The sequence below is a fragment of the Methylophilus rhizosphaerae genome (assembly GCF_900100975.1).
Taxonomy (GTDB): domain Bacteria; phylum Pseudomonadota; class Gammaproteobacteria; order Burkholderiales; family Methylophilaceae; genus Methylophilus; species Methylophilus rhizosphaerae.
Map to the genome: position 1 here is coordinate 1 of NZ_FNFX01000004.1, position 114,303 is coordinate 114,303.

At 51.6% G+C, this 114,303-nt stretch carries 115 protein-coding genes, 4 tRNA genes and 2 riboswitches (1 of these 121 only partly in view); of the genes, 40 read left to right on the forward strand and 79 right to left on the reverse strand.

Translation table 11 applies throughout. The features are described from left to right. The 11 genes from tuf to BLP53_RS09535 form a co-directional block, all read right to left on the reverse strand. Positions 1–1,115: elongation factor Tu (gene tuf / locus BLP53_RS09485; protein ID WP_091471946.1), on the reverse strand; the 1,115-nt coding region annotated here is incomplete at its 3' end. A gap of 125 nt (positions 1,116–1,240) precedes the next feature. Then, positions 1,241–1,315: transfer RNA gene (locus tag BLP53_RS09490), tRNA-Thr, on the reverse strand. A 21-nt stretch (positions 1,316–1,336) separates the two neighbouring features. Further along, positions 1,337–1,412: transfer RNA gene (locus tag BLP53_RS09495), tRNA-Gly, on the reverse strand. A gap of 68 nt (positions 1,413–1,480) precedes the next feature. After that, positions 1,481–1,565: transfer RNA gene (locus BLP53_RS09500), tRNA-Tyr, on the reverse strand. 72 nt (positions 1,566–1,637) lie between these two features. After that, positions 1,638–1,713, reverse strand: a tRNA-Thr gene (locus tag BLP53_RS09505). 138 nt (positions 1,714–1,851) lie between these two features. Then, the gene (locus BLP53_RS09510; RefSeq protein WP_091471947.1) at positions 1,852–2,265 is read right to left on the reverse strand and encodes a ClpXP protease specificity-enhancing factor; all 414 of its coding nucleotides are present in this window, start codon (positions 2,263–2,265) and stop codon (positions 1,852–1,854) included. 62 nt (positions 2,266–2,327) lie between these two features. Further along, positions 2,328–2,927, reverse strand: a complete 600-nt coding sequence (locus BLP53_RS09515) for a glutathione S-transferase N-terminal domain-containing protein (protein WP_091471948.1) — start codon at positions 2,925–2,927, stop codon at positions 2,328–2,330. A gap of 65 nt (positions 2,928–2,992) precedes the next feature. Then, the gene (locus BLP53_RS09520) at positions 2,993–3,703 is read right to left on the reverse strand and encodes a cytochrome c1 (protein WP_176755261.1); all 711 of its coding nucleotides are present in this window, start codon (positions 3,701–3,703) and stop codon (positions 2,993–2,995) included. Further along, on the reverse strand, positions 3,700–4,989 hold the full coding sequence (locus tag BLP53_RS09525; protein WP_091471949.1) for a cytochrome b: 1,290 nt from the start codon (positions 4,987–4,989) through the stop codon (positions 3,700–3,702). The genes BLP53_RS09520 and BLP53_RS09525 overlap by 4 nt, the downstream gene beginning before the upstream one ends. A gap of 5 nt (positions 4,990–4,994) precedes the next feature. Next, positions 4,995–5,615 (reverse strand): ubiquinol-cytochrome c reductase iron-sulfur subunit, encoded by a 621-nt coding sequence (gene petA / locus BLP53_RS09530; protein WP_091471950.1) that lies wholly within the window; start codon positions 5,613–5,615, stop codon positions 4,995–4,997. Positions 5,616–5,731: 116 nt separating this feature from the next. After that, positions 5,732–6,478, reverse strand: coding sequence for a Nif3-like dinuclear metal center hexameric protein (locus BLP53_RS09535; protein ID WP_091471951.1), 747 nt, complete (start codon positions 6,476–6,478; stop codon positions 5,732–5,734). 52 nt (positions 6,479–6,530) lie between these two features. Between BLP53_RS09535 and BLP53_RS09540 the strand changes: the two genes are divergently transcribed. Further along, positions 6,531–7,700: a S1C family serine protease gene (locus BLP53_RS09540; RefSeq protein ID WP_091471952.1), complete on the forward strand. Its 1,170-nt coding sequence runs from the start codon at positions 6,531–6,533 to the stop codon at positions 7,698–7,700. A 1-nt stretch (position 7,701) separates the two neighbouring features. Here BLP53_RS09540 and tatC read toward each other — a convergent pair whose 3' ends face one another. The 28 genes from tatC to BLP53_RS09680 all read right to left on the reverse strand — a co-directional run bounded on the left by tatC (position 7,702) and on the right by BLP53_RS09680 (position 29,178). Further along, positions 7,702–8,436: a twin-arginine translocase subunit TatC gene (gene tatC, locus BLP53_RS09545; RefSeq protein ID WP_091471953.1), complete on the reverse strand. Its 735-nt coding sequence runs from the start codon at positions 8,434–8,436 to the stop codon at positions 7,702–7,704. 20 nt (positions 8,437–8,456) lie between these two features. Next, positions 8,457–9,014, reverse strand: coding sequence for a Sec-independent protein translocase protein TatB (gene tatB, locus BLP53_RS09550; protein ID WP_091471954.1), 558 nt, complete (start codon positions 9,012–9,014; stop codon positions 8,457–8,459). A 14-nt stretch (positions 9,015–9,028) separates the two neighbouring features. Continuing rightward, complete coding sequence (gene tatA / locus BLP53_RS09555) at positions 9,029–9,211, reverse strand: Sec-independent protein translocase subunit TatA (protein WP_091471955.1); 183 nt, start codon at positions 9,209–9,211, stop codon at positions 9,029–9,031. 26 nt (positions 9,212–9,237) lie between these two features. Continuing rightward, positions 9,238–9,567: a histidine triad nucleotide-binding protein gene (locus BLP53_RS09560; RefSeq protein WP_091471956.1), complete on the reverse strand. Its 330-nt coding sequence runs from the start codon at positions 9,565–9,567 to the stop codon at positions 9,238–9,240. After that, entirely contained in the window at positions 9,564–9,881 is a 318-nt protein-coding gene (locus BLP53_RS09565; protein WP_091471957.1) for a phosphoribosyl-ATP diphosphatase, read from the reverse strand. The genes BLP53_RS09560 and BLP53_RS09565 overlap by 4 nt, the downstream gene beginning before the upstream one ends. Further along, a complete protein-coding gene (gene hisI / locus BLP53_RS09570; protein ID WP_091471958.1) occupies positions 9,874–10,257 on the reverse strand; it encodes a phosphoribosyl-AMP cyclohydrolase in 384 nt (127 codons plus the stop codon). The genes BLP53_RS09565 and hisI overlap by 8 nt, the downstream gene beginning before the upstream one ends. After that, positions 10,254–11,018, reverse strand: coding sequence for an imidazole glycerol phosphate synthase subunit HisF (hisF, locus tag BLP53_RS09575; protein WP_091471959.1), 765 nt, complete (start codon positions 11,016–11,018; stop codon positions 10,254–10,256). Before hisF ends, hisI begins: the two co-directional genes overlap by 4 nt. Beyond that, positions 11,018–11,758 carry a 1-(5-phosphoribosyl)-5-[(5-phosphoribosylamino)methylideneamino]imidazole-4-carboxamide isomerase gene (gene hisA / locus BLP53_RS09580; RefSeq protein WP_091471960.1) on the reverse strand — a complete coding sequence of 247 codons (741 nt, stop codon included), beginning with the start codon at positions 11,756–11,758 and terminating at the stop codon, positions 11,018–11,020. Before hisA ends, hisF begins: the two co-directional genes overlap by 1 nt. Positions 11,759–11,809: 51 nt before the next feature. Further along, positions 11,810–12,454, reverse strand: a complete 645-nt coding sequence (hisH, locus tag BLP53_RS09585; RefSeq protein ID WP_091471961.1) for an imidazole glycerol phosphate synthase subunit HisH — start codon at positions 12,452–12,454, stop codon at positions 11,810–11,812. A gap of 19 nt (positions 12,455–12,473) precedes the next feature. After that, positions 12,474–13,064 (reverse strand): imidazoleglycerol-phosphate dehydratase HisB, encoded by a 591-nt coding sequence (hisB, locus tag BLP53_RS09590; protein ID WP_091472346.1) that lies wholly within the window; start codon positions 13,062–13,064, stop codon positions 12,474–12,476. A gap of 160 nt (positions 13,065–13,224) precedes the next feature. Continuing rightward, positions 13,225–14,112 (reverse strand): 3-hexulose-6-phosphate synthase, encoded by an 888-nt coding sequence (gene hxlA, locus BLP53_RS09595; RefSeq protein ID WP_091471962.1) that lies wholly within the window; start codon positions 14,110–14,112, stop codon positions 13,225–13,227. Between the two features lie 216 nt (positions 14,113–14,328). Then, positions 14,329–15,393 carry a histidinol-phosphate transaminase gene (gene hisC, locus BLP53_RS09600; protein ID WP_091471963.1) on the reverse strand — a complete coding sequence of 355 codons (1,065 nt, stop codon included), beginning with the start codon at positions 15,391–15,393 and terminating at the stop codon, positions 14,329–14,331. A gap of 11 nt (positions 15,394–15,404) precedes the next feature. Continuing rightward, a complete protein-coding gene (gene hisD, locus BLP53_RS09605) occupies positions 15,405–16,700 on the reverse strand; it encodes a histidinol dehydrogenase (RefSeq protein WP_091471964.1) in 1,296 nt (431 codons plus the stop codon). Between the two features lie 39 nt (positions 16,701–16,739). Next, on the reverse strand, positions 16,740–17,381 hold the full coding sequence (hisG, locus tag BLP53_RS09610) for an ATP phosphoribosyltransferase (RefSeq protein WP_091471965.1): 642 nt from the start codon (positions 17,379–17,381) through the stop codon (positions 16,740–16,742). Positions 17,382–17,402: 21 nt separating this feature from the next. Then, positions 17,403–18,668 carry a UDP-N-acetylglucosamine 1-carboxyvinyltransferase gene (murA, locus tag BLP53_RS09615; protein WP_091471966.1) on the reverse strand — a complete coding sequence of 422 codons (1,266 nt, stop codon included), beginning with the start codon at positions 18,666–18,668 and terminating at the stop codon, positions 17,403–17,405. 2 nt (positions 18,669–18,670) lie between these two features. Next, positions 18,671–18,979, reverse strand: coding sequence for a Grx4 family monothiol glutaredoxin (grxD, locus tag BLP53_RS09620; RefSeq protein WP_091471967.1), 309 nt, complete (start codon positions 18,977–18,979; stop codon positions 18,671–18,673). A gap of 36 nt (positions 18,980–19,015) precedes the next feature. Continuing rightward, a complete protein-coding gene (locus tag BLP53_RS09625) occupies positions 19,016–19,264 on the reverse strand; it encodes a BolA family protein (RefSeq protein WP_091471968.1) in 249 nt (82 codons plus the stop codon). A gap of 80 nt (positions 19,265–19,344) precedes the next feature. Then, positions 19,345–20,091 (reverse strand): ABC transporter permease, encoded by a 747-nt coding sequence (locus BLP53_RS09630; protein ID WP_176755284.1) that lies wholly within the window; start codon positions 20,089–20,091, stop codon positions 19,345–19,347. A gap of 71 nt (positions 20,092–20,162) precedes the next feature. Continuing rightward, the gene (locus BLP53_RS09635; RefSeq protein ID WP_091471969.1) at positions 20,163–21,074 is read right to left on the reverse strand and encodes an ABC transporter ATP-binding protein; all 912 of its coding nucleotides are present in this window, start codon (positions 21,072–21,074) and stop codon (positions 20,163–20,165) included. A 78-nt stretch (positions 21,075–21,152) separates the two neighbouring features. Then, positions 21,153–21,446 (reverse strand): STAS domain-containing protein, encoded by a 294-nt coding sequence (locus BLP53_RS09640; protein ID WP_176755262.1) that lies wholly within the window; start codon positions 21,444–21,446, stop codon positions 21,153–21,155. A gap of 23 nt (positions 21,447–21,469) precedes the next feature. Continuing rightward, the gene (locus BLP53_RS09645; protein WP_091471971.1) at positions 21,470–22,072 is read right to left on the reverse strand and encodes an MlaC/ttg2D family ABC transporter substrate-binding protein; all 603 of its coding nucleotides are present in this window, start codon (positions 22,070–22,072) and stop codon (positions 21,470–21,472) included. A gap of 27 nt (positions 22,073–22,099) precedes the next feature. Beyond that, positions 22,100–22,642: an outer membrane lipid asymmetry maintenance protein MlaD gene (mlaD, locus tag BLP53_RS09650; RefSeq protein WP_091471972.1), complete on the reverse strand. Its 543-nt coding sequence runs from the start codon at positions 22,640–22,642 to the stop codon at positions 22,100–22,102. 35 nt (positions 22,643–22,677) lie between these two features. Continuing rightward, the gene (gene mlaE, locus BLP53_RS09655; protein ID WP_091471973.1) at positions 22,678–23,466 is read right to left on the reverse strand and encodes a lipid asymmetry maintenance ABC transporter permease subunit MlaE; all 789 of its coding nucleotides are present in this window, start codon (positions 23,464–23,466) and stop codon (positions 22,678–22,680) included. Continuing rightward, the gene (locus BLP53_RS09660; RefSeq protein WP_091471974.1) at positions 23,466–24,269 is read right to left on the reverse strand and encodes an ABC transporter ATP-binding protein; all 804 of its coding nucleotides are present in this window, start codon (positions 24,267–24,269) and stop codon (positions 23,466–23,468) included. Before BLP53_RS09660 ends, mlaE begins: the two co-directional genes overlap by 1 nt. A 130-nt stretch (positions 24,270–24,399) precedes the next feature. Further along, positions 24,400–25,053, reverse strand: a complete 654-nt coding sequence (locus BLP53_RS09665) for a type II secretion system protein (RefSeq protein WP_091471975.1) — start codon at positions 25,051–25,053, stop codon at positions 24,400–24,402. A 166-nt stretch (positions 25,054–25,219) separates the two neighbouring features. Further along, the gene (ccsB, locus tag BLP53_RS09670) at positions 25,220–26,365 is read right to left on the reverse strand and encodes a c-type cytochrome biogenesis protein CcsB (protein ID WP_091472348.1); all 1,146 of its coding nucleotides are present in this window, start codon (positions 26,363–26,365) and stop codon (positions 25,220–25,222) included. A gap of 29 nt (positions 26,366–26,394) precedes the next feature. Beyond that, positions 26,395–28,314, reverse strand: a complete 1,920-nt coding sequence (locus BLP53_RS09675; RefSeq protein ID WP_091472349.1) for a cytochrome c biogenesis protein ResB — start codon at positions 28,312–28,314, stop codon at positions 26,395–26,397. 234 nt (positions 28,315–28,548) lie between these two features. Beyond that, the gene (locus BLP53_RS09680) at positions 28,549–29,178 is read right to left on the reverse strand and encodes a c-type cytochrome (protein WP_245652782.1); all 630 of its coding nucleotides are present in this window, start codon (positions 29,176–29,178) and stop codon (positions 28,549–28,551) included. A 112-nt stretch (positions 29,179–29,290) separates the two neighbouring features. Between BLP53_RS09680 and yihA the strand changes: the two genes are divergently transcribed. After that, complete coding sequence (gene yihA / locus BLP53_RS09685; protein WP_091471977.1) at positions 29,291–29,926, forward strand: ribosome biogenesis GTP-binding protein YihA/YsxC; 636 nt, start codon at positions 29,291–29,293, stop codon at positions 29,924–29,926. A gap of 33 nt (positions 29,927–29,959) precedes the next feature. Here yihA and trmB read toward each other — a convergent pair whose 3' ends face one another. Together trmB and BLP53_RS09695 are read right to left on the reverse strand one after the other, a co-directional pair. Continuing rightward, on the reverse strand, positions 29,960–30,670 hold the full coding sequence (gene trmB / locus BLP53_RS09690) for a tRNA (guanosine(46)-N7)-methyltransferase TrmB (protein ID WP_091471978.1): 711 nt from the start codon (positions 30,668–30,670) through the stop codon (positions 29,960–29,962). Between the two features lie 158 nt (positions 30,671–30,828). Continuing rightward, complete coding sequence (locus tag BLP53_RS09695) at positions 30,829–31,998, reverse strand: class I SAM-dependent methyltransferase (protein ID WP_091471979.1); 1,170 nt, start codon at positions 31,996–31,998, stop codon at positions 30,829–30,831. 75 nt (positions 31,999–32,073) lie between these two features. Here BLP53_RS09695 and BLP53_RS09700 point away from each other — a divergent pair, with 75 nt between their 5' ends. The 3 genes from BLP53_RS09700 to topA all read left to right on the forward strand — a co-directional run bounded on the left by BLP53_RS09700 (position 32,074) and on the right by topA (position 36,507). Then, positions 32,074–32,814 (forward strand): pteridine reductase, encoded by a 741-nt coding sequence (locus tag BLP53_RS09700; protein WP_091471980.1) that lies wholly within the window; start codon positions 32,074–32,076, stop codon positions 32,812–32,814. 90 nt (positions 32,815–32,904) lie between these two features. Next, entirely contained in the window at positions 32,905–33,846 is a 942-nt protein-coding gene (ttcA, locus tag BLP53_RS09705) for a tRNA 2-thiocytidine(32) synthetase TtcA (protein ID WP_091471981.1), read from the forward strand. 111 nt (positions 33,847–33,957) lie between these two features. Continuing rightward, a complete protein-coding gene (gene topA, locus BLP53_RS09710) occupies positions 33,958–36,507 on the forward strand; it encodes a type I DNA topoisomerase (RefSeq protein ID WP_091471982.1) in 2,550 nt (849 codons plus the stop codon). 61 nt (positions 36,508–36,568) lie between these two features. Here the strand turns inward: topA and BLP53_RS09715 are convergent, their stop codons facing one another. Beyond that, positions 36,569–37,795, reverse strand: a complete 1,227-nt coding sequence (locus tag BLP53_RS09715; RefSeq protein ID WP_091471983.1) for an HD-GYP domain-containing protein — start codon at positions 37,793–37,795, stop codon at positions 36,569–36,571. 126 nt (positions 37,796–37,921) lie between these two features. Further along, complete coding sequence (gene metK, locus BLP53_RS09720) at positions 37,922–39,085, reverse strand: methionine adenosyltransferase (RefSeq protein WP_091471984.1); 1,164 nt, start codon at positions 39,083–39,085, stop codon at positions 37,922–37,924. Between the two features lie 166 nt (positions 39,086–39,251). On the opposite strand from metK, the gene dapF reads away from it, so the two are divergent. From dapF to BLP53_RS09740, 4 genes are all read left to right on the forward strand, one after another. Beyond that, positions 39,252–40,082, forward strand: coding sequence for a diaminopimelate epimerase (dapF, locus tag BLP53_RS09725; RefSeq protein WP_091471985.1), 831 nt, complete (start codon positions 39,252–39,254; stop codon positions 40,080–40,082). A gap of 17 nt (positions 40,083–40,099) precedes the next feature. Beyond that, the gene (locus BLP53_RS09730) at positions 40,100–40,753 is read left to right on the forward strand and encodes a DUF484 family protein (RefSeq protein WP_091471986.1); all 654 of its coding nucleotides are present in this window, start codon (positions 40,100–40,102) and stop codon (positions 40,751–40,753) included. Positions 40,754–40,837: 84 nt separating this feature from the next. Continuing rightward, on the forward strand, positions 40,838–41,719 hold the full coding sequence (gene xerC, locus BLP53_RS09735) for a tyrosine recombinase XerC (protein ID WP_091471987.1): 882 nt from the start codon (positions 40,838–40,840) through the stop codon (positions 41,717–41,719). Between the two features lie 184 nt (positions 41,720–41,903). Next, complete coding sequence (locus BLP53_RS09740; RefSeq protein WP_091471988.1) at positions 41,904–42,488, forward strand: superoxide dismutase; 585 nt, start codon at positions 41,904–41,906, stop codon at positions 42,486–42,488. Positions 42,489–42,650: 162 nt separating this feature from the next. On the opposite strand, the gene BLP53_RS09745 is transcribed toward BLP53_RS09740, so the two are convergent. The 4 genes from BLP53_RS09745 to BLP53_RS09760 all read right to left on the reverse strand — a co-directional run bounded on the left by BLP53_RS09745 (position 42,651) and on the right by BLP53_RS09760 (position 47,943). Next, positions 42,651–44,117: an efflux transporter outer membrane subunit gene (locus tag BLP53_RS09745; protein ID WP_091471989.1), complete on the reverse strand. Its 1,467-nt coding sequence runs from the start codon at positions 44,115–44,117 to the stop codon at positions 42,651–42,653. Then, the gene (locus BLP53_RS09750) at positions 44,114–45,190 is read right to left on the reverse strand and encodes an HlyD family secretion protein (RefSeq protein ID WP_176755263.1); all 1,077 of its coding nucleotides are present in this window, start codon (positions 45,188–45,190) and stop codon (positions 44,114–44,116) included. The genes BLP53_RS09745 and BLP53_RS09750 overlap by 4 nt, the downstream gene beginning before the upstream one ends. 25 nt (positions 45,191–45,215) lie before the next feature. Then, a complete protein-coding gene (locus tag BLP53_RS09755) occupies positions 45,216–46,892 on the reverse strand; it encodes an MFS transporter (protein WP_091471991.1) in 1,677 nt (558 codons plus the stop codon). Between the two features lie 112 nt (positions 46,893–47,004). Further along, positions 47,005–47,943 (reverse strand): LysR family transcriptional regulator, encoded by a 939-nt coding sequence (locus BLP53_RS09760; RefSeq protein WP_218119037.1) that lies wholly within the window; start codon positions 47,941–47,943, stop codon positions 47,005–47,007. Between the two features lie 185 nt (positions 47,944–48,128). Here BLP53_RS09760 and BLP53_RS09765 point away from each other — a divergent pair, with 185 nt between their 5' ends. The 5 genes from BLP53_RS09765 to BLP53_RS09785 all read left to right on the forward strand — a co-directional run bounded on the left by BLP53_RS09765 (position 48,129) and on the right by BLP53_RS09785 (position 53,685). Then, on the forward strand, positions 48,129–48,881 hold the full coding sequence (locus BLP53_RS09765; protein WP_091471992.1) for a 2OG-Fe(II) oxygenase: 753 nt from the start codon (positions 48,129–48,131) through the stop codon (positions 48,879–48,881). A gap of 88 nt (positions 48,882–48,969) precedes the next feature. Then, the gene (gene ahr, locus BLP53_RS09770; protein ID WP_091471993.1) at positions 48,970–49,998 is read left to right on the forward strand and encodes an NADPH-dependent aldehyde reductase Ahr; all 1,029 of its coding nucleotides are present in this window, start codon (positions 48,970–48,972) and stop codon (positions 49,996–49,998) included. Positions 49,999–50,260: 262 nt separating this feature from the next. Continuing rightward, the gene (locus BLP53_RS09775) at positions 50,261–50,971 is read left to right on the forward strand and encodes a hypothetical protein (protein ID WP_143001366.1); all 711 of its coding nucleotides are present in this window, start codon (positions 50,261–50,263) and stop codon (positions 50,969–50,971) included. A gap of 22 nt (positions 50,972–50,993) precedes the next feature. Further along, positions 50,994–51,560, forward strand: a complete 567-nt coding sequence (locus BLP53_RS09780) for a TetR/AcrR family transcriptional regulator (protein WP_245652784.1) — start codon at positions 50,994–50,996, stop codon at positions 51,558–51,560. A 250-nt stretch (positions 51,561–51,810) separates the two neighbouring features. After that, on the forward strand, positions 51,811–53,685 hold the full coding sequence (locus tag BLP53_RS09785; protein WP_091471995.1) for a methanol/ethanol family PQQ-dependent dehydrogenase: 1,875 nt from the start codon (positions 51,811–51,813) through the stop codon (positions 53,683–53,685). A 148-nt stretch (positions 53,686–53,833) separates the two neighbouring features. Here BLP53_RS09785 and BLP53_RS09790 read toward each other — a convergent pair whose 3' ends face one another. Next, positions 53,834–57,553, reverse strand: coding sequence for an EAL domain-containing protein (locus BLP53_RS09790; RefSeq protein WP_091471996.1), 3,720 nt, complete (start codon positions 57,551–57,553; stop codon positions 53,834–53,836). A 334-nt stretch (positions 57,554–57,887) separates the two neighbouring features. Here BLP53_RS09790 and xth point away from each other — a divergent pair, with 334 nt between their 5' ends. Further along, entirely contained in the window at positions 57,888–58,655 is a 768-nt protein-coding gene (xth, locus tag BLP53_RS09795) for an exodeoxyribonuclease III (protein ID WP_091471997.1), read from the forward strand. A 38-nt stretch (positions 58,656–58,693) separates the two neighbouring features. Here the strand turns inward: xth and BLP53_RS09800 are convergent, their stop codons facing one another. Genes BLP53_RS09800 through BLP53_RS09810 form a run of 3 tightly spaced genes read right to left on the reverse strand, consistent with a single transcriptional unit; the run spans position 58,694 to position 61,388 of the window. Then, positions 58,694–59,458 carry a hypothetical protein gene (locus BLP53_RS09800; RefSeq protein ID WP_091471998.1) on the reverse strand — a complete coding sequence of 255 codons (765 nt, stop codon included), beginning with the start codon at positions 59,456–59,458 and terminating at the stop codon, positions 58,694–58,696. Positions 59,459–59,477: 19 nt separating this feature from the next. After that, positions 59,478–59,897 (reverse strand): DNA polymerase III subunit chi, encoded by a 420-nt coding sequence (locus tag BLP53_RS09805; protein ID WP_091471999.1) that lies wholly within the window; start codon positions 59,895–59,897, stop codon positions 59,478–59,480. Between the two features lie 6 nt (positions 59,898–59,903). Continuing rightward, entirely contained in the window at positions 59,904–61,388 is a 1,485-nt protein-coding gene (locus BLP53_RS09810; RefSeq protein WP_091472000.1) for a leucyl aminopeptidase, read from the reverse strand. Positions 61,389–61,476: 88 nt separating this feature from the next. Between BLP53_RS09810 and lptF the strand changes: the two genes are divergently transcribed. Continuing rightward, positions 61,477–62,586, forward strand: a complete 1,110-nt coding sequence (gene lptF, locus BLP53_RS09815) for an LPS export ABC transporter permease LptF (protein ID WP_091472001.1) — start codon at positions 61,477–61,479, stop codon at positions 62,584–62,586. Then, on the forward strand, positions 62,583–63,677 hold the full coding sequence (gene lptG / locus BLP53_RS09820) for an LPS export ABC transporter permease LptG (RefSeq protein WP_091472002.1): 1,095 nt from the start codon (positions 62,583–62,585) through the stop codon (positions 63,675–63,677). The genes lptF and lptG overlap by 4 nt, the downstream gene beginning before the upstream one ends. On the opposite strand, the gene BLP53_RS09825 is transcribed toward lptG, so the two are convergent. Genes BLP53_RS09825 through BLP53_RS09835 form a run of 3 tightly spaced genes read right to left on the reverse strand, consistent with a single transcriptional unit; the run spans position 63,674 to position 65,173 of the window. Further along, positions 63,674–64,081 (reverse strand): RDD family protein, encoded by a 408-nt coding sequence (locus BLP53_RS09825; protein ID WP_091472003.1) that lies wholly within the window; start codon positions 64,079–64,081, stop codon positions 63,674–63,676. The genes lptG and BLP53_RS09825 overlap by 4 nt on opposite strands. Before the next feature lie 60 nt (positions 64,082–64,141). Then, positions 64,142–64,684, reverse strand: coding sequence for a formaldehyde-activating enzyme (gene fae, locus BLP53_RS09830; RefSeq protein WP_091472004.1), 543 nt, complete (start codon positions 64,682–64,684; stop codon positions 64,142–64,144). A gap of 48 nt (positions 64,685–64,732) precedes the next feature. Beyond that, positions 64,733–65,173, reverse strand: coding sequence for a GNAT family N-acetyltransferase (locus BLP53_RS09835; protein WP_091472005.1), 441 nt, complete (start codon positions 65,171–65,173; stop codon positions 64,733–64,735). A gap of 83 nt (positions 65,174–65,256) precedes the next feature. Here BLP53_RS09835 and BLP53_RS09840 point away from each other — a divergent pair, with 83 nt between their 5' ends. Next, positions 65,257–65,637 (forward strand): DoxX family membrane protein, encoded by a 381-nt coding sequence (locus tag BLP53_RS09840; RefSeq protein WP_091472006.1) that lies wholly within the window; start codon positions 65,257–65,259, stop codon positions 65,635–65,637. A 59-nt stretch (positions 65,638–65,696) separates the two neighbouring features. On the opposite strand, the gene BLP53_RS09845 is transcribed toward BLP53_RS09840, so the two are convergent. The 7 genes from BLP53_RS09845 to def all read right to left on the reverse strand — a co-directional run bounded on the left by BLP53_RS09845 (position 65,697) and on the right by def (position 73,557). Further along, positions 65,697–66,959: a sigma-54-dependent transcriptional regulator gene (locus BLP53_RS09845; RefSeq protein WP_091472007.1), complete on the reverse strand. Its 1,263-nt coding sequence runs from the start codon at positions 66,957–66,959 to the stop codon at positions 65,697–65,699. A gap of 13 nt (positions 66,960–66,972) precedes the next feature. Continuing rightward, entirely contained in the window at positions 66,973–69,135 is a 2,163-nt protein-coding gene (locus tag BLP53_RS09850; protein WP_091472008.1) for a sensor histidine kinase, read from the reverse strand. A gap of 3 nt (positions 69,136–69,138) precedes the next feature. Next, a complete protein-coding gene (locus BLP53_RS09855) occupies positions 69,139–69,714 on the reverse strand; it encodes a DUF4390 domain-containing protein (RefSeq protein WP_091472009.1) in 576 nt (191 codons plus the stop codon). After that, positions 69,692–70,981: a 16S rRNA (cytosine(967)-C(5))-methyltransferase RsmB gene (gene rsmB, locus BLP53_RS09860; RefSeq protein ID WP_091472010.1), complete on the reverse strand. Its 1,290-nt coding sequence runs from the start codon at positions 70,979–70,981 to the stop codon at positions 69,692–69,694. The genes BLP53_RS09855 and rsmB overlap by 23 nt, the downstream gene beginning before the upstream one ends. 130 nt (positions 70,982–71,111) lie before the next feature. Then, entirely contained in the window at positions 71,112–71,984 is an 873-nt protein-coding gene (htpX, locus tag BLP53_RS09865; protein ID WP_091472011.1) for a zinc metalloprotease HtpX, read from the reverse strand. 123 nt (positions 71,985–72,107) lie between these two features. Continuing rightward, positions 72,108–73,028: a methionyl-tRNA formyltransferase gene (fmt, locus tag BLP53_RS09870; protein ID WP_091472012.1), complete on the reverse strand. Its 921-nt coding sequence runs from the start codon at positions 73,026–73,028 to the stop codon at positions 72,108–72,110. 13 nt (positions 73,029–73,041) lie between these two features. Further along, positions 73,042–73,557, reverse strand: a complete 516-nt coding sequence (gene def, locus BLP53_RS09875) for a peptide deformylase (protein ID WP_091472013.1) — start codon at positions 73,555–73,557, stop codon at positions 73,042–73,044. 154 nt (positions 73,558–73,711) lie between these two features. Here def and BLP53_RS09880 point away from each other — a divergent pair, with 154 nt between their 5' ends. Genes BLP53_RS09880 through BLP53_RS09890 form a run of 3 tightly spaced genes read left to right on the forward strand, consistent with a single transcriptional unit; the run spans position 73,712 to position 76,390 of the window. After that, entirely contained in the window at positions 73,712–74,746 is a 1,035-nt protein-coding gene (locus BLP53_RS09880; protein ID WP_091472014.1) for a LysM peptidoglycan-binding domain-containing protein, read from the forward strand. Between the two features lie 11 nt (positions 74,747–74,757). After that, entirely contained in the window at positions 74,758–75,873 is a 1,116-nt protein-coding gene (gene dprA / locus BLP53_RS09885) for a DNA-processing protein DprA (RefSeq protein ID WP_091472015.1), read from the forward strand. A 49-nt stretch (positions 75,874–75,922) separates the two neighbouring features. Beyond that, positions 75,923–76,390 carry a Smg family protein gene (locus BLP53_RS09890; RefSeq protein ID WP_091472016.1) on the forward strand — a complete coding sequence of 156 codons (468 nt, stop codon included), beginning with the start codon at positions 75,923–75,925 and terminating at the stop codon, positions 76,388–76,390. Positions 76,391–76,456: 66 nt separating this feature from the next. On the opposite strand, the gene metF is transcribed toward BLP53_RS09890, so the two are convergent. The 3 genes from metF to ahcY form a co-directional block, all read right to left on the reverse strand. Then, a complete protein-coding gene (metF, locus tag BLP53_RS09895) occupies positions 76,457–77,284 on the reverse strand; it encodes a methylenetetrahydrofolate reductase [NAD(P)H] (protein ID WP_091472017.1) in 828 nt (275 codons plus the stop codon). Between the two features lie 51 nt (positions 77,285–77,335). Beyond that, positions 77,336–77,686 (reverse strand): phage holin family protein, encoded by a 351-nt coding sequence (locus BLP53_RS09900; RefSeq protein WP_091472018.1) that lies wholly within the window; start codon positions 77,684–77,686, stop codon positions 77,336–77,338. A gap of 91 nt (positions 77,687–77,777) precedes the next feature. Next, on the reverse strand, positions 77,778–79,187 hold the full coding sequence (gene ahcY / locus BLP53_RS09905; RefSeq protein ID WP_091472019.1) for an adenosylhomocysteinase: 1,410 nt from the start codon (positions 79,185–79,187) through the stop codon (positions 77,778–77,780). Positions 79,188–79,278: 91 nt separating this feature from the next. Further along, a riboswitch (S-adenosyl-L-homocysteine riboswitch) is annotated at positions 79,279–79,361 on the reverse strand. Between the two features lie 230 nt (positions 79,362–79,591). Between ahcY and BLP53_RS13665 the strand changes: the two genes are divergently transcribed. Further along, positions 79,592–79,741 carry a hypothetical protein gene (locus tag BLP53_RS13665; protein ID WP_176755260.1) on the forward strand — a complete coding sequence of 50 codons (150 nt, stop codon included), beginning with the start codon at positions 79,592–79,594 and terminating at the stop codon, positions 79,739–79,741. Positions 79,742–79,798: 57 nt separating this feature from the next. On the opposite strand, the gene BLP53_RS09910 is transcribed toward BLP53_RS13665, so the two are convergent. Beyond that, positions 79,799–80,998 (reverse strand): GGDEF domain-containing protein, encoded by a 1,200-nt coding sequence (locus BLP53_RS09910; RefSeq protein ID WP_245652786.1) that lies wholly within the window; start codon positions 80,996–80,998, stop codon positions 79,799–79,801. Between the two features lie 28 nt (positions 80,999–81,026). After that, entirely contained in the window at positions 81,027–81,491 is a 465-nt protein-coding gene (locus BLP53_RS09915; RefSeq protein WP_091472021.1) for an EVE domain-containing protein, read from the reverse strand. Between the two features lie 68 nt (positions 81,492–81,559). Here BLP53_RS09915 and BLP53_RS09920 point away from each other — a divergent pair, with 68 nt between their 5' ends. Continuing rightward, positions 81,560–81,919 carry a DUF2237 family protein gene (locus tag BLP53_RS09920; RefSeq protein WP_091472022.1) on the forward strand — a complete coding sequence of 120 codons (360 nt, stop codon included), beginning with the start codon at positions 81,560–81,562 and terminating at the stop codon, positions 81,917–81,919. Positions 81,920–82,215: 296 nt separating this feature from the next. Here the strand turns inward: BLP53_RS09920 and BLP53_RS09925 are convergent, their stop codons facing one another. Both BLP53_RS09925 and BLP53_RS09930 read right to left on the reverse strand, forming a co-directional pair. After that, positions 82,216–82,518: a cell division protein ZapA gene (locus BLP53_RS09925; protein WP_091472023.1), complete on the reverse strand. Its 303-nt coding sequence runs from the start codon at positions 82,516–82,518 to the stop codon at positions 82,216–82,218. A gap of 3 nt (positions 82,519–82,521) precedes the next feature. Continuing rightward, on the reverse strand, positions 82,522–82,758 hold the full coding sequence (locus BLP53_RS09930; RefSeq protein ID WP_091472024.1) for a hypothetical protein: 237 nt from the start codon (positions 82,756–82,758) through the stop codon (positions 82,522–82,524). 90 nt (positions 82,759–82,848) lie between these two features. Next, positions 82,849–83,060, forward strand: a riboswitch (cobalamin riboswitch). 134 nt (positions 83,061–83,194) lie between these two features. Between BLP53_RS09930 and BLP53_RS09935 the strand changes: the two genes are divergently transcribed. The 10 genes from BLP53_RS09935 (at position 83,195) to BLP53_RS09980 (ending at position 92,778) form a co-directional block, all read left to right on the forward strand. Then, entirely contained in the window at positions 83,195–85,075 is a 1,881-nt protein-coding gene (locus BLP53_RS09935) for a TonB-dependent receptor domain-containing protein (protein ID WP_091472025.1), read from the forward strand. A 192-nt stretch (positions 85,076–85,267) separates the two neighbouring features. Further along, positions 85,268–87,139, forward strand: a complete 1,872-nt coding sequence (locus BLP53_RS09940; protein WP_091472026.1) for a TonB-dependent receptor domain-containing protein — start codon at positions 85,268–85,270, stop codon at positions 87,137–87,139. Between the two features lie 96 nt (positions 87,140–87,235). After that, the gene (locus tag BLP53_RS09945; protein WP_091472027.1) at positions 87,236–87,805 is read left to right on the forward strand and encodes a hypothetical protein; all 570 of its coding nucleotides are present in this window, start codon (positions 87,236–87,238) and stop codon (positions 87,803–87,805) included. Between the two features lie 15 nt (positions 87,806–87,820). Then, the gene (cobO, locus tag BLP53_RS09950; RefSeq protein ID WP_091472028.1) at positions 87,821–88,426 is read left to right on the forward strand and encodes a cob(I)yrinic acid a,c-diamide adenosyltransferase; all 606 of its coding nucleotides are present in this window, start codon (positions 87,821–87,823) and stop codon (positions 88,424–88,426) included. Continuing rightward, on the forward strand, positions 88,426–89,709 hold the full coding sequence (locus BLP53_RS09955) for a cobyrinic acid a,c-diamide synthase CobB (RefSeq protein ID WP_091472029.1): 1,284 nt from the start codon (positions 88,426–88,428) through the stop codon (positions 89,707–89,709). The genes cobO and BLP53_RS09955 overlap by 1 nt, the downstream gene beginning before the upstream one ends. Beyond that, the gene (gene bluB / locus BLP53_RS09960) at positions 89,706–90,380 is read left to right on the forward strand and encodes a 5,6-dimethylbenzimidazole synthase (protein WP_091472030.1); all 675 of its coding nucleotides are present in this window, start codon (positions 89,706–89,708) and stop codon (positions 90,378–90,380) included. The genes BLP53_RS09955 and bluB overlap by 4 nt, the downstream gene beginning before the upstream one ends. Next, positions 90,377–91,180: a cobalamin-binding protein gene (locus BLP53_RS09965; RefSeq protein WP_091472031.1), complete on the forward strand. Its 804-nt coding sequence runs from the start codon at positions 90,377–90,379 to the stop codon at positions 91,178–91,180. The genes bluB and BLP53_RS09965 overlap by 4 nt, the downstream gene beginning before the upstream one ends. Next, positions 91,177–91,701: a bifunctional adenosylcobinamide kinase/adenosylcobinamide-phosphate guanylyltransferase gene (gene cobU, locus BLP53_RS09970; protein WP_091472032.1), complete on the forward strand. Its 525-nt coding sequence runs from the start codon at positions 91,177–91,179 to the stop codon at positions 91,699–91,701. The genes BLP53_RS09965 and cobU overlap by 4 nt, the downstream gene beginning before the upstream one ends. 15 nt (positions 91,702–91,716) lie before the next feature. Further along, positions 91,717–92,532 (forward strand): DUF4198 domain-containing protein, encoded by an 816-nt coding sequence (locus BLP53_RS09975; RefSeq protein WP_091472033.1) that lies wholly within the window; start codon positions 91,717–91,719, stop codon positions 92,530–92,532. Between the two features lie 27 nt (positions 92,533–92,559). After that, positions 92,560–92,778, forward strand: a complete 219-nt coding sequence (locus tag BLP53_RS09980) for an RNA-binding S4 domain-containing protein (RefSeq protein WP_091472034.1) — start codon at positions 92,560–92,562, stop codon at positions 92,776–92,778. Here BLP53_RS09980 and BLP53_RS09985 read toward each other — a convergent pair. Next, positions 92,775–94,226 carry a cobyric acid synthase gene (locus BLP53_RS09985; RefSeq protein ID WP_091472035.1) on the reverse strand — a complete coding sequence of 484 codons (1,452 nt, stop codon included), beginning with the start codon at positions 94,224–94,226 and terminating at the stop codon, positions 92,775–92,777. The genes BLP53_RS09980 and BLP53_RS09985 overlap by 4 nt on opposite strands. A gap of 2 nt (positions 94,227–94,228) precedes the next feature. On the opposite strand from BLP53_RS09985, the gene cbiB reads away from it, so the two are divergent. Next, positions 94,229–95,176: an adenosylcobinamide-phosphate synthase CbiB gene (gene cbiB / locus BLP53_RS09990; RefSeq protein ID WP_091472036.1), complete on the forward strand. Its 948-nt coding sequence runs from the start codon at positions 94,229–94,231 to the stop codon at positions 95,174–95,176. Next, positions 95,169–96,164, forward strand: a complete 996-nt coding sequence (gene cobD / locus BLP53_RS09995) for a threonine-phosphate decarboxylase CobD (protein WP_091472037.1) — start codon at positions 95,169–95,171, stop codon at positions 96,162–96,164. The genes cbiB and cobD overlap by 8 nt, the downstream gene beginning before the upstream one ends. Here cobD and cobC read toward each other — a convergent pair. From cobC to BLP53_RS10015, 4 genes are all read right to left on the reverse strand, one after another. After that, positions 96,154–96,723: an alpha-ribazole phosphatase gene (gene cobC / locus BLP53_RS10000; RefSeq protein ID WP_091472038.1), complete on the reverse strand. Its 570-nt coding sequence runs from the start codon at positions 96,721–96,723 to the stop codon at positions 96,154–96,156. The genes cobD and cobC overlap by 11 nt on opposite strands. After that, on the reverse strand, positions 96,720–97,511 hold the full coding sequence (locus tag BLP53_RS10005; RefSeq protein ID WP_091472352.1) for an adenosylcobinamide-GDP ribazoletransferase: 792 nt from the start codon (positions 97,509–97,511) through the stop codon (positions 96,720–96,722). The genes cobC and BLP53_RS10005 overlap by 4 nt, the downstream gene beginning before the upstream one ends. A 2-nt stretch (positions 97,512–97,513) precedes the next feature. Then, positions 97,514–98,560 carry a nicotinate-nucleotide--dimethylbenzimidazole phosphoribosyltransferase gene (cobT, locus tag BLP53_RS10010; RefSeq protein WP_091472039.1) on the reverse strand — a complete coding sequence of 349 codons (1,047 nt, stop codon included), beginning with the start codon at positions 98,558–98,560 and terminating at the stop codon, positions 97,514–97,516. 111 nt (positions 98,561–98,671) lie between these two features. Then, entirely contained in the window at positions 98,672–100,129 is a 1,458-nt protein-coding gene (locus BLP53_RS10015; RefSeq protein WP_091472040.1) for a DegQ family serine endoprotease, read from the reverse strand. Between the two features lie 177 nt (positions 100,130–100,306). Here BLP53_RS10015 and BLP53_RS10020 point away from each other — a divergent pair, with 177 nt between their 5' ends. The 3 genes from BLP53_RS10020 (at position 100,307) to BLP53_RS10030 (ending at position 106,511) form a co-directional block, all read left to right on the forward strand. Next, positions 100,307–101,437 carry an HPP family protein gene (locus BLP53_RS10020; protein WP_091472041.1) on the forward strand — a complete coding sequence of 377 codons (1,131 nt, stop codon included), beginning with the start codon at positions 100,307–100,309 and terminating at the stop codon, positions 101,435–101,437. A 326-nt stretch (positions 101,438–101,763) separates the two neighbouring features. Continuing rightward, a complete protein-coding gene (locus tag BLP53_RS10025; protein ID WP_091472042.1) occupies positions 101,764–104,349 on the forward strand; it encodes a chemotaxis protein CheW in 2,586 nt (861 codons plus the stop codon). Beyond that, positions 104,349–106,511, forward strand: coding sequence for a sensor domain-containing protein (locus BLP53_RS10030; protein WP_245652788.1), 2,163 nt, complete (start codon positions 104,349–104,351; stop codon positions 106,509–106,511). Before BLP53_RS10025 ends, BLP53_RS10030 begins: the two co-directional genes overlap by 1 nt. Before the next feature lie 43 nt (positions 106,512–106,554). On the opposite strand, the gene sbmA is transcribed toward BLP53_RS10030, so the two are convergent. After that, on the reverse strand, positions 106,555–107,781 hold the full coding sequence (gene sbmA / locus BLP53_RS10035; RefSeq protein ID WP_091472043.1) for a peptide antibiotic transporter SbmA: 1,227 nt from the start codon (positions 107,779–107,781) through the stop codon (positions 106,555–106,557). A 118-nt stretch (positions 107,782–107,899) separates the two neighbouring features. Continuing rightward, positions 107,900–108,217, reverse strand: a complete 318-nt coding sequence (locus tag BLP53_RS10040; protein WP_091472044.1) for a hypothetical protein — start codon at positions 108,215–108,217, stop codon at positions 107,900–107,902. 199 nt (positions 108,218–108,416) lie between these two features. Here BLP53_RS10040 and BLP53_RS10045 point away from each other — a divergent pair, with 199 nt between their 5' ends. Next, positions 108,417–109,448 carry a S1 family peptidase gene (locus BLP53_RS10045; protein ID WP_091472045.1) on the forward strand — a complete coding sequence of 344 codons (1,032 nt, stop codon included), beginning with the start codon at positions 108,417–108,419 and terminating at the stop codon, positions 109,446–109,448. Between the two features lie 45 nt (positions 109,449–109,493). On the opposite strand, the gene BLP53_RS10050 is transcribed toward BLP53_RS10045, so the two are convergent. Together BLP53_RS10050 and BLP53_RS10055 are read right to left on the reverse strand one after the other, a co-directional pair. Further along, positions 109,494–111,218: a SulP family inorganic anion transporter gene (locus BLP53_RS10050; RefSeq protein WP_091472046.1), complete on the reverse strand. Its 1,725-nt coding sequence runs from the start codon at positions 111,216–111,218 to the stop codon at positions 109,494–109,496. Further along, on the reverse strand, positions 111,218–111,922 hold the full coding sequence (locus BLP53_RS10055) for an MBL fold metallo-hydrolase (RefSeq protein ID WP_091472047.1): 705 nt from the start codon (positions 111,920–111,922) through the stop codon (positions 111,218–111,220). Before BLP53_RS10055 ends, BLP53_RS10050 begins: the two co-directional genes overlap by 1 nt. A 166-nt stretch (positions 111,923–112,088) precedes the next feature. Between BLP53_RS10055 and BLP53_RS10060 the strand changes: the two genes are divergently transcribed. Continuing rightward, positions 112,089–113,456, forward strand: coding sequence for a sigma-54 interaction domain-containing protein (locus BLP53_RS10060; protein ID WP_218119041.1), 1,368 nt, complete (start codon positions 112,089–112,091; stop codon positions 113,454–113,456). Here BLP53_RS10060 and BLP53_RS10065 read toward each other — a convergent pair. Together BLP53_RS10065 and BLP53_RS10070 are read right to left on the reverse strand one after the other, a co-directional pair. Then, on the reverse strand, positions 113,453–113,872 hold the full coding sequence (locus BLP53_RS10065) for a DUF6691 family protein (RefSeq protein WP_091472355.1): 420 nt from the start codon (positions 113,870–113,872) through the stop codon (positions 113,453–113,455). The genes BLP53_RS10060 and BLP53_RS10065 overlap by 4 nt on opposite strands. A 10-nt stretch (positions 113,873–113,882) precedes the next feature. Next, positions 113,883–114,303, reverse strand: the 3' portion of a protein-coding gene (locus BLP53_RS10070; protein WP_176755264.1) for a YeeE/YedE family protein. It continues 5 nt past the right edge of the window; 421 of the gene's 426 nt are visible here — the last part of the coding sequence; the start codon falls outside the window, past its right edge — the gene reads right to left on this strand; its stop codon occupies positions 113,883–113,885.

Sequence of the window (114,303 nt, forward strand, 5' to 3'; positions counted from 1 at the left end):
TCCATCGCAATCGGAGCAATCAATGTCACAGTGATAGATACGTTATCACCTGGCATCACCATTTCGGTACCTGCTGGCAATTCAACCGCACCAGTCACGTCAGTTGTACGGAAGTAGAACTGTGGACGGTAACCGTTGAAGAATGGTGTATGACGACCACCTTCATCTTTACCCAACACGTAGATCTCAGCTGTGAACTTGGTGTGTGGCTTGATGGAACCGGATTTAGCCAGAACCTGACCACGCTCAACTTCTTCACGCTTGGTACCGCGCAACAGAACGCCTACGTTGTCACCTGCCTGACCTTGGTCCAGCAGCTTACGGAACATCTCAACACCTGTACAGGTGGTTTTCAGGGTTGGCTTCAGACCAACGATTTCGATTTCGTCGCCGACTTTAACAATACCACGCTCAACACGGCCTGTTACTACAGTACCACGGCCAGAGATGGAGAATACGTCTTCTACCGGCATCAGGAATGTACCATCGATGGCACGCTCTGGGGTTGGGATGTAGCTGTCCAATGCATCAGCCAATGCGAAGATGGCTGGTTCACCGATTTCTGATTGGTCGCCTTCGAGGGCCAGTTTGGCAGAACCTTTGATGATTGGGGTGTCATCACCTGGGAAGTCATATTTGCTCAGCAAATCACGCACTTCCATTTCAACCAGTTCCAGCAATTCAGCATCGTCAACCATGTCAGCTTTGTTCAGGAACACAACGATGTATGGCACACCAACCTGGCGGGCCAGCAGGATGTGTTCACGTGTTTGTGGCATAGGGCCGTCAGCAGCGGAACATACCAAAATAGCACCGTCCATCTGGGCAGCACCGGTAATCATGTTTTTAACGTAGTCGGCGTGGCCTGGGCAGTCAACGTGGGCGTAGTGACGTGTTGCAGTCTCGTATTCAACGTGGGCTGTGTTGATGGTAATACCACGCGCTTTTTCTTCTGGTGCCGCGTCAATCTGGTCGTACGCTTTAGCCTCACCACCGAATTTCTTCGTCAATACTGTGGTGATCGCTGCTGTCAATGTGGTCTTACCGTGGTCAACGTGACCAATCGTACCAACGTTCACGTGTGGCTTGGTACGTTCAAATTTGCCTTTTGCCATGATTTTTTCCTTTATTGATACTAAATTATGCCAATAATTGTGTTATTCACAAATTTCTGCGACGCGGGCGACATCACCCTGAAACGCCACAACTTACCAAACCCCATGTTTCCACGGAGCAAAACTGGTGCCCATGGCGGGAATCGGACCCGCGACCTCTCCCTTACCAAGGGAGTGCTCTACCACTGAGCCACATGGGCGTCTCATGCCATATTTACTGTTGGAGCGGGCGACGAGGTTCGAACTCGCGACATCTTGCTTGGAAGGCAAGTGCTCTACCAACTGAGCTACACCCGCACTATGCAGAACACCCAAGGAAGGCTCTCACCATCCCGCTTTACACACCGCCCACAGGCAATAAATTTTGGTGGAGGGGGCTGGATTCGAACCAGCGTACTCAGAGAGAACGGATTTACAGTCCGTCGCCTTTAACCACTCGGCCACCCCTCCAAAATCGACCGCGATTATCGCGGCTAATTCAGCCAACGTCAACAATTCAATTGCTTCGCTGAGCTTAAATGATGGTGCCGGGTATCGGAATCGAACTGATGACCTTCGCATTACAAGTGCGCTGCTCTACCAACTGAGCTAACCCGGCATTTCAGGAAGGCGCAACTATAGCACTTTTTTAGGAAAGTTATCTAGTGCTTTTTGGATTTTTTTTAATTTCCAGCCAAAAACACCATACACAGCCAGCGCTTCCAATTGTATTGCAGCCAATCCCACCTGCATCCAATTACTTGACGACTTTCAGGTGGGATTTTCTTGCGCCACTGGCTTCGGCAACTGCCGGCTGCGGTGCGACTGCTTTCTTTTCAGGTTCCGGCGAAGATCCATCCGTCACCTCAAAAAACATGCCCTGGCTGTTTTCCCTGGCGAAAATACCGGCGACCCGGCCAATCGGCACATAAATATGCTGCGCCACACCATTAAACCTCGCAGAGAACACCACTGCTTCATTATCGATATGCAGGTCCTTGACGGCGGTGTAATTGATATTCAGTACAATTTCGCCATTTTTCACATAAGCCATGGGCACACGGGTTTGTGCATCTATCTTGACCAGCAAATGCGGTGTCAATGCATTATCGACACACCACTCATGGATGGCGCGAATTAAATAGGCAGTGGTGGGAATCAATGAGCTCATATCGGCTTTCCTTGAAAAAACAGCGCGAATATTCATCCGCGCTGCATCTTTACCAAATGACGTTATTTACGCATGGCCTTTTCAGAAGGCGTCATCGCTTCGGCATACATGGGGCGCGAGAACAGGCGCTCGGCATATTTGAGCAAGGGTGCCGCCTGGTTAGGTAATTCGATACCGTAGTGACCGAGGCGCCATAACAATGGTGTAATCGCCACATCCAGCATGGAATACTCGTCGCCCATCAGGTAATTCTGCTTGCTGAAAATCGGCACCAGTTGCGTCAGGTTATCACGGATAACTTTACGTGCGTGTTCCACTTTCTGCTCATCCCCAGATTCAACATCCTTGATATGGCTGAACAAATCCTTCTCAAAGTTGTAAAGAAACAGTCGTGCACGTGCACGCATGACCGGATCCGCAGGCATGAGTTGCGGATGCGGGAAACGCTCATCAATATATTCATTGATGATATTGGCTTCCGACAACACCAGGTCACGCTCAACCAGCACCGGCACTTCACCATATGGATTCAAAATGGCCAGGTCTTCGGTTTTATTGGTCAGATCGACATCAATCACTTCAAAGTCCATGCCTTTTTCGAATAATACGATACGGCAACGGTGACTGTAAGGATCGACAGTACCCGAATACAATCTCATCATAATTTATTTTCCCTATAAAAAAAGACACCAAGGCCTGACGCCTTGGTGTCGGGCTTGGTTTGCGCCTAGCGAATATCTTTCCAGTATTCGACTTTGATTTTCTTCACCAAGACATACAATACTGACAGGAACAGCAATACCACGACACCAATCCACAAACGGGACTGTTTGGCCGGTTCTGCCATAAATGCCAGATAGTTAGTTAAATCACCGACAAACTGGTCATACTCTTCAGGGTTCAATTTCCCTGCTTTCTCCAGCGTCAGCGTATGTGTTTCATGATCCAGCACCTGCACACCCTGCAACTCGTACAACACATGCGGCATGGCCACTTTATCGAACACCTGGTTATTCCAGCCAGTTGGACGAGTATCATCTTTATAGAAACTGCGCAGATAGGCATACACCCAGTCCGCACCACGTGCACGCACTTCCACGCTCAAGTCAGGCGGCGCAGCGCCAAACCATTTTTTGGCATCTTTGGGGTTCATGCTGACACGCATGGTCTCGCCGACTTTCTCGCCAGCAAACAGCAAGTTTTCCTTGATCTGTTTGTCAGTCAGGCCAATATCCTGCAAACGGTTATAACGCATATAGTTCGCGCTATGACAGTTGAGGCAGTAGTTCACAAAGTTTTTAGCGCCACGCTGCAAAGAAGCCTTGTCACTCATGCTAATTGGCGCTTTTACGTCAATACGCACTTCATTGGCCAAAGCCATGCCGGAAACCAGCAATGCCAGGCTGGCAAATGCCTGGATAAACCATTTCTTCATCATTTGTATGTCACCCTTTCTGGTACTGGCTTGGTTTGATCTTTTTTGGTGTACCAAGGCATTAAAGCGAAGAATGCGAAGTACACTACACTGCAAATACGCGCAAGCACTGTTGCACGGTCTGCGCGACCCAACCATGGCCCGAATTGACCCCAGATATCACCAGGCACGGTACCAAGATAGCCAAGGATAACAAAACTGATGACAAATGCAGTCAACCAACGTTTGTACAATTTACCGCGGTAGCGAATAGATTTCACAGGGCTTCTGTCCAGCCACGGCAGGAAAGCAAATGCCACCACTGACAACCCCATTGCTACCACACCGGGGAACTGCGAAATACCAATTGGCGGCACGGCACGCAAGATGGAGTAGTACGGCGTGAAATACCAGACTGGAGCAATGTGCGCAGGCGTTTTCAATGGATCAGCCGGCACAAAGTTGTTAGCTTCGAGAAAGTAACCACCCATTTCCGGCATAAAAAACACAATGGCAAAAAACACCATCAGAAACGCCACCACACCCACCATATCCTTGACGGAGTAGTAAGGGTGGAAAGGAATGCCATCAAGTGGAATACCGGTTTCCTTATCTTTATGTTTTTTGATTTCAACACCATCAGGGTTGTTGGAACCGACTTCATGCAAGGCCACAATGTGTACGGCGACCAAGCCCAATAGTACTAGCGGCAAAGCAATCACGTGGAAAGCAAAGAAGCGGTTCAATGTGGCATCAGACACCAGGTAGTCACCACGCAACCATTCAGATAGGTCAGGACCAATAAATGGTACGGTGGAGAACAGGTTCACAATCACCTGCGCACCCCAGTAGGACATTTGACCCCATGGCAACAGGTAACCAAAGAAAGCCTCACCCATCAACACCAGGAAAATCCCTACGCCGAACAACCAAATCAGTTCACGCGGTGTGCGGTAGGAGCCGTAAATCACGCCACGGAACATATGCAGATACACCACCACGAAGAACATGGAAGCACCGGTGGAGTGCATATAACGAATGATGTTACCGCCAAATACGTCCCGCATAATGTATTCGACCGAAGCAAATGCCAACTCAGCATCAGGCTTGTAGTTCATGGTCAGGAAGATACCGGTGACAATTTGCAGCACCAGTACCAGCAACGCCAATGAACCAAAGAAATACCAGAAATTGAAGTTTTTCGGTGCGTAATACTCGGTAAGATGTCCCTTGATGGTACTGGTCAGCGGAAAACGGGTATCAACCCAGTCCAGCACGCCAGCGGCAATTGTTTTTTTATTAGTTGCCATGATATTTACGCCTCCGCCTTTTTATCTTCACCAATCAGCAAAGTGGTGTCTGTCAGGTATTCGTGCGGTGGAATCAACAGGTTTTTAGGCGCTGGCGATCCCTTGAACACACGACCAGACAAGTCAAACTTGGAACCGTGGCATGGGCAGACAAAACCGCCATCCCAGTCAGCTGTTGCAACAAAATTGTCATTCGGTGAACAGCCCAGGTGTGTGCAGGTACCCAACATCACTGCAAATTCCGGCTTGATCGAACGTGATTTGTTCTTGCAATATTCAGGTTGTTGCGGCACTTCCAGGTTAGGATCAGACAACTGGTCATCATGCTTACCCAGCTTGGCCATCATTTCAGGCGTACGACGCACAATCCAGACCGGCTGGCCACGCCATTCGGCCGTCATTTTTTCACCAGGTTTCAACTTACTAATATCGATTTCTACCGGCGCACCGGCCGCTTTGGCACGCTCACTGGGCAACATACTGCCGACAAATGGCACGGCAACAGCAGCCACACCCACAGCACCGGTGGCAGCAGTCGCTTTCACCAGAAAATCGCGTTTTTCCAAATCCACCGCAGATGGCTGGCAAAACGACAAACAGTTGTTGTCAATTTTGTTTTCTGACATTGGCTTCCTTAATCTACCCTTTTGAGGTAACAGTGTGATCAAAACTTGAGTCGCGATTATACATTTTCCGTATACACAAGCCAAATTTAATTCAATAAGCCATTGATATTAATAGATTAAATTGGATTATCCACTTCAATATAAATATGTTCGAGCCCGTGATTTTCAGCCAGCCATTGCCCTAATGCCTGAATACCATAGCGTTCGGTCGCATGATGGCCGGCGGCAATATAAGCGGTGTTGGTTTCACATACGGTATGCCAGGTTTGCTCAGACACTTCGCCACTCAGGAACACATCGACATTCGCCGCTACTGCTTGCTGAATATAAGACTGCGCCGCCCCGGTACACCAGGCCACACTGCGTACCGGGCGATCCGGCTCACCCAGTAATTGCACCTGCCGATTCAACTTGCTGCTGACATGCTGCCCCAATTGCTGCAAAGTCACGGCATGGGACAACTCAGCCAACGGCAGCATATACTTGTCATCCAGGTAGCGCGTCAGCGGCCAGCCAAGCACTTTACCAAGTTGCACGTTATTCCCAACCTCAGGATGCGCATCCAGCGGCAAATGATAGGCCAGTAAACTGATGTCATGCGTCAGCAACTGTTTCAGGCGCTTGCGCTTCATACCAGTCACCTCCGCCGGCTCACCCCGCCAGAAATAGCCATGATGCACCATAATCGCATCCGCATCTGCGGCTATCGCAGCTTCGATCAATGCCTGGCTGGCGGTTACACCGGTGACAATGCGCCGGACTTCCGGCCGCCCTTCCACTTGCAATCCGTTGGGGCAATAATCCTGAAATCTGTTAACCTGCAAGAAATTGGCTAATTCATTCACAAGACGATTCAATTCCATCTCTGAGTCCCATATACTAATCAAATATTTAAGTCATTCATTTTCTGCAAATATGCGACAACTCTGGTCTATATTCACTCAAGCAGTCACTATCTGTTTAGGCATGCTGTTTGTCTTGAAATTATTTTATCCCAACCTGCTGCTACAACCCAACGGTCACCCTGCGGTAACCGGAGAATCTGCGTCTGCCCGCGATGAAGCGGCAGTTGCAAACAGTGGTTACCGCATGGCAGCCAGCAAGGCCATGCCATCGGTGGTGAATATTTTCACCACCGCCCATATCAGCCAGGATCCGCATCATGCATTGAAGAATGATCCTCTGTTCCGCCACTTCTTCGGCGAAGAGATGGATGAGGATAATGATGAAGATGAGCAGCCGGAAAACAGCTTGGGCAGCGGCGTCATTGTCAGCGCCGACGGCCTGATTCTGACTAACAATCATGTCATCAGCTCAGCTGACCAGATTGAAGTGGCCCTCAGCGATGGCAGTAAATCTTCAGCTACCATCGTCGGCACTGATCCGGAAACCGATGTTGCGGTCCTGAAAATCAATCGCAAGCAGTTGCCTGCCATCACTTTCAGTAACAGCGAGCAAATGAAAGTGGGCGATGTGGTACTCGCCATTGGCAACCCGTTTGGTGTGGGCCAAACCGTAACCCAAGGCATCATTAGTGCGCTTGGCCGCAATCATCTTGGCATCAATACCTTTGAAAACTTTATCCAGACCGATGCGTCGATCAATCCGGGTAACTCGGGCGGTGCCCTGATTGATGCCAATGGCAACCTAATCGGCATCAATAGCGCCATCTATTCGCGTAATGGCGGCAGCATGGGCATAGGCTTTGCCATCCCGGTCAGCATTGCCAAGCAGGTAATGGAGCAAATCTCCTCCAATGGTTCGGTGACACGTGGCTGGATAGGTATTGAAGCACAGGATATTACGCCAGAACTGGCGGAGTCATTCAATCTGAAAAATATCAACGGTTCACTGATTGCAGGCGTATTGCTTGACAGTCCGGCAGATCGCGCAGGCATGCGCCCCGGTGATATTCTGGTAGCAATCAACAAGAAACCGGTAACAGACAGTCAGTCCATGCTGAATATCATTGCCATGCTCAAACCAAAGGAAAAGGCAACGCTTACCATCCTGCGTGCCAGCAAGAAAATGGATATTGATCTTGTCGTAGGTAAGCGCCCACTACCAAGTAAAACACCAGATTAATTTATATAGCTGCGCTGGTAGCAGTTTTCTTGGGCAGCCAGCGCACCACCAGCAAGCCGGATTCATATAGCACCCATAACGGGATAGCCAGCATAAACTGCGACACGATATCTGGCGGGGTAAAGATTGCTCCCACCACAAACGCACCGACAATCACGTACGCACGCGCTTCCTTGAGCTGGGCCAGCGTGACCCAGCCCATCAATGCCATCAATACCACCGCCACAGGCACCTCAAACGCGAAACCGAATGCCAGGAACATGCCAATCACAAAATCCAGATACTCCGCGATATCAGTCATCACGGCGACACCTTGCGGGGCGCTACCGACAATGAATCCAAACACCACCGGGAACACCGCAAAATAGGCGAATGCCATGCCAATAAAAAATAGGATGAGCGAGGCAACCATCAATGGCAATAGCAGCTTCTTTTCATGCGCATAGAGACCAGGTGCCACAAATGCCCAGCACTGATACAAAATCCAGGGTAACGCCAGCAAGAATGCCGCCAGCATAGTCACCTTCATGGGCACAAAGAAAGGTGTAGTCACCGCTGTCGCAATCATTTGCGCCCCTTGCGGCAACTTGCTTAATAAAGGCGCAGCGAGCAAGTGATAGAGCTTGTCTGCGAATGGAAATAACGCAACAAAGACGATTAACAAGCCCACAACCGCACGCAGCAAGCGACCACGCAATTCAATCAGGTGAGAAATAAAATTTTCAGTCGGCGTCATAAGCAGGCCTTACCCTATTGCTAAGAACGAGGTTCATTGACAGGCTCGTCGACAGCAAACAGATCTGTATTGGGCTGTGATTTAACTGTACGAGGTTTTCTCGCACGACGTTCCGGCGCGGTGCTGGCAATTAAATCCCCAGGCGCAGCCTGTTGTTGCCCGGGCATTAATGCTGTTGTAGATTCAGTGGCAGTACGCCTGCGGCGGGGACTATCCGCAGCTTGGTCGACCACATCTCCCTTTGCTTTGGGCTGGCGTGGTTTACGTGTCTTTTTAACAGCCCCAGATACAGGTGCAACTTCCACTTCCGGCGTAACAACAGGTGCCTCCGGCAGCATGCTGTGCGCGATATCGTCGTAGCCTTGCTGCAAACTGGATTGCACTTCATCCTGCAACTTTTGCAATTCGGCAAACCGTGCTTCACGGTTGACTTCTTCTTTGACTTGCGCGACAAACCGCTGCAGGCGGCCCAAAAAAGCGCCCGCAGTGCGGGCGACTTTTGGTAGCTTTTCGGGCCCGATCACGACTAATGCCACAATCGCAATAACCAGTAATTCAGAAAAGGAAATATCAAACACAATAAAGTAAGTAACTACTTGCTTTTATCAGAAAGCTCTTCAGGTTTGGATGCATCCTTACCCTCCTGCATGGCTTTCTTGAACTCATTGACCGCACCACCCAAGTCGCCACCGATATTGCGTAGCTTCTTGGTACCAAATACCAGCACCACAATCAGCAGCACAATCAACCAATGCCATAAACTGAAAGATCCCATTACGCTCTCCTAAAATTTGATAGCGACTAAGCCGCTGCACCGCCACCAAACACATGCAAATGAATATGGAAGACTTCCTGCCCACCCTCACGGCCCACATTCATCAATGTTTTGTAACCTGCCAACCCTTGCTCAGCTGCTAGCCTTGGGGCCAGTAACATCATGTTACCCAGCAACGCCTGATTCGCCTCTGTGCAATCTTTAAGGGTTTCGATATGCGCCTTGGGCACGATCAGGAAATGTACTTTCGCCATCGGGCGGATATCATGAAAAACGATCACCTCATCGTTCTCAAAAATGGTTTTTGCCGGGATATTGCCAGCGGCAATTTTGCAAAAGATACAATCCGCACTCATTCTGCCCTGCTCGCTTTCTCCACAATACCGGACAAGCCCTCGCGGCGCGCCAGCTCATTCAATACGTCCTGTGCACTTAAGCCGGCATGACTTAGCATCACCAAAGTATGGAACCATAAATCTGCGGTTTCATAGATAATCTCTTCCGCGTTACCCCCTTTGGCCGCAATCACGGTTTCAGTGGCTTCTTCGCCGATTTTTTTCAGGATACTGTCCAATCCTTTGGCATACAGCTTGGCCACGTAGGAAGAAGCTGGGTCAGCAGATTTGCGCTGTTCCAGTAATTCAGACAACCGGGTCAGGACATCATTCATGATATATCGCTTTCGGATCCTTGATAACGGGTTCTACAGTGATCCAGTTATCACCCTGCAATTGCTGGAAGAAACAATTATGGCGTCCTGTGTGGCAGGCAATGCCACCGAGTTGCTCTACGGTGATTAATACCACGTCATTGTCACAATCCAGGCGGATATCGTGCACAATCTGCGTATGGCCTGACTCTTCACCTTTATGCCAGAGTTTTTTGCGGGAGCGGGAATAGTAGACGGCATGTCCGGTGTCATGGGTCAGTTGCAATGCTTCCCGGTTCATCCAGGCAAACATCAGGATTTTGCCGGTGCCTTGCTCCTGTGCGATCACCGGCACTAGTCCATCTTCGGTCCAGGCTACCTGATCCAACCAGCTCATCGCACTTCCAACCCATGCTGGCGCATATAGTCTTTGGCTTGCTGCACGGTAAACTCTCCATAGTGGAAAATACTGGCAGCGAGTACTGCGTCCGCGCCGCCCAGGGTAACGCCATCAACCAGATGCTGCAAATTACCTACGCCACCTGACGCAATCAATGGCACGTCTACCGCGTCACTGATCGCCTTGTTGAGCGGATTATTAAAGCCTATTTTTGTGCCATCTCGGTCCATGCTGGTCACCAGTAATTCACCAGCCCCCAGGCTGACCATTTTGCGCGCCCACTCCACCGCATCCAGGCCAGTCGCGTGACGTCCGCCATGGGTAAACACTTCCCACTCAAAGGGCTGGTTATCGACTTTCTTGGCATCAATCGCGACCACAATACATTGTGAACCAAAGCGGCTCGCTGCATCTTCCACCACTTGTGGATTCAGTACTGCGGTCGTATTAATACTTACTTTATCAGCACCGGCATTCAGCAATCGGCGCACATCTTCAACTTTACGCACGCCTCCGCCGACTGTGAGTGGAATAAATACTTGCTCAGCGACGCGCTCGATAATGTGCAGAATCAAATCACGGTTATCAGAGCTGGCCGTAATATCGAGGAAAGTCAGCTCATCGGCGCCCTGCTCGTTATAGCGCTGGGCAATTTCCACCGGATCACCGGCATCACGCAACTCAAGGAAATTGACCCCCTTGACCACGCGACCATCCGTCACATCCAGACACGGGATTATGCGTTTAGCGCATCCCATTATGCACTGAGCTCGTCAGCCAGTTGCTGTGCTGCCGAAAAATCCAGCGTGCCCTCATAAATAGCGCGACCGGTAATCGTCCCCATCACGCCCTCTGCCTGTACTGCACACAACCGGCGCACATCATCCAGGTTGGTGACACCACCACTGGCAATCACCGGAATAGTCAACGCTCGCGCCAATGCCACGGTGGCTTCAATATTGACGCCGGTCAGCATGCCGTCACGGCCGATATCGGTATAGACAATGCTTTCCACGCCATAGTCTTCGAACTTCCTGGCCAGGTCAATCACATCGTGACCAGTCAATTTTGACCAGCCATCCACAGCCACCTTGCCATCTTTGGCATCAAGGCCCACCATAATCTGGCCCGGGAATGCATAACAAGCCTCATGCAGGAAGCCAGGGTTTTTCACAGCAGCTGTGCCGATGATGACATAACCGATGCCATCATCCAGGTAACGCTCAATGGTATCCAGATCGCGGATACCCCCGCCCAGCTGGATAGGAATATCGCCACCCACGGCAGCCACAATCGATTTGATCGCGCCTTCATTGACCGGTTTACCGGCAAAGGCACCATTCAAATCCACCAGGTGCAAACGCTTGCCACCCTGGTCGACCCAATGCCTGGCCATGGCGGCCGGATCTTCAGAAAACACGGTGGACTCTTCCATCAGCCCCTGCTTCAAACGTACGCAGTGACCATCTTTTAAATCAATTGCCGGAATAATTAACATGCTGTTGTATATGAAATATAACAAGTATTGATAAAGTGACCGAAAACCTTATCAGGGTTTCCAGTTTACAAAGTTTCGCAAAAGTTGCAAGCCAGCGGCTGCGCTCTTTTCCGGGTGGAATTGCACGGCAAACACATTGTCGCGCGCAATGGCACAAGTATAGTCAAACGGGTAAGCTGTGGTGGCGGCAGTCAATGCCGCGTCATCCGGCTCCACATAGTAACTGTGCACATAGTAGAAACGTTCCTGGTCAGGGATATCGTGCCACAGGGCGTGTGGGGCCGCCTGCTGCACCTGGCTCCACCCCATATGTGGCACTTTCAGCTTGGCGCCATGCTCATCGAACATTTTTTCGGCAGGAAAACGTTTCACCTCGCCCGGGTAAATGCCTAGGCCAGGCGTATCGCCCTCTTCCGAATGCTCGAACAGCATCTGCAAACCAATGCAAATACCAAGAAAAGGTTTTTCACGAGTGGCGTCAGTCACTGCCTGGCGCAAGCCACGCGCATCCAGTTCGCGGATACAATCAGGCATGGCACCTTGCCCCGGGAATACCACGCGTTCAGCGGCGGCAATGTGCGCGGGGTCGCTGGTGACCTCAATCCGGACATCGGGTGCCACTGCCCTGAAAGCATTGGCGACCGATCTTAAATTACCCATGCCGTAATCAATGATGGCGACTTGCAAAGAATTCATGTAAGTGAATATCAAGGGATTATAACGAACCTTTGGTGGACGGCATCATGCCGGCCATACGTGGGTCAGGCGTAATAGCCATGCGCAACGCACGGCCAAAGGCCTTGAAAATGGTTTCAGCCTGGTGATGCGCATTGTGTCCCTTAAGGTTATCAATATGCAAAGTAATCAGTGAATGATTGACGAATCCCTGGAAAAACTCATAAAACAAATCCGCATCGAACTCACCAATCATGGCACGCACGAATTTGCAATCGAACGCCAGACCTGGGCGGCCAGACAAATCAAGCACGACACGGCTCAAGGCTTCATCCAATGGCACATAGCTATGACCATATCTTGTAATTCCCTTCTTATCACCCAGCGCCTTGAAAAAAGCCTGCCCAAGCGTAATACCAATATCTTCCACTGTGTGGTGACCATCAATGTGTAAATCCCCTTTGGCATGCACTTTCAAATCAATCATGCCGTGCCTGGCAATCTGGTCCAGCATATGATCAAGAAAGCCCAAGCCGCTTTTCAGGTCTGACTGACCGGTACCGTCCAGGTTGATGGCGACTGTAATTTGGGTTTCAAGTGTATTGCGCGTGACTTCAGCTTGGCGTGACATAAGAGGAAAGGGGTAATCACAGAGATTGGCAAATAATACCGGCATTTTACCGCAAGTCTTGGCAGACTGGCAAAACCTGCAATGAAAAACAAAAAAGCAGCCCGTCAGGACTGCTTTTTAGACTAATGATTCCAGCCAAAGCCGGAAACTTAGGGTTGTATTACTTGGCTTCTTCAGCTGGTGCGGCTTCAGCGGCAGGTGCAGCCTCTTCAGCAGCTGGAGCAGCTTCTTCAGTTGCAGCAGGTGCTTCGGCAGCCGGGGCAGCATCAGCAGGTGCAGCTTCTTCAGCAGCAGGGGCTTCAGTAGCAGGCGCAGCTTCTTCAGATTTTTTGCCCAGCAGGGAGAATACCAGTACTGCAGCAACCGCAGCGATGATCCATGGCAGCAACTTGTTACCACCTTTAGCAGAAGCACCAGCACCATGTGCAATCTTGGTGATTTCTGAAGCAGCCGCCGCTGGATCAGCAGCACCGTAGATAGCAGCACCAGCTACAACGATATCAGCACCGGCATCCACTACTTGTTTGGTTGTAGCCGCTTTAACACCACCGGCAACAGACACTTTAGCACCTGTTTTCAAGCCAGATACCAGGCCCAGATCAGCGAATGGTGTCTGGCCAGCCGCTTGCTGATCCAAACCTGTATGCACACCAATAATGTGTGCGCCCAGTTTTACCACTTCCAGTGTGCGGGCTTTTTTGTCTTTAACATTGATCAGGTCAATTTGAGCTTCTTTGCCATATTTGTTGGCAGCATCAATCACACCTTTGATCGTACCGACATCTGCAGTACCCAGAACGGTACAAATATCTGCACCTGCTTTGTAGAATGGCTCAGCTTCGTAGAAACCGGCATCCATGGTTTTCAGGTCAACCAAAATCTTGTTGTTAGGGAATTTTGCACGCAGTGCCTTCAACAGTTCGATACCGTTATGCTTGATACAAGGTGTACCAATTTCCAGGATATCAACGTGTGGCGCCACTTTGGCTGCCAAAGCGATCGTTGCGTCAAAATCCAATGAGTCCAATGCCATCTGGGTTTGTGCCATTTTTCTTCCTCCGAGTTTGCTCTATATTTTCAATCCAATGAACTTTTGCGCAGCAGTTATGCAAACGCAACCCTCACTGCACATTATGTACAATAGCGTGCATCATAACCGCATTTCAAACAAAATGACAAGATTGCGTTATATTTTTTTGCGTAATGACATCTCAATTGCCATCAGTTAGCCATTAAAGGGCGGCAACCGCCTTATTTGACGCCGTTAAACGCCTAAAACCGACCTGATTGCCTGCATAAAGAGCTGGTTTTGCCCCTCATTGCCTATGGTAATCCTTAAAAAGTCGGCAATCCGGGCAGGTTTCCTGAAGTGCCGCACAATCACTGCCTGCTCGCGTAAACCGGCTGCCAATTGCTCGCCGGCATAACTGGGGTGGCGGGCAAAGATAAAGTTGGCGCCCGAAGGCAATACTTCAAATCTCAGCGCCTGCAGATCATTCACCAACTGCTCGCGGGAAGCAATGACCTGCCGCCGCGTTTGCTGGAAATAGGCCTCATCCTGTATCGCCGCAATGGCACCTGCCTCTGCAAAGCGGTCTATGGGATAAGAGTTGAAACTGTCTTTCACCCGGATAAGCGCTTCGATCAGTGTACGGTTGCCAACAGCATAGCCTACGCGCAACCCGGCCAGGGAACGGGATTTGGAATAGGTATGCGTAACCAGCAAATTAGGGTATTGATTCACCAGTGCCACGGCAGACGCAGCGCCAAAATCTACATAGGCTTCATCAATCACCACTACTGAATCAGCATTTGCCCTGAGTAACCGCTCAATGTCAGCCAAAGGTAATGGAATACCGGTGGGCGCATTGGGATTGGGGAAAATAATGCCGCCATTGGGCCGCAGGTAATCATCAATCGCGATTTCAAACTGCGCATTCAATGGCACAGTTTCATACTGTATGCCATACAGTCCGCAATAGACCGGATAGAAACTATAGGTAATATCCGGGAACAGCAGCGGCTTATCATGTTTGAGTAATGCCTGGAATACGTGCGCCAAGACTTCGTCGGAACCATTGCCAACAAATACCTGATCGACTTGCAAGCCATGATAGCCCGCAATGGCTGCTTTCAAACGACTGGAATCCGGATCAGGATACAAGCGTAAACTATCGGCAGCTTCAGCTTGCAATGCCGCAATCACTTTGGGGCTTGGCCCATAAGGATTCTCATTGGTATTCAGCTTGATCAGGTTTTGAATCTTGGGCTGTTCTCCTGGCACATAGGGTGTCAGGGTGTGCACAATCGGGCTCCAGAACTTACTCATGGCGACTGACCTTACTTCAAGCGGTATTCGGCACTGCGGGCATGCGCCTGCAAGCCTTCGCCGTAAGCCAGCGTTGCTGCAATTTTTCCCAGCTTCTGCGCGCCTTCGGAAGACACCATAATCAGGCTGGAACGCTTCTGGAAATCATAGACACCCAATGGCGAACTGAAACGCGCAGTACGGGAAGTTGGCAGCACATGGTTAGGGCCGGCACAGTAATCACCGAGCGCCTCACAGGTATCACGCCCCATAAAGATGGCGCCAGCGTGTTTTACTTTTTTGCTGAACGCCAGCGCATCATCCATGGACAATTCCAGATGCTCAGGTGCGATGTAATTACAAATCTCGGCGGCCTCATCCAGATCCTTGACTTGAATGAGTGCGCCCCGATTCTGCAGGGAAGTACGGATGATTTCCTGGCGCGGCATGTCGGTGACCTGGCGTGCAATACTGGCTTGCACCTGGTCCAGGAATTCAGCGCTGGGTGACAGCAAAATAGCCTGTGCCAGTTCATCGTGTTCTGCCTGGCTGAACAGGTCCATCGCCGTCCAGTCAGGGTTACTTTGTCCATCGCTGATGACCAGAATCTCGGAAGGACCCGCCACCATATCAATCCCAACCACGCCGAATACACGGCGCTTGGCGGCGGCGACATAAGCGTTACCTGGGCCTACAATTTTATCCACTTGTGGCACAGTTTCCGTGCCATAAGCCAGCGCTCCGACAGCTTGCGCGCCACCGATACAGAATACGCGGGTCACACCGCATACGGCAGCAGCAGCCAGTACCAGCGGATTCTTTTCTCCATTGGGCGTAGGCACGACCATAATCAATTCCTGTACGCCAGCCACTTTGGCTGGAATCGCATTCATCAGGACAGAAGACGGATAAGCGGCTTTCCCGCCTGGCACGTACAAGCCTACACGATCCAGCGCCGTTACCTGTTGTCCAAGCAATGTGCCATCCGCCTCAGTGTATTGCCAGGATTGCATGACCTGTTTTTCGTGGTAACTGCGCACGCGATCAGCCGCCGCCTGCAATGCTTCGCGCTGTGCAGCAGGCAGGCTTGCCAAGGCAGCTTGCAATTCTGCTTGCGGGATTTCCAGTTCAGCCAGGCTGGTAGCACCGGTTTTATCAAAGCGGTTGGTGTATTCCAGCACTGCTGCATCGCCACGCGCCTTGATATCTTTCAGGATATTGGCGACCACCTGGTCTATGCTGTCGTCCTGTGCCGTTTCAAAAGCAAGCAGTGCTTTAAGCTCGGCATCAAATCCAGCCTTTTGGGTATTTAAACGTTTGATATTCATGTTCAATCTATCGAAAAATTAATTTCTTGCGGATGCCATTTAGTCTCTACGAATGGCATTGGCAAAATTATCAATAATAGGCTGTAGCAACGGACGGTTCACTTTATAAGAAGCCTGGTTCACTACCAGGCGTGAACTGATGGCGCCAATCTCTTCTACTGCCTTAAGTTTGTTAGCGCGCAAGGTGCCGCCCGTACTGACCAGATCGACAATCGCATCGGCCAGGCCAACCAGCGGCCCCAGTTCCATAGAGCCATATAACTTGATCAGGTCTACATGCATGCCTTTGGCGGCAAAATGCTCGCGCGCCGTTTTCACATATTTGGTCACTACTTTCAGGCGTGCTCCCTGGCGGATACTGGCTTCATAATCGAAGTCCTCACGCACGGCGACCATCATTTTGCAGCGTGCAATATTCAGGTCCAATGGCTGGTACAAGCCTTCACCGCCATGCTCATCCAGCACATCCTTGCCCGCGATACCGATATCAGCCGCGCCATATTGCACATAGGTCGGGACATCGGTTGCACGTACAATCACCAGGCGCACATCTTCGCGATTGGTAGGCAGGATAAGCTTGCGCGACGCTTCCGGGTCTTCCAATGCCTGGATACCGGCAGCAGCCAGCAGCGGCGTGGTTTCTTCAAAAATGCGACCTTTGGAAAGGGCTATCGTTATCATAAGTAGTGGCCTGCGTATCGTTTAGTTTGACCGGCGGACTTTGGCGCCCAGCCGGTTCAGTTTCTCTTCCAGCCGTTCGTAACCACGGTCCAGATGATAAATGCGGTCAATCACGGTTTCGCCATCAGCCACCAGGCCAGCCAGCACCAGTCCCGCAGATGCGCGCAGATCAGTGGCCATCACGCTTGCGCCTTCCAGCGCAGGCACACCTTTGACCAGCGCGGTATTGCCCTGTATCTCGATATTGGCACCCATGCGCTGCAATTCCTGCACGTGCATGAAGCGATTTTCAAAAATCGTCTCCACGACAGTCGATACGCCGTCTGCTACGGTATTCATCGCCATGAATTGCGCCTGCATATCAGTCGGGAATGCCGGATGCGGTGCAGTACGGATATTGATCGCTTTCAGTTGGCCATTGCTTTTAACGGTGATGCTATCCGCATCGTTACTCACTTGTGCCCCTGCTTCGCGTAACTTTTCAATCACGGCTTCGAGCAGGTCGGCTCGCGCATTTTTCAACGTGACTTCGCCACCCGTCATTGCAGCCGCGACCATATAAGTGCCTGCTTCAATACGATCACAGACGATATGATGCTCTGCACCAGTCAGGCGTTCTACGCCTTCGATGGTAATGGTGTCAGTACCAGCCCCACTGATTTTCGCCCCCATTTTGTTCAGGCACTCGGCCAGATCGACCACTTCGGGCTCTTTGGCGGCATTCTCCAGCACCGTGGTGCCTTGTGCCAAAGCTGCTGCCATCATCAGGTTTTCAGTACCGGTGACGGTGACCAAATCCATATAGTATTTGGCACCTTGCAAACGGCGGTTGGGTAAATGCAGGGTGCTCGCCTGGATATAGCCATGCGTGATATGCATGGCAGCCCCCATGGCTTGCAAGCCTTTGATATGCAAATCTACTGGCCGTGATCCGATGGCACAGCCACCCGGCAATGAGACACGGGCCGTACCAAAACGTGCCAGCAACGGCCCCAATACCAGAATAGAAGCGCGCATGGTTTTCACCATTTCATAAGTCGCTTCAAAAGAGGCCACATCACTGGCATCCAGGATCACCCGATCATCTTCTTTTACAACCTTGACGCCCATGGTATCCAGTAACGTGAGTGTGGAAGACACATCGCGTAACTCAGGGACACCGGTGAGGGTGAGCGGTGTTTCTGCCAGCAAAGCGGCACACAAAATCGGCAAAGCGGCATTCTTGGCGCCAGACACGACCACTTCGCCGTGCAAAGGCACGCCACCTTCAATAATCAGTTTGTCCAAAATTACGCTTTCGCCAACAGTTCTTGCAATTCACCGCTTTGGTACATGCTGCGCATAATGTCAGCACCGCCGATAAACTCGCCGTTGACGTACAGTTGCGGAATGGTGGGCCAATTAGCGTACTGCTTGATGCCTTCGCGGACGTCCATATCCTGCAGCACGTCCACTGAGACAAACTCCGCGCCACAGGCATTGAGGATTTGTGCTGCCACGCTGGAAAAACCGCATTGCGGAAATTTCGGGCTCCCTTTCATGTACAGCACCACTTTGTTTGCAGTGACTGTTTCTTTAATCTTTGCTTGTGCGTCCATGTTTTCTCCAATCAATTCTGTCTGTTTGCGGCCTTATCAGGCCTGCTGCATCTGTTGCCATTGTGCTGGCGTGTAGGTTTGCATCGCCAGCGCATGAATCTCGGCACGCATGCGGTCACCCAGTGCGGCGTAAACCAGCTGGTGCTGCTGTACCATGCGCTTGCCTTCAAACGCCGGGCTGACAATCACGGCATCAAAATGCGTACCGTCATCTCCATTCACCTTAATATAGTCGCACGCCAATCCACTCAGGATATACGATTGCACTTGGGCTGCTGATAACACAAAACCTCGCTTTATTTTCAATGGCAGGCCGGCACTTCAGGCAATTCTGCATCCGCAATTCACCTCGTTGCCAGACTCCGCTAACTACGTAATTTATAACCGGATTTTAGCATCTTTAGGCACAGCCACGCTAATGCCAAAAGAAACACACCGACCACCCCAAGACTTAGCCATGGCGAAACATCGCCCTGCCCGAAGAATCCATAGCGGAAGCCGTCTATCATGTAAAAAAACGGGTTCAGCTGTGACACTGCCTGCCAGAATGGCGGCAGGGAGTGGATAGAGTAGAACACGCCAGACAAAAATGTCAGCGGCATAATGACAAAGTTCTGGAAAGCTGCCATCTGGTCAAATTTATCCGCCCAGATACCGGCAATCACGCCAAATGTTCCCAGCAAAGCACTACCCAATAACGCAAATGCAATAATCCACCACGGATGCACAGTAGGCACATCCACAAAAAGCAAGGCCACCAGGTAGATGCTCAAACCGACGGCCAGGCCGCGGATCATGGAGGCAGCCAGAAAAGCGATAAAAAATTCCAGGTACGTCAGTGGCGTCAGCATCAGGAAAATAATATTGCCCATGACCTTGGACTGGATCAGGCTGGATGAGCTATTGGCAAAAGCATTCTGCAACAGCGACATCATCATCAAGCCCGGCACCAGGAAAGCCGTGTAGCTCACCTGGTCATACACTTTGACATGCGATTCCAGCACATGCGAAAAAATCAGCAGGTATAGCAACGCGGTCAGGATAGGGGATGCAATCGTCTGGAACGCTACCCGCCAGAAGCGTAACAGCTCCTTCTTGAACAAGGTATACATGCCGCGGTAGCGTGGGCTGATATGGTCATCCAGCCAGTAAAAAGGATTCAGCCATGTTGAAAGTAACCGCATCATGCTTGCCCTCCCTGGCTGCCGACCAGGTTGAGGAAGACATCCTCCAAATCGACTTCCTGCAATTGAATGTCCAGCACTGCCACTTGCGCCTGGCGCAATGCAGATAAAATTATTTCGACCTGGCCTATATCTGCCAGATTAAAAATGACTTCATCACCCTGTTGCTGCTTGATCATTGTTTGCAAGTGGGCGGGTACAACCCCCTCTACTCGCAGAGACAACTGTTTGGCGGCATGGCTGCGCAGGAGCTGTTGCGTCGTGTCCAGCGTTACAACCCTGCCCTGCTTTAGCATGGCGACGCGCTGGCACAATGTCTCAGCCTCCTCAAGATAATGCGTGGTCAGGATAATGGTATGCCCTTGCCGGTTCAGTTTCTGGATAAACACCCATAACATCTGGCGCAATTCTACATCCACGCCCGCCGTCGGCTCATCCAGGACAATCACTGGCGGCCTGTGCGCAAGCGCTTGGGCAATCAAGGCACGTCGTTTCATACCGCCAGACAGTTGACGCATATTAGTGTGCGCTTTATCGGCCAGCCCCAGGCCGGTAATCACTTCATCTATCCAGCCATCATTCTCCGGACCACAGCCAAAATAACCGGCCTGGAAGCGCATCATTTCACGCACATTGAAGAAAGGATCGAACACCAACTCCTGTGGTACCACGCCCAGCGCCATACGCGCCTGCTGATAATCAGACTGTACGTCATGCCCCATAATGCGAATATGGCCGGAAGTCGGCCTCAACAAACCGGACATCAAATTAATCAATGTCGATTTTCCGGCACCATTTGGCCCCAGCAAGGCGAAAAACTCTCCCTGCCCAATCGTCAGGTCTATGCCCCTCAGTGCTTCAAAGGCACCAAAATGCTTGGTAATTCCTTGAATTTCTACGGCTGCCGCCACTGTCTTGCCTTTCCTTATCCTGAAAAAACGAAACCCCACCTCTGTCCGGAGCTGGGGTTTGCTGACTGGTTGATGCGGTTAATTTAACAAGAATTTATCCACACCATATAACTGCATCAGGCTACGCAGATTGTCAGGCACCCCCACCACCGAGACGGGTTCAGCATGCACATGCTGGTGATTAAGCTGGCGCTGGATCTCCAGTATCAGGCTGATTGCGACCGTATCGACTTCTCCCACTTGCGTGAAGTCCAGCGTCAATGGCGCCTCCAGGCGTAAGCCCTGCAATTCAGCCAGGGTTTCGCTGATATTATTGACCAGCAAATGTCCATTAAAACTTAAACGACCTTGCTGTTGCGTGATGTGTGCCACAAATATCCCCCGTCCAGAACGAATTATTTACCTGTCGCAGCCTTGTTTTTCTCAGCCAGCTTCTTGTTCAGGCTGTCCAGGCCATTCTGGCGGATTTCCTGCGCGAACTGGCTGCGATAGTTGGTCACCAGGCTCACGCTCTCGATCACGATATCAAACACTTTCCAGTCTTCACCCTTTTTACCCAGGGTGTAGTCTACAGAGATGGGTTCGCCACCTGGCTGCTGGATAGCGGTCTTTACAGTAGCGGTGTCTGCACCGGCTTCCATGCGGAAAGGTTTGTAGTCAATGGTCTGATTTTTATATTTGGACAATGCTGTCGCATAGGTACGTAATAACAGGGTCTTGAACTCAGCCTGGAAAGCTGCCTGCTGCTCAGGTGTCGCTTTCGTCCAGTTTTTACCCAGTACCAGGCGCGAAACTTTATCAAAGTCAAAGTTCGGCAGAATTTTCTCTTCTGCCAGTGCAAAGATCTTTTGCTGGTTACCTGCCTGAATGTCTTTATCAGATTTGATTACTTCAATGACGTCATCAGCCGTTTTCTTCACCAGCTGATCCGGTGCCATTCCAGCCAGTGCCACACCGCTTACCAGCCACATGGCACATGCCATCCACCAATTTTTCATCGTTTTCCCTTTATCAATTATTTGGAATTACTTACCTATATTGTCCAATGGACTGGCATCTAACGCATGAGCCCCTGATTCGGTTGATGCAGCCGCTTTCACTGTTTTATCGTCGCCTTCAGTTGCCTTGTTATACAGGAACTGGCCAATCAGTTTTTCCAGGACGACGGCATCTTGTGTCTGGGTAATCTTGTCGCCATTCTGCAGATTGCTTTCATCCCCGCCTGCTTCCAGGCCAACATATTGCTCGCCCAGCAAGCCGGCAGTATAAATATTGGCGAAAGTATCCTTGGGGAAGTTGTAGCGCTTATCAATATTCAGACTCACCACAGCCTCATAAGTTTTCGCATCAAAGCGAATATCACCGACACGGCCGACCACCACCCCGGCACTTTTGACCGGCGCCCGAGGTTTGAGGCCACCAATGTTCTCAAAGTTCGCGGTCACCATATACGTGTCGCCAACATCACTGGTCGTCAGGTTACCGACCTTCATCGCCAGGCTTAATAATGCAGCGAATCCCATCGCCACAAAAATACCCACCCATAAATCAATTGTTGTTCTTTCCATACTACTCTCCGCGAATGTTGCGTGCCTGCCCGATGTTAAACCGCGATCATGAACGACGTTAATACAAAATCCAAGCCAAGGACTGCCAGTGAGGACGTCACTACCGTGCGCGTTGTCGCCCGGCTCACACCCTCCGCTGTCGGTGGCGCATCATAGCCTTCGAACAAGGCAATCATGGTACAAGCCACCCCAAATACAATGCTTTTGAGTACACCATTGAGGATGTCATATTGCCAGTCCACATTGGCCTGCATTTGTGACCAGAAAGCACCAGCATCTACCCCGATCAACGGGACAGCCACCAGATACCCCCCCAGAATGCCGACCATGGTAAACAGGGTTGCCAGGATGGGCATGGCAATTACACCGGCCCAGAATCTCGGTGCAACCACGCGTGCAATCGGGCTGACTGCCATCATTTCCATGGCGGACAATTGCTCGGTCGCCTTCATCAAGCCAATTTCTGCGGTAATTGCCGTGCCGGCACGTCCCGCAAACAGTAATGCCGTCACCACCGGCCCGAGCTCACGCACCAGCGCCAGTGCCACCAGGACGCCAATCGCCTCAGAGGAGCCATATTTCTGCAGCGTATGATAACCCTGCAAGGCCAGCACCATGCCGACAAAAAATGCCGAGACCAGGATGATGATCAGTGACAGCACGCCGGTAAAATAAACTTCTCGCACAGTCAGCCTGAAACGGCGGAAACTTTCCCCGGAAGAAATCAGCGTCAACCAGAACAGGCGCGCACCCGCACCCAGGCGCCATAATTTGTTGATACAGCCAGCCCCGAGCTTGCTGAACATGCGTTGCACTTTGCGCATTAGCGTGCTCCTCTTAACAGGCTGGCATGATATTCAGGGGCTGCATAATGGAAAGGTACCGGCCCATCTTTTTCCCCATGCACAAACTGGTGAATAAACGGCAACTCAGAGTTACGCAGCTCGTCAGGCGAACCCTCTGCAGCCACCACACCGTTGGCAACAAAATAGATGTAATCCGCAAACTGGAAGGTTTCCTCCACATCGTGTGTCACAATAATGGAAGTCGCCCCTAGCACATCGTTGAGACTACGGATCAGATCACAGATCACGGCCATGGAAATCGGATCCAGTCCGGCAAACGGCTCGTCATACATGATAATGCTGGGGTCCAGCGCAATCGCGCGCGCCAGCGCCACACGACGCGCCATGCCACCTGAAAGCTCCGCGGGCATCAGGGCATGCGCGCCACGCAAGCCAACGGCATTGAGTTTCATCAGGACAAGATCGCGAATCATGCTTTCCGGCAAGTCAGTATGCTCGCGAATCGGGAAAGCGACGTTGTCGAACACAGACAAATCGGTAAACAAGGCACCATGCTGGAACAGCATGCCCATTTTGCGGCGCAAGCGATAAATACCTTCACGGTTCTGATGATGAACGACTTCACCACCCACCGTCACCTCACCTTTGGTCGGCTTGAGCTGTCCGCCGATCAGGCGCAACAAAGTGGTTTTACCGCTGCCACTGCCACCCATGATGGCCACGACCTTACCTTTCTGGAAGGTCATATTGATGCCGTGATGCAACAATTTACCTTTATAGCCAAAGGAAAGATCTTTAATTTCTACAATTGATTGGGCCATGTGACTCGATTCGTTTGCAAGCGGCTCTCATTCTAAATCAGTTTGCCACTCGGGAATTCCTCCCTGTGGCATATAAAACAAAAAGCCTGACAAACAGGCTTTTTGCGAGATGATTGTGTTGTATTCTACACTAAAAACTCATGCAGACTAAATAGGGCATTGCGGATTGCAGTGTTGCTGTCCCTGTATTTGGCGCACCACTACTCTGGGTGCCATTATTCAGAATGCGCATGGCACCACTATCGCCAACCCCGTCATCGAGCATGATATCCAGTTGAAGTGCATATTTGCCCAAAATACCATCCGAACATAAAGCATGCATGCCATTAAATGTACCGGAGCCAATGCCCAGTGTTCCGCTATTGGTGATACCTAACCGCCCACCTTCACTATTGCGAGGGACATATTGCGCGCTACCGACCACAGCAGACCCTGTCGCAAACCCTGCCAGGCGCAAATGCTGCCACAACAAATATGATTCATCCGTTGCAGTGTCCGAACTCCAGGCACCCTCTATCAAACCATTCTGGGCCTGATTGCCCGACGTTGCATTGACACCTCCGGCCAGATGAATATCGGCCACGTGATCATCCCCCGGCAAAGCACGAAACCTGTCCTGATAGCCATAAATATAAGCAGGTATGTTCCTGAAATCGCTGGCCAGGCTTTTCACCTTGGCATTGGCAATCAGCTCCTGTCCACGCATCACCCCTGCCAGTAACAAACCGGCAATCACCAATACCATCGCCAGCTCAATCAAACTGAATCCCTGCAGTTTATTCATTTCCTTCTCCCCGTGATTTATCACCCAAGTAAAAATTATCGCCGGGAAATATTAACATTTATTAAATAAAATAAATATTAGTTAACAATAACAGTGGCTGGCAGGGCACCATAAAGAAAACGGGCAGATGTATGCACATCCGCCCGTTATGACAGGATCACTAAAATTAAAGGGTACCGTAGGAGTGCAACCCACTCAGGAACATATTGACGCCAAGGAAAGCAAACGTGGTCACCAGCAAGCCCACCAGCGCCCACCAGGCCAGCACGGTGCCCCGCAAGCCCTTCATCAGGCGCAGATGCAGCCAGGCGGCGTAATTGAGCCAGACAATCAGCGCCCAGGTTTCTTTCGGATCCCAGGACCAGTAACCACCCCATGCTTCGGCGGCCCACATGGCACCGAGGATGGTTGCAATGGTAAAAAAAGCGAAACCGATGGCAATGGCCTTGTACATCAAGTCATCCAGCACATGCAGCGCTGGCAGGCGACTGGCCAGGATATTATGCCTGACCAGCAGATAGGCGCCAGCGACCATCGCCGCCAGGGAAAATGAGCCGTAACCGATAAAATTGGCCGGCACATGGATTTTCATCCAGTAACTTTGCAAGGCAGGCACTAATGGCTGGATTTCATTGGCATGGCGATCAAAGGTGTACCACAGGATAAAGCCCACCGCCGCGTTAATCACCACCAGCACAAACCCGCCCAGCTGGCGCGTATTGAACAACTGCTCATAATGCAGGTAAAGCAAGGCGGTAATCAGGCAGAACAGGATAAAGACTTCATACAGGTTGCTGATGGGGATGTGGCCGATATCCGGTGCAATCAGGTAAGACTCATACCAGCGCACCATCAGCCCGACAAAGCCAAACAGCGTCGCCGTCCAGGTCAGGGCGGTGGCGACTTTTGCCGTAAACGCCGATTTCTGGAACAGTGCCAGCCAGTAAGTCAGCATCGCCAGCACGAACAGCACATTCATCCACATCACAGCGGACTGGCTGGACAGCAGGAACTTGAGCAGGAAACTTTGACTGCCATTGGCAAGATCGCCATGATAGGTATAAACACCAATCAGGCTCAGCACTGCCACACCCAGCACCAGCCTGGCGATGCCGGACCAGCGCCAGCCCAGATAACTGAATACGCCAACCGCCCCGAACAGGAAGCCGACTTCGTAGATATCCATGTATCCGGCATATCGCTGGTAAGAAAAAATTCCGCCGGCTAATAACAACACCGCATACAACCAGTCAAACGCGCTGAGCGTTTGCCAGAAAGAAGCCGGTTTCGACCATGGTGCAGATGTATTCATCACATTCCCCTATATATTCGAGCAGGCAATTAATCTGCCTGCCCGGTTTGCAACAGCGTGGTAAGTTGCTGTTGCATGCGCGCAAAATCCTGGTCCAGATCCATATTTTTACGGTTGGATGACATGGCCAGCAACACTTCCTGCCGTACTGGTTTGATTAATATCCATACGCGACGTTCCCTGATATAGAACATGGCAAAAATGCCCAGTACCAGCATCACCGACCCCAGGTACACCCAGAACTGCCCCGGTGAGCGCGTAAGCTGGAAACCGCTCGCCTGTTTCAGCGTGTAATCCTTCAACTGAAAATAATACGGCGTGCCATAGAAAAACAGGTCATTCATGGCATTCAGACTGTCCTGAATAAAAACCGCTGTGGCCTGATCCTGCGGCGCGGGCGGTAAGTGGCGTTGGGCGCGACTCATCTGGTATGCCTGCATCGCAGTGGTATTCAACAGTTTCAAATAGGTTTGCGCCGCCTGATCACGTTGTGCCTCCGGCACTGCACTTTCAATAATTTTGGAAAGCTCGCTGTAGCCGCCACGCTTGAATGTCTGCATCAACTGTTGCAGGCTTTGTTCAAACTGCGCTTTTAATGGCGCATTATCGCCCGGCATCTGTTTGGCAATTTCGCTGGCGATTTGCCGAATCGACTGATCGTTACGCAGGGTCTGGCGCAAAGCCATAAACCCGGTGATTTCCATCTCATCATCTGCCGGGATACGCAAATACTTGAACTCCTCCTGCACGGTCTCACGCATGCCGGACACAAAATACGCACGGCCATCCAGTTGCAGCGGTTGCATGTAATTGATGTATTCGCGTGCCTGGCCACTGGCATTCCGCAGTTTCAGGGTGGTGTTGGGCCCCACGTTATGCGGTTTGCCCTTGCCATCTATGGACAAGTTTAAAATATTGAACTGGCGAAACTCATTGAATTCCACCGTCATCTTGTGATCGCCTTCACCGAGCGCGCCTTTTTGCATGACCACGCCATCAACATCAAACCCGTCCTGGCTGCCGGATAAATCCCACAGCTTGAATTTGAGTTGCGAGCCACCATCCTGGAAATCAGACTGGTAAATGGCAATGCCCTTGTAGATATAAGGGTGATTGACACGCACCGTGGCTTCTATCGGTTTGCTTAGCTCCGGGTCGGTGATGGTGATATCGCTCTCAAACGATTTTGGCATCCCGGTCGGGTAATGCTCGATGCGGAAATCCCTGAGCGCCACCGTAAATGGCAGCTCCTGCACCAAGTAGCCATCGCGGACACGGACAAATGCCACATTGTCACGTTCGCCTTCCGGCAAGGTCATATTGGCACGGAATGACAGGTTATTGGCGCCCAGGCGGCTTTCTTCAGGCACCTTGCGCGAAGGAATATCGCGCGTCTCGATTTTCTTGATGCCTGACAGCTCTTGCACCTTAAAAGGCAAATTACCATCCAGCAAACCGCCAAAGCAAATCACGACAATCGCAGCGTGGGTAAAAATATAACCCAGGCGCTGATGTGTGCCTAACTTGGCCGATATCAGCACATCGCCATTATCTTGCTGCCTGCTTTTAAACATATAGCGTTCGGCTGACAGGAAATCGGCAAGCCGTGCTTGCGTAGCCGCAGCCGGCTGATTCACTGCCAGACTGGCCTGATGGCTGAACAAGCGCAGTGATTTCTCGGTGACATGCTCCTTGTAGGTTTTCCACTCTTTCAGCATCACGGGTGAATTACGAATCACACAGAGCGTGGTCGAAATCACCAGGAACAACAGAATCACCAGGAACCAGGCAGAATGATAGACATCCAGCAGCCCCAGCGTTTCAAACAGCTCAAACCAGAACTGGCCAAACTTGACGATGTAATTCTGGTACGGCTCATTCTGCTTGAGCACAGTCCCGATAATCGAAGCGATGCCAAGCAGCGTCAACAGGCTCACGGCAAACCGCATGGAGCTCAGCAGTTCATACACGCGTTGTGATAAAGGAACAGATACTTTCAACATGCTCTCTTCTAGAATTGGCAGATTTAAAGTTTAAGTGATGGCGACAGGCAGGACTTGAACCATACACGGCAACCTATTCACGTGCCTGAATGGACGACCTCAAGTAGAAAAGGTTGCGCGATATTTATGAACCCTTAGTAAAAAAGGTGGCCGCGGCCACCTTTCTCTACTGCGAGCAAATTAACGCAACCCTTGAATATAATCTGCCACCGCCTGCATCTCGGCGTCACTCATTTTGCCAGCGATAGTCATCATCATCGGCGCATTCGCACGTTCCCCAGTGCGGAAAGTACGCAATTGCTGCAAAGTATAGTCCGCATGCTGACCGGCCAAATGAGGGAACTGTTTCGGCAAACCGGCACCGGTGACACCGTGGCAAGCCGCACAGGCAGGGACTTGTGTCGCAGCGATACCGCCACGATAAATCTTCTCGCCCAGAGAACCTTTACCATTACTTTTTGCTTTAGCCAGCTTGATACTCTGGCTGGAAAAGTATTTCGCCAGGCCTTCCATATCTTCCTGGCTCAAAGCGCCCGCCATGCCTGCCATCACTGCATTGGCACGGGCGCCGCTCTTAAAATCACTCAATTGCTTGAGCAGATATTCGGGGTGCTGACCTGCCAGTTTAGGATTGGTCGTAATCACGCTGTTACCGTCTGCTCCATGACAGGCTGCACACACGTTCTGGACTATTTTTTCCGGCCCGTTCACCACTGGCGCGGCTTCGGCAGGCGCTGCTTCTTCAGCGAATACCGGTTGAATACCCATTGCCAGCAGTACAAACAACCCGGCCTTAACACTCTTCAACATAATTCAATGCCCCAACATTTTTATTGGGCGCCATTTTATCAAACAAACCCCGTTCGTGATAGCATGCGTAACTGAATAGTCCATAAAACCCTCAGGCAACCCAACTTCAACCATGCCCGTTTTTCAAAATGCCCGCTTCCATATTTCCGCCCATCATCTGCGCGATCTGCCGCCTGCCAGCGGGATCGAAGTTGCATTTGCCGGACGCTCGAATGCAGGCAAATCCAGCGCCCTGAATACGCTGGCAAATCACAACCGGCTCGCCTTTGTCAGCAAGCAACCTGGCCGCACACAGTTAATTAATTTTTTCACCTTGGGTGACGACAAACACCTGGTCGATCTACCGGGTTACGGTTACGCCAAGGTGCCGGAAGCCATGCGCATGCACTGGCAAAATGTGCTGTCCCGCTATTTAAGTGAACGCCAGAGCCTGGCAGGACTGGTGCTGGTCATGGATAGCCGTCATCCGCTCACACCGCTGGACAGGCAAATGCTGGACTGGTTTTGCCCTACCGGCAAGCCGGTGCATGTATTGCTGACCAAAAGCGATAAACTATCCCGCAGTGAAGCAACCATTACCCTGAACAAAGTGCGCAAGGAATTACAAACGACCTGGGGCGAAGGCATCAGTGTGCAGTTATTTTCCAGCCTGAAAAAACAAGGCGTGGATGAAGCAGAAACTGTGCTTGGGCAATGGTTCTTTAGCGCAGGGGCTGGCGAAGGGGCCGAGGAATCACCGGCTGAATAAGAAACGGCAGATTTATTCTGCCGTTCTGCTTTTTTAGATACGTTTAAACACCAGATCCCATACACCGTGCCCTAACTTGAGTCCGCGGTTTTCAAACTTGGTCAGTGGCCGGTAAACTGGTTTTTCCGCGTACTCAGCCGCTGTATTCTGCAACTGCGGGTCGGCGCGCAATACTTCCAGCACCCATTCCGCATACTCCTGCCAGTCTGTCGCCACATGAATGTAAGCACCCGCTTTCAGTTTTGAGCAGAGCAGCTGGATGAACTCAGCCTGGATCAACCGGCGTTTATGGTGCCGTTTTTTATGCCACGGATCCGGGAAGAAAATATGCACACCATCCAGCGAAGCATCGGCCAGCATATTCTGCAATACTTCCACCGCATCATGCTGAAGAATGCGGATATTCCGGATATCACCCTCTTGCATCAGCTTGAGCAAACTGCCGACGCCTGGCGTATGCACCTCTACCGCCAGAAAATCATTGTCCGGTAGCGTCTGGGCAATTTTCGCAGTGGCATCACCCATGCCAAACCCGATTTCCAGGATTTTGGGACTGTGGTTACGGCCAAACGTATGCGCCAAATCCAGCGTTTGTTCAACATACTCAATGCCAAATTGTGGCCATGCCGTTTCCAGCGCACGCTCCTGGCCCTTGGTCAAACGTCCCTGGCGCAAGACAAAACTGCGGATACGGCGCTGGTAAGGTGCTTCGGAAGATTCTGGGGTTGGGTCGATTTCTGTCATGGGGCGCATTATACTTTAGAGCATATATTTTCTGCATATGCGACTTTTGCAGAGAAACCTTTTCGCCTAAAGGCGAAAAGAATCACCCAATCAACCCGCCAAAGCAGCAAAAACCTTAAAGAATGCCTCTTACCCCAATCCCAAAGCCCCTCCTCCAATTACAACTGATGCCGTTTATCCCCGTTCACAAACCCTAACAATGGCTCTCCCAACCCCTTACCCAGCGCCAATACCTTGAACAACTCCCCCATTTCCGCCGGGGAAAGCAACTTCTGCACCGCTGCAACCATAGGCAAGTAACGGGCACTGTCTTCCGGCGAAACTGCTGCCAGCATCTGCAAAATGCCGCAATTCATCAGAAACTGGGCCTGCGTGGTATACCCTGCGCAATCCAGCCCATACATCAATGCCGTTTCTGCCATCGCCGTGAAATCAACATGCGCGGTAATATCCTGCAAGCCGGGATACACAAACGGATCGTCATGCGCATAATGCTGGAAATGGCACATTAGCGTGCCCTGATGACGCTGCGGATGGTAATACTCACGCGCAGCAAAACCGTAATCCGGCAGCAGGATCAGCCCTTGTCTGAGCATGGTCGCCAGACTGGCAATCAATCCCCGTGCGGCCGGACAGATTTCAGTGGTATAGCCTTCGGGTAAGTGGCTGGTATCAATATGTGCAGCCAGCGACTGGTCCTGCAGCGGCCGATTTTGCCAAACAAATGTTTGTTCAAACGCCACGCCACGCTCCTGCCATTGACCGTTTTGCCACTGGATCACCTGTACCGGCACCGCATCCAGCACCTCGTTACCAATGACGACTCCAGTGAATGCTTCAGGCAGACTATGCAGCCATTGCACCCGCGAAAATATTGCCTCAGGCAATACAGCCTGCAAAGCCTGTTGCTGCCTTTCACGCAAGTTGGCGCTTACCTCAAGTATATAATAATGCTCAGGCAATTGATCCAATGCATGCAGTTTCTGCAATACACCGATGGCCAGCTTGCCAGTACCAGCGCCCAGCTCCAAAACGCTACCACCGGTGTGATGCAACACCTGGTTGACCTGGTTGGCGAGCGCAGACGCAAACAGCGGCGATATCTCGGGTGCCGTCACAAAATCGCCTGTGCGGCCAAACTTGCTTGCATCACCGCTGTAATAGCCGAGATGCGGGGTATATAGCGCCATGTGCATATAATCGGCAAAGGAGATCCAGCCCCCTCGCTGCCGTATCTGTTGTTGTATATGTGCGGCCACGCGATCACAATGCTGTTGCGCCGAGGCATCCAGCGCCGGCAATTGTGAAGAAATCGGTTGAACAGTCATTCAGCCATTATAATGTGACGAGTCGAGAATAAAGAGTACAACGTGAGCGCAAATCCAGCAGTCCGAGAATCTGTCGTGCAAGAATCAGTCGTATTAGTCACTGGCGGTGCCAAACGGGTAGGCGCGGCAATCATACGTGAATTACATCGGCAGGGCGCCAACATCATGTTGCATTACCACAGCAGCGTCAGCGAAGCACTCGCTCTGCAAACAGAACTGAATCACCAGCGCCCGGGCAGTGTCGCTGCGGTGCAGGGTAATTTGCTCGATATCGCGGCCTTGCCAGGATTGATTGACATGACCTTACAACGCTTTGGCAGGCTGGATGCACTGGTGAATAACGCTTCCAGCTACTACCCAACCGAGTTAGGAACGATTCAACTTGAGCAATGGGAAGACCTCATGGGCAGCAATCTCAAGGCGCCATTATTTTTAAGCCAGGCGGCGTCCCCTGCCTTGCAAGCCAGCCAGGGCTGTATCGTCAACATCACCGATATGCATATCGAACGCCCGAAGAAACATTACATTGTGTATAGTGCAGCCAAGGCCGGCCTGGTCAGCCTGACCAAATCCCTGGCACACGAACTGGCACCCAGCGTGCGGGTGAATGCAGTGGCGCCCGGGCCTGTGTTATGGCCAGACAGCAACCAGGAGTTCGATGAAGAGTACCGGCAACAGGTGATTAACCAGACCTTGCTCAAACGCATGGGAGAACCATCTGATATTGCCAGGGCGGTAAAATTCCTGATTTATGACGCCCCGTTTATGACCGGCCATGTACTGGCCGTGGATGGCGGTCGCCACTTGAGCATTTAATCCGGCAACCATAAAAAAAGAATAAGCAAATTAAAATCAGCCAGAATAATCAAGGGCTTACCCGCTCGCTTTCCGTTATAATGCGCGCCTATGAAGACCAAACATTATCCAGACGACGTCAGCCAGAACTTCCTGAAACTGCGCAATCAGCTGATTAGCGCCACGGGCAAAGCCATCGGCGACTACAACATGATCGAAGACGGTGACACCGTGCTTGTGTGCATGAGCGGCGGCAAGGATAGCCACGCCATGCTGATGATTCTGCTGGCCCTGCAGGAACGCGCGCCCATCAATTTCAAGTTGATTGCGATGAACCTGGACCAGAAACAGCCCGGATTCCCCGCTGACATCTTGCCTGCTTACCTGGAAAAACTCGGCGTGGAGTACCGCATCGTCGAAGCGGATACTTACTCTATTGTTAAAGAAAAAATCCCCGAAGGCAAAACCACCTGCAGTTTATGCTCACGCCTGCGCCGCGGCATTATCTATACCACCGCACAGCAATTGGGCGCGAACAAAATTGCATTAGGCCACCACCGTGATGACATCGTGCAGACCCTGTTCCTGAATATGTTCTACGGCGCCAAGATGAAAGCGATGCCGCCCAAGCTGGCGACCAACCGTGGCGAATTCATGGTGATCCGCCCACTGGCGTATTGTGCAGAAAAAGATATCGCCGCTTATGCACGTGGCATGCAGTTCCCGATTATTCCCTGCGATTTATGCGGTAGCCAGGAAAACCTGCAACGCCAGAAAATCAAGGACATGCTGAATAACTGGGAACGCGAACAACCGGGACGTATCAATAATATCTTCCGTGCCATCGGCAATGTGGAGCCTTCGCACCTGGCCGATGTTGACTTGTATGATTTCAAACACCTGAGCCAGGCCAGGGAAGAAGATGAAGACCCGATGTTTGACCACGAGAAACTTCCTGCCAACGACATGGCGTTGACCATTGCCACCCAGGATGACAAACGCATTGAATTTGCACGCAAACCCTTCCCGGTTGCCGTCGCCACTGAGGAATAACACAATGTTTTGGTGCCGGAGAAACTTTAATTCATGTCTTTACGCACCGATATATTGTCTAGTCGTTAAAACGCTTGCTATTATCTAGCCAACTCTTACACAGACCGCTCAATGTCCAAACTGCTGATCGTTGAATCTCCCTCCAAGGCCAAAACCCTCAAAAAATATTTGGGTGGTGATTTTGAGGTCCTGGCTTCTTACGGGCACGTGCGCGACCTGATTCCAAAAAACGGTGCCGTGGATCCGGCACAGCAGTTCGCCATGAAGTACGACATCATAGACCGCAACAGCAAGCACGTGGATGCAATAGCCAAAGCGGTCAAGAGTGCGGACAGCATCTACCTGGCAACCGACCCGGATCGCGAAGGTGAAGCCATTTCCTGGCATATCGCCGAAATCCTCAGCGAGAAAAAGCTGCTGAAGAACAAGCTGCTCAAACGCGTTGAGTTTAACGAGATCACGCAAACGGCAGTCAAACAGGCGATTGACCATCCACGTGACATTTCCATGGACTTGGTCAATGCCCAGCAAGCCCGCCGCGCACTGGACTACCTGGTGGGCTTTAATCTTTCGCCATTGCTGTGGAAAAAAATTCGCCGCGGCTTGTCTGCCGGTCGCGTGCAAAGCCCTGCGCTGCGCCTGATCGTAGAGCGCGAACTCGAAATCGAAGCCTTTACCAGCCAGGAATACTGGAGCATCCATATGAGTGCGCTCAAGCATGCGCATGGCTTTGATGCCAAACTGGTACAACTCAATGGCCAGAAAGTGGAGCAATTCACGGTCACCAACCATGACCAGCAGGCCGATATTGTTGGCAAATTACTGTTAGCTTCCGCAGGTAAGACAACGGTTACCCGTGTTGAGAAAAAGCAACGCAGCCGCAGCCCGGCCGCACCATTCACGACATCCACCCTGCAACAGGAAGCCGTGCGCAAGCTGGGTTTCACCACCAGCCGCGCCATGCGTGTGGCGCAACAACTGTATGAAGGCATGGATGTGGGTAGCGGTACGGTGGGTTTGATTACCTATATGCGTACTGACTCGTTCAGCCTGGCGGCCGAAGCGGTCATGCAAATCCGCGATTACGTGAAAAAACACTTTGACGCAGATTACTTGCCCAAAGCGCCCATCATGTACAAAACCAAGGCCAAGAATGCGCAAGAGGCACACGAGGCAATCCGGCCAACCGACATTACCCGTACGCCTGCCAGCGTGCGCCAATACCTGAATGACGAACAGTTCAAATTGTATGAAATGATCTGGAAGCGCACGTTGGCCTGCCAGATGACACAGGCCAAATATGATGCTGTGAGTGTCGATCTGGCCGTTGGCTCAGAGGCCAACCTGTTCCGTGCCAGTGGCCAGACACTGATATTCCCGGGCTTTATTGCCGTCTATATGGAAGGCAAGGACGACGACAAGGATGACGAAAACGCGGAAGCCAAACTGCCGCACCTGGAAACCGGCGAAGTGTTGACGGTAGAAAAGATTTTCGGCGAACAGCACTTTACCGAGCCGCCACCCCGATACTCGGAAGCCAGCCTGGTGAAAGCGCTGGAAGAATACGGCATTGGCCGCCCTTCCACCTACGCCAGCATTATTTCGACCCTGCAAGACCGCGAATATGTGGTGCTGGATAAAAAGCGCTTTACGCCGACCGATGTGGGCCGCGTGGTCAATAAATTCCTCACCGAGCACTTTACCCAGTACGTCGACTATGACTTTACCGCCAAACTGGAAAACGAACTGGACGAGATTGCCGAGGGCAACCTGGACTGGGTGCCGGTCATGGACAAGTTCTGGCAGGGCTTTAACCAGCAGATTTTGGTTAAAGCGGATGTAGAGCGCCCGGGCAATGAGCTGATTGATGAAATGTGCCCGAAATGCGGCCGCCAACTCCAAAAACAATTGAGCCGCTACGGCAGCTTTATTGGCTGTACCGGCTATAACGCGACACCGAAGTGCGACTACAAACGCAACCTGGATGGCGAAGCCAATATGGCCAGCGAGCCAGTGGTGATCGGGCAGGATGCGGATACGCAAAAAGATATTTACCTGATGAATGGCCCGTATGGTCCTTATTTGCAGGTAGGCCAGCCGGTAGAAGGTGACAAGAAAAAACCCAAGCGCGTCAGCATCCCGAAAGAGATTCCGCTGAGCCAGATTAATATCGACACGGCGCATATGCTGCTGAGCTTGCCGCGTGACCTGGGCCAGCACCCGGAAACCGGTAAAAAGATCGTTGCCAATATCGGCCGGTTTGGGCCTTACGTGAATCATGATGGCAAGTTCAAATCCATCCCCAAAACCGAGAGCGTGTTTAGCATAGACCTCGAAGGTGCTGTTAAACTACTGGCAGCGGCGAGCGGGCCAGCGGCGCTGGCGGACCTGGGCGAACATCCGTCAGGCGAGGGCCGGATTGAAGTATTCTCTGGCCGGTTTGGCCCTTATGTGCAGCATAATGGTATCCGTGCCACACTGCCCAAGAGCGTCACGCCGGAAGAACTGACAGTGGAGCAGGCGCTGGAACTGCTGGCTGAAAAAGCAGCGAAAGAAGGCGGGAAAACCACAGGCAAGAAACCGGCCACCAAAAAGAAAGCAGCGACTAAAAAAGCCAGCCCGGCATCCTCCAGTAAACGGGCGAAAAAGACCGCTGAATAATCAGGAAACGATGTATCAAAAATAAAAAAAGGAGCCTTTGGCTCCTTTTTTATTGCACGCCTTACTGCGCCGCCCATAAATGCTCGATGTCGCTCACACCCCAGTTGGCAGAAGATTCGTTGCTGACAATCTCATCTGCGCCCTGCCTGGCCAAATCCACTTCCTCCACCGGGATATATACCAGGGATTTGGTTGAAAAAAATGCTTTAACAACCGGCCTCAACAAGCTATCCGGCGACTGGCGCACCACGACTGCCAGGCGCCCTGACTTCAACATGACCAGCGTGCCTATCGGGTAGATCCCCAGGCTTTTGACAAACGCCTTGAACACATCCTGGTCAAAATGCCCTTCCCAGGAAGCCATACGGTTAAGGGCAATCCCTGGCTCCCAGCCCGGTTTGTATGCCCGGGCAGAGGTGACGGCATCATACACATCGCAGATGGCCGCCATTTTGGCAAAAATACTGAGGTCACTCCCGGTCAGCTTGCCCGGATAGCCAGTCCCATCCACTTTTTCGTGATGATGCAGGCAGACATCCAGCGTCACGGCATCCATAATATTGGCTTTCAGTAACATTTCGTGACCAAGTGCCGGATGCTGGCGAATGATGTCAAATTCGTGATCGGTCAGCGAACCAGGCTTATTCAAAATCTGTAACGGAACACCGGCCTTGCCCATGTCGTGCATCAGCCCGGCCAACCCGGCCTGCCTGACTTCTTCGTCAGACAATTTGAGGGCCCTGGCCAGCGTGGTCATCAGTGCGCATACCGCAATCGAGTGCATATAGGTATAGTCATCGGCAGTCTTCAACCGTACCAAGCTGATCAGGGCATGGGTATTGCGCGCCACCGAAGCCGAAATCTCATCCACCAGCGGCAGGACAGCATCGGCTTCAATCACCTTGCCCATGCGCAAATCCTTGAACATGGATACCATTTCCTTGCGTGAAGCCTGAATGATCCTGGCAGCTTGCCTGTGCTCGGCATCTAATGGCGTCTGTTTGACTGGCGCACTGGCAGACTCCTCCCCGATCGCTGGGCCGTTCAGCTCCAGCATGATCATTTCCTTGTCTGTCGGCGGCGTTTCAATCTGCTCCGGCAGCACATCCAGTCCGCGTCCGAGGTCGATCACCACCTCCTGCAGCTGGCTCCCCCTCAGCTTCTGCAAATCGGCCACATCCTTGAGCACAAACCGGCTCCGCCAGAAAGGGTGATTCATCCATGGCCCTTTCAGTTCATGGATATACATGCCGATTCTCACCTGACTTATTGGTATGGTTTTTAACATGCTGCCGGTTTGAGCTTATTATATATACTGATTATCTTACGCTTGATATCGACAGGAAATCGAAAAAAAAGAGGGCTAAAAGCCCTCTTGAAATTAGTTTTTTATATGAATACTTTTCAGGCTGTTTTATAGCCCTGCTGCTGCGCGCAATGCGGCCGCCTTATCTGTGGCCTCCCAGGTAAATTCCGGCTCGTCACGGCCAAAGTGGCCATAAGCAGCGGTTTTGCTGTAAATCGGGCGCAACAGGTCCAGCATCTTGACGATGCCTTTAGGGCGCAAATCGAAGTGCTCACGTACCAGCTGGGTTAATTTCTCGTCTGCAATTTTGCCGGTACCATAAGTTTCCACCATGATGGAAGTCGGTTGCGCCACGCCAATAGCATAGCTCACTTGCACCAGGCACTTGTCCGCCAGGCCGGCAGCGACAATGTTTTTCGCCACATAACGGCCTGCATAGGCGGCAGAACGATCCACCTTGGACGGGTCTTTACCGGAGAACGCGCCGCCGCCATGCGGTGCGGCACCGCCATAGGTGTCCACAATAATCTTACGGCCAGTCAGGCCGCAATCGCCTTGCGGACCACCGATGACGAAACGGCCGGTCGGGTTCACCAGGTACTTGATCTCACCCTTGATCAGTTCTGCCGGCAGCGTGGGCTTGATGATTTCTTCAATCACTGCTTCACGAATCGCTTCCAGCGACATTTCAGGCGCATGTTGTGTGGAGACCAGTACAGTATCAATCTTGTGCGGTTTGCCGTCCACGTATTGAATCGTCACCTGTGACTTGGCATCCGGGCGCAACCAGGCCAGGCGGCCATCTTTACGCAATTGCGACTGACGCTCCATCACACGATGACTCAACCAGATAGGCAATGGCATCAATTGCGGTGTTTCATTCACGGCATAGCCAAACATCAGGCCCTGGTCACCGGCACCCTGGTCCAGCGGATCATCATTGGCGTTGTCTACGCCCTGGGCGATATCGGGAGACTGCTTGTCATAGGCCACCAGTACGGCGCAACCCTTGTAGTCGATACCGTAATCGGTATTGTCATAGCCGATACGCTTGACCGCATCACGGGCCACTTTGATGTAATCAACATTGGCGGTGGTTGTGATTTCACCGGCCAGTACAATCAGGCCAGTATTGGCCAGGGTTTCTGCCGCGACGCGTGCAGTGGGGTCTTGCGCTAAAATTGCATCCAGGATGCTGTCTGAAACCTGGTCAGCCAGTTTATCGGGATGCCCTTCGGAAACCGATTCCGAAGTAAAAAGATATTCACTCATGTTTGACGCCTTGAAAAGTAAAATGGTTAATTTAATGGGGACGACTAAAGGCTGAAGCCGGTACCCGAATGTGGAACGCAGATTCTACCCGAGATTGCGCGTCAAGCGGAATAAATGTTGCCCGCAAGCTGCCATTCGAGGGGTTGTTAGAGTATCATTTCAGGCCATGAAACTCCGATTCACCAAAATGCAGGGCGCTGGCAACGACTTCGTTGTCATTGACGCGACACAGGCCCCGGTTCATTTATCCCACACGCAAATCCAGCAGGTTGCCAACCGCTATTTTGGCGTCGGCTGCGATCAATTGCTGATGGTGGAAAATACGGATACACCAGGCGTGGATTTCCGCTACCGCATTTTTAATGCCGATGGCAGTGAAGTGGAGCAGTGCGGCAATGGTGCGCGCTGCTTTGTGCGTTTTGTCGTTGATAAAGGCCTGACCGATAAACGCGAAATCCGGGTGGAAACCGCCAGCGGCATCATCACGCTGACATTACAGGAAGATGGCCAGGTGACTGTCAATATGGGCGCGCCACGTTTCGTCCCGGCACAGATTCCATTTGATGTGGGCACACAGGCCACGGTTTACGAATTGCCACTGCACGGGGAAACGGTGACTATCAGTGCCGTGTCCATGGGCAACCCGCATGCCGTGATGCTGGTAGAGAATGTGCACACGGCTGAAGTGGCGACCCTGGGTCCGCAAATTGAATCCCATCCACGCTTCCCGCAACGCGTGAATGCCGGTTTCATGCAAGTGCTCAACGTGCATGAAATCAACCTGCGCGTGTATGAGCGTGGCAGCGGTGAGACGCTGGCCTGTGGCACCGGTGCTTGTGCCGCAGCCGTGAGTGGTATCCAGCTGGGTTCATTGCAAAGCCCGGTAAAAGTCCATACGCGCGGTGGCATCCTCACCATCCAGTGGCAAGGTGGCGACCATCCGGTCATGATGACCGGTCCGGCAGAGATTGTATTTGAAGGCGAAATTGAAATTTAAGGCAGCACAGAAGCGCTATGGAAGACAGTATTAACGAAAACGATATCAAGCATTATCTGAAGGCGCATCCGGACTTTTTCGAAAGTCACGCGCACTTGCTGACAGAACTGTTCCTGCCCAGCCCGCATGGCAAGGGCACGATTTCGCTGGCCGAGCGCCAGCAAATCGCCCAGCGCGACAAAATCCGTGTGCTGGAATCACGCTTTACCGAACTGATCCTGACCGCCGAGGAAAATGAAACCACGGCGAATAAAGTGCATGAACTGACACTAGGGTTGCTGTTCGCCAAGGATGTCGCCAGCTTGCATGCACACCTGGTTGAGTTTCTTGCCAGTCACTTCCAGCTGCCTGGTAGCTGCCTCAGATTATGGGTCAACGAAAGCCATGGTGCCGATGGTATTTTTATTGAAGCCGAAGAGTCACTGAGAAACTGGGCCAAAGACTTGAGCCAACCCTATTGCGGTACGCTGCCGACCATGGATATCGCCGGCTGGTTTAGCGAAACACCTGCCTCACTGGCAGTGATCCCCATGCGCTACCAGGAAGTCACCTTTGGCCTGCTGGCAATTCCCAGCGAGCACCGCAGCCGCTTTTATGCCGGCATGGGAACCTTGTTCCTGAACAGGATCGGGGAGCTGGTCAGCGCCTCCCTCGCCAGATATATCTTATGAAAGCCCCCGCTGAGATTTCCGCCCAGGGGCATTTACCTCGAGCGTCAATTGTCAGCGTAACACCAAACATTAGAGGTAATCGCCATGCATGAACTGCTGGATGATTACCTCGACTTCCTGCACTTCGAGCGCGGTTTAAGCGAACACACACGCAACAATTACCAGCGCGATATTTCCCAGTTATTACAGCAACACGGGCAAGCGCTGAAAACCCTGACGCCGCAACATATCCGCCGCAGCATCGCCAGTTTGCATGCGCAAGGCCTGAGTGGCCGCAGTATCGCCCGCATGCTCTCCAGCTGGCGCGGTTTTTTCAATTACCTGGTATCACATCACCAGTTTCCGGCCAACCCGGTGATTGGCCTGCGCGCGCCCAAATCACCCAAAACCCTGCCCCATGCCCTGTCCATTGAGCAAACCAGCAAACTGGTGGAACTGGAAGGAGATGCGCCCATTGTCGTGCGCGACCGCGCGATACTGGAGCTGTTTTACTCATCAGGGCTACGCCTGAGTGAACTGGTCGGCCTCAACCTGGCACAACTGGGCCTGCAGGAAAGCGTGGTCACCGTGACCGGTAAAGGCAATAAAACCCGCATGGTGCCACTAGGCAGTAAAGCGATTGCTGCACTGCATGCCTGGCTGGCTGTCCGTCCGCAATGGCTGCTCAAACGCCCGGCAGAAACTGCGGTGTTTATCAGCCAGCAAGGCCGACGCATCAACGGACGCACGATACAGATGCGCATCAATGACTGGGCGGTAAAGCAGGGTCTGCACAACCATGTACATCCGCACATGCTGCGTCACAGCTTTGCCAGCCATGTACTGCAAAGCAGTGGCGACTTGCGCGCCGTGCAGGAAATGCTGGGGCATGCCAATATCAGTACCACGCAGGTGTATACCCACCTCGATTTCCAGCACCTGAGCAAAATTTATGATGCCGCACACCCGCGTGCGCGCAAGAAATAGCATTTTTTGCCGCCATGATGTGGCGAGGCACGGTTTTGTATCCCCGCAAAATATGGCAAAATAACCCTACTAAATTGGTAAACCTTTTGCCAGGCCCGCTGTTCTAAGCATCACGGGTTGTAAACATCACGTCGATTTTTAAAATCAAATTACCCTTTTCAACAAACCATAAAAAGGAAACTCCATGGAACATACCTTACCACCATTGCCATTTGCGAAAAACGCACTGGCACCCCACATGTCTGAAGAAACCTTTGAATATCACTACGGCAAGCACCACCAGGCTTATGTGACCAACCTGAACAACCTGATCAAAGGCACTGAATTCGAAAACGCCAGCCTGGAAGAGATCGTCAAGAAATCTTCCGGCGGCATCTACAACAATTCTGCCCAAATATGGAACCACACCTTTTTCTGGAACTGCCTGTCTCCCAACGGCGGCGGCGAACCAACAGGTGCACTGGCAGACGCCATCAAAGCCAAATGGGGTTCTTACGACGAGTTCAAGAAAGCCTTCCAGACCTCAGCTGTTGGCAACTTCGGTTCTGGCTGGACCTGGCTGGTGAAAAAAGCCGACGGTTCTGTTGATATCGTCAACATGGGCGCAGCCGGTACACCGTTGACCACTGGCGACAAAGCGCTATTAACTATCGACGTATGGGAACATGCCTATTACATCGACCACCGCAATGCACGTCCCAAATTCGTGGAAACTTTCCTGAACCATCTGGTTAACTGGGAATTTGCTGCCAAGAACTTTGCAGGCTGATTCTCGCTGATTTGACGTAACTAATACGTCACTTTCAGAGGCCTCTAAATTAATTTTTAGAGGCCTTTTTTGAATAAATATTTAATTTCTTATTGATACCTGTTCATAACAAAAGATGCAACACAGCTTATTCAAGTAGACCACAATAAGCGTAGAATATGTCTACTCTAATGTAGATGCTGACTGAGTTATATAATGGCTTTCAGGAATCGTGGACTCCCACCCGCCCCCAAGGCTTTTGTATAAATTGATCATATTCTGCGAAACAGAAACTTTGCTATTTATCAATTCTTCTTTTGAAGCTAATAAGGATTTTTGAACAGCTAGCACGTTCAGAAAATCAATCACTCCCTCTGTGTAGCGTCTTTGAGCTATCCTTAAGGCTAATCCATTCTTTTCAACCGCTTCCTGCAGTTTTGAGTGCCGCTGTTGTTCTGCAAAATAATTTGCTAACGTTGAATCAACTTCATTCCACGCGTTTAATATTGTCGATTGGTAATTTATCGCGGCCTCTTGTTGCTCGGCTTTCTTAAGCTCAAGTGTTCCTTTCAGTTTCCCACCATTAAAGACTGGCAGGGAGAAAATTGGCCCGATGAAGAACTGTCGGGTGGCCCAGTTTCCTAATTTTGAAAGCTGTAATGTTTCACTAGCAAATCCACCAGTTAGAGATATTCGCGGGTAGAAGTCAGCGATTGCAATCCCTATTTCTGCAGTAGCAGCACTAAGGTTAGCCTCCGCTTTCCTAATATCAGGTCTTCGTCTTACTAGTTCTGATGGAAGACCGACAGGAACATTCCTTGGTGGATTAGGAATCGCCTTACCTCCGCCAAGCAAAGATGAAAGGGAACTTGGTGGTTGAGCTAGTAAAACCCCTATAGCATTTATCAATACCGTTTGCTCGGCCTCAACTAAAGGTATTTTGGATTGAATTGATGCTATCTGTGCCTCAGAATTAGAAACATCCAAATGGGTTGTTACCCCATTCGCAAATTTTGCTTTAGTTAAGTAAGCACTTCGCTCAGCAATTTCAAGGTTTTCATCCAGTATGGACTTCAATGATTGTGCTCCTCGCAGAGCAATATAAAGCCGAGCGATTTCAGATTCAACCGTGATGACAGCAAATCTCTGATCATCAAGAGCTGCTTCAGTTTTAGCATCAGCTGCTGCTGTTATCTTTTCAATTCTGCCAAATAGATCTAACTCCCAATTTGCCTCCAATCCCGCTCGAATATTATTAAAACTGGAAGAACCGGCTGCCAAAGGCGGCATGTGTGGTCCATTGGGGTTCGATCTCGAATTCAAGAAGTTTCCATCTGCTGTTACCTGAGGATAATAGATTGCACCGTTGACTTGTCTCTGTGCCCTGCTTTGTAAAACCCGTGATATCGCAGCCTTTACACTCAGGTTTTCTTCCACTACCCTTTCTTCAATTTGCGATAGTATTGGATCGTTGAACATCCTCCACCAATTAGAAGGTGGGGAGTCCTCAATCGGCATGCTTCCAACGCTATGTTCGATTGCGGATCTATAATTACCTACCGGTTTCTTGATCGATTCAATTTCGTTTTTTGTTGTAATTGAGCATCCCTGCAGCACTAGAAACAAAATGGACATAAACTGATATTTCATTGCTTAACTCCGCCTTCTTTCAGGAGTTTATTGCTATGCCCCATTTCGGTTCTTACGCTCGGTATGACTGACATACCCACTCTCAGTTTTTCAAGTTGGTCATCACTCGCATTGAGCATAATCTTTACCGGAATTCGTTGAACGATTTTAGTGAAGTTACCAGTGGCATTGTCGGGTTGAATAGGCGCAAAGGCTACATCTGTTGCAGGTGCCAGACTATCAATATAACCTTTGAGGTGCATGTCAGGATAACTGTCCACTTTTATATCGACCTTCTGAAACAACCGCATATTCTTAACTTGGTTTTCTTGAAAATTTGCTACCACAAACTGTTTTCTTACAGGCACAATTGCTAACATGGATGTGCCGACATGAAGATAAGCGCCAGGGCGTACTGACTTTCTTCCAATCACGCCATCGATAGGTGCCGTGATGACGGTATAAGACAGACTCAGTAAAGCTTGCTCTTTGATGGCTTCAAATTTCTTCAAATTTGCCCGGGCTTTTTCCCTGTCTGCTAGTAGTATATTTAATTGCAACTCCACTGTTCGGAGATTTGCTTTTTCCCTAATTCCAGTGGCCTGACTTTGACTCAGCTGGGCAATTGCCTGCTGATTTTCTTGGATAGTTCCTGCGCCATCTGCAGAAAGATTCATATATCTTGTTGCATTGGACTCAGCAAGCGTAATGCTGGCATTTGCGGAAACGATGTTTGCCTTAACCTGATCAATCAAGGTTGGTTGTCGGGCTATTTCTGCTTCAAGTTTCTCCATCTCAGCTTTGGCTACTCCTACATCGGCGTATGCGCTATCAACTAATGCCTGATAATCCCGGTTATCAATGATCACTAAAGGATCACCGGCTTTTACCAACTGATTATCCTCAACCAATACTTGCTCAACAATCCCACTTACTTTTGGGGAGACAAGCGTAAAGTCGGCTGTTATATATGCATCATTTGTAGTTTCTGACTGACCCTCACTGAAGTACCCACATCCAACTAAATTCGTAGTCAACATCGCGACGATCAATATCTTGCTGTGAATGTCCTTTGAATCTTCAAGAATTAACATATTTAATATCCACATTATTTAAAAACTATTGAACAGGCCATGGGGGATAAACCCTGGTTGGTAAAATTGCTACTAATATCAATAAAGCCAATGCAATAACCAACAGAACTTGATAAACATCAGCCATCGCTAAGGTCAATGACTGTAATTTGATTTGTTCTGCTACCAGTTCCAACGAAAAGTGGCTAGTTATCGATTTTCCGATCAAGCTATTTAAGGAAGCATCAAAAACGCCCATGCGCTCATACAGTGCAGCAGAATTTCTGCCCAATTGGCTTGTTAATACGGATGAGTGGTAGTCCATCCGAATGTGACCGAAACCTTCAACTAACGTAGTAATCAATACGGCTGAAAAACCTTTGGTAGCATTGAACATTGCAGATATATAAGGTCCGTCTGCCGCAGGCATATCTGCTACCACTATCATCAGGATTGGCAAAATCGTTAATGGCTGCCCTAAGGCTTGAAGCATCAATACAAAATAAAAGTCTGTTTGTACCCAATCTGAAGTCAGGTCAGTAGATAAATAAAATGAATAGCTCAAAATGCTGATACCGCATGCAAACACCCATCGTGCATCCACTCTTTTAATATTCAGGATCGCAGAAACCATCGGTAAAAAAATTAACTGTGGCATCGCAATGATCAGCGCTAAGCCCACGACTTCAGCGGGACGATATCCCTTTACCTCTCCCAAAAATACTAAAGGAACAACGATTGCACCTAGATACAAAATCAACAAACCAGCGATTGTTAATGTGGAAAATAAAAAATTTCTGCGCAATAAAATTTGTAATTTGAAGATTGGGTCTTTATAGAACCACTCATGTACGAGGAATAAACAAAATGTGATTCCTCCAGCCAGGGCAAGCAATGTTATTAACGGGGACTCCAACCAATTCAATCTATCGGCTTGATGGACGGCGATCACCAGTGCAGCTATTGAAGGGGCGCCTAAAATCAGTCCTGGCCAATCAAATGTTTTCCAGCGGTCAAGGCGTAGCTTGTCTTGGGGCAAACCCAAAAAAACCGCAACCAGGCTAATCAGGCAAAATGGAATGATGTGCCAAAATATCCAAGCAGTTCCAGCATAATCACTCCACCATGCAGCCAATGGCGTCGCCATGTTAGGTCCAAATGTCGAGCTAAGCGCATAACCAGCAAACCCGAATAAACGAATGCCTGGCGGACAATACCGAAGGGCAACGGTAATTAGCAGCGGGGGTAAAAAACCACCCGCTAAGCCTTGAAAAGCCCTAAGGAAATATAAAGTTTCAATATTGGGTGCAAATGGACAACAAAATCCCAAGATAGCAAGTAGAGAAGTCATGACGAGGCAGAATCTTCGCAATGTGAAGGTAACGGCGCACCACGGGGCAAAAGCCATTCCAACGACTTGTCCTGCCTGAAATAAGGCTTTTAACCAGCTACCTTCATCATGGCCAATCTGCAAGCCGCCTTGGATATCCATCATTGCAATATCTGTCACATGGTCATTGATGCCGGACATCATCACAGCAATCAGCACTCCAACCATACCCATAACTATTCGCGGGCCGAAGGGGGGAATTATCACCGGGGGTGATGAAACAGCGGATGGTTTCTTTGATTCCAGCTTCGTTTTTATTCTTCCTAATCCATTATTAATGAAAAAGGCAGAAACTAGCTTTCTTGCAAGAGTGGATATGCTTGAATCAAGCATGTGAATTGCGCCAAATAAATGAGATGGCGAATTCTATTAAGAGGGGTTTAATGCATCAATGGCACGATTAGCAACATATAAGTGCATGGAACACAACTATTAGCGGGATTTCTTAATGATTCTTCTGGCATATTTCCAGGATGCAACTCCTTAACCACTTATGAATTGCATCATTATGAAGTCTTGGATGCCAGGCTTGCCTGATCATGAATGTCTCTAGGTTAAGTGGAAGGGGAAAGGATTTTAACTTCGTTTCAAGTTTTTCTAAGCCGAATAGGGAGTAGGTGGGAATCGGCATAATCAAATGAGAGCCAGCCAGGGTAAACAACGCCATCGTAAATGAAGGTGAAATAATGGCTACTTTTCTATTCAGGCCCAATTTATTAAGCTCTATATCGATAGGCCCGGCACTTAGGCCTTTTCTGGATACATTCACTTGATCATATTTCGCAAAAGATTCCGGTGTAATCTCATCATTGAATATGGGGTGATCCTTATGAGCCAAGCCAATGAATTTAGTTGTAAATAAATGCTGTACTTTAACCTCTGGGTCAAGAGCATTACTAGCACCGATCCAGAGATCAATTCTCCCTTCTCTTAAGGCATTATCATCTAAATCATGTTCGACAGTAAATTTAAGCGTTATTTTCGGAGCCTGAGACTGGAGTCGCTTTAACAAGCGTTCACCATAGGACATTACAAAAACATCATTGGCTCTAATAATGAACTGTCGTTCTATATCTTGGAGATTATCAATAGACCCAAGTTGCAAAAGACCAACTGCAGTTTCAGCTGTTGTCCTGACCAAATCCCTCAATTCCAAGGCTCTCACTGTGGGTACTAGTCCTCGGCCCGCTCTAACTAGTATCGGATCGCCCACAGTTTCCCGAATTCTAGTGAGGGTTCGGCTCATAGCAGGCGGACTCAAATTCATTCTCCGAGCAGCAGCAACTACGCTTTGCTCTTCCAGCAAAATATCCAATGCAATTAGCAAATTCAAATCCGGATGATTCATAGCAATGATTGGTTTCCCATACCCCAGTTCTATCAAGATAAAAACTATTTAGACTAGACTCCTTAATTCAGCTTAATGTTGTTGATTTATATGGTCAAGAAGTAGTTTTCTCCTCAAGGCACACGAATTCAATAGCAAGACTCGGAGTGACTATACTTTTCTATCCGGGTATCGTTGGGGAGTTGAGAGAAAACTAGCTCTCATAGCAAAAGAGGCAAAAAATGAAAACGACTCAGGTTAATTCTATCGACAATAACTTATACGCTGAAGACTTCAATATGCCGCCCTTGGATGAATGGAGTTCAATTGAAGATCAATTAAATGGCAGAGGATTCTGTGTCATTAAATCTTTAATGACATCTGATGCGTGTCAGAATTTGATCAGTAAATATTCAGATAATGAAAAATTTCGAAAACGTGTCGTGATGGAACGACATGGGTTCGGCAGTGGCGAATATAAGTACTTTGGTTCACCATTGACTACGGGTATAGTTCATTTAAGAGCCGAGTTGTATAAACGTTTAGCCCCCATTGCTAATAGATGGAATTCTGCTTTAGGTATAAAGCAGACTTTCCCCGTATCTCACGCAGATTTTTTATCTCAATGTCATGAAAATGGGCAGAATCTGCCAACTCCCCTTCTACTCAAATATCAAACCAACGATTTCAATTGCCTCCACCAGGACCTATATGGGGATTATGTGTTTCCGTTACAAATAGTAATTCTTCTGTCTCAGCCAGAGGTGGATTTTACGGGCGGAGAGTTTGTAATTACTGAGCAACGCCCCCGAATGCAATCCAAAGTTGAAGTAGTGCACTTTCAAAAAGGAGACGCAGTAGTTTTTGCTGTTCACAACAGGCCTGTCAATGGCACTCGAGGAGTTTATAAGGTCAATCTACGACACGGCGTTAGTCGGGTAAGCTCTGGAAACCGCTACGCATTCGGGATAATTTTGCATGATGCAATGAATTAAATATTCTTTAATTTGAAAGCAAGAATCGGAGTTTTTGTGAAAGGTTTTCAGATTTAACTTATCGTTGAAATTCACGAAAGGAAAATCAATGAAAACCATCAAAAGTTGGACAGCAGAGGGCCAAAATTCTCCATTGGAACTTTTAAGTTTATTGCCTGAAGAATTAGGCTCTGAAGAGATCGAAGTAAAAGTAGAGCACTGTGGACTATGCCATTCAGACCTCTCGATGATTAGTAATGAATGGGGGTTGACTAAATATCCACTAGTCCCAGGACATGAAGTTGTAGGAAAAGTTGTCGCCATTGGCAATCATGTGAAAGGTATCAAAATTGGCCAAAAAGTAGGTGTTGGCTGGAATGCAGGTAGTTGTATGCACTGCCCTCAATGCATGGGCGGTGAACACAATTTGTGCGGATCTATTCAACCGACCATTGTAAGCCATCATGGAGGACTCGCAGAAAAGGTAAGATCTCACTGGGCTTGGGCAATACCGCTGCCTGAAAATATCAATATGGCTGAGGCTGGTCCATTATTGTGTGCCGGCGTAACCGTTTTTACCCCTCTATTAACTTTCGGGATCAAACCTACCGATCATGTGGGAATTGTTGGAATTGGAGGGCTAGGACATTTAGCAATTAAATTCGCTAAAGCGTGGGGATGTGAAGTCACTGCATTTACATCGAATCCAAATAAGACTAAAGAAGCCCTCGATTTTGGAGCTCATAATGTAATCAGCAGCTGCGATCCTCATGAGATTCTTAAAGTTGCCAACACCTTAGATTTTTTATTAATCACCGTTAATACGCCATTAGATTGGTCTGCCTATGTGAGAACATTGCGTCAAAATGGCCGAATGGCAATTGTAGGTGTAATACTGGAGGAAATGCAGATTTCAGCGCTGGACCTAATCTTTGGCCAAAAAAGAATTGCTGGATCATTGAACGGAGGGCCAGCAATGACTGCGCAAATGATCGAATTTGCGGTAAGACATAATATATATCCTCAAACGGAACACTTCCCTATGAGTAAAGTGAATGATGCTTTGAGGCACCTCTCCGAGGGTAATGCCAGATACAGAATTGTTTTAGACGCAGACTTCCCAGAACAGTCCGGTTAGTGCCTGTAGTGTCTTATGGCGCATTTGCTTGCCTAGCTATGCTCTATTTTTCCAATTTATGAATGCTTAAGTCATACTAGTTTCTGGAGCCGCCGAACTTGAATCCGTATTTATGTACCGGATATATCTTTGGCTGGCCAGGTTTGCACCTATATTCTTGATTCATTCCCAACTTCACAATCATAATAAAGATATTGATTCGAACTTTTGCAAGAAAGAAGTGTGCTTCGTGGACACTATACGTAACAAGCATCTCACTAGCTTGAGATTAGAAATCCAAAATAATGGTAAAACGCCGCAAGAGCGCTTAAGAGCTATGATTTCAACGTTCTCTAATTGGAGTAAAGATAGTGAAAAACAGAAAGTAATGCGTGAAATAGCCGTTACAATGGATTTTCACGATATTGATCTTTTGAGAAAACTTATCAATGAACAAGTAATAAAATTGAAAGTTAAGAATACAAATGATTTAACTGATCAAATTCTTTTCATCCTCCTTGGTGCACTTAAATTCGAAATAAAACGAGAGGCATTTTCAAACCATTGGCAACTTGCAGAATTGAGCCTTAACTCAGTTTTGTCGGTATCAAATCGTAAAAGTTTGGGATTGATTAACACTTTGTTAGTAGGTAGTTTCTTGATGCTAATTGGAGCAATTTATTACATCAATCAGCACACACCGGTTGTTTTGCAAGCCAAAAAGGTTAATCTAGTTGGTAATAACTATCTGGATTCAACTGAGCCTATTCCAAGCCCATACGTTCCTAGCCATTTCTATTCATTACGAAAAGAAATGGGTAAATCAGTTTGCATTATCCCGCAGGCGGCAACACTACCTCAGGAGCAGCGCGCTGCATTTTTAACCTTCATAAAAACTGGGGAAATTGAACTGGATCAGTTAACGAATTTACAAGCAGCACTTTCGCTAGTACACTGCGAATATACCCCTCTGACGATACGTCTAAACCACTGATTTATTTAATGGAATATAGCAGTTGAGCGCAGCAGAAATCAAAGCGAAAATCCTTGGAGTTGCAACTAGCCTTTTTGAGGCAAAAGGAATTAATGCGTGCGCTGTAGATATGATCATTAATGCATCAGGCGTGGCCAGAGCCACCATGTATCGCCACTTTCCAAGTAAAGATACGCTCATCATGGCTTTTCTTAGAAGCAAAGCTGATGCATTTTATGAGTGGTTGAATAGAGGTTTGCGGAATCAAAAAGGGAAGCCTGCAGATAAGCTTATCGCCTTATGTATACTAATGGAAGAATGGATCGGTACACCTAACTTCAAAGGATTGCCTTTCCATATCGGGACAATTGAATTTCCTGAACCAGATCACCCGGTAAACCAATTCTCAATTACGCTGGCCAAAGAACTCCAAGAGTATTTTTCCGCATTAGCAAAAGAAGCAGGTGCTCCGGATCCAGCAGGTTTGAGTCAGCAAATTATCATGCTTTTCGAAGGTGCAGCTCTGGTTGAAAGAGTGGCGCCTGGATCAAATGCAGCTGCCAAAGCTAAAGATGCTGCACTTTTGATTATTAGAGGCACCCTCAAATAAGAACTTAATTTATTAGTATATTCAATTACTTAAGCCCGCTCCCAAAGAGCGGGTTTTTTTATTTGTAACAAAGTGTTTCAAAAAAGCTTGCAATGCAGATTTCAATAATTTATAGTGCGCTCAATGTCTAAAGAGACAGAACGTTCTCTCTCTTTTGTTGGTGAGAGAAGAAATAAAAAATAATCTCATAACAAAACTTGATTCATTGAATTTTGCGGAGATTAAATTTTGATCATTATTGGAGATTAATATGCAAGTTAACAAAATCAAGTTAGCCTTGGGTTTGGTTGCGGCATCTATGGCACTGCCAGTGGTTGCATTTGCCGCTGCAGATACCGAAGCCGCAATGAAGGATGCTAACAACTGGGCTTTTCCACGTGGTAACTACAGTAATCATGGTTATAGTGGCCTGTCACAAATTAACAAGGGTAACGTTAAAAACCTGAAAGCTGCCTGGACATTCGCAACTGGCGTAAACCGCGGTCACGAAGGTTCTCCTCTGGTCATCGGTAATATGCTATATGTACATACCGCGTTCCCAAACAACGTATACGCGCTGGACCTGAATGACAACCAGAAAATCGTATGGTCCTATTTCCCGAAACAAGATCCATCAGTGCAAGCTGTTATGTGCTGTGACGTGGTAAACCGCGGCCTGGGTTTTGGTGACGGTAAAATCTTTTTGCAGCAGAACGACGGTATGCTGGTTGCTTTGGATGCAAAAACGGGAACTAAGGTCTGGGAAGTTAAAAACTTGGATCCCAAAGTTGGTGCAACGAATACGAATGCGCCACATGTCATTAAAGACAAAGTATTGACCGGTTGTTCAGGTGCTGAATTCGGTGTGCGATGCTTCTTTGTTGCTTACAATATCAAAGATGGTTCTACAGCTTGGAAAGCCTACTCAATGGGTTCCGATGCAGAAGCTTTGATCGGTGAGGACTTCAACAAGGACAATCCTCAATACAGTGCATTGTCAGTTTACCAGGACGTAAACGGTGGTAACAAAGAGGGGGGTTCTTTCAAGAAAATCCCTAACGACCAGCTGAAAATCGGTGAAAAAGAACTGGGTACACGTACCTGGTTGAAACCACAGGCTGTTAAAGATGGCTGGCAACATGGTGGTGGTTCCGTATGGGGCTGGTGGCCATACGATCCGAAAACTAACCTGGTTTACTATGGTACTGCTAACCCATCTGTGTGGAACCCGGATGTACGTCCCGGCGACAACAAATGGTCCATGACTATTTTTGCACGTGATCTGGATACAGGCATGGCCAAATGGGGCATGCAAATGACGCCACATGATGAGTGGGACTACGATGGTATTAACGAAGTGATCCTGTTCGACAAAGGTGGCAAAACATACGCATGGCACCATGACCGTAACGGGTTCATCTACACATGGCAAGCTAACAACGGCACATTGGTTTCTGCAGAGAAAGTACACCCATTCGTTAACTGGGCAACGTCAATTGATCTGAAAACTGGTGTCCCGGATAAAGATCCTAAATACTCAACCCACCAAGATTACAACGCAAAAGGTATTTGTCCATCTGCGTTGGGTACTAAAGACCAACAGCCAGCTGCCTACTCTCCAAAAACAGGCTTGATGTACACACCATTGAATCATGTGTGCATGTCTTATGAACCAGTTGAGTCCAAATATGTGGCTGGTCAACCATGGGTGGGTGCAACATTGACCATGTTCGCCGGTCCGGACGGTGTGATGGGTGGTTTCGGTGCTTACGACCCAATGACCAACAAAAAAGTCTGGTACAACAAAGAGAAGTTCTCTGCTTGGGGCGGTGCTCTGACTACAGCGTCTGACCTGGTGTTCTACGGTACCCTGGATCGCTGGTTCAAGGCTGTTGATGCACAAAACGGTAAAGAACTGTGGAAATTCCAGGTTGGTTCCGGTGTGATCGGTAACGCATTCACATATGGCCACAAAGGTAAGCAATACGTTGGCGTACTGTCCGGTATCGGCGGTTGGGCTGGTGTTGCGATGAACCTGGGTATGACAAAAGACACAGATGCACTGGGTGCTGCTGGTGGTTACAAGGAACTGACCAAGTACAACGCAGCACCAGGTGGAGGCGCATTAAACGTGTTTGCGCTTTAACCTGCCTGTAGTAACTCCAAAGAATTAACCTTTGAATTGATCTCCGAAGGTTAGTACTCCCCTCTTGCGTAAGCAAGAGGGGTTTTTTCATTATGGGCGTCGTTGAGAATTGTATAAACTCGGTTCGTACCTAAATGAGATTTCCGCTTTATACCGCCGCAGCCTCGCTATCTTCTGCAGTATGATTCCCATGGTGGGCCTGTACCCATTGTTCAAAGGCCTCTACCTCCATGGGTTCAGTGAAGTGGTAGCCCTGGAATATCTGGCAACCCAGGTCTTGCAGCACATGCAACTGGGCTTCGGTTTCCACGCCTTCTGCCAGAATCTCCAGTTGCAGGCTTTGTCCCAGTGCAATAATCGCATTCACAATGCTTTCATGGTCATGGCCGCTCAGCATGTCACGTACAAAAGACTGGTCAATTTTCAGTTGGTCGAATGGAAAGCGCTTCAAGTAAGACAAGGAAGAATAGCCGGTACCGAAATCATCCAGCGAGAAACAGACACCCACGGCTTTGAGCGCTGCCATTTTGGCGATAATGTCTTCGACGTTATCCACCAGCATGCTTTCCGTCAGCTCCAGTTTCAAGCGGCCAGGCTCTATACCTGTTTCAGTGACCATGCGCTGTACGTCCTGCACAAAATTCGGCTGCAAATATTGCTTGGGGCTGACATTGACAGACAATATCAACGCGCATAACTGCGGATGACCAGACCAGTGGCGTAGTGTCCGGCATGCTTCCTGTAATACCCAGTGGCCGATACCCATAATTTGCCCGGTACTTTCTGCCAGGGTAATAAATTGGCCAGGCATGATCAGGCCACGCTCGGGATGCTGCCAGCGGATGAGGGCCTCGGCCCCGACAATAGCATGTTGCCGGTTATATTGTGGCTGGAAGTGCAGTTGGAACTGCTGTTTATCAATTGCGGTATGCAAATCCCCCTCCAGTGCCACACGCTGACGCAACTCGGTTTCCATCTGCGTATCAAAAAACTGGTAACCATTACGCCCGGCTTCCTTGGCTTTATACATGGCCATATCAGCGCGGCGCAGCAATTCTTCTGGCTGGCTGAGTGTTTCACAATCAAACAGGGTCACGCCGATACTGGGCGAGGTGTAGTGCTGGTAATGGTTCAGCTTAAACGGCGGTTCAAAAGCCGTCACGATTTTCTGGCAGACTTTCCTGGCCTGCGCTTCAGCCAGTCCGGGGTCACGATGCAAACTGTCCAGCACCACGACAAACTCGTCGCCACCGAGGCGGCTCACCGTGTCAAAACGGCGTACCGACTGTTTAATCCGTTTCGCCACTTCGACCAACAAGGCATCGCCCACATCATGGCCATGCGTGTCATTCAGGGTCTTGAAGTTATCAATATCAATAAACAGCAAGGCGCCACCTGTCTTTTTACGCATGGTCTTACGCAAATGCGCAGACAGTTTCTCATGCAACATCAGGCGGTTGGGCAAACCGGTCATGGTGTCGTAGTAAGCCAGCTGCCGGATCCGGGCATCTGCCTGTTTGCGCTCGGTAATATCACGCAGCACGACGACCCAGTGCGTATGTCTTCCGCCTTTGTCGTGCAATGGCAAGGCATCCATTTCCAGGGAAATACCTGTCCCTTCCTGGTTCACAACGGCGACTTCCGCCTTGACCGGTTGCATTTGCTGGAACGCATGCCGGATACGCTCCAGCTCGCGCCCCGGCGTGGCTGCATTAAAAAGATCAAACGGCGAAGCACCCATGAAGTGATCCGGCGATGCGCCGGTAATCTTCAGGAAAGCTTCATTCAGGAATACAATCCTCTGCGCCATGGGGGCATTCACTGGCGCTTCGACAATCATGACAATGTCATTTAGCCTGGAAATCCCGCTTCGTAACAGGTTGAGCAACTCATCCGACTGCTCCCGCTCAATCGCCAGCCCCAGGATCTGGGCATAGCTTTCCACAAAATCCATTTCAACCGCTGCCGGGGTGTACCGTTGATGGCGGTATACTGCCAACACGCCCAATGCATGCCAGCTGCGCGACAAAATGGGGATACTCCAGCAGGCACGCAACCCATGTGCCAGTGCCAGCGCCCGGCTTTCATCACTCATGGGGTAAGCCCAGAGATCTTCGGCGATGAGACGCCCGCGTGTCAGCGCAGCAATATTGTCAGCATCCGGTGCCATATCATCCATTGCCCGGCTATAGGCAAGCGGCAGTTTTGATACGGCGGCATGCCTTAACCGCCGCTCATCCTCATCCAGCAGCAGGATGGCGCAACTAGTTCCCGGATATTGCAGTTCTATCAGTTGTGCCGCAGTATTGAGGATCTCCTGCAAGGAAACATCCGCCAGCATCATGGCGCGGACCCTGGCTTGCCCCAGCCTGTGCGCCTCTACCTGTTTGCTGGAGGTAATATCCTGCAACGAGCCCTGCAGCTTGATAATCTGCCCTTCTGCATTACGCACCGGCTGCCCCATGGCACGTACCCAGAAGCGGCGACCAGTGGCCGTTATCTTTTCCAGTTCCAGATCATAAGGCGTGCCTTCGTTGATACACTTATCAATGGCATGCCTCATCACTACCTGATATTCGGGCACAAACATATGCAGCCCCTCTTCAAGCGTAGGCATGTACCCGGCAGGCATATCATGCAGGGCAGCCACTTCGTCCGACCAGTGCACCATGCCGGTGTTGAGGTCAATCATCCAGCCACCCACTTTGGCCACATTACCGGCGATTTTAAGCAAGTACTCTGTTTGCGCGCGTTGCTCGCTCTCCTTCTGCAACGCCAGCGTGCGCTGGATCACCTGGCGCCGGATTTGCATATTCCACAGGAAAGTCGCCCCCAGTACCACCGCCAACATGACCACACCCCACGCCAGCCATCGAACATAAGGCTTTTGGCCAGTCAGGCTGTCTTGATACAGGAAGCCTTTCAGGTTGTATTGCGCAGGAATCAGCTTTAGATCAGCCAGGGTCTGGGCAATGTCATTCCAGCGCTCTTCATTCATATGCCCCAGCGGCACCAGCTCTGTGAGCACATAGGGCGCCATCAAGTTGGCTTCCCGTAACAGGATTTGTTTATCGAGCCCGCGCCCGGCAACTTCCGGCATGGCAGCGATCAGGCCGGCCACTTCTTCCGGATGCTTGAGTGCATATGCCCAGCCTTTTTTCGTCGCGCGTAAAAAAGCCGCTACACGCTGGGGGTGCCTGGCCACCTCACGTTCACTGGTAAAGAGGATATCCCCGTAAAAATCAATCCCGTAAGGCTGGTTGGCAATGACAGACGGGGTGTATCCCATTTGCTGCAGTTGCGTCGGCTCATCCATGGCATAGGCCGCCATCACATCCACCTTACCGTCAATCAGGTCCTGCAAATGCCAGGTATGGGGCACCAAGGTCATCTGCTTGATATCCAGATGCTGTTTCAGCAGCATGGCCTTGAATTGATACAGCCCCTGGCCATCATCAGCCATCATGATGCGCTTGCCTATGAGATCTTCAGGCGTTTGTATATTGCTTTCTTTCAGGCTCAGCAATATACCGGGAGAATGCTGGAAAATGGCGGCCAGGGCCACCACCGGCTGGCCTGCAATACGCGACACCATAATTTCTGCATCGCCGATACTATAATCGGCCTGGCCGGATAAGACCTGCTGTAATGGCGAGCGCTCTGTGCTTCCCTCAACGAAGCGGACATTCAGGCCTTCTTCACGATAATAGCCCTGTTGCTGCGCCGCATAATAGCCCGCAAACTGAAACTGGTGACGCCATTTGAGTTGCAAGGTGATATTTTCAGAGGCAGCGGATACGGCTGTACAAGCCAGCATGGCAATCAGCAGCAGCCGTTTGAGTAAATATAGGGGTGAGCGATGCTTCATGAGTATTAGAGCAAATTCACTGCAATTCTTTGGTAAGTATCAATGGATCAGCACATCAAACCTCGTTTATACGGCATAGCATCTCAATTGTATTAACCAAATAAACAGAAATTTCCAGCGCAATCAAAGCATTTGCTTGTGGTCTGACTGTCACAGGCGGCCAGTAAGCCCGCTCACCCCTATTGTGCACATGCAGTGATCGCCACCGCCAAATTCTGTAGATGCTTCCTCCCAAGACGACCTCCCTGAAACAGCATCTTGTTTAGTCGTGTAAAATGCACGGGCCGCGACTGCACTGCCGGCGCATGATCAACCTATCTTGTGGAGAATACTGTTGAAACTGGCCACCTGGAATGTCAACTCACTGACTGTACGCCTGCCGCATGTACTGGACTGGCTGGTCGCCAACCAGCCGGATGCACTCTGCCTGCAGGAAACCAAGCAGGAAGACAGCAAGTTTCCCTATGCCGCATTGCAAGAAGCCGGATTCAATGCCGTACATAACGGCCAGAAAACCTACAATGGCGTGGCCATTATCAGCCCGCACCCGATCAGGGAGGTGCATGTTGACCTGCCAAACTTTGCTGACGAACAAAAACGCATTATTGCCGCTACTATCCAGGGGGTCAGGGTGATTTGTGCCTATATCGTGAATGGGCAGGCGGTGGATTCAGACAAATACCAGTACAAGCTCAACTGGCTGGCGGCATTGCAAAACTGGGTAACGGACGAACTAAAACAGCATGAAAAGCTCGCCTTGCTTGGCGACTACAACATTGCGCCTGATGACAGGGATTGCCATGATCCGGCGGCATGGCAAGGACAGGTATTGGTCAGCCCCCGGGAGCGCCAGGCATTTCAGGATTTAATCGGGTTAGGTTTATGCGACAGTTACCGGCTATTCAACCAGGAAGAAGGGCAGTTCACCTGGTGGGATTACCGCATGGCAGCGTTTCGTCGCAATATGGGCTTGCGTATCGACCACATCCTGGTCAGCGATGCCTTGAAGCCCTTATGCCAGAGCTGCCTGATTGACAAGACCCCGCGCAAGCTGGAACGCCCCAGCGATCATACACCGGTGGTATTGACCTTGCTTGACTGAAGCATGACCAGGCAAGAATACCTAAATGCCAGGCATCGCTAAAGGCTAGGCATCACAAACTTGATACCTTGCAAGACTTCAAGAATGCTGGATTTCAGGCGCTTATTCAGCTCACCCTCAATCACCTGCATTTGCTCATTGACCATGGCCTGTACTTTTTCCTGTAATACGGCCTCTACAGAAGACAATTCGGCATTGAATTTCTGCTTGAATTCTGCCGTCTGTTGCCCGGCGAATTCGGCAAATGCATCCTGTAGCGACTGTTTGTGCTCTTCAGCCAGCCGGGATTCCATTGCCTCCTGACCTGCTGTCATTGTCTGCCGGCTACTTTCCTGCAACTGTTGCATATGCTCGGCCATGTTTTTTTCCAGCTGCTCCTGCATCTGCTGCACCCTGGCAGCAATATGCGCCTGCTGGTCATCCATCAGTTGCGTCAGTTTTTCTTCCAGTTGCTGTGTGCCTGTCAAACGGGCAACCTCTGCCTCTACCGACTGCAGTTGCTGTTTGCCGACATTGCCCATGGCTTCGCGAAACGCCTGTTCAATCGATTGAATACTGTCACCGACCTGGGATTGCACCTGCCGGGACAAGCCCTGCTGCAATGACTCGGCATACTCCGTCAGCGCCTGCTGCTCCACCACCGAACGCTCAAAGGCGCGTTGCCCCAACTGGCTGGTGACCATTTCAGCGATTTCAGGCAATAGCGCCTGTTTAACCTGGGCAACCAGTTCATCGACATCAAGTGCCGGCGGGCTGGCCTTCTGCACGACTTTGGTTAATACCGGAATTTCTGGGCTATCCACACAACCTCCTCGATTACAGCTAACGCGCCTGCTGCATATTCATATGCTGAATTTCATAACCACGATCGCGGTAAAAAGCCCACCGCTGGCGACCTGCGGTTTTTTCCTCTTCGGCCGCCCCGATCAACTCAAATACATGGCGGAAACGACTGAAAAACTTGGGCAAGGTTGCCTGGCAGTTAAACAGCATATCATCCTGCCGGATATGCTCCGGCGCCCACGCCAGTACCACTGGCGTCATGCCGGCATGCGGCGCATCAGCCAGCGCATTGGGAATGAAACCTGGCTGTTGCCACAACCAGTCGCTTAATTGCGCCGCTTCCACGGCCTGGTCCACATAAATGGTCACCTGCCGTTGCCGGGTAACCGCCTGCTCAACCAGATACTGAATCAGGTTGCTACGGTCAGGAATGTCGGTGTAAAAACGGATACGCGTCATAACGCCCTATGACACCGCCGCCTGTTGCAACAGATAGGTCACCAGCAGTGGCACAGGGCGGCCGGTCGCGCCTTTTTCCTTACCGGATTTCCAGGCCGTACCGGCAATATCCAGGTGCGCCCAGTCATATTTTTTGGCAAAGCGCGAGAGGAAACAGGCCGCAGTAATACTGCCACCGGCACGCCCGCCGATATTGGCCATATCAGCAAAATTACTGTCCAGCTGGCCCTGGTAATCATCCCACAACGGCAGTTGCCAGGCGCGGTCTTGCGCTTTTTCGCCGGCATCCAGCAGTTTTCTGGCCAAAGCATCATTGTTGGCGAACAAGCCACTTGGATGATGCCCCAGGGCAATCACGCATGCGCCAGTCAAGGTCGCGATATCAATCACGGCGGCCGGGTCGAAACGCTCGGCATAGGTGAGCGCATCACACAAAATCAGGCGGCCTTCCGCATCGGTGTTCAACACTTCAATCGTCTGGCCGGACATGCTGGTGAGCACATCACCTGGCTTGGTTGCTTTCCCGCTAGGCATGTTTTCGCAAGTGGGAATCAGGCCTACCACGTTCAATGGCAAATCCAGCTCGCCAATTGCCTTGAATACACCCAGCACGCTGGCCGCACCGCACATGTCATACTTCATTTCATCCATGTCGGCACCGGGTTTGAGTGAAATGCCGCCGGTATCAAAGGTGATACCTTTACCCACCAGTACTACCGGTTTTTGTGTTTTTTTGCCTTTGTGATGTTGCAGCACGATAAACCGGGGCGGCTCTTCACTCCCGCGGGTCACACCCAGGAAAGAACCCATTTTGAGTTTTTCAATCTCGGCCTGTTCCAGTACCTCGACCTTGAATCCGTATTCTTTCGCCAGCTTCTCGGCCTGCTTGCCCAGATAGGCCGGCGTACAAATATTGGGTGGCAGGTTGCCCAGATCCTTGGCCAAAGCGACGCCCTGTCCTACCCCTTGCCCTTGCCTGAGGCCAGCATCAACAGCCTCTGCCTCCTGTTTACCCGTCAGCAATACAATCTGTTTTAGTGGTTTTGGCTCAGCTTTTTTTTCCTTCACCGCATTGACCTGGTAGCTGGTCTCCAGTGCGATTTCAGACAATGCCGCCGCCTTGGACTGCACCTCTGACTTCTTCACAGGCAAGCTGGCAAAGTCGGTCGCCATGGCTTCCACGCCGGCAGGGGAGGCTTTCAGCGCAGCACGGAAGGCATTGCGCAAGGTTTTCAGGCTGAATTCTTCCGATTTCCCCAGGCCGACCAGCATGACTCTAGCCGCTGCAACACCGGGTAATTGACGCAAGATCAAGGTACTGCCCGCTCTACCTTCCATATCCCCGGATTTCAGTGCCAGCGTAATCGCTTTTTCAGTCACGCTGTCCAGAGACCTGGCCAAATCAGTCAGTTTGCGGCCTTCATAGATGCCCACCAGCAAACAATCGGTACGCAATTTTTCCGGCGCAGTGCTTTTTATGCTAAATTCCATCTTTATCCTTTAAAGTTCAATGCCAGTTGCTTGAGCGATGATTGTATTATCTAGTGTTTTATGCTGATTTCAAAGCGGTGCATTTAAATTGAAACTCTTCAAACGTGCATTGTCCGCAGAGCTGATGTCCTCATCTTCTGCCATTTTCCTGATTATCCTGGGTATTGTGGTGGCGCAGCGCGCCGGCAATATCGTGCGCCAAGTTTCCAAAGGCATCCTGCCCAATGACGCCATCGGCACCATCCTGACCTTCAGCCTGGTGAAACTGATGCCCATGATGTTGTCACTGGCCATTTTTCTTGCGGTATTGCTGACCCTGACCCGCTGGCATAAAGACTCGGAAATGGTGATCTGGATGACGGCCGGGCTCAGCCTCAGGCAATGGGTAGTGCCTATCCTGCGCTTTATTTTCCCTATCGTGCTGATTATCAGCCTGCTGAGCCTGTTTGTGATGCCCTGGGCCACAGAAAAAGCAGACAGCTACCGGGAGCAACTCAAAAAGCGCGATGAACTGTCCTCAATCAGCCCGGGGGCCTTCAAGGAATCCAGCAACGGCGAACGCATTTATTTTATCGAGAGCTTTGACAAACTGGGCTACGAGGTCAAAAACATCTTTGTCCAATCGCGCCAGAATGGCAAGACCGGCATCATTACGGCCAATCGCGGCAGTCGCTACAAGGCTGAAAACGGGGATAATTTCCTGGTCATGCAGCATGGCCGCCGCTACGAAATTATCCCGAATACCCTGGATGTGTCCACCACCGAGTTCGAGCGCTATGACATCCGCGTAGAAACCAAGGAAAACACGCCGGAGGCCAGCACGTCACAAGCCAAATCCACACTGGCGCTGATGGCAGGTGCAGCACTGGCCGACCAGGCAGAACTGCACTGGCGCGTCGCGATCCCGATTTCCACCATCATCATGGTATTGCTGGCGATTCCGCTGAGTTTTGTTGATCCGCGTGCCGGCCGCTCTCTCAACATCATGTTCGCGATCCTGATTTTTATTATCTACAACAATGTACTGAGTATTTTCCAGGCCTGGATTACGCAGGGGAAAATCTCTGCCTGGGTCGGCCTGTGGCCGGTCCATGTCTGCTTTATATTGCTAGGCTGGTATTTGTATCATCGCCGCAAATACCTCAAGCCGCTGATTCCGGAAATGTTCAAGCGTAAAGCGAAAAAAGGCCATCCATGACGCTGCGCATACTGAATCGCTACTTCTGGCGGGAAATCAGTTTTAACATCCTGCTGGTGCTGTTTGGCCTGCTGGCCATGTTTTCCTTTTTTGACCTGTTGCAGGAATTGGATAGCCTCGGCAAGGGGCATTACGGCATCAACAGTATGCTGACGTTCGTCGCGCTCAGTATCCCAGGCCATATCTACGAAGTGGCACCGGTCGCCGTACTGCTGGGAATTGTTTATACCCTGGGAGCCATGGCCGCCAATTCCGAATTAATTGTGATGCGCACCAGCGGTATTTCCCTGATCGCACTCGCCAGGATATTGCTGGTGATCGGGCTGGTATTTGCCATTGTTACCTTCATGATTGGTGAAATGATTGCACCACTCAGTGAAAAAATGGCGCAACGGATCCGCATGCAGGCCACCGACTCCGTAGTCGCCCAGGATTTTAAATCCGGCCTGTGGATCAAGGATGGCAGCAGCTTCGTCAATGTGAATACCGTATTACCTGACAGCAGCCTGGTCGATATCAATATCTACGACTTTGATCCCCAGTTTCATCTGCGCAGTATCAGCCATGCTGAAAATGGCCACTTCGCAGAGGATCACTGGATTCTGCTCAATGTGACGCAAACCAGTTTTAGAACCGGCCGTGACATACAGAATAACTCGGTGACATCCCAGTTCTTTAAACAGACACAATGGGAATCCCTGATCCGGCCGGAACTGCTCAATGTCCTGCTGGTGTTGCCGGAGAAAATGTCCGCCTGGAACCTGTACAGTTTTATCCAGCACTTGCACCGCAACGGGCAGAAAAGTACGCGCTACCAGGTCGCCTTGTGGTCCAAGCTGATTTATCCCCTGGCCTGCCTGGTGATGGTCGTACTCGCGCTGCCTTTCGGCTTCTTGCAGCAGCGGGCGGGCGGCATCAGTGCCAAGATTTTTGCCGGGATATTACTGGGCGTCGTTTACCAGATTATGAACCGCGTGTTTTTACACCTTGGCGTACTGAATGACTGGCCACCGCTATTCAGCGCCATCGGCCCGACCATCCTTTTCCTGCTTACCGGCCTGGGCATGCTGTATTACGTGGAAAGACGTTAGGGCGGCGGCAGCAAGATAAGCCGGGAACCGAGCAGGCGGTCGTGCAGGAACTGCTGTTCCTTATCCAGCATGGCCCACCATAATGTCAATCCGGCCGGTAACAATAAAATGCTGGCCACAATATAACGGATGGCGGCGTGCTTCACATTCAGCAACTCGCCGTATTGTCCGGTGACTTTCAGCTTCCAGGTCTGGCTGGCCAGTGTCTGGCCGGTCACTGTCCAGCAACGCACGAAATAGGCGCCCATAGCGCCCCAGAGTAGCAGTTGCAATCCCAGTCGTTTCCAGCCGTGGCTGGCATCCCCCAGCAGCATGTAATACACCGCGGTCAGTACCAGTGTCAGTGCCAGCATCAATAATGCTTCGTAAACAACCGCCAGATAACGTTTCGTCAGCGACTTCATACCCACCTTCCCTATAACAAAAACCCCGCAGGACGCGGGGTTTAGCAGAATAAAGCCGGATTATTTCTGGTTCCAGCTGTCTTCCCACATGCAGTGCTTGATTTTGTGGCGGTTGGCAATGATTTCATCAATGCTAGGCTCGTCGTTCAGGGCACGTTTCAATGCCAGCTTGATCGCTTCGTAGTTGTTTTTGTACAGGTCAGCCTTGTCCAGGTTTGCTTCTTTGGCACAACCCGGATCAATCCACAGCAATGCCACGATACACAACTCGTTTACCAGCTCTTTAGGGATAATGCCTTCGATCACGGCATCGGTAATGCCGTCAGCCACACCGGCTTGTACCACGCCACCAAACAATTCAATATTCAGGGAATCCTTCAAAGTGACTTTTGGCACCATCATAGTGGCAGGGCGCACCATCTGGTTGATATCACGCACGGCAAACATGGCTGTGTGGCCTTTGGTTTGCGCCATCATGTTGGCAAACGCAGTACCAACCGGGCCATCAACGGAGCCAATCACAATTTCAGGCATCGCTGCGGTGACATCTTTACCTTCGGAAAACACGGTTGCTTCACCGGCTTTGAATACGATTTTTGACATGAGAATTCCTTTTACGTCTGGAAGTTAGGGAGAAAATTTAAGCCGTGATTATACCAGTTCAAGCTGCATATCGACATGCAAGATATTGGCATCACTGTAAGGCTCGCTGCAGATATCAAAACCGGCTTGCTGGTAAAAAGCGATGGCGTGGGTTTGCGCTGACAGGCGTGCATGCGTGACTTCCAACTGCCGGCAGACCTGTATCGCTTGCAACAACAAAGCCATGCCTATGCCTCGCCCGCGCCATTCCGGCAACACCGCCATACGGCCGATATGTCCATCCGGCAGTACTCTGGCACATGCGGCTGGCTGGTCATCGACGCTTGCCAGCAAATGCATCGCAGTCTCGTCCGCGCTGTCCCACTCCAGCTCGACGGGCACTTTCTGCTCCTCAATGAATACGTGCAGCCGGATCATGCGGCATGCCGGCCATAACGGATGCCGGGTATCCAGCGTATGAATCATTAACCTGGTGCGTTGTACCGACATAGCCACTCCGGATGAAATATTGCAATTGTGCCTGGCCACAGGCATCATAAGCGCTTTATAAAAACAGGATTTGAGGAAAAGTGATGTGTCGTTTACAAACCGCTGCGGCTAGAATTTTACTGGCATTAGTGTTTTTCGGATTGGTGATTTTAAAACTGATGGCGATTGTTTCCACGCCAAACGGTTATCTGCAATATCAAATGACGCTGGGCCAATTTGGATTACCGGCCGTATTTGCACCCCTGCTGATTTTTATTCAGCTGGTGTTTGGCTTTATGTTGTTGATTGGCTATAAAACCCAGCTTTCGGCACGCGTCCTTGGCGCGCTGGCGGGTTTTATGGCGATTATTCTAAGCCAGGCTTCGCTGGATGCATTTTTTGCTTATATGGGCATTGCTGGTGGTATGTGGCTGCTTAGCCTGCACCCGCAGACCGGTTTCAGCCTGGATGGCCGCAAGCAATAAGAAGCATATGCATGTTAAAAAAGCCGGGCTAGCCCGGCTTTTTTAATGACTCTCTATGTTTATCCTTTTATTTTGATACCCAACTGCTTGAGCTTGCGATATAGATGCGTGCGTTCCAGCCCGGAAATCTCGGACAAGCGGCTCATGTTGTTTTTGATCAGGCGCATGTGATACTGAAAATAGTAGCGCTCGAACTCATCCCTGGCCTCGCGCAATGGCTGATCCAGGTTCAAGGGCATATGGTGTTGCACCGACTCTGAGCCCTGCCCCTGGAAATCTGCCAGCACCCGTTGCACATCTGCCTGGGTGATGCTGTCACTGAGGCTGGTCATCAGCAGGTTCTGTACCACGGCTTCCAGCTCATCCAGATCACCTGGCCAGTCTGTATTCCGCAATGCATTCAGCGCCGCCACATCAAAAGACTTGTAATCAATTTTGCTGGCCTCCACCATCAGCGTCGCCATGGCATTGACCAGGTCCGGGATATCTTCCTTGTGCTCATCCAGGCAGGGCACCTTGACGGCGGCACCAGCCAGTGTCTGCAGCAGGGATTGCTCCAGCATGGTTTTTTCTATCAGTTGCGGCAAGCCGAACTCACTGGCACAAATCACGCGCACCCCATATTTTTCCGACTTGGCAATCAGCAGGCCCAGGCCTTTTTGCTCTGTTTTCCCCAGCCGCGTGACTTCATCGACAAACACTACGCCTTCGCGTGCCTGCTCCAGGACTTCCATCGGTGCCGAAACCAGTTTGTCATATTCGGTGAGTGCCACCCAGGGTGTATTCTGTGGCCGCAGGAATTTTGCGCATAAGGGTACACTGCCGCCCTTTTTGCCGATCAGGAACAAGGTGTTTTTGTGCCTGGCCAGTTGTTCCAGGCGTTGTTTTAACTCCTGGATCACGCCACTTTTACCAAAACTGGAAAGGTTGATTTCCGTGTGGGCCAGATGTTCGGTGTGCTTGATCGCCGCCCCTACCGTTTTGAGCAGTTTTTGCAGCGCAATCGGCTTTTCCAGGAAATCAAACGCGCCCAGACGGGTCGCTTCAATGGCGGTATCAATCGTGCCATGACCGGACATCATGATGACAGGCATGGTCAATAGCCCGGCGTTGGCCCATTCTTTCAACAGGCTGATGCCGTCACAATCCGGCATCCAGATATCCAGCAACACCAGGTCAGGCCGCTGCCTGAGGCGTTCATCTCGCGCCACTTGTGCGTTCTCTGCCAGCCGCACCTGATGCCCCTCATCGCGCAAGATGTCACTTAACAGCTCGCGAATGCCTACCTCGTCATCGACCACCAGTATATTACGTGATGCCATGGACCCTATTTCCTTACACGATGCGCTCAACGCGCCGACGCTGTTGTTTATCTACCGGCAGGTTGATGGTGACGCTGGCGCCCCCTTGTGGCAGGTTCTCAATACGAATCTGCCCACGCTGCTCTTCTATCATTTTTTTCACAATGGCCAGGCCCAGACCGGTACCATGCACTTTGGTGGTGACATAGGGTTCAAATACCCTGGCCATCACATCAGTTGGGAAACCGCAGCCATTATCGGTGACTGTCAATTTTACACGCTCGCCATCACTATCGGTCATAATGGATACCATGGGCTGCTCGCTCTGGCTCATTGCATCCTGGGCATTCTGCAGTAAATTATGCAGTACCTGCCGCATCATGGTCGCATCTGCCTGTATTTCAGGCAATTGTTGCTGTAACAGCAGTTCCAGCTTTACCGCCGAACCATTGTATAAACGGCTGACATCCCGAATTAAAGCATTTAAATCCAGTTTAACCAACTGCGCCGCCGGTGTCCTGGCATATTCACTGAACTCGTTGACCATGTTCTTCATGGCCTGTACCTGGTTCACGATGGTGTCCGTAGACTTGAGCAGCATCTCCGCATCTTTGCTGTCCAGCTTATCCTGCAACTTGAGCCGTAACCGTTCTGCCGATAATTGTATCGGCGTCAGCGGGTTCTTGATCTCGTGCGCCAGCCGTCTCGCCACTTCGGCCCAGGCGGCATCGCGCTGTGCCTGTGCCATCACGGTCACATCATCAAACACCACCACCAATCCATGGCCGGCACCTTCCGGCAAACGCGTGACGCGCAGCATCAGGATCTGCGTGCCATGCACGCTTTCTATTTCGATCTGGCTACTCAGGTGCCGCTCATGCGCATCCAGTTGCAGGGTTTCATCATAATGTTGCATGACAATTTCTACAAACGGGCCCAGGTAAGGATTACTGGCTGCAATATCGGTAAATAACTTGTTTTTGAACCCGACCAGGGAAATGCCGAGAATATTGGTCGCTGCCAGGTTATAAACACGCAGTTCTGCCTGTTCATTAATCGTCATCACGCCTGAACTCAGGTGCGACAGGATGGCTTCCAGGTAGGCGCGTGCCGATTCCACATGCTGGCGGCTTTGCTCAGAAGCATTTTTAGCCTCCTGCAACTGGCGCGTCATGCTGTTGAACGACTTCACCAGCACACTCAGCTCATCCTTGCCGAAAGAAGGCAACTGCTGGGAATAATCACCAGTGGCGATCAGGCGCGTCCCCTCTGCCAATACGGTGAGCGGCTGCGCCATGCGCCGGCTCAGTACAAACGCAACAATCAATGCCATCAGCATGGACAGCAACAGAATCATGGTCAGCGTCAGCATGAAAATATCTTTTAATGACTGACGGCTGTAAGACAGGGTCTGGTATTCGCGATACACGTCCTGCACCGATTCTGCCGTATTCGACAAGGCCTTGGGCACCGGTTGCATCAATTGCAAGATGCGCGTTTCACCGATGATGCCCAGCGGCTCTATCGGCACCAGCACGCGCATATACAAGCCTTTGCCTGGAATAGGCTCAATCTTGCCGTAGAGGCCGCGCCGTGCCTGGCGCAACTGCGGTACGGAAGGCAGTTCCGGCAAAAAGCTGTTGGGATCAGCGCTACTCACCGCCAGGATAGCCCCTTGCGTACTCAGCAATGCCGCATCCTGGATCCCCGCCTTTTCGCGCAAGTCATTCAACTGGCTATAGTGCGACGAACTCATCGTTTGCAGCGACAAAGACACCGACATGCTCTGCGCCTTATCCTTGACGTCAGCCAGCATAATATCCAGTGCTCGCTGGCCCAGGTTCAGGCCGCCATCCAGCGCAGACTCCACCTTGACGTTAAACCAGGATTCAATCGAGCGGGACAGGAAATTCACCGACACCAGGTACACAATCATGCCGGGAATCAGCGCCATCAGCGCAAACGTCACCAGCAACCTGAAATTGAGTTTGCTGCCGACCTGCTTGCTTTTGGTGGTACGGTACAGATGGCGTAACTGGTAGCCGATTACCCCCAGCAACAGAAAAGCCAGGCCGGCATTGATGTACAGCAGAATAATGTAGTAATCGCCGCTGATCGCGGTATTGGCGCTGGCAAGCGATAGCAGGTACAGCAGCGCAGCGGCCAGTGTGATCGACAGAATCAGGACATAACGCATAAGTTAATGCACGGTTTCCTTCACCCACCAACTGAATGTGGGCGTCACCAGCTCCCAGTCACTTTCGCCCAATGCATCCACCTGTAGTGCTTTCGGCAACTTGCTGGTATCCAGGTGCATTTTCAGTGCTGCATGGTAAGACTGGTTTTTTTCAAGCACCGCATGCGGCGCCAGGCGCCAGTCCTGAATCACGGACAGCTCCTGTCTGGCATCGGCCAGGGTATCGAAGACCTTTTGCTGTTGCGAGTAATTCAAGATATATTGCTTGGTCAATGCGTGATAATTCAAGGTCACTTGCCGCCGCTCGGTCATGACTTCATCATCAAACCAGTATTTGAGTGGCTTAACAATCTGGAACTCATACAGGAAAGTTAGGGTGATGCCTTTATTCAGGGCTTCTTCCAGCGCATGGCCGAGCTGGATATCCATTTCGGCATCCAGCGTCCATATCTCATCGCGCAGGATCAGTTCCGCCGCCTTGATATGCGCGTGATTCCCGCCTGCCCATGCAGGCCAGGCAGTCAGGAAAAACACAAACCCTAATAAAAGCCAGAACTTACTGCTTCTGCAAGAGCGCATAGAATAATCCGTCATGGGCAGGTGTAGGTAACAATTGTCCTGACACCATACGCTCACACGGCAACAGGGCCGTATCAAACACTACAGGCAATCTCGTTGCATCGGCATGGCTGGTTAAAAATTGCTGAATCTGCATTTCGTTTTCTTGTTGGAATACCGAACACGTCACATATAGCAATTTACCGCCTTTTGCCAGCATATGCCACAAATTAGACAGAATCTGCTGCTGTGTTTGCGCAAAAGTGGTTAGATCCTGCGGCCTGCGCAACCACTTCATATCCACATGGCGCCGCACGATGCCGGAAGCACTGCACGGCACATCCGCCAGGATACGGTCAAACAATTTGCCATCAAACCAGCCAGACTGTGCCGCATCTCCCGTCACGACTGTGGCCTGTAAATCCAGCCGTTGCAGGTTTTCATTCACACGCTGCAAACGGGTCGCTTCCGCATCCAGCGACAGCAATTCCACTTCACACGATTCCAGGATATGGCAGGTCTTGCCACCCGGCGCACTACAGGCATCCAGCACGCGCATGCCTGGTTCTAAATCCAGCAGCGGCGCCGCCCACTGCGCGCCCGCATCCTGTACGCTGCACCAGCCTTGCTCAAACCCCGGTAATTGATATACAGGCAATGGCTGTTGTAACTGGATAGCCGTGCCACCCAGGTGATGGGCGGCAATGCCTGCATCGCGCAATGCCTGTAAATAAGCTTCGGCACTGGTTTTGCGCAGATTGACGCGCAAGGTCATCGGTGGATGAGTGTTGCCGACCGCCAGCATGGCCTGCCAGTCATCCGGGTATTGCTGTTTGAGCAGGTCTATCCACCATTGCGGGTAATTCCACTGCACGACTTCGCTCTTTGACATATTGGCTTGCAATGCCGCGCGCTGGCGCAGGAAGTTACGCAAGACGGCATTGACCAGGCCTTTCGCCCAGCGCTGCCCTGTTTTGCCCGCTGCTTCCACGGCCTGGTTCACGACGGTAAAATCGTCATCGCCACCATGTAACAACTGCGAGAGTCCAACCAGTAGCAAAGCCTGTACACGCACATCTGTCACCGGTTTAGGTGTCAGGGCAGCCAGATAGGCCGCCGCTTCGGCATAAAAACGCAAGGTGAGATAGCTGTAATCCTGGGCGGCTGCCTGCTGTTGCGGCGTTGCCGACCTGACCTTGCGCAATGCCTTGGGCATGGAAACTGTCAGGTTATGGCCGGCCAACACCTCGGCCACCGCGTGTGCGGCAATCAACTGGGCAACTTGCACAAAATCACTCTTGGGGAAAAAAGGGCTATTTTACTTGATGCAGTTTGATTGCACAGGGAAAACGCGTGGAATGGCTATAATAAAAAAGGGCTTTCCCCAGGAAAGCCCTTTTTGTCGATGAGTGTTCAAGTCAATACTGGTTTGCCAGTGCCAGCAGGCGGCGGATACGCTCTTCCGTTTTCGGGTGGGTACTGAATAAACCGGCCAGATCCGCGCCGGACAAAGGGTTGATAATCATCATTTGCCCAGTCTCTGGATGCTGCTCTGCCGTCATGTTCGGAATCTGGTGCGCGTAATTGTGAATCTTCTCCAGTGCCGCAGCGAGTGCTTTCGGATCGCGGCTGATCTCCGCGCCCATGCGGTCCGCTTCATATTCACGTGAGCGGGAAATCGCCATCTGGATCAGGCTGGCCGCCAATGGTGCCAGCACAATCATCAAAATCCCCAGCATGGGGTTGGGCCTGTTATCGCCATCGCGATGACCGCCACCAAACATCATGCCAAACTGCGCAATCGCAGAAATCGCGCCCGCCACCGTGGCCGACATGGTGGAAATCAGTGTATCGCGGTTTTTCACATGCGACAGCTCATGCGCCATCACGCCACGCAATTCACGTTCGCTCAGAATCTGCATAATGCCGGTGGTTGCCGCCACCGCTGCGTTTTCCGGGTTACGTCCGGTAGCAAACGCATTGGGCTGGCTTTCGTTAATCACGAATACGCGCGGCATCGGTAGTTGCGCACGCTCGGCCAGTTCCTTCACCATGTTGTAGTAGTTTCTGAACTGGTTGTTGCCATAGTTATTTGCAGCGTTGATCTCCACCGCACCGTACATTTTGAGTACGGCCTGGTCACTGAACCAGTAGGCATAAAAGTTCATGCCGCTTGCCAGCAGCAACGCCATCAGCATGCCACTCTGGCCACCAAATGCACCACCAATAGCCACAAACAGGGCAGTAATCGCCGCCATCAGTACAAAAGTCTTGGTCCAGTTACCTAACATTCAGATTCCTTCAATATGTGCTTGCTCCCCATGCATATGGGGAGTTTCAGGTTTTTTTCAATGGTATCAATACAATATGAATACGCAGTGACAGCCGCGCTTTCAAGCGGCCATGGATGGGAGCTAGAAAAACCGGTCACCGGGCTGCACGTGCTGTCCCTGCACAAACTGCTGCGCGCCCTGGCGCTTGCCGCCCGGCATTTGCAGCTCCTGGATTTCCAGTGCACCTTCACCACAGGCCACCCGCAATGGCTGCGTTTGCAGGATGGTGCCAGACTCACCGGCACCTTCGGCCACCTGGGCAAACCACAGTTTGCAGACCTGCTCCCTGAATTTGGCCGTGGCGACCGGGAAAGGATTAAAGGCGCGTACCTGACGCGAGAGCTGGGTCGCCGGCTGTGTCCAGTCAATGGCAGATTCGGATTTCTCCAGCTTGTGGGCATAAGTCACCAGCGACTCATCCTGCACTTCGGAAGGTAACTGGCCGGTGGTTTGCAAGGTATGCATGGCTTCGACCATCAGGCGTGCACCTTCACGGCTGATCGCGTCATGCAGGGTTTGTGTCGTCTCATGCTCAGTGATCGGGCATGCCCATTTGCTGATCATGTTGCCGGCATCCAGCCTGGGCACGACTTCCATAATGGTGACGCCGGTTTCGGCATCACCCGCCAGGATGGCACGGTGTATCGGCGCCGCGCCGCGCCAGCGTGGCAGCAAGGAGCCATGGATGTTGTAACAGCCAATTTTAGGAATATTCAGAACTGCAGTGGGAATAATCAGGCCATAAGCCGCAACAATCAGCACATCCGCCTGTGTGGCTGCAATATCAGCCTGTACGTCTGCCGGCTTCAGGCTTTCCGGCTGGAAAATACGCAGGCCATGCTGCAAGGCCAATTGCTTGACCGGGCTGGCTTTGAGCTGCATGCCACGTCCGGCCGGACGGTCTGGCTGAGTGAGCACCATAACAATCTCATGCCCGGCCTCAATTAATCCCTGCAAGGCAGGCACAGCAAATTCCGGGGTTCCGGCATAAATAATCCGCATGATTTCGCCCCGGTTAATAGCTGTTGCGCTCTATTTCGCGCGCGTGTTTGACCATTTTGCTACGAATACGGTTACGTTTGAGCGGTGACAGGTACTCGACAAACACTTTGCCTTTGAGGTGATCCATTTCATGCTGGATGCACACGCTGAGCAACCCATCGGCATCCAGCCTGAAGCTCTTGCCAGTGGCGTCCTGCGCCTCTACCGTGATAAATTCTGCACGCGTCACGTTTTCGTAAATACCCGGTACGGACAAACAACCTTCCTCGTATTCCTGGCTGCCGGACTGGGCAATGATTTTCGGGTTGATCAACACCAGCAATTCGTTTTTTTCCTTGCTCAGATCCATCACAATCAACTGGATATGCTGGTCGACCTGCGTCGCTGCCAGCCCGATCCCGGGCGCGTCATACATGGTTTCCGCCATATCCGCGACTAATTGCTGCAACGCCTGGTCAAACACCTTCACCGGCTTGGCAACCGTGTGCAAGCGCGGATCCGGATATTGCAAAATCGGGAGAAGTGCCATGCTTTACTAATCTTTCCATCCAAATAATTTGCGGGAACACAGGGCAAAACGCCTGTTTTTTCACCTTGATAAGAGCTTTCAACCCATGCTAGATTGGTCGGTATTGCGCAAACTGTTTGCGCACTATTCGCGCTGATGATGACAGAGACGCCAAATGACCAAAATTGTTCAAATTATAACCTCGCTTGCGCTTGCTTGTAGCAGCTTGTTGGCAATTGCGGAGGAAATTCCTTTACGCGCGCAGCATCCTGACCGGCATGTGGTGGTCAAGGGCGATACCTTATGGGATATTTCTGCCAAATTCCTCAAGAATCCGTGGCAATGGCCGCAAATCTGGCAACTGAATCGCGAGCACATCAAAAACCCGCATTGGATTTACCCGGGCGATGTGATTGTACTGGATACCAGCAGCGGCAAACCCGTACTGAAACTGGTACGCGAATCCGTGACGCTGGAACCCGGTGTGGTGGTCACGCCGATCAAGTCAGATGCCATTCCGGCCATACAACCGCACGCCATCCTGCCATTTCTGAGCAAACCACTCCTGATTGCCCCTGAAGCATTGAAAACGGCACCCAGAATTGTCGCCGCGCAGGAAGAGCGGGAAATCCTCAGCCCCGGCACCCATATCTACGTGCAGGGTTTACCAGACACCCCTCAACCGGTCTGGGCCATCTACCGTGAAGGGGAACCAGTCAAAAACCCCGAAAACGGCGAAATACTGGGCAACGAAGCGCATTATCTGGGAGAGGCCAAATTACTGCGGCAGGGCCAGCCGGCCACCCTGGATATCACCCAGGCCAAAGAAGAAATTGCCATCAAGGATAAACTGATTGCGGTGGAAGACGAACGTTCGCAAACCTATATCCCGCATGCACCGGAAGCATTAATCAACGGCCAGATTGCCCGCATCAGCAATGGCATCAATGAAACCGGATCCGGCCGTGTGGTGGTACTGAACCGCGGCGAAAATGATGGAGTGGAGCGTGGCCATGTGCTGGCAATCTTGCGCAAAGGCGCCAACGTAGCTGATCCGGAAGCAGACTCCGAACATCCGGTACAACTGCAACTGCCTGACGAACCGGTCGGATTGGTCATGGTATTCAAGACCTTCCCCAAACTTTCCTACGCCTTAGTCATGCAGGCATCGCAACCGGTCCATGAGGAAGATATTGTGCGCACGCCCTGATATGATTCAGTATGGCAAACTCACTGCACGCACAATACACACCCTGGATTGCGCTCAGCCTGGTCAAGGGACTGGGCAGCGCCACCTTCTGCCAGCTGCTACTGGCCTTTAAAACACCTGAAGCGATCCTGGCTGCCTCGTATGGCGCCTTATGCGAAACAGTGAGCAAGGAAGTGGCCGATGGCATACAGCAAGCCACGGGCAATCCGGATATCGCCAAAACCCTGGACTGGCTGGACCAGCCAGACAACCACCTGATTACACTGGCGGATAGCCATTACCCCAAACGCCTGCTGGAAACCGACCAGCCACCGCCAGTGCTATATGCCAAAGGCAACCTGCAACTCCTGCAACGCCCGGGCATGGCAATTGTGGGTAGCCGGCATGCCACGCCGCAGGGAGAGGCTAACGCAGCAGACTTTGCCGAAAGTTTGTGCCGTGCAGGCTTTGCCGTGGTCAGCGGACTAGCACTCGGCATTGATGGTGCCGCCCATCGTGGGGCACTCAAGGCGGATGGCGCGACCATTGCGGTGGTCGGCACCGGACTGGATATTGTCTATCCGGCCAGGCACAAAACATTAGCTCACCATATCGCCCAGCATGGCCTGTTACTTTCCGAATACCCACTGGGTACGCCATCCATTTCCTACAATTTTCCGCGCCGCAACCGTCTTATCAGTGGCCTGTCAGAAGGTTGCCTGGTGGTTGAGGCGAATATCGACAGCGGCTCGCTGATTACCGCCAGACTGGCCATTGAACAGGGGCGTGAAGTCTTTGCGATTCCCGGCTCCATTCACTCACCGGTCGCCAAGGGCTGTCACGCGTTAATCAAGCAGGGCGCCAAACTGGTGGAGTCCACAGACGACATCCTGAGTGAGTTACCGCATATCCGGCGACCCAAACCAGGCAACGCAATTAGCCCGAACGGGCTAATGCCCGATTGGGCCAGCCTGCCCGCCGAAGCCAGCCCCCTGCTGGCCTGCATGGGATTTGACCCCATTTTTGCCGAACAGATCGCCGCCCGCGCCGGCTTGACGCCAGAAAAAGTTTCCACCATGCTTACGCTACTTGAATTAGAAGGTGTCGTCGGTCATCTCGCGAACGGGCAATTCCAGCGATTGGCTTGATCCCACCCTGTTGCGCTGTAGATTTAACCGCGTGCTTGAGGAGAATTACATGTTGGAAGTATTGATATTTATTTATCAAAACTACTGGGATAAACATGACGAGGTTGAGTCCAAGGAAACCGACGAAGCCATCATGGCTTATGAGTTGTCCCAGGCCGGGTTTAACCACCAGGATATTTTGCATGCCGTCGACTGGGTCAAGGACCTACGCCGCTCGGTACAACAACCGCAATATCAGCAAGACCCTGCTGCATTACGGATTTTCTGCGAACTGGAGCGGAACAAGATTAATGACGAAAGCCTGAATTTTCTTTGCCTGTTGCAGCAAAGCGAACTGATCACCGCTTATGAGCGCGACCTGATTATTGACCGCGCCATGGTGCTACCGCAGGAAACCCTGCGCATGGAAGATATCCGCTGGATCACCATGATGGTGTTATGGGACGAAAGCCGCAAACAGGACTACCTGTTCGTGGAAGATGCCCTGTTTAACCCCAAAGGACTGTCATTACAATAAACCTGCCCCGGCAATAAAAAAGCGCGACAGGAGTCGCGCTTTTTTATTTCAGCCAATTACACACCCTTAAAGCTGGCGGATAATCTGGCCAATCATACCGGCCTGGTTCAGGGTGTAGAAATGCATTTTATCCACGCCTGCCTGGACAAGTTTGGCACAAATATCCGTCACCACATCCACCCCAAACGCACGCAAGGAAGCCAGGTCATCGCCGTAAGCTTCCAGGCGCATTCTGAGCCAGCGTGGGATCTCGGCACCACACACGTTGGAAAAACGCGCCAGCTGCGTGTAGTTATAGATAGGCATAATGCCCGGGATAATCGGTGCGGTCACGCCCAGCTTTTGTGCAGCATCGACAAAGCGGAAGTAGGCATCTACATTGTAGAAATACTGTGTAATGGCAGAATCGGCACCGGCATCCATTTTGCGCTTGAAGTTTTCCAGGTCTTTTTGCGCAGAACCGGCTTCCGGGTGAAACTCAGGATATGCCGCAACTTCGAGATGGAACCAGTCACCCGTTTCTTTTCGGATAAAACTGACCAGTTCATTGGCATATTTAAAATCACCCGTCGTGACTTCACCGGATGGAATATCACCACGCAAGGTTACGAGCCGCCTGATACCTTTGGACTGGTAGGCCTGCAATAACTCGCGGATTTCCTCTTTGCTGGAAGAAATACAGGAGATATGCGGCGCAGCGCCATAGCCCTCCGCCTGGATTTCCAGCACGGTATCCATGGTACGATCACGCGTAGATCCGCCTGCGCCGAATGTCACCGAAAAAAATTCAGGTGAAAACTGCACCAACTCCGCGCGTACTTGTCGCAGGTTCGCCATGCCTTCCGCGGTCTTGGGCGGAAAAAACTCAAAACTGTAAGAAGCTTTATTATTCACTTGTTTTAATCTTTATCTAATTCGCGTTTAGTCTGGCCAGGCTGCAGGACTTTAATCCCTGTCATCCACCACAATGGCACTCAGCACGCCAGAGATCACACTGTACACCAGCGCGCCAATCACGCCGATGAGGATGGAGCTCACTGAAAAACCCTGCAGGTAATGACCCACTGCCCAGAACAACACCCCGTTAATCACCAGGATAAACAGGCCCAGCGTGAGCAAGGTAATCGGTAGCGTGAGAATGACCAGCACAGGCTTGATCAGCATATTGACCAGCCCAATGACCACTGCTGCGATCAATGCCGATGTAAAGTTGGCCACCTGTATACCCGGCACCAGATAGGCCACGGCCATCAGCGCCACTGCGTTTAATACCCAGACAATCAGTAACCTCAACATATCACCCTCCTGTCATTAATGATGGAGGAAAGTGTACACCCAATCCAGCACCAGCACATCGGGCACCGGATTGGGGATATGCCATACAAGGTTAGTATCTATAGTGATCCGGCTTGAACGGACCGCTCTTGCTGACGCCGATATAGGCTGCCTGTGCATCACTCAGCGTGGTCAGCTGTGCATTGAGTTTCTTCAATTGCAGCAATGCCACTTTCTCATCCAGGTGCTTGGGCAAGGTATATACGCCGACCGGATAGTTGCTGGTTTGCGTAAACAACTCGATTTGTGCAATGGTCTGGTTGGCAAAGCTGGAGCTCATCACGTAGCTTGGGTGGCCAGTACCACAACCCAGGTTTACCAGGCGGCCTTTTGCCAGCAGGATGATGCGTTTACCATCTGGGAAAATCACATGGTCCACCTGTGGCTTGATTTCTTCCCACTGGTATTTTTCAATACCGGCGACATCGATTTCGTTATCGAAATGGCCGATGTTGCACACAATGGCCTGGTCTTTCATTTTGGCCATATGGTCGTGGGTAATCACGTGGTAGTTACCCGTCGCCGTCACGAAAATATCGCCATGCTCAGCGGCGTAATCCATAGTCACTACGCGGTAGCCTTCCATCGCTGCCTGTAATGCGCAGATCGGGTCGATTTCTGTTACCCAGACTTGTGCAGACAAGGCACGCAATGCTTGTGCAGAACCTTTACCCACGTCACCGTAACCAGCAACAACAGCGATCTTGCCCGCCACCATGACATCAGTGGCACGTTTAATACCGTCCACCAGTGATTCGCGGCAGCCGTACAGGTTGTCGAATTTGGACTTGGTCACGGAATCATTGACGTTAATGGCCGGGAAAGCCAGTTTGCCGTCCTTATGCATCTGGTACAAACGATGCACACCGGTGGTTGTTTCTTCAGTCACGCCCTTGATTTCTTTCAGGCGGGTGGAGTACCAGGTTGGATCCGTTGCCAGTTTGGCCTTGATCGCGTTGAACAGGCAGATTTCTTCTTCAGAAGTCGGGTTGGCAATCACGGATAAGTCTTTTTCTGCACGTGCGCCCAGGTGCAACAGTAAAGTCGCATCGCCGCCGTCATCCAGGATCATGTTGGAATAGCCACCATCGGCCCATTCAAAAATGCGGTGGGTGTAGTCCCAGTATTCTTCCAGTGTTTCGCCTTTAACCGCAAACACAGGCGTACCCGTTGCCGCAATCGCCGCTGCTGCATGGTCTTGTGTGGAGAAAATATTGCAGGAAGCCCAGCGCACTTCAGCGCCCAGGTCTTTCAGTGTTTCGATCAGCACCGCTGTCTGGATGGTCATGTGCAAAGAGCCAGTGATACGTGCGCCGCGTAATGGCTGCACTGTCGCATACTCTTCACGGATCGCCATCAGGCCTGGCATTTCGGTTTCGGCAATCGCAATCTCTTTGCGACCCCAGCCGGCCAAATCCATATCGGCCACAATGTAATCTTTGAAATCAGCTACAGTATTCATGTTTAAAGTCCTAAAAAATGAAAACTGAGCAGGGAAGGTTCCTGGGAACCGGTGGAAACGTTTGTTCACCTTTTTTCCGTGCTCGCACAGTGAAAAGTGAACGCCGTTGAGAAGCTTTGCAGCCATCACTCTGAGCCTGGGAGTTTTCCAACTCTCGCAGCGTTCCTCAGAAGTCGCGGATTATACCGTCAACTGCACCATTTTACAAAAGGGGCACCTGTCCAATCGCGAAAAGAAACCTGTAAAAGCAGCTCAAATGGCCCGGTACTATCAGGCATCACGCATGATTTCAAATTGAAGCCATTAGGCCGCTTTGCTCCTGCAAATCATTTGCCGGCCGGCATGGCATGATGGCATCACTGCAAGATTATTGAACATTCATCCACCAGAGAAAGGCGGAAATTATGTCAATGTACCAGGTCATGGACGAAGAGAACCATTGCATCGCGACCTTTCACCATTTTCAGGAAGCGATTGTCACGGCACAAGATTTCACCCTGTGGGATGAAGACCATTACTATCATGTCCAGGAACTGGATATGGAAGTCGTTTAAGCCGGATTGAAATGAAAAGTACGCTTTGAGTACTTTTCCAGAGGCCTTTCGCTCCGGCTAGTGATTGGCAATAAAGACGCGGTTGCGCCCTTGCTGCTTGGCTGCATACAGTGCCGCATCTGCCATGCGCATCATCTGCGCCAGGCTCTGCTGCCCGTTTAACTGAGAGGTGGAAACCAGGCCAAATGAAGCGGTGTAATGAATCTGCTCACCGCTGTCGCTCATGACGCTGTGGTCCACTTCCGAGCGCAGGCGCTCAATGACACGGGCGGCTTCATGCAAATCGGTCATCGGCATCAGGATACCGAACTCCTCGCCCCCCAGCCGGCCAACCATATCGCTGGTACGCAACGCGTTGATACATTTCAGGCAGAAATTCTGCAACACCATGTCCCCGGCATGATGCCCGTATTGATCATTGATTTTTTTAAAATGGTCAATATCCACCATGGCGAATGAAAATGGCAGAGCATAGCGCTGGCTACGCCTTATCTCCGACTCCAGCTCCTGCATGAAATGCCGGCGATTGGCGATACCGGTCAAGAAATCGGTAAACGCAAATTTATCGGTTTCAAGATGTAGCTGGTAAATGCGCCAGACCACCAGCACGCTCACAACCAGGAACAGCATCAGTAGCAATGCCGCATACATGAGCCCCGATCTGGTATGCATTTCCAGCCGCTGCCCACTCTCCTGCACATATTGCGTGGCGCGCTGGTTGGCATGCGCCAGGATAGACTCATTGAGCCTCGCCACTTCGGCAAATGCCGTTGTCCACCGGCTTCCTATCAGCTGATTGGCTTCGGAGAAATGGGCGCTTTGCAGTTGCTGCAGTATCTGGTCACGCACCTGGTTAAGAGCCTGCCATTTTTGTCTGAGTTTAATCACCTGTTGCGGGTCGCCGGAATAATTGCGTTGCATCACCGCAAGATGCGCGTCCACCAGATGCTCACGTGTCTCAATTTCTGCCCTCACCCCCTGCAACACGCTGGCATCTGCCTGGATCAGCGTGGCATACAGCAAATTGCTGCGGATCTGGTAAACATCGGCTTTCAGTTCAAGCGCAGCTTTTGAAACCGCATAAGGCTGCTCATAGAGGTTGCGCGTGGTCTGGTGCATGGCGCGCATGCTGGAAAAATAAATCCAGAGGAACAGCAAGGCCCCCATAAAAGCAATCAGGAACCCTGCAATAAGGATATACAGTACCGCTTTCTTGCGCTGCCTTTTCATGTCTTCATGGATTCGGAGTAGCCACATATCGCGCGTGCCACGGATCGCACCGGCCTTATGTGTTTAATAACTTGATGATGACTGCCCACTCCTTGGGATCGACAGGTGTAATCGACAAGCGGTTCCCTTTTTGCAAGGTGCGCATATTGGCCAGTTCCGGCGTTTCACGCATTTCTTTCAGACCCAGCAAGCGAGTTTTGCGTACCAGCTTGACATCCACATTCACCCAGCGCGGGTTTTCCGGCGTCGACTTGGGGTCAAAATACTTGTGCCCCTCAACAAACTGGAACTTGTCAGGATAAGCCAGCTGGCTGACTTCACAGATGCCAACAATACCGGGCTCATCACAGTTAGAGTGGTAAAACAGCACGCCATCGCCAATTTTCATCTGGTCACGCATGAAGTTGCGCGCCTGATAGTTGCGCACCCCATACCAGTCCACCGTCTGATTGGGAAGCCCCGCCAAATCATCAATCGAAACGTCCGAGGGCTCGGATTTCATCAACCAGTAACGCGCCATGCCTGAAAACCTTCTTATGTCCAACAAATGCCAGTATCATAAACCAAGTTACAGTACAGCTGACAATCATGGCAAAAAACGTTCTTGGCACCCGCCTCATTCCGTGCAACATGCACCCGCTCACCGGCTTTATGCGTGATGGCTGCTGCGGCTTTCATCCCGAAGATGCAGGCAGGCACACGGTGTGTGCGGAGATGACCGATGAGTTCCTGGCTTTTTCACAGGCCCACGGCAATGATTTATCCACCCCGAGGCCGGAATATGACTTTCCCGGACTCAAGGCGGGGGATCGCTGGTGTTTGTGCGCACGGCGCTGGCTGGATGCCAGCGAGGCCGGGTATGCCCCGCCGGTGGTTCTGGAATCTTGCGATGAAAGCTGCCTGGAAGTGGTCAGCCTGGCCGATCTCATGTATCACGCATTGCGCTGATCATGAGGGGGCAAAAAGAGATGTGCTAAGGGGTTACCTGAGCCGTATATCCTGAACCAAAAAGTTCAGGTGGTAACAGCCTAAGGTACATTAGGTTCACACGCCAAGGGTGTCTTAAAAAACTACCCAACTTAGTGCGATCTCACAGCACCTGATGAGCCGAAACCTATAACAAAGACTAGTTCAAGGAATTTTTGACTCAGGCAACGCCTTAACACACCGGAAATATACCGCTTGAAAAATGATACGCCATTTAACCGCAATGGCGATGAATTTTTTATGTCGCTTTAAGGGGATTACAACAATTTGTGCTGGCCGGACAACACTTCATCCATTTGCTGTTGCATGCTGGAAATGCGCCTTTTCACCTCACCAACATCCACACCGTCACTGCGCGTATTCAGTAACTCGTGCGTAATATTCAATGCCGCCATGATTGCAATACGTTCCACGCTGACCATTTTGCCAGCATCGCGGATTTCACGCATTTTACCATCAAGGTAACTCACGGCCTGCAACAGGCTGTCGCGCTCTTCATCGGTACAGGTCACGCTTAACGCACGGCCCATGATCTCAATATCGACTGGTTGTTTCGCCATCGTTTATTGACCCTCCTGCGGCAATGCAGACAGCAACCGCTCCAGCTGCACACTGGCCTGCGTCATATTCAGCTTGAGTGATTGCGACTCCTGGTGCAACTTCGTCAGCTCCTGACGTAACTGCCCATTATCTTCGCGTAGCTGAGTGCACAGCGTAACCAACTTCGCTACGCGCTCCTCCAAACTTTTCAGATCAGCATCCATCGGGCCATTATCAATGAAAAAAATGAGTGTGGTCAATAGGTAAGCGTAGATTTTCAAAGTAAATTAACAATCTCAACCTCACGCTGCCACGTTTAGTTATTGGTAAATACAAAGGCTTTAGACTAAAATACCATTCAGTTGTCAGGTGCTTTGTCTGTGTTCCCACAGACAAAGTGAAACTGGGAAACAGGTGCGTGAACCCATATTCACAATGCCTGTGCTGCCCCCGCAACGGTAAGCAAGTGCGGATCTATCCACACGCCACTGAGCATCAAGCTTGGGAAGGCGATAGATCAAAACTTGCCAGCCCGGAGACCGGCCTCACAACCAACCATTTGCAATACCGCGGGGTGACGGTGTCTGATTGTGTATTTAGCCTTGCTATCCGCTAAGGCTTTTTTCATCATCTACAACTCCCTGGTATTGATATTCAACCCATATGCGGGGTCGCATATGACACAGGGACAAGATAATGAAAAAAGCGATTATTAAAGGACTTATTGGCCTTTCTCTCAGTGAGTTCGCCTACGCAGCAGACCATGCAGCGCTGGACGAAGTCGTCGTAACAGCCACACGTACACCACAGCAACAAGCATCCGTCATTGCCGACGTTTCCGTTGTTAGCGCAGAGGAGATCAGGCGCGGCGGCCAATCCACGCTGATTGAAGTGCTGCAACGCCAGCCTGGTATTGAGATTACCAGCAATGGCGGTGCAGGAAAAACCTCCGGTATCTTCATGCGCGGAACAAATACCGGACATGTTCTTGTGTTAATTGATGGTGTGCGCATGCAATCTGCCACAGCTGGTACCACCACACTTGAAAACCTCCCCATTCAACAAATTGACCATATTGAAATTGTCAGGGGGCCTGTCTCCAGTCTGTATGGCCAGGATGCCATTGGAGGTGTCATTCAGATTTTTACCAAAAAAGGTGTAGAGGGCTTTAAACCATACGCAAACTTAGGTTATGGCACATATGACACAACGCTAGCCGAAGCAGGTTTGCGAGGTAAGCAAGGGGCAACAGCTTACGCGATCAATGTATCCGCCAACAAAACCAATGGTTTTTCGGCATTGGATACCCATAATCCGAACCTGAGCGACAATGACGGTTATCGCAACCTTGCGGTAAGTGGCAGCTTATCGCACCAAATTATCGAAGGTCATGAAGTCGGATTGACCTTGATGCATAGTAAAGGCAGAACGCGTTTCGATAACCGATACAATATTGACCCATCTTTTCCAGCATTTAACCCCGCATTCTCTGATTATGCAGATATAGAACAAGACGCTTACTCTTTATTTAGTAAAAATCAGATTTTTAGCAACTGGCACTCTACTCTGCGTATTGGCTTTGGACTTGATGAATCGGTCACCCATGGAGCAGATTCATTCGCTCCAACTCGCAGCTTGTTTAGAACAAAACAAGATCAACTCAACTGGCAGAATGACATCACTCTTCCTGTCGGCACTCTGACCCTGATGTACGATAAACTGGTAGACAGAGTTCATTCAACAACAGACTTTAACGAGACCAAGCGCACCAATGAAGGTTATGTTGCCAGTTATGTGGCAAATATCGGAGCGCATACCTTTCAGGCAAGCGCTCGTGAGGATCATAACTCCAGTTTTGGCAACAATGTTACTGGCGGGTTAGGTTATGGCTACAGCATCAACAACGCTTGGCGAATTACTGGCAGCTATGGCTCGGCATTCAAAGCGCCCACTTTCAATGACTTGTTTTATCCTGATTACTTTGGATCGCCTACTAGCAACCCGAACCTTAAACCCGAGAAATCAGACAATGTGGAAGCCAGCCTACGTTATCGTGATGAAACATCCAATGCATCTCTTACGGTCTATGAAAACAAGATCCGAAACTTAATTATCTTAGATAGCGCATATGTTCCTGCCAACCTGAATAAAGCCACCATTCGTGGAATAACGCTGGCTGCCAGCAAACAATGGGAAAGTATAGACTTAAGCGGTAGCGTTGATATTCAATCGCCTCATGATGCTGACACTGGCAACTTACTGGTGCGTCGCGCCAATCGTCATGGACAACTCAACCTTGGCTACACTGTACAAGATTGGCGCTTTGGCGCGGAAATGACGACCTCGTCAGCTCGCTACAATGACGCTGCCAATACCTTGCGCATGGGTGGATATACCCTTTTCAACATGACAGCCCAGTACAGAATTGACCGGGATTGGACACTGCAGGCTCGAGCCAACAACATCTTTGATAAGCACTACTACTTGGCACTGGATGGCAATCCGGCAATAGACGGTTTTGCCTATGCTACACCCGGTGCAAATTTGTTCGTGAATATCCGTTACGAACCTCAATAATTATCAGCTGAAAATTTAAATTGGCGCCACTGTGCAAATTGCATATCGCACATGCGCCTTTGGAAAATTCAGAGACAGTATCAGACATCATTGGCACAAAATACTTCGGGTATAAGCATTTCAATCGAACAATAGGGGAAAAATGCCCCTGGTTCTTTAAATGGCTATCTCAAGTATGCACTCAGGATTAACATGCATCGCAATATCATCAAAACACTTATCGTGATTTACCCGGCTTTAGCATTTTCAGAAGTCAACCTCAACAACATCACCGCGCAATCGACAGCTCTCGACGAGATCACGGTCACCGCTGCCAGGACGCCTATCTCCACCAGGACGGCAACAGGTGACATCACCATTATCGAGCGGGAAGAAATAGAACGCTTGTCTGGTGGCGGCCTGGTAGATCTACTCAAACTACAACCCGGTATGCAGATCGTCTCCAATGGCGGCATGGGAACCTCTACAAGTGTGTACATGCGTGGTACCAATGCTGACCAACTGGTCGTACTGGTAGACGGCATCCGCGTAAATTCAGCCACGTCAGGCACCACTGCTTTTGAAAACCTGCCGTTATCAACCATAGATCGTATCGAAATTTTACGTGGCCCCGCTTCCAGTCTTTACGGCTCGGACGCGATTGGCGGTGTGATTCAAATCTTTACGCGTCGCGGTCAATCTGACAAAACCCGTCTTTATGGTAATGTGGGGGCTGGCAGCTACGACACTTATACAGGCAGTGCAGGACTAAGCTCCCAATATAAAGCACTGCAATTTGGTGCACAAATCAGCAGCTATGACACACGCGGCATATCCGCACGCAAGCATCCTCCGCTGAGAGTCGACAAAGATAGGGACGGTTATAACAATCTAAGTGGTTCTGCTTATGCCACCTTGAATTTTGCCGAAGGACATAGTTTGAACCTGAATTTTTTCGGTTCTGATGGGCAAAATCATTACGACAGTGGCTTCAACAACTATACAAACATGCATCAGCAGGCGTATAGCGCAACCTTAAAAGATAAAATTAACCAGTACTGGACCAGCACCTTGAAATATGGGGTCGGGCAGGATCGTTCCTTCACCTTTGACAAACCCACAAGCCAAAGCAAATTTGATTCTGAGCAAACACAACTCACCTGGCAGCATGATTTCGCATTACCTGTCGGCGTACTGACCTTTGCCTATGACCGGCTTGAACAGGATATCCTGACTTCGACCAACGGTACACGCAATATTGATAGAACGAGGAACAACGATAGTTTCACACTGGGTTATGCCGGCCAATATGAAGCACACAGTGCACAGATCTCATTGCGGGAAGACCACAATACCCAATATGGCAACTTTGTCACCGGCGGGCTGGGTTATGGCTACAGCTTATCTCCGGAATGGCAAATCACCGCACAATATGGCTCTGCATTTAAGGCTCCAACATTTAACCAGCTTTATTACCCGAATTTTGGTGACCCGAATTTGGCCCCGGAGAAATCAGACAATCTGGAAACCAGCCTGCGTTATCAAAATGCCATCATGCAGGCCAAATTTACCGTATTTGATAACCATATCCGCGATCTTATCCAGAATGCCGGCCCTGCTACGCCAGGCTGTACCCTGGGAGGTTTCTGCCCCCTCAATGCGGGCAAGGTTGAGATTCAGGGTATCACAAGCGAGCTTGCTTATACGCTTGATTCGAACTGGCAATTGTCTGGCAACCTGACCGTCCAGTCCCCACGCGTAGATGAGACAGATAACCTATTGGCGAGACGCAGCCAGCGCTATGGCAATCTTTTAGTGCAATACACGTCCGGCGACTGGAACTGGAGCGCAGAAATCAATGCCTTCTCCAAACGCTATGACAATGCAGCAAATACCAAAGTCCTGGCAGGCTATGCGTTGCTCAATTCAACGCTTAGCTACAAACTCAACCGTGACTGGAAACTACAGGCACGTGCCAATAATATTCTGGATAAGGACTATGTGCTGGCAGCTGCCACATCCACAGTGAACTACAACACCATGGGTGCAAACGTGTTTTTCAGCCTCAACTATGCCATGCAATAAACCAGGCTGAGTCATCGGTGGATTTTGCCCAAGCCTTGGGGAATTGGGCTAAAATTCACCCCTCAACAATTTAATTATTATTCGGGAGTCACTGGCATGCCACGTAAAATTTCAACTCAATCTCTGGCAATCGCACTTGCCATTGCACTGATGGTCATCGTGACACGCGGCCATCATTTTGCTTCTATCGATTTCTTGCCTAGCGCGTCTTACGCTGCGTTCTTTATTGCGGGCTACTACCTGCGCTCTACCCTCATGTTTGTGGCATTGCTGGCCTTGTGCGCCGGCCTGGATATGGCAGCAGTGACCTGGGGTGGCGTCAGCAATTTCTGCGTCACACCGGCTTACGGTTTCTTGTTGCCGGCGTATGGCACCATGTGGCTGGCTGGCCGCTGGATTGCGAACAACACAACCTGGGCACTGAGCAGCCTGTTTAAACTGACAGGTGTGGTGGTTGTCGCTGCTGCTATTGCCGAGTTGTTCTCCAGCGGTGGTTTCTACTTCTTTGGCGGCCGTTACCCAGACCCAACCCTGGTGGAGTTTGTGCCACGCCTGGTCAAATACTTCCCCAAACAACTCGAAGCAATTGCGTTCTGGGTGGTTGTGGCATTAATTGCCCATGTGGTGTTTGGCCTGGCCAAGCGCTCCGTGCGCGAAAACGCTTAAGTTTTACGCATCATCATGGAAACGAATGACCGTGACAGCCGCCATAAGGCGCGCATGGTACGAAAAAAAGCGGTCATTGATGAAAAAATCGAGCAGGCCAACCAGGAAAAAGGCCTGCTCCTGATCCTCACCGGCAACGGCAAAGGCAAAAGCTCCTCGGCCTTTGGCATGGTTGCGCGCTCCCTGGGCCACGGCATGCGTGTCGGCGTCGCCCAATTCATCAAAGGCCGCTCAGATACCGGCGAAGAAGCCTTTTTCCGCCAGCACCCTGCCGTGACCTGGCATGTGCTGGGCGAAGGCTTTACCTGGAATACCCAGGACCGCCAGCGCGATACCGAAACCGCCATGCGTGGCTGGCAGATTGTGGCTGGGATGCTGCAAGACCCCGCTATCCAGCTTGTCGTGCTGGATGAACTGACATACACCTTCAAATATGGCTACCTGGATGAACAAATGGTGCTGGATGCGATTGCCAAGCGCCCTCCCATGCAGCATGTGGTCATTACCGGCCGCGGTGCTTCCGAAGCCCTGAGAAACGCCGCCGATACAGTCTCGGAACTGATGGATGTCAAACATGCCTGGCGTGCAGGCATCAAGGCCCAGGCCGGGATAGATCTGTAATGCAATCAACTGCAAGCTGCCACGCCATGCTGATGGCTGCGCCGGCTTCAGGCCAGGGCAAAACCATGACCACGGCCGCACTGGCACGCGCCTACCACAACCGCGGCCTGCGTGTGCAGACCTTCAAATGCGGGCCAGACTTTATTGATGGCATGATTCTCGAAGTCGCCATCGGCAAGCCAGTCTATAACCTCGACCTTGGCATGTGTGGTGAAGCCGATGCGCAGCGATTGCTCTATGACGCCGCGCAGCATAATGACGTGATCCTGATTGAAGGCGTGATGGGGCTTTATGACGGCACACCCTCTTGCGCCGATATTGCCGAGCGTTTTGGTATCCCGGTCGCCCTGGTGATTAACGCCAAAGCCATGGCGCAAACCTTCGCCGCGATTGCTTACGGTTTATATGCGTACAGGCCAGCGCTGCAACGTGCTGGCGTCATCGCCAACCAGGTCGGCAGCGAGGGTCATGCCAATATGATCAAGGCAGCCCTGCCAGCGGATGTACCATGGCTGGGCGTCATGAAACATGATACGCAACTGAGCTTGCCAGAACGCCACCTGGGCCTGCACCTGGCGCAGGAAATTGACGATATTGACCAGCGCATAGAAGCCGCCGCGCAATTACTGGGACAAGACACTCTATTACCGCCAACCGTGCATTTTTCGGCACCCGCACAGCAAACGATAGCGCCATTATTACAAGGCAAAACCATTGCCGTGGCCAAAGATGCCGCGTTCTGTTTCACCTATCAGGCCAACCTGGATTTACTGCAAAGACTGGGTGCAAATATTCAGTTTTTCTCACCCTTGCACGATACGCAATTGCCTGCGGCAGATGCTTACTGGCTACCAGGCGGTTACCCCGAACTGCACATAGACCAACTGCAACACAACCACAGCATGCACGATGCTTTGCACGCTGCCGCCCAAGCTGGGAAACCTATCCTGGCCGAATGCGGTGGCATGCTCGCACTGGGGGAAACACTGAATGGCCAGCCCGTGTTCGGCCTATTGCCTGGCAGCGCAGAAATTCAACCAAAATTACAAGGCCTGGGCACGCAGCATGCATCGTTTGCAACAGCGGGCGACGACAAGGCAAGCATAGGCGCGCACACATTCCACTATGGCCGGTTTGAAACTGACTTGCCGGTGATTGCACAAGGCAAAGGTAAATACGGTGCAGGTGAAGCGGTCTACCGCCACCAAAACATCACGGCCAGCTTTCTGCACTTTTACTTCCCGTCCAATCCCACCGTGGCCGCACAATTTTTCCTGCCATGAGTTTTGCTTACACTGAAGCCGACAAAGCAGCGATATACAAAGTGATTGCCGAGCGGCGTGATATGCGGCATTTTTTGCCCACGCCTATTGCCCCGGCGCTATTACAGAAGTTATTGCAAGCCGCGCACCACGCCCCCAGCGTTGGCCTGATGCAACCGTGGCGCTTTATCCGCATCAGCGACGTGGACTTGCGCAAACGCATACACGCATTGGTCGATGAAGAACGCAAACACACGGCACAGGCGATTGGTGAATTTGAAAATACCGCACGCATGGCCGAGTTTATGCGGCTCAAGGTCGAAGGCATCCTGGACTGTGGCGAATTGCTGGTTGCTACTTTGTGCGATCACCGCGAACAACACATTTTTGGCCGCCGCACGCTGCCAGAGATGGACCTGGCCTCAGTCAGCTGTGCCATCCAGAATGTATGGCTGGCCGCACGTGCCGAAGGCATAGGCATGGGCTGGGTCAGCCTGTTTGACCCACAAGCACTGGCCGCATTACTGGGTATGCCCGATGGTGCCAAACCAGTGGCAATTTTATGCCTGGGCTATGTGAATACCTTTTACAAATCACCCATGCTGGTAGAACAGGGCTGGACCACGGAAAAACCGCTCTCCGAGATGCTGATGGAAAACGGCTGGCAAACAACGGAAAAACCACAACCATGAAGGGCTGGCCACAACGCATCGCCTGCCTGACCACGGAAACCGTGGAAGTACTGTACCTGCTAGGCGAGCAAGACCGTATTATCGGTATTTCCGGCTTCACCACACGCCCGGCGATTGCGCGCAAAGAAAAGCCGAAAATCAGCGCCTTTACCAGCGCCAACATCGAGAAGATCCTGGCGCTGCAACCAGACCTGGTGCTGTGTTTTTCCAATTTACAGGCGGATATTGCCGCGTCGCTGGTCAAGGCTGGCTGCCAGGTACATGTGTTCAACCAGCGCAGCCTTGATGAAACACTGCAAATGATACTTACCGTGGGCAACCTGACCGGTGCAGGCGAGAAAGCGCAGCAACTGGTACGCACTTACCACTCGCAACTTGCTGCCGCACGCCAGCAGACCGCAACCTGGCCACGCAAACCCGTGATCTACTTTGAAGAATGGGATGAGCCCATGATGTGCAGTATCCGCTGGGCGGCCGAGCTGATAGAAGCTGCGGGCGGCGTTGATTGCTTCCCGGAACTCAGCCAGTTTCATAGCGCCCGTGACCGCCAAGTGACTGCAGAACAAGTGCTGGCCAGGCAGCCTGACATCATTATCGGCTCCTGGTGCGGCAAAAAATTCCAGCCAGCAAAAGTGGCCGCGCGAGAAGGCTGGCAGACCATACCCGCCATTCGTGATGGACATATTTACGAAATCAAGTCAGTCGATATTCTGCAACCGGGGCCAGCCTTGTTCAGCGAAGGCTTGCCGCAATTGCAGGCCATTATCCAGCGCTGGCACCAACAAAGGAGTGACGCATGAGTACACATCTGATTCTGGGTGGCGCACGCAGTGGCAAAAGCGCTTATGCCGAGCGGCTGGCTGCTGCGCTTGAGTTACCGGTCACTTACATTGCTACCGCACAAGTGTATGACGACGAGTTTGCCAAGCGTGTGGCACACCACAAAGAACGCCGCCCGCCCTATTGGCAGCTGGTAGAAGCGCCATTCACCCTGGGGCAAACGCTGCTGGACAACGATGCACCAGAGACTTGCCTGATTGTGGATTGCCTGACCTTATGGCTGGCGCAATGTATCTGTCCAGACTGTGACAAACCGCGACAGCTGGACTGGCAGGCAGAAAAGCAGGCCTTGCTGGATGCCTTGCCGCAATTGCAGGCAACAGTGTTTTTGGTCAGCAACGAAGTCGGCATGGGCATCGTACCGCTGGGTGAGATCAACCGCCAGTTCCAGGATGAGCAAGGCCGCTTGAACCAGCATGTAGCCGCCCTTGCAGACCACGTCAGTTTTATGGCGGCAGGCTTGCCGTTGAAGCTTAAATAACAAGAAAGAAATCGCATGAAAAAATTTTCCCTGGCCATCATCGCCTTAATGACTTCCCTGGTTGCCGAGGCGCATGTACCGTTTTTAAAACCCAACCAGTTCAACGTCACGCATCACCGCCTGACCATTGAGTCTGCGTTTACCGAGTTCCCTTTCCAGGCTGACTTTGCCATGGATTCGCCCAACTTTACGATTACCTCACCGCAAGGGGAAACGACTGCTATCAGACCTATCGCTAAAACAAAGGCCGCCGTATACCTGGAACCAGAACTGAAAGAAGAAGGCACTTACCGTATCAGCACCGGCCAACGGGTAGGCCCGGTCTATAAAGCTGTAGAGACGGCTGATAAAAAGCTGTATTTCGCCGCCGACATGCAGCGTGTGACGGGTAAGCCAACCACCATGAATTACTACAGCTATGCCGATACCTATATTTTCAAAGGCCAGCAAAAGTATGTAGCCAAACCGTTTAATAAAGGCCTGGAAATTATTCCACTGGCTTCGCCGAATGGACTGTTACTGGGCGGCGAGTTAAGCTTTCAAGTCTTAGAAAATGGCAAGCCGGTACCCAATGCGCGCATTATCGTAGTATCAGACAATGAGCACTTTATCAAACGCCGGGTGGAAGATTTATATGATTTGGATAACGTCAGAACATCGAATATTCATGCCGACCAGCAAGGCGAGTTTACCTTCCATCCGCAAAAAGCCGGGCTGAATTTCCTGTTTGTAACCGTGCATCACCAGTTGAATGCGCAGCTATGGGAAAGCCAGAATGCCTCGTTGACGCTGGAAGTGAATTTACCGCCAGACACGCAGGGCAAGCCTTGATTGCCCGCCATCCCCAAGGAATACTTTATGACCACATCAACATTTGAACTCAAAGGCGAATATATCGCGCTGTGCGACCTGCTTAAACTGGAAGGCGTGGCCGGCAGCGGCGGCCAGGGGAAGTCTATGGTGGCTGAAGGGTTGATTAAGGTAGACGGCGTCATTGAGCGCAGAAAAACCGCCAAAATCCGTGCCGGCCAAGTGGTGCAGGCGTTTGAACAGACAATTAAAGTAGTGGCTGCTTAACGAGGCAAAAAGCCTGCTGGCAGATAAGGGGCCAGCGCCTTCCAATTCAGGTGCTGGCGCAAACCGCCTGCCAATTGTTCCAGGCTCTGTTCACGTAGCTGCGTATAGTCATAAGCCGGTTGTTTAGACACCCCCGCCCATTGCAACCAGGCGGCGCAGGCTTGCGGATGGTCAAACAGGCCATGGATATAACTGCCGGCGACCTGGCCATCTTCTGACAATGCGCCTTCTGCTTGCCCGCTCACCCAATGTACAGGGCGCGCTAATGCAGCGCCTGTACTGACACCCATATGAATTTCGTAGCCTTGCAACTGCGCATCGGCAAAAGCCAGCTTACCGGATACCTGCTTAAGCTGCTTGTGCGCCTCCAGTATGGTTTCCATCTCCAGCCAGCCAAGGCCGGCGCTGCTACCAGCTTCACCCTCCAGCGCCAGCGGGTCATGTACTTGCTGACCCAGCATCTGGAAGCCGCCACAAATCCCCAGTACTTTGCCGCCATAACGTAAATGACGCGCAATTGCTGCCTCCCAGCCATGTGCACGCAGCGCAGCCAGGTCGCCACGGACATTTTTGCTGCCGGGCAATATGATTAAATCGGCAGCAGGTACAGGCGCACCCAACCGCACAAACTGGAGGTTGACTTGTGGGTGCAAGCGCAAGGCATCGAAGTCAGTATGGTTGGCGATATGCGGCAACACAGGCACAACCACCGTCAGTTGCACGTCTGTCTTCTGTGGGTTTGTGTTGGCAACCGCGTCCTCGGCTTCCAGGTGCATATCATGCATATAAGGCACCACGCCTATCACGGGCTTGCCAGTACGTTGCTCCAGCCAATCCAGTCCCGGTTGCAGCAAGGCAATATCGCCACGGAACTTGTTAATCACAAAACCAACCACCCTCGCCTGTTCACTTTCACTCAGTAAGGCCAAGGTACCAACCAGGTGCGCAAACACACCGCCCTTATCAATATCCGCCACCAGGATCACCGGGCAATCCACGGCTTCGGCAAAACCCATATTGGCAATATCATTGGCACGCAGGTTGATCTCGGCCGGGCTGCCTGCCCCTTCAACCACGATGCACGCATATTGCTGTTGCAGCCGTTGGTAAGACCGCAACACCGCCTGCATGGCGGTCTTTTTATAGTCGTGGTAAGTACTCGCTTCCTGGTTACCCACCACCTGGCCGTGAATAATTACCTGGCAACCGGTATCCGAGTTAGGCTTGAGCAAGACCGGGTTCATATCGGTATGGGGCAGTAATCCGCACGCCATCGCCTGTACCGCCTGCGCACGGCCAATCTCGCCACCATCTTCAGTTACCGCAGCATTAAGCGCCATGTTTTGCGGCTTGAACGGGACGACCGCGACCCCGCTGCGGTACAATACGCGGCACAATCCGGCCACCAGCGTACTTTTACCGGCATCCGACGTGGTGCCCTGAACCATCAATGTTTTTACTGCCTGCTTTCCCATCTGCCGATTATCTCATACTCGCCCTGCTTGCCTGCGGGGCAGTCGTGCTTGATCGCTGCCTGGGCGAACCGCAGCGCTGGCATCCGTTGGTGGGGTTTGGCCGCCTGGCCAGTTTGTTAAGCCACCAGTTAAATCCGCCTGCGCGCCAGCCCAAAACTGCGCAACGCCTGACCGGTTTACTCGCATGGGCGCTGGCAGTACTGCCATTCACTTACCTCGCATGGGAGCTGACCCAAACCCGTTTTGGCTGGCTGGTACATGGCTACCTGCTGTATTTTGCGCTGGGTCACCAAAGCCTGCGCCAGCATGCCCTGGCCGTCTATTCGGCATTGCAGAATAACGATTTTCCACAAGCACAACGCGCGGCTTCGTATATGGTGAGTCGTGACAGGGAAGCGATTGAACCGGTTTCATCCACCCTGGAATCCGTGCTCGAAAATGGCAATGACGGTGTATTCGCTGCCCTGTTCTGGTTTCTGGTCGCAGGCGGTCCAGGGGCACTGTTATACCGTTTGGCCAATACGCTGGATGCGATGTGGGGCTATAAGACCAGCCAGTATTATTACTTTGGCTGGGCCGCTGCACGGCTGGATGATGTGCTGAACTATATGCCGGCCCGCCTGACCGCATTGACTTATGCCTTGCTTGGCAACACAAGCAAGGGCTTATATGCCTGGCGCATGCAAGCGAAACAATGGGACAGCCCGAATGCCGGGCCGGTGATGTCAGCCGGAGCGGGCGCACTGAATGTCGCACTGGGTGGCCGTGCGCGCTATCACGGAGTCTGGCATGAGCGGCCGGCCCTGGGCACCACCGTACCACCCACAATGCACGATATTCCGCGCGCCTTGAAACTGGTCAGTGCGGGCTTGTATAGCTGGCTCATCATCGCCGTGCTGGCTGGAGTCATAGCCTATGCTTGAACATGGCGGCAACCTGCAACAGGCCGCCCTGCGCTACGGGCGGCCACTGGCAGACTGGCTGGACATCTCCACCGGCATCAATCCGCAACATTACCCGCTTCCGCCATTGGCAGCATCATTGTTTCAACGCTTGCCGCCTACTGGCGACGATGGTTTGCATGCAGCCGCCAGCGCTTATTATGGGGCGGCATCGCTGTTGGCTTGCGCCGGTTCGCAAGCGGCCTTGCAGGCTTTGCCCGCATTACGCCCTACCTGCCGCGTCGCCATGCCGCGCACCATGTACCAGGAGCATGCGCATGCCTGGCAAAAGGCAGGTCATACCGTTCAGTTTTTTGACCAGCAACCTGACGCGCAGCTATTGAACCATACCGATGTACTGCTGGTGTGTAATCCCAATAATCCTACTGGCTATTTATATCCTGCTGAGCTGTTACTGGACTGGCACGCCCAACTGGCCTCGCGTGGCGGCTGGCTGGTGGTCGATGAAGCGTTTATGGATAGCACTCCGCAGCACAGCCTGGCCAGCCATACCGGGCAACCCGGTTTATGGGTACTGCGCTCGCTGGGCAAGTTTTTTGGCTTGGCCGGCCTGAGAGTTGGCTTTTTACTTGGTGAGCCAGACATGCTGGCAAAAGTCGAATCCCAACTTGGCCCGTGGACGCTGACCGGACCCAGCCGCTATATTGCCCGGCTGGCCCTGCAAGACCGTGCGTGGCAGCAACAGGTGCGTGAATACTTACCAGTTCAATCTGCGCAACTGTCACAGTTGCTTGCCCGGCATGGTTTAACGCCTGCTGGTGGCACCGGTTTATTCCAGTACGTGCACCATCCCTCTGCCAGGCAGTTACAGGAAGCACTGGCAAAGCAAGGTGTGTGGACGCGCCAGTTCCAGAATCCGCACGCCTTGCGCTTTGGGTTGCCACCAGCCGCAGACTGGCCACGACTGGCGCAAGCGCTGGCAAAAGCAGTGGCGGAGATTAACGGTTAACAAACTCGATTCTGGGTACTGCACCGGAAAAGTCCATACGGGTCAGGCTGGCATAGTCGATATGGAAGCGGAACAGGCCTTTGAGCTGCATATTCAGCGCATGCGCGATCAGGGCGCGGATCATGCCGCCATGCGTCACCACCAGCAAGTGCTGGTTGGCATGTAGTTGCAGGCACTCCTCGATAAACGCGATGCCGCGCTGCTGTAGTGTGGCAAAAGTTTCGCCGTTTGGCGGTGCCATATCGGCATAGCTTTGAGCCCAGACATCAAACAGTTCACGCGGAATATCATTCCATGCCTGCATTTCCCAATCACCGAAATGCAGCTCTTTCAGGCGGTCATCGTGGACAATCTCTGCGTCAAGACCAAGCGCGTGCGCCAGTTTGCTGCACCGTTGCAGCGGGCTGGCATACACGGCATCAATTTTCTCGCCCGCCAGCTTTTGCGTGACCTGTGCCAACTCACTGTGGAAACTGGCAGAGACATCAATATCACTCTGACCATAACAAACGCCTTCAGGTACCTGCAAACTGGTGTGGCGGATCAGGGTCAGCTTCATGCCAGCTGGCTCCATGCCAATAATCCGAGGTAAAAAGCCAGTTCTGTTAACTGTTGTGTGGCACCCAGGGTATCACCAGTATAGCCTTGCAGGTTGCGCAACAGCAGGCGACGCCACCATTCCCAGGCCAGGAAGACAGGCAAAGCGGTGAGCAGCAAAAAGCGCAATGCACCCGCCCCGCCATGATTCAACCATAACAAACTGGCAAAACCGATCCAGCTCCATAGCCCGAATACGCTGGCAAACCAGAGATCATTTTGCGTCAATGCCGTCGCCAGTGGCTTGGATTTACCTGCGGGCCTGGCATATTGAGTGGTCGCCATGATATACACTGCAGCCAGCCGGCTCAGGGCATGCCCGGCAATCAGGCTGAACGGCAGCATGGCGGCAGGCAGGGCAGACAGCGTATGGAACTTGAATAGCAGCATGCCGACCAGCGCCACGGCACCATAGCTGCCCAGGCGCGAATCCTGCATGATTTCAAGTTTGCGCTTGCGGTCCAGGCCCCCGCCCAGGCCGTCTGCACTATCGGCCAACCCGTCTTCATGAAAAGCACCCGTCAGGTAAATGGTCACCGCCATACTGCATAGCACTGCGATTGAAGCGGGGAACAGTAACGCGGCCAGCCACCAGGTAACCGCCGCCAGCAGTCCGACCAATACGCCGACCAGCGGAAAATACCTGGCGGAGTGATTGAGATCAGATTCCTGGAAATCCGGGAATGAGGGGACTGGCAAGCGGGTAAAAAACCCCAGCGCCAGCAAAAAGTAACGCCATTGCAGCTTCAGGTTCATTGCAGTTGCCCGCTGACGCCGGCGCTTTCAAAACTGGCCATTTCATTCAGGAAAGCCACGGCAGATTGCAACAAGGGATAAGCCAGCACGGCACCGGTGCCTTCACCCAGGCGCAGGGATAAATGCAACAAAGGCTGGGCGTTCAGATGCGCCAGCATGACCCCATGCCCGCTTTCATCGGAACAGTGGGCAAACACACAATAATCCACCACCGCCGGATACAGTTTTGCCGCGACCAGCAAGGCAGAGGTGGCAATAAAACCGTCAATCAGCAATGTCGTGCGCGCCTCTGCTGCTGCCAGCAAAGCGCCTACCATCATCGCCACCTCAAAGCCGCCGAACACGGCCAGCACCTGCAAAGGGTCCTTGTGGTTGACATGATGCGTTTGCAAGGCAGTCGTCAGCACGGACAGTTTATGCTGCAAGCCTTTATCATTGAGGCCGGTGCCGCGTCCCACACACTGATGCAGGGGCAAGCCGCACAACACACTCATCAGGCAGCTGGCGCTGGAGGTGTTGCCTATCCCCATTTCGCCCAGCGCCAGGACATTACAGCCCTGCGTAATCGTATCCCGCGCAATTTCTGCGCCGCGCATAATGGCCTGTTCGCACTCGGCCTGTGTCATGGCCGGATGGTGCAGGAAACTCATGGTGCCCATGCCCAGCTTGGCATCAATCAACATGGGATGCGGCTGGAATACCGCATTTACGCCACTATCGACAATATGCAACTGGAAATCATGCTGGCGCGCAAACACGTTAATGGCCGCGCCGCCATTGAGGAAATTGAGCACCATCTGCGCCGTCACCGCTTGCGGGTAAGGGCTGACCCCTTCTGCCGCAATGCCATGATCGCCGGCAAATACCAGCATCGTTTGCTGTTGCAACGCAGGATGTTCCGTCTGCTGTATCAGGCCCAGCTGGACAGCAAGCACTTCCAGCCTGCCCAAGGCACCCAGTGGCTTGGTTTTCTGGTTGATCTTCTGCAATAGTGCCGCCTGCAGGGAAGGATTTTTAACCGGTTCAATGTGAAATGTCTGCATGTTGCCATTCTACCCGAGTCAATCAACCAGCATGTTAACCTACAGGATAGCGACCTTCATAAAAAAACCCCGCACTGGCGGGGTTAACTCAGGGAAAATATTGGCGCGTCATCAATTGGCTTTGATCGGGACATACATTTTGCTTTCCCCACGCATTACCAGTAATGCCACATTTTTACTATTACGCTGCAACTTGTCGTGCAATTGCGCCGCACTGGCCACCGGGTAACCATTCACGGCCAGGATCACATCGCCGGGCTGGATACCGGCACTGGCAGCCGGCCCTTTGCCGACTTCTTCCACCAGCAGACCCTGTTTGACCTGGGCTTGCGCCAGTTCCTGTGAGGTCAGTGGACGCACACCGATGCCCAGGCTGTTTTGTTTACTGGCCGGGAGCGCCGCCGATCCGGCAGAAGGCACCGGCATTTCCGCCACGCGCATATTCAAGGTTTTCATCTGTTTCTTGCGCCAGATCTCGACTTTCACCGTGCTGCCGGGTGGAATGGCGGCCACCATGGGTGGCAAATCACTGGAAAGGTTGATGGGCTGATTGTTAAACTTCACGATCACATCCCCAGGTTCCAGGCCAGCCTTATCCGCCGGGCCATTTTGCTCCACACTGCTGACCAATGCGCCGTTGGGTGTCGGCAAACCAAATGAGGCCGCCAGGTCCTGGTTGATTGATTGCACGCCAATGCCCAGGCGGCCACGGCTGACTTTCCCTTTTTCGACCAGCTGTTTTTCAATGTTCATGGCCACATCAATCGGGATCGCGAATGACAGCCCCTGGTAACCGCCGCTACGACTGTAAATCTGCGAGTTGATACCAATCACCTCACCATTCAGGTTGAACAGCGGGCCACCGGAGTTACCCGGGTTGATGGCCACATCGGTCTGCAAAAACGGCACATAGCCTTCATCTGGCAAAGCACGGGATTTGGCCGAAATAATACCGGCAGTCACGGTGTTGTCAAAACCGAACGGCGAACCAATCGCGACCACCCAATCCCCTACCTTGCTGTTCTGGGTGCTGCCGATTTTCACTGTCGGCAGATCCTTGCCATCAATCTTCAGCACGGCCACATCGGTCAGCTTGTCCACCCCGATCACTTTGGCCTTGAATTCACGTTTGTCCGTTAGCCGCACCACGACTTCGTCGGCATTGTCGACCACATGCGCATTTGTGAGCACGATGCCGTCTGACTTGACGATAAACCCTGACCCCAGCCCGTTCATGGGCGTTTCTGTCTGCGGCAGGTTGGGCTGGAAGCGGCGGAAAAACTCGAACATGGGATCACTGGGATCCATGCCGGGAATGCCGGTGGTTTTGACGGTCCCGCTCACGCTGATATTGACCACGGCGGCGCCCTGGCTTTCGGCTATGCTGGCGAAATTAGGCAAGGTGATATAGGCGCTGGGGGCTGCCATCGTTTGTGCAGCGACGGGGGCGGCGGCCCGGACATGACTCACCATATTTGCCTGTACCCAGTAGCCGGCGCCAAACAGCGTCGCCACTGCCAGTGGCACACTCACCCAATGTTTCATCCTGGATTGAACAAACGACTGCATATTTTTTCCTTTTTTACTCATCAAATAATTTACATTTCTATGAGTAAAAATCCCTGTTGAAGTTGCACGGCTCTTGTATCCGTATGTATCCGCCGGCGGCCCACTGTTTTCCCCTCCCGATCTGCATATCGACACGTCCGTGATAAACTGCCCGCTTTTCTTTTTTTGCACTGTTTCATGTCGTTTCTGAAAGCTTACTGGCCACGCCCGGCGACCGGCTCCATGCGTGACCATGCCCGTGCTGCGATCGGCGCGGGATTGGGGATTTTATCTACCGGGCTGATTGCCCATGCTGTCCTGCCGGGTGACTGGCAAACGGCGGTGTTCCTGATTGCCCCCATCGGTGCCTCAGCCGTCATCCTGTTTTGCCTGCCTTCCAGCCCGCTGGCACAACCCTGGTCCATGCTGGGCGGCAACCTGATTGCGGCAACCTCGGGCGTGTTTTTTACGCAATTACTGCCGCATCACCTGGCCTATGCTGCCGCATTCGCGATACTCGCGGCAATCAGCCTGATGTTTGCCCTGCGCTGCCTGCACCCGCCCAGTGGCGCCGTCGCACTGACCGCCGTGCTGGGTGGTGATGCCGTCCACAGTATGGGCTATACCTTTGTCGGCTGGCCGGTACTGGCAAACAGCCTGTTATTGATCCTGTCCGCCTGGCTTTACCACACGCTCACTGGCTATCGCTACCCGGCACCCCATACCGACAGCAAGCCAACTTCGCCCGCGCACATGCATTACCAGTTCGGGTTTAAGGAAGAAGACCTGCAGGCGGCGCTGGGGGAGTTTCATGAAGTGCTGGATATCAGCCCGGAAAACTTGCAAATGCTGCTGCAACAGACAGAACTGATTGCCTATCATCGCAAGCTGGAAGAAATTGAATGCAGGCATATCATGCGCCCGGTGGAGGCCACGCTGCACTTTGGCGATAGCCTGGAACATGCCTGGGAAACCTTATCCCGTCAACCTGAACCGGCGATTCCGGTGGTCAATAAATCCAACCTCGTGATCGGGTTATTAAGTGTCGCGGACTTTATGCGTCATGCCAAACCGGAGAAATTCCACCAGGTGGCACCGGCGATCAAACGGCTGATCCGCTGGTCACCGACCACCACCAGCAACAAACCGGAAGTCGTGGGCCAGATCATGACTACGCCTGTCATTACCATCCTGGAAGATATGCACCTGATCCACACCATTCCGCTGATTACGACCCACCACCTGCAACTGGTGCCGGTGATCGACCATCACAACAAGCTGGTGGGGATTTTGACACAAACGGACGTCATTCGCGCCTTGTATCGCTAAAGTTGCTGCCTCATTCGGAGTGCCCCCTATTTATTCCGGATATTTAATGCCTATCCGTTGCATCATATTTTCCTGGAATTAGCCGTTTAACATGCATCAATAGTGGGAATAATCGCCCTGTAAAAGTGCATTTTCACCGGCAATGCATGCCTCTGGCATTTAATTCCTGGCAAATTCACCTTATTCAGCAACAGAAAATCCCTTTCCCAGCCTGCGAATCAAAAGAAAGCAGGCATATTCCTACCCTTATTCACTGATTGCAGTCAGGCCGCTGGAACCGTTCTTGCTGTAATGGGCTAAAAATCCAATGTTTTTGAAAGTAATTCATGCATAAACAGCCCCTGACAGATGACCTTACCAGCCATTTCAAACAAGTGAATGATTTCCACTCCAGCATATCTCAACTACAGCATGCCTGGGATAGCCTTGCCCTGTTGGCACAACTTTCCGGTACGGGTTCCGAGATGGAACATACCCGTAGTGCGTTCAATACGATTTCCAATGATGTGCTAAAGCATTTGTCGCAGGAGACTTTGCGCAAAACCGCGGCACAGCTTTCATCCAAAGCATTTGAAATCATCAACCTGCTGGTGCGCAACCTGTTTGAACGTACAGCGGATATCGGCTTTTTTGCAACCGATGACGATGTTCGCGATTACCTGTCGCAGTATATGCAAGACACCCTGTCAGACGAGCAACAAGATGCGATGCATTTCCGCTTTGAGGAATACCAGAAAAAATATACGGTATACGAGAATATCGTGCTGTTTGATAGCCAGGGACAACTGATCCACCAACTGGATGCCAGTCAAAATACACTGGATCATTTTGACCCTATTGTTGCGCTGGCACAGCAATCAACAGCCCCTTACATAGAGCGTTTTTACCAAAGTGAGGTCAATGGCCACACGTACAAGTCACTGATCTATGCGCATGAAGTGCGCAGCCGGGATGGCCGGAAACCATTGGGTGTACTGTGTCTTTGCTTCAAGTTTGTGAATGAGCTGGATACGATTTTCCACAACCTGATTTCTGAGAGTGACTGGTCTGTAGGTGTGTTACTGGATGAACAGCGCAATGTCATTGCCTCCAGTGACATTTACCAAATTCCGCTTGGGGCAACGATATGCGCCGAGCCCGACCAGGACTGGTTTATCAGTCGTTTTTCCGGTCGCGAATATCTGTGTGTCACCAAGCGTTCGGAAGGTTATCAGGGCTACCTCGGCCCCGGCTGGCTAGGCCAGGCCATGATTCCGCTAGAGCATGCCTTCCATCACACCATGCGCGACATGGTGGCACACATTGATAGTGAAATACTGCACAAGGTCATGCGCAGTCCGCTGATCTTCTCGGATAGCCTGCTCAGCATTCCCAAGCAGGCGGCCAGCATCCAGAGCAAACTGAACCAGTCCGTGTGGAACGGTAATATCTGGCAAAGCAATTATGTAGATACCCAGCAAAAAAACTTTTCCAAAACCTTGCTGTGCGAGATCAGTAATACCGGCCACAAAACGCAACAGATCATTGAACAAATGGTGTCTGAACTTTACCAGACCGTCGTTTCCGTGATGCTGGAGAATTCGAGTTTTTGTGCACAAATGGCCGTCGACATCATGGATCGCAATCTTTACGAGCGCGCTAATGATGTCCGCTGGTGGGCACTCACGCATGACTTCAGGGAGCGATTAGGGCAAAACCAGGTTTCCGACGATGACAAGCTCAAAATGACTGAGGTTTTGGAATACATCAATAACTTGTACACGGTGTACGACAACCTGATTGTGTTTGATCGCCAGGGAGAGGTCATGGCGGTATCCAACCATCGCTACAATCATTTGCTGGGTATGCACCTGCAGGATGAATGGGCAGGTCGCACGCGCAGTTGCCTGTCTACGCAGGACTATGTGGTTTCCGCGTTTGAGAAAACGCCTTTATATAATGACGAATGCACGTATATCTACGCCGCGCCGATCCGCCATCTGGATAACAACAGTATCGTCGGTGGCATTGCCATCGTGTTCGACAGTAAACCGCAATTCCAGGCCATGCTCAAGGACGTGGTGCCACGTGATGGTGATGATGCACCGGTAACCGGTAGTTTTACGGTGTTTGTTAATGAGCAGCTGAGCGTGATTTCCAGCACCCATCAAGCCATTACCATTGGTGAGGATTTCGAACTGATGCCTGCGATAAGTAAACTGAAAGAGGGCGAGCAGCTGTTTGATATCGCCATCTACCAGAATACTTATTATGCCGTCGGCGCACATGCATCCTATGGCTACCGTGAATACAAAGGCCCACAGGATAGTTATCGCAACAAAGTGGTTGCATTGATTTTTACCCCGCTTGGGAAAGTGGATGAGATCAATCACCGTATCCGCGCTGAGTCACAGTTGATTCACAACAAGTTCAATCCCAACCTGTTCCTGCAATATGGCCAGGACACCCAGGAATACGCAACTTTTTATGTGGCAGATACCTGGATGGGCATTGAAACCCGTTATGTGCGTGAAGCGGTGGATGAAGACCAGTTGCTGACCCTGCCAGAAGCCGCACCATTTATTGCCGGTATGCATGCCTATCGCAATGAAGTGATTCCTGTCATTGACCTGGCCCGCATGCTGGGACACGAGCACTACTTTACTGATTACCGGCAGATTGTGGTGATTGAGGATAAAAACACTTCACTCAAGTTCGGTTTATTTGTTTCAGCACTTGGTGAGATTCCCTATCTATCCCCCAACCAGATACAACCAATGAACGCACTATTCAAGGGTGTCAGTCATAACCCGGGCGTGGCCGTCGCCAATATTGCCCAGAGCAGCATGTTGACCCTGGTCACCGCACAAAGCTTATGGAACAAGGCATTGACTGTGCGAACGGCCGGGCAGGAAGAACAGGTGATGGTCTGATGAACAGCCACACCATCCTTGGGATCATGCAAACCGACATCATGGAATCCTTACTCACCGCACAACAGCAGCGGCTCATGGACACCTTGCTGGATAACCTGGACGGCATGATTTACCGCTGCCTGTATGATGACAGCTGGACCATGATTTATGTCAGCAAGGGCTGCGAAATGCTGACCGGCTACCCGCCATTCTCACTGCTGCTGAATAAAGAAACCTCTTACGAACGTATCACCCACCCGGATGACCGTGAAATGGCCAGGGGCATCATTGCCGAAGCCGTCAGCAAACACGAGCGGTTTGAACTGGAATACCGGATTATCCGCGCTGATGGTGAAGTGCTATGGGTCGCAGAACGCGGCAGCGGCGTATTTGATGATGGCGGCCAGCCAGTGGCGCTGGAAGGCATTATCCAGGACATCAGCCGCCGCAAACAGATTGAACAGGCACTGTTCAGCACCGAGCAGAAATATCGCTCCATGTTCGATAACTCCACCCTGGGCATGTTCCAGACCACCGAGTCCGGCACCTACCTGAATGCCAACCCGGCGCTGGCAAAATTATACGGTTATGCCTCTGCCGCGGAACTGATCAGCGACCTCAACAATATCAGCACCCAGCTATATGTGTCGGAAAACCGCCGCAGTGAATTTACCGAAGCGATCCGTAGCTATGGCCGGGTGCAGAATTTTGAATCAGAAGTTTATCAACACGATGGCAAAGCAATCTGGATTTCTGAAAATGCACACGCGGTTTACGACACCCTTGGCAATATCCTGTACTACGAAGGTACGGTAGAAGACATTACTGAGCGCAAGAATCACGAGCGGCAGATCCGCCAGCTGGCGGTGACAGATAACCTTACCGGCCTGCTTAATCGCCATGCATTCAGCGGCAAACTGGCCAGCCTGATTGCCGAAGCCGATAAAATGCAGCGCAAGATTGCCATTGCCTTTATCGACCTTGATCATTTCAAACTGATTAACGACACTCTTGGCCATAGAGCCGGTGACAAGTTGCTGGAAAAAGTCGCGCAGCGACTGATCCAGAGTACACGGCCTACCGATGAAATTGTGCGGTTTGGTGGCGACGAGTTTGTCATGCTTTACCCGGGCTTGCGCTCGGTAGATGACGCTGAACCGTTGCTGGCGCGCGTGATGGAAACGATTTCCCAGCCGATCGAAATCAATGACTATGTATTCAACATGACCTGCAGTGTGGGCGTCAGCATTTACCCTGACCATGCACAAGATATCGACACATTATTGAGCTGCGCAGACTCTGCGCTTTATAGTGCCAAAAATGCCGGTAAAAACAAGGCACAAATGTTCAGTGGTACGTTGGCGCAGCAACTGGGTGAACGCAATGAAATTGAATACGGCCTGGGCCACGCCTTGCAACGCGAAGAGCTGATGCTGTATTACCAGCCGAAAATCAACATGCAGCACGGCAATATCAGTGCGCTGGAAGCCCTGATACGCTGGCAGCACCCGGAACGTGGGTTAATCCCGCCAGACCAGTTTATTCCGGTTGCCGAAGAAACCGGGCATATCTTTGCCATCGGTGAATGGGTGCTGCAAACCGCCTGCCAGAAAATCAAGTCCATGCAAAAAGAATGGGGCTACCTGGTACCTGTCGCAGTCAATGTTTCCCCTATCCAGTTTTTACGCGGCAACCTAGTCGAAACAGTGCAAAGAGTGCTGCGCCAGCAACGTGTGCCGCCGCACCTGCTGACCCTGGAAGTGACAGAGAATGCGCGCTTCAAAGACGAGGCCATGTTTACCCGCACGCTGGAACAATTGAAACATCTGGGGGTGTGCATTGCCATTGACGACTTTGGCATCGGCTATTCCAATATGGCCTACCTTAAGAACTACCCGATTGACGAATTGAAAATTGATAAAGCCTTTGTGCAGGACCTGGAACAAAGTGTCACCAATGGCAACATTTTGCTGGCGTTGGTTAATCTGGGAAAAAGCCTGCACAAATCCGTAACGGCTGAAGGCATAGAAACGGAATACCAGCACCAATTCCTGCTCCACAGTGGATGCGATGTCGGACAAGGGTATTACTATAGCCGACCATTGTCGGAGCAAGCACTGGCCGAATTTATGCGCAAACAAAAGCCAAAATTTGATCATCTTCAGCGAGTGGCCGGATAATCCTGGCCACCTGCTTTATACATCGATTTGATTGAAAGTTGTATTACAAGGGATGGTGCTCAATCTCCGGCAGCGCTTCATGTTTAATCGCTGCTTCAAATGCGGTCAGACGTTTATACACCGATAACAATTCCACAATGGTGGTCCACGAATTCACCAGGTACTGGAACGAACTGCTGACCTGTGAGAAAGCGGTCAGGATCTGCTGCAGAATACCAAAAGTAATCTTGCCCGCCGCAATGGTAGGCACCAGGATCAGGTAGGCAAAAATATTGTCTGCCTGCAGGTATAAACTGCGTGCCACATTGAAATACATATAGTGGAAGTACAGGCGGAAGTAGTTTTTACGCACATCCATAAACAGGGATTTCAGCGTTTCTGGCTGGGCACGCCCCATATTATCTTCACCATATACCAGCTCCTTGCGGTAAGCAGCTTCCACCCGCTGGTTCCTGAACTCCAGGCCTGGCAGCTTGATCCCGACGGCAGCCAGTAACAAGGTCCCGAACACAGACCAGGCAATGGCTGAGGTAAACAACGGGGCGGGCACGACGCCAAATACCGGCAGTTCGCTGACATAAGAAGAAAGGCTCCATAGCACCGGCAGGAAGGCAAACAGCGTCATGATCGCGTCTACCATGGAGACGCCCAGGCCCTCCATAATGGTGGCAAAACGCATGGTGTCTTCCTGCACCCGTTGTGACGCCCCTTCAATCCTGCGCACTTGTGGCCACTGGCTGGTATAGAAATCATTCATGGCGGTACGCCAGCGGAAGATATAGTGGCTGACAAAAAAGCGCGTGACCACATAAATAAAAATCGCCACGAAGGCAATTTCGGCAAACTGTACCATCAGCGCATACAACTCGGCGGTAGACACTTTGGAATTGGGCGACAGGGCAGCCTGCACCGCATCAAAAAAGGGCCGGCGCCAGTTATTGATCGCCACCGACACCTGTACGGAATAATAGGTGGAAAACAGGATAAAGGCCGAGCCGACGATAGACCACCATTGCCAGCGGCTGGGTTTGACCGTAAACCAGAATCCGGCAAATAAAGCCACACTCAGCGCATAATAGCCATAAAACAACTTGAACGGATTGGTGATGAAATGACCGAGACCGATGACCGGCGCCTGTTCAGCCATGCTTAAGCCGAAGGCAGCCCCCATGGCAGGCGAGAACGCATACCAGACACCGCAACAAATGGAGGTCCAGATGATGACCGAAGGCCAGAACCAGCGGGAATCCGGGAAAAAAGACTTGAACATAGCGCTTTCTTTAGACGTTTTTTGCCAGTGTATTGACTCTTAATCCGGTCTGCAAGAAAAAAGCCTCCAGTGGAGGCTTGTGGGTTGCTTGCTTCAAACTTGGCGGGTGATGAAAAAGTCAGCCTTTATAACCGCGGAAACAACACTCCACCGGTCCGGAAGCATTGCCATTGATTAATTGCAGCGGGGAGGATTTTGTATTGTGACGTACCTTGTACAGGCGCTTTTTAGGCACGACCGAAGCTTTTGCGGCTTCAGGCTGCGGAACAGCAGCGGCTACCATACGCTCCTCCTTGTTACCCGCTTTGTCATCCACAGTGCTTTGCGGCTTTTGGGGCATATCAGCGGGCGCATGCTGCTCAAACAGCATCATGATTACCGCCAGCACATTGGCAAGTACCAGCTTGGGTACCGTATAGGAACTTGCATTTTGCATGTTGATTACTCGACTCGATTAATTTGTTTTGTCTATGGTAAAAGCTGCCTCCTACAGGCATAAGAGGGAATCTTCCTATTTGCTTGTCAGACATCCCTTATATACCGGCGCCTGGAAGAAGGTTGCAACCGTTTGCCAAAGCGCATGGTCATACATGGACGATTCGCAAGCAGTGCTTAACCGAAGATCGGAGAGTGGCATGAAATCAATCGTAATGATGCTCTGCCTGGTGGGTGCTACCCCTATGGCATACGCCCAGCCGGACATGGTCGATACCCTGGAATTAAGCCACTCGGTGGTCATGGTCACCACTGACCTGCCCGACGGTTCCACGGGCCGCGGTTCCGGCGTAGTGGTCAGTCCGGAGTATGTGGCGACCAATTGCCACGTGCTTGCCAACAGCAACGGCGTGAATGTCGCCAAGTTCCGGGACGGCTACCATCCCATCGGACTGAAAGCCAACTGGAAACGCGATGTCTGCCTGCTTAAATTCGAGGCACTGCCCTTCAGGCCGATTCCTATGCGCGACAGCAGTACGCTCCAGTATGAAGAGGAAGTGTTCAGCCTGAGTTTCCCGGCCGCTGCCCCCGTGCCACAACCCTCCTACGGCACCATCAAAGGCACTTACGCCTATGATGGCGGCCGGATTGTGCGCTCGGATGCGTCCTTCTCCATGGGTTCCAGTGGCGGGGCTCTGTTTGACCAGCACTTCAACTTAATCGGCCTCACCACGTTCAAAAGCCCCGGACACCATGCGTTTTACTACAGCTTGCCGGTGGAATGGATCAGGGAGTTGATGGACACGGACGATGTGCTGTCACTAAAAACAGCAGAGCTTCCCTTCTGGGCGCAACCGCCAGGGGAACGGCCTTATTTCATGCAAGTTGTGATCCCTTACCAGAACCAGGACTGGGCCACCTTGAAAAATATTGCCAGCCGCTGGGCAGCGCAGGAACCGGGCTCGGCAGATGCCTGGTATTTCCTGGGGCTGGCGCAAGAAGGCCTGCTTGAGTTCGCACAGGCTGAGCAGGATTTGAAACAGGCTTATGCCCTCAACCCGCGTGACCTGGATGCAATGCTGGCTTTATCACGGATTGCATTTACGCAGAATGATGTCGAGACGCTGCAATCCCTGCAGGCCGGCGTCGCTACGCTGGACAAGACCCAAGGTGACCGGATCAGCCAGCAAATCACCCGGCTGAAAACCACGCACCATTCTTCAAGCGACTAACGGCAGGCCTGTTGCCCCATGGCATGGGCAGCCACGGGTTTGCGTTTACCCTGAGGAAGCGGGTACACAGGACAAGGCTTCATAGGCTTTGTATTGTGTCAGGTAAATATGGCCATGCAGTTGCTGCGGGAAATGTGAGCGTTGTAACAGGTCCATGACCGGGCCTTTGACTTCGGACAAATGAAAGCCTATGCCCAGCCTGGACAAATGACGGTTAATCAGTTGCAATATTTCCAGCGCACTCCCATCCAGGTCATTCACGGCAGAACACATTAATACCAGATGCTTGAGCGTCGGCTGGTCAGCCACCACTTCAAGCACTTTCTGCTCCAGATAACGGGCATTGGCAAAATACAGGCTTTCATCCACCCGCAGGGTCACCACCTCGGGACACACTGCCACCGCATGCCGCTCAATATTGCGGAAATGCTCGGTACCGGGCACTTGTCCCACCACCGCGATATGTGGCCGGCTACTGCGGTACAAATGCATGGCGATAGACAATATCACCCCGGCACTGATGCCACTTTCCACATTCACCAGCAAGGTCAGCAAAAAAGTGGCCAGCAACGCACAGAAGTCACTGCGATTGCGTTGCCATGTATGGCTAAACACGTGCCACTCAAACACACCGAGTACGGAAACCACGATGCTGGCCGCCAGGATACACATGGGTAAATCGCGCAACCAGGGGGTCAGGAACAAGCTGGCCAGTAACATACCCAATGCAGTGAACAAGCCGGCGGCAGGCGTCTGTGCGCCGGCATCCGTATTCACTACCGAGCGTGACACGCCACCCGTTACCGGTTGCCCGCCACTGATACTGGCCGCCAGGTTGGCAGCTCCGAGTGCCATCAGTTCCTGGTCAGGGTGAATACGCTCACGCCGTTTTATAGCCAGGCTCTGGGCGATTGAAATCGACTCCACGTAACCGACGATGGAGATAAGGATGGCTGGCATCAGTAAAGACTGCCAGATTGACGCATGCCAGGAAGGGAGTGCCAACGCAGGCAATCCAGGCTGGATGCGGCCAATCGTCGCCACACCCGCCGTCCATGAAGAAGCGCCCTGCACGGCCAGGATGCCGGCGATGACCAGCAATACAGGGGCCATCCGGCAGATAACTTGTGCCCAGTACAGGCTGATCCCTGCCGCTTGTAAAAGCGGCTGGCCATAACGCCTGGTGGCGAGCAGGAACAGCAAGGCCAGCCCCGAAAACAGGGTAGTCGCCGGATGCGCCTGACCGAGTTGTACCAAGATAGCCTGCCATAGCGTCAGTATACTGTCCCCACGGGCATGGAGGCCAAGCAGCACAGGCACCTGGCTACTGGCGATCAGCAGGCTGGCGGCACCCATAAAGCCGGCAATGACAGGGTGCGACAGGAAATTGGCCAGGAAACCCAGGCGCAATATCCCGGCCAGTCCCAGTACCATGCCAGACAGGGAGGCTAATATGACCGCTGCCTGCAGGCCCAAGGCAGGGCTCTGCGCCGAATACGGTGCAATGGCGCTCGCGGTCATCAGCGCTGCAACGGCAACCGGCCCGACAGCCAGCGTAGAACTGGTCCCCAGCAATGCATACGCCACCAAGGGCAGCATACTGGCATACAAACCAACCTGCGGAGGTAATCCGGACAGCATGGCATACGCCAGCGCCTGCGGCACGAGCATGCATGTCACTACCACCGCTGCCATCAGGTCGTGCATGGCCTGGTGACGCTGGTAATGGCACCCCCAGCGCAATATCGGGAAATAGCGCGCCAGCTGCATCAGGCGGACTGCTTGACTGCAAGATTACCGCAGGCCTGGTTGGCCGGTAAGGCCACATCGATATGCTTGGGGTAAGCCAGCTTGAGATTTGCCATGATCTCGATAAACTCGGCCCGCGACTTTCCGCCGCCAAGGCGTTTGTTTCCGCGTTTTTCCTGACCGACTGTAGACACGGTATGCCCATTGTAATCATGGCCAGGATAAACCAGGGTGTCATCCGGCAGGCTGAAAATCCTGTGATGGATACTGTCATACAACTGCCCGGCATTGCCCTGCTGGAAATCGGTACGGCCACAGCCATCAATCAGCAAAGCATCACCGGTAAAAATGCGGTTACCGGTAAAATAACTCACACAGCCATTGGTGTGGCCAGGCGTATAGCGTACCTCTATATCCACAGCACCCACTTGCAGATGAATACCATCAGTGACCAGCAGATCCCCGCACAAGGCGCCCGCATCACGGTGCACCACACTTTTGCTGCCAAGCCGTTTGCGCAAGGTATCCGCCGCCGTGACATGATCGGCATGCACATGGGTTTCCAGCGTATAAACCAGCGTCAATCCCCGCTGCTGCAGCGCAGCAATGTATTTCTCCACATCACACTCGACCGGATCAATCAGCACCGCCTGCCTGCTTTTTTCACAGGCCAGCAGGTAGGTGAATGTGCTGGTGTCCGGCTCAAAAAATTGCTCAAAAATCATGTTTGCGCTCCTCGAAATCAATGAAGTTTTAGCAAAAGCGATGCCAGCGCTTCAAATCTTCATGCAGGCCGATATAAATCAACGGGTTAACCCCTCATCTCGATTGCAAACATCATCACTTAGTGTTTCAATGAAACACTTCAATCAAACATGAAACGTTTCATATATGAAAATGAAACAATCTCCAGCCGCCTTTTTTGCCAATCAGCCTCAATTGAGCCGCGCCCAGGGAGAATCCCTGGCACGCATGATTTCACTCATCATGCCCGATGCCGCCGTCTTTACCGTCGACCCGCAGAAAAAAATCAGCTACTGGAGCCCTGGTGCCGAGAAACTGCTAGGCTACCCGTCGCAGGCATTACAAGGAGAGAGCTGCCTGACCGCCAACCGTTGCATTCAATGCATGCGTGGTTGCGGACTCACCGAGGCGGGCAAGGTAGAGGCGTTCCCCCTGCAGTTGCAGCGCAGTGATGGCCAGTTGCAAGGCGTGATCAAATATGCCATGGCCTTCCAGGCGGCGGATGGCAGTTTTGAAGGAGGACTGGAAATCCTGTTACCACAGCGGCCTGCCGCAGAAACCTCCCCGGCAGCCGATGACATGGCAGAAAAATATGGGCTGATCAGCCACGCCCCCGACATGTACAAAGTCTTCGACATGGTGCGCCGTGTCGCCGGCACCGATATCCCGGTGCTTATTCGCGGCGATTCAGGCACAGGTAAAGAACTGGTTGCGCGGGCGATTCACGGCGAAAGTGCGCGCAACCATGCGCCCTTTGTTGCAATTAACTGCGCCACCCTCAATGCCGGCATCCTCGAAAGTGAGCTGTTCGGCCACGTCAAAGGGGCATTTACCGGCGCGGTGCGCGACCATCAGGGCTTATTTGGGCGGGCAGAAGGCGGCACCCTGTTCCTGGATGAAATCGCAGAACTCCCTTATGAGTTGCAAGCCAAATTATTGCGCGTCCTGGAAACCGGCGAATACCTGCCGGTCGGTGCTGACCGGCCATTGCAGGCCAATGTCCGTATTGTGGCGGCCACCCACAAGGCGTTACGTGAAGAGGTCAAGGCCGGGCGTTTCCGGCAAGACCTGCTGTACCGCCTGCGCGTGATCCCGATTTTTATCCCCAGCTTGCAAGCACGTAAACAGGACATTCCGCTGATTGTCCGCCACTTGCTAAAACAACAGTTCAGCAGCGAGACCATGCCAGAAATCAGCCCTGCCGCCATGCAAAAGCTGCTGGATTATGACTGGCCTGGCAATGTCCGTGAATTGCGCAATGTGATGCATTACGCCCTGGTGATGTGTGATGGCAAACAGGTACAAGTCAGTGACTTGCCACCGGAGCTGCTGTCCACGACCACGACGGCAATAGAAATAGCGCCTGGCAAGCCTGGCCGCAAGACGTTGTCAGAAGCGGATATTGTGCAGGCAATGGCGGCCAGCCAGGGCAACCTGGCACAAGCCGCCAGGCGGCTTGGCGTTGGCCGCACCACGCTGTGGCGCTACCGTAAACTCTGGCAAGAAAAAGGCTAAATCCAGCCGCGGCGGACCGCCAGCGTATGCAATCCCATGCCCGCCAGCATACTGGCGACAAATATCCCCACAGCGCTTCCACCCGTCAATACCGAGGCGACTGCCGGGCCAGGACAGAAACCGGCCAGCCCCCAGCCGGCACCAAAAATCACGGCCCCCGCCACCAGTTTACGGTCAATCAACGTGGTGGCCGGCAGTTGCACAGGTAAGCCCAGCAGGCTGCTGGATTGCCGGGCCGCCGCACGGAAAGCAAAAAAACCGATGGCAATCGCCCCCATCATGACAAAGGCCAGCGAAGGATCCCAATCGCCGGTGATATCCAGGAACGCCAGCACTTTGGCCGGATTGGTCATGCCGCCGACAATCAGCCCCAGGCCAAAAATGACACCTGCCAGTAACGCGATTAAATTCGCCATGTTGCTGCCCCTATCCTGCGACCAGACCATGGCGTACCAGCCAGACGACCAGCATCGCTGTCGCCATAAAGGCCAGGGTTGCGACCAACGAGCGCCGCGACAGCCGGGATAACCCACACACACCATGGCCACTGGTACACCCACTGCCCAGGCGGCTGCCAAAACCCACCAGCATACCGGCAATGATGAGCCACGACGTAGTGGCGGCGAGCTGTACGGCAGGCAAAGGCGCAAACAGGCGATACAACAGCGGGGATAGCAGCAGGCCAGCCGCAAATGCAAACCGCCAGCCACGATCACCGCGCCTGGCCGACCAGAGCTGGCCGACAATACCGCTGATACCGGCAACTTTGCCCAGCCAGCGTATCATCAACCATGTAGAAAAACCAATCAGCAATCCACCGGTCAGTGATTGCAAAGGGGTAAACGTG

Excerpts from the sequence above, each read along its gene's own strand:
- BLP53_RS09510 (WP_091471947.1), bottom strand. The coding sequence starts at position 2,265 with ATGAGCTCATTGATTCCCACCACTGCCTATTTAATTCGCGCCATCCAT.
- BLP53_RS09515 (WP_091471948.1), bottom strand. The coding sequence starts at position 2,927 with ATGATGAGATTGTATTCGGGTACTGTCGATCCTTACAGTCACCGTTGC.
- BLP53_RS09520 (WP_176755261.1), bottom strand. The coding sequence starts at position 3,703 with ATGATGAAGAAATGGTTTATCCAGGCATTTGCCAGCCTGGCATTGCTG.
- BLP53_RS09525 (WP_091471949.1), bottom strand. The coding sequence starts at position 4,989 with ATGGCAACTAATAAAAAAACAATTGCCGCTGGCGTGCTGGACTGGGTT.
- petA (WP_091471950.1), bottom strand. The coding sequence starts at position 5,615 with ATGTCAGAAAACAAAATTGACAACAACTGTTTGTCGTTTTGCCAGCCA.
- BLP53_RS09535 (WP_091471951.1), bottom strand. The coding sequence starts at position 6,478 with ATGGAATTGAATCGTCTTGTGAATGAATTAGCCAATTTCTTGCAGGTT.
- BLP53_RS09540 (WP_091471952.1), top strand. The coding sequence starts at position 6,531 with ATGCGACAACTCTGGTCTATATTCACTCAAGCAGTCACTATCTGTTTA.
- tatC (WP_091471953.1), bottom strand. The coding sequence starts at position 8,436 with ATGACGCCGACTGAAAATTTTATTTCTCACCTGATTGAATTGCGTGGT.
- tatA (WP_091471955.1), bottom strand. The coding sequence starts at position 9,211 with ATGGGATCTTTCAGTTTATGGCATTGGTTGATTGTGCTGCTGATTGTG.
- BLP53_RS09560 (WP_091471956.1), bottom strand. The coding sequence starts at position 9,567 with ATGAGTGCGGATTGTATCTTTTGCAAAATTGCCGCTGGCAATATCCCG.
- BLP53_RS09565 (WP_091471957.1), bottom strand. The coding sequence starts at position 9,881 with ATGAATGATGTCCTGACCCGGTTGTCTGAATTACTGGAACAGCGCAAA.
- hisI (WP_091471958.1), bottom strand. The coding sequence starts at position 10,257 with ATGAGCTGGTTGGATCAGGTAGCCTGGACCGAAGATGGACTAGTGCCG.
- hisF (WP_091471959.1), bottom strand. The coding sequence starts at position 11,018 with ATGGGATGCGCTAAACGCATAATCCCGTGTCTGGATGTGACGGATGGT.
- hisA (WP_091471960.1), bottom strand. The coding sequence starts at position 11,758 with ATGTTAATTATTCCGGCAATTGATTTAAAAGATGGTCACTGCGTACGT.
- hisH (WP_091471961.1), bottom strand. The coding sequence starts at position 12,454 with ATGAATTCTTTGCAAGTCGCCATCATTGATTACGGCATGGGTAATTTA.
- hisB (WP_091472346.1), bottom strand. The coding sequence starts at position 13,064 with ATGTCACGCCAAGCTGAAGTCACGCGCAATACACTTGAAACCCAAATT.
- hxlA (WP_091471962.1), bottom strand. The coding sequence starts at position 14,112 with ATGGCACAAACCCAGATGGCATTGGACTCATTGGATTTTGACGCAACG.
- hisC (WP_091471963.1), bottom strand. The coding sequence starts at position 15,393 with ATGAGTAAGTTCTGGAGCCCGATTGTGCACACCCTGACACCCTATGTG.
- hisD (WP_091471964.1), bottom strand. The coding sequence starts at position 16,700 with ATGAATATCAAACGTTTAAATACCCAAAAGGCTGGATTTGATGCCGAG.
- hisG (WP_091471965.1), bottom strand. The coding sequence starts at position 17,381 with ATGATAACGATAGCCCTTTCCAAAGGTCGCATTTTTGAAGAAACCACG.
- grxD (WP_091471967.1), bottom strand. The coding sequence starts at position 18,979 with ATGGACGCACAAGCAAAGATTAAAGAAACAGTCACTGCAAACAAAGTG.
- BLP53_RS09630 (WP_176755284.1), bottom strand. The coding sequence starts at position 20,091 with ATGTATACCTTGTTCAAGAAGGAGCTGTTACGCTTCTGGCGGGTAGCG.
- BLP53_RS09645 (WP_091471971.1), bottom strand. The coding sequence starts at position 22,072 with ATGAAAAATTGGTGGATGGCATGTGCCATGTGGCTGGTAAGCGGTGTG.
- mlaD (WP_091471972.1), bottom strand. The coding sequence starts at position 22,642 with ATGGAAAGAACAACAATTGATTTATGGGTGGGTATTTTTGTGGCGATG.
- mlaE (WP_091471973.1), bottom strand. The coding sequence starts at position 23,466 with ATGCGCAAAGTGCAACGCATGTTCAGCAAGCTCGGGGCTGGCTGTATC.
- BLP53_RS09660 (WP_091471974.1), bottom strand. The coding sequence starts at position 24,269 with ATGGCCCAATCAATTGTAGAAATTAAAGATCTTTCCTTTGGCTATAAA.
- BLP53_RS09665 (WP_091471975.1), bottom strand. The coding sequence starts at position 25,053 with ATGAATAAACTGCAGGGATTCAGTTTGATTGAGCTGGCGATGGTATTG.
- ccsB (WP_091472348.1), bottom strand. The coding sequence starts at position 26,365 with ATGAATACATCTGCACCATGGTCGAAACCGGCTTCTTTCTGGCAAACG.
- BLP53_RS09675 (WP_091472349.1), bottom strand. The coding sequence starts at position 28,314 with ATGCGGTTTGCCGTGAGCCTGTTGACGCTGCTTGGCATCGCTTCGATT.
- BLP53_RS09680 (WP_245652782.1), bottom strand. The coding sequence starts at position 29,178 with ATGTTGAAGAGTGTTAAGGCCGGGTTGTTTGTACTGCTGGCAATGGGT.
- yihA (WP_091471977.1), top strand. The coding sequence starts at position 29,291 with ATGCCCGTTTTTCAAAATGCCCGCTTCCATATTTCCGCCCATCATCTG.
- trmB (WP_091471978.1), bottom strand. The coding sequence starts at position 30,670 with ATGACAGAAATCGACCCAACCCCAGAATCTTCCGAAGCACCTTACCAG.
- BLP53_RS09695 (WP_091471979.1), bottom strand. The coding sequence starts at position 31,998 with ATGACTGTTCAACCGATTTCTTCACAATTGCCGGCGCTGGATGCCTCG.
- ttcA (WP_091471981.1), top strand. The coding sequence starts at position 32,905 with ATGAAGACCAAACATTATCCAGACGACGTCAGCCAGAACTTCCTGAAA.
- topA (WP_091471982.1), top strand. The coding sequence starts at position 33,958 with ATGTCCAAACTGCTGATCGTTGAATCTCCCTCCAAGGCCAAAACCCTC.
- BLP53_RS09715 (WP_091471983.1), bottom strand. The coding sequence starts at position 37,795 with ATGTTAAAAACCATACCAATAAGTCAGGTGAGAATCGGCATGTATATC.
- metK (WP_091471984.1), bottom strand. The coding sequence starts at position 39,085 with ATGAGTGAATATCTTTTTACTTCGGAATCGGTTTCCGAAGGGCATCCC.
- dapF (WP_091471985.1), top strand. The coding sequence starts at position 39,252 with ATGAAACTCCGATTCACCAAAATGCAGGGCGCTGGCAACGACTTCGTT.
- BLP53_RS09730 (WP_091471986.1), top strand. The coding sequence starts at position 40,100 with ATGGAAGACAGTATTAACGAAAACGATATCAAGCATTATCTGAAGGCG.
- xerC (WP_091471987.1), top strand. The coding sequence starts at position 40,838 with ATGCATGAACTGCTGGATGATTACCTCGACTTCCTGCACTTCGAGCGC.
- BLP53_RS09740 (WP_091471988.1), top strand. The coding sequence starts at position 41,904 with ATGGAACATACCTTACCACCATTGCCATTTGCGAAAAACGCACTGGCA.
- BLP53_RS09745 (WP_091471989.1), bottom strand. The coding sequence starts at position 44,117 with ATGAAATATCAGTTTATGTCCATTTTGTTTCTAGTGCTGCAGGGATGC.
- BLP53_RS09750 (WP_176755263.1), bottom strand. The coding sequence starts at position 45,190 with ATGTTAATTCTTGAAGATTCAAAGGACATTCACAGCAAGATATTGATC.
- BLP53_RS09755 (WP_091471991.1), bottom strand. The coding sequence starts at position 46,892 with ATGCTTGATTCAAGCATATCCACTCTTGCAAGAAAGCTAGTTTCTGCC.
- BLP53_RS09765 (WP_091471992.1), top strand. The coding sequence starts at position 48,129 with ATGAAAACGACTCAGGTTAATTCTATCGACAATAACTTATACGCTGAA.
- ahr (WP_091471993.1), top strand. The coding sequence starts at position 48,970 with ATGAAAACCATCAAAAGTTGGACAGCAGAGGGCCAAAATTCTCCATTG.
- BLP53_RS09785 (WP_091471995.1), top strand. The coding sequence starts at position 51,811 with ATGCAAGTTAACAAAATCAAGTTAGCCTTGGGTTTGGTTGCGGCATCT.
- BLP53_RS09790 (WP_091471996.1), bottom strand. The coding sequence starts at position 57,553 with ATGAAGCATCGCTCACCCCTATATTTACTCAAACGGCTGCTGCTGATT.
- BLP53_RS09805 (WP_091471999.1), bottom strand. The coding sequence starts at position 59,897 with ATGACGCGTATCCGTTTTTACACCGACATTCCTGACCGTAGCAACCTG.
- BLP53_RS09810 (WP_091472000.1), bottom strand. The coding sequence starts at position 61,388 with ATGGAATTTAGCATAAAAAGCACTGCGCCGGAAAAATTGCGTACCGAT.
- lptG (WP_091472002.1), top strand. The coding sequence starts at position 62,583 with ATGACGCTGCGCATACTGAATCGCTACTTCTGGCGGGAAATCAGTTTT.
- BLP53_RS09825 (WP_091472003.1), bottom strand. The coding sequence starts at position 64,081 with ATGAAGTCGCTGACGAAACGTTATCTGGCGGTTGTTTACGAAGCATTA.
- fae (WP_091472004.1), bottom strand. The coding sequence starts at position 64,684 with ATGTCAAAAATCGTATTCAAAGCCGGTGAAGCAACCGTGTTTTCCGAA.
- BLP53_RS09835 (WP_091472005.1), bottom strand. The coding sequence starts at position 65,173 with ATGTCGGTACAACGCACCAGGTTAATGATTCATACGCTGGATACCCGG.
- BLP53_RS09840 (WP_091472006.1), top strand. The coding sequence starts at position 65,257 with ATGTGTCGTTTACAAACCGCTGCGGCTAGAATTTTACTGGCATTAGTG.
- BLP53_RS09845 (WP_091472007.1), bottom strand. The coding sequence starts at position 66,959 with ATGGCATCACGTAATATACTGGTGGTCGATGACGAGGTAGGCATTCGC.
- BLP53_RS09850 (WP_091472008.1), bottom strand. The coding sequence starts at position 69,135 with ATGCGTTATGTCCTGATTCTGTCGATCACACTGGCCGCTGCGCTGCTG.
- BLP53_RS09855 (WP_091472009.1), bottom strand. The coding sequence starts at position 69,714 with ATGCGCTCTTGCAGAAGCAGTAAGTTCTGGCTTTTATTAGGGTTTGTG.
- htpX (WP_091472011.1), bottom strand. The coding sequence starts at position 71,984 with ATGTTAGGTAACTGGACCAAGACTTTTGTACTGATGGCGGCGATTACT.
- fmt (WP_091472012.1), bottom strand. The coding sequence starts at position 73,028 with ATGCGGATTATTTATGCCGGAACCCCGGAATTTGCTGTGCCTGCCTTG.
- def (WP_091472013.1), bottom strand. The coding sequence starts at position 73,557 with ATGGCACTTCTCCCGATTTTGCAATATCCGGATCCGCGCTTGCACACG.
- BLP53_RS09880 (WP_091472014.1), top strand. The coding sequence starts at position 73,712 with ATGACCAAAATTGTTCAAATTATAACCTCGCTTGCGCTTGCTTGTAGC.
- dprA (WP_091472015.1), top strand. The coding sequence starts at position 74,758 with ATGGCAAACTCACTGCACGCACAATACACACCCTGGATTGCGCTCAGC.
- BLP53_RS09890 (WP_091472016.1), top strand. The coding sequence starts at position 75,923 with ATGTTGGAAGTATTGATATTTATTTATCAAAACTACTGGGATAAACAT.
- BLP53_RS09900 (WP_091472018.1), bottom strand. The coding sequence starts at position 77,686 with ATGTTGAGGTTACTGATTGTCTGGGTATTAAACGCAGTGGCGCTGATG.
- ahcY (WP_091472019.1), bottom strand. The coding sequence starts at position 79,187 with ATGAATACTGTAGCTGATTTCAAAGATTACATTGTGGCCGATATGGAT.
- BLP53_RS13665 (WP_176755260.1), top strand. The coding sequence starts at position 79,592 with ATGTCAATGTACCAGGTCATGGACGAAGAGAACCATTGCATCGCGACC.
- BLP53_RS09910 (WP_245652786.1), bottom strand. The coding sequence starts at position 80,998 with ATGTGGCTACTCCGAATCCATGAAGACATGAAAAGGCAGCGCAAGAAA.
- BLP53_RS09915 (WP_091472021.1), bottom strand. The coding sequence starts at position 81,491 with ATGGCGCGTTACTGGTTGATGAAATCCGAGCCCTCGGACGTTTCGATT.
- BLP53_RS09920 (WP_091472022.1), top strand. The coding sequence starts at position 81,560 with ATGGCAAAAAACGTTCTTGGCACCCGCCTCATTCCGTGCAACATGCAC.
- BLP53_RS09925 (WP_091472023.1), bottom strand. The coding sequence starts at position 82,518 with ATGGCGAAACAACCAGTCGATATTGAGATCATGGGCCGTGCGTTAAGC.
- BLP53_RS09935 (WP_091472025.1), top strand. The coding sequence starts at position 83,195 with ATGAAAAAAGCGATTATTAAAGGACTTATTGGCCTTTCTCTCAGTGAG.
- BLP53_RS09940 (WP_091472026.1), top strand. The coding sequence starts at position 85,268 with ATGCATCGCAATATCATCAAAACACTTATCGTGATTTACCCGGCTTTA.
- BLP53_RS09945 (WP_091472027.1), top strand. The coding sequence starts at position 87,236 with ATGCCACGTAAAATTTCAACTCAATCTCTGGCAATCGCACTTGCCATT.
- cobO (WP_091472028.1), top strand. The coding sequence starts at position 87,821 with ATGGAAACGAATGACCGTGACAGCCGCCATAAGGCGCGCATGGTACGA.
- BLP53_RS09955 (WP_091472029.1), top strand. The coding sequence starts at position 88,426 with ATGCAATCAACTGCAAGCTGCCACGCCATGCTGATGGCTGCGCCGGCT.
- bluB (WP_091472030.1), top strand. The coding sequence starts at position 89,706 with ATGAGTTTTGCTTACACTGAAGCCGACAAAGCAGCGATATACAAAGTG.
- BLP53_RS09965 (WP_091472031.1), top strand. The coding sequence starts at position 90,377 with ATGAAGGGCTGGCCACAACGCATCGCCTGCCTGACCACGGAAACCGTG.
- cobU (WP_091472032.1), top strand. The coding sequence starts at position 91,177 with ATGAGTACACATCTGATTCTGGGTGGCGCACGCAGTGGCAAAAGCGCT.
- BLP53_RS09975 (WP_091472033.1), top strand. The coding sequence starts at position 91,717 with ATGAAAAAATTTTCCCTGGCCATCATCGCCTTAATGACTTCCCTGGTT.
- BLP53_RS09980 (WP_091472034.1), top strand. The coding sequence starts at position 92,560 with ATGACCACATCAACATTTGAACTCAAAGGCGAATATATCGCGCTGTGC.
- BLP53_RS09985 (WP_091472035.1), bottom strand. The coding sequence starts at position 94,226 with ATGGTTCAGGGCACCACGTCGGATGCCGGTAAAAGTACGCTGGTGGCC.
- cbiB (WP_091472036.1), top strand. The coding sequence starts at position 94,229 with ATGTTTTTACTGCCTGCTTTCCCATCTGCCGATTATCTCATACTCGCC.
- cobD (WP_091472037.1), top strand. The coding sequence starts at position 95,169 with ATGCTTGAACATGGCGGCAACCTGCAACAGGCCGCCCTGCGCTACGGG.
- cobC (WP_091472038.1), bottom strand. The coding sequence starts at position 96,723 with ATGAAGCTGACCCTGATCCGCCACACCAGTTTGCAGGTACCTGAAGGC.
- cobT (WP_091472039.1), bottom strand. The coding sequence starts at position 98,560 with ATGCAGACATTTCACATTGAACCGGTTAAAAATCCTTCCCTGCAGGCG.
- BLP53_RS10015 (WP_091472040.1), bottom strand. The coding sequence starts at position 100,129 with ATGCAGTCGTTTGTTCAATCCAGGATGAAACATTGGGTGAGTGTGCCA.
- BLP53_RS10020 (WP_091472041.1), top strand. The coding sequence starts at position 100,307 with ATGTCGTTTCTGAAAGCTTACTGGCCACGCCCGGCGACCGGCTCCATG.
- BLP53_RS10025 (WP_091472042.1), top strand. The coding sequence starts at position 101,764 with ATGCATAAACAGCCCCTGACAGATGACCTTACCAGCCATTTCAAACAA.
- BLP53_RS10030 (WP_245652788.1), top strand. The coding sequence starts at position 104,349 with ATGAACAGCCACACCATCCTTGGGATCATGCAAACCGACATCATGGAA.
- sbmA (WP_091472043.1), bottom strand. The coding sequence starts at position 107,781 with ATGTTCAAGTCTTTTTTCCCGGATTCCCGCTGGTTCTGGCCTTCGGTC.
- BLP53_RS10040 (WP_091472044.1), bottom strand. The coding sequence starts at position 108,217 with ATGCAAAATGCAAGTTCCTATACGGTACCCAAGCTGGTACTTGCCAAT.
- BLP53_RS10045 (WP_091472045.1), top strand. The coding sequence starts at position 108,417 with ATGAAATCAATCGTAATGATGCTCTGCCTGGTGGGTGCTACCCCTATG.
- BLP53_RS10050 (WP_091472046.1), bottom strand. The coding sequence starts at position 111,218 with ATGCAGCTGGCGCGCTATTTCCCGATATTGCGCTGGGGGTGCCATTAC.
- BLP53_RS10055 (WP_091472047.1), bottom strand. The coding sequence starts at position 111,922 with ATGATTTTTGAGCAATTTTTTGAGCCGGACACCAGCACATTCACCTAC.
- BLP53_RS10060 (WP_218119041.1), top strand. The coding sequence starts at position 112,089 with ATGAAAATGAAACAATCTCCAGCCGCCTTTTTTGCCAATCAGCCTCAA.
- BLP53_RS10065 (WP_091472355.1), bottom strand. The coding sequence starts at position 113,872 with ATGGCGAATTTAATCGCGTTACTGGCAGGTGTCATTTTTGGCCTGGGG.